The organism is Photobacterium kishitanii, assembly GCF_003026355.1.
Taxonomy (GTDB): domain Bacteria; phylum Pseudomonadota; class Gammaproteobacteria; order Enterobacterales; family Vibrionaceae; genus Photobacterium; species Photobacterium kishitanii.
In genome coordinates this window covers 1-95,229 of the sequence record NZ_PYON01000016.1, presented here as the reverse complement: position 1 = coordinate 95,229, position 95,229 = coordinate 1, and the positions used below count along the sequence as shown (strand labels likewise).

91 protein-coding genes, 1 rRNA gene and 2 riboswitches are annotated in these 95,229 nt (G+C 42.1%); of the genes, 63 read left to right on the top strand and 29 right to left on the bottom strand.

What is annotated here, in order from left to right:
• The first annotated feature begins 78 nt into the window (after positions 1 to 78).
• A 5S ribosomal RNA gene (rrf, locus tag C0W29_RS16605) occupies positions 79 to 194 on the top strand.
• Positions 195 to 254: 60 nt separating this feature from the next.
• The gene (locus C0W29_RS21650; protein WP_155395132.1) at positions 255 to 422 is read left to right on the top strand and encodes a hypothetical protein; all 168 of its coding nucleotides are present in this window, start codon (positions 255 to 257) and stop codon (positions 420 to 422) included.
• Here the strand turns inward: C0W29_RS21650 and crcB are convergent.
• Complete coding sequence (crcB, locus tag C0W29_RS16600) at positions 405 to 788, bottom strand: fluoride efflux transporter CrcB (protein WP_036788490.1); 384 nt, start codon at positions 786 to 788, stop codon at positions 405 to 407. The genes C0W29_RS21650 and crcB overlap by 18 nt on opposite strands.
• A gap of 204 nt (positions 789 to 992) precedes the next feature.
• On the opposite strand from crcB, the gene C0W29_RS16595 reads away from it, so the two are divergent.
• From C0W29_RS16595 to thiH, 7 genes are all read left to right on the top strand, one after another.
• Positions 993 to 1,415: a universal stress protein gene (locus tag C0W29_RS16595; RefSeq protein ID WP_036788487.1), complete on the top strand. Its 423-nt coding sequence runs from the start codon at positions 993 to 995 to the stop codon at positions 1,413 to 1,415.
• A gap of 124 nt (positions 1,416 to 1,539) precedes the next feature.
• Positions 1,540 to 1,637: riboswitch (TPP riboswitch) on the top strand.
• A 119-nt stretch (positions 1,638 to 1,756) separates the two neighbouring features.
• Positions 1,757 to 3,670: a phosphomethylpyrimidine synthase ThiC gene (gene thiC, locus C0W29_RS16590; protein WP_045045479.1), complete on the top strand. Its 1,914-nt coding sequence runs from the start codon at positions 1,757 to 1,759 to the stop codon at positions 3,668 to 3,670.
• Entirely contained in the window at positions 3,671 to 4,948 is a 1,278-nt protein-coding gene (gene thiE, locus C0W29_RS16585) for a thiamine phosphate synthase (RefSeq protein WP_045044087.1), read from the top strand.
• The gene (locus C0W29_RS16580; RefSeq protein WP_045044088.1) at positions 4,932 to 5,723 is read left to right on the top strand and encodes a HesA/MoeB/ThiF family protein; all 792 of its coding nucleotides are present in this window, start codon (positions 4,932 to 4,934) and stop codon (positions 5,721 to 5,723) included. The genes thiE and C0W29_RS16580 overlap by 17 nt, the downstream gene beginning before the upstream one ends.
• A gap of 2 nt (positions 5,724 to 5,725) precedes the next feature.
• Complete coding sequence (gene thiS / locus C0W29_RS16575; RefSeq protein WP_235869040.1) at positions 5,726 to 5,929, top strand: sulfur carrier protein ThiS; 204 nt, start codon at positions 5,726 to 5,728, stop codon at positions 5,927 to 5,929.
• A 1-nt stretch (position 5,930) separates the two neighbouring features.
• Positions 5,931 to 6,695, top strand: a complete 765-nt coding sequence (locus tag C0W29_RS16570) for a thiazole synthase (protein ID WP_045044090.1) — start codon at positions 5,931 to 5,933, stop codon at positions 6,693 to 6,695.
• Between the two features lie 9 nt (positions 6,696 to 6,704).
• Positions 6,705 to 7,817 carry a 2-iminoacetate synthase ThiH gene (thiH, locus tag C0W29_RS16565; RefSeq protein WP_045045480.1) on the top strand — a complete coding sequence of 371 codons (1,113 nt, stop codon included), beginning with the start codon at positions 6,705 to 6,707 and terminating at the stop codon, positions 7,815 to 7,817.
• 62 nt (positions 7,818 to 7,879) lie between these two features.
• Here thiH and C0W29_RS16560 read toward each other — a convergent pair whose 3' ends face one another.
• On the bottom strand, positions 7,880 to 9,667 hold the full coding sequence (locus tag C0W29_RS16560) for an aminopeptidase P family protein (protein WP_045044092.1): 1,788 nt from the start codon (positions 9,665 to 9,667) through the stop codon (positions 7,880 to 7,882).
• Between the two features lie 319 nt (positions 9,668 to 9,986).
• On the opposite strand from C0W29_RS16560, the gene C0W29_RS16555 reads away from it, so the two are divergent.
• Positions 9,987 to 11,195: a multidrug effflux MFS transporter gene (locus tag C0W29_RS16555; RefSeq protein WP_045044093.1), complete on the top strand. Its 1,209-nt coding sequence runs from the start codon at positions 9,987 to 9,989 to the stop codon at positions 11,193 to 11,195.
• A gap of 80 nt (positions 11,196 to 11,275) precedes the next feature.
• Here C0W29_RS16555 and C0W29_RS16550 read toward each other — a convergent pair whose 3' ends face one another.
• Positions 11,276 to 12,175 (bottom strand): DMT family transporter, encoded by a 900-nt coding sequence (locus C0W29_RS16550; RefSeq protein ID WP_045044094.1) that lies wholly within the window; start codon positions 12,173 to 12,175, stop codon positions 11,276 to 11,278.
• Positions 12,176 to 12,407: 232 nt separating this feature from the next.
• Here C0W29_RS16550 and rmuC point away from each other — a divergent pair, with 232 nt between their 5' ends.
• From rmuC to hemB, 9 genes are all read left to right on the top strand, one after another.
• Complete coding sequence (gene rmuC, locus C0W29_RS16545) at positions 12,408 to 13,940, top strand: DNA recombination protein RmuC (protein ID WP_036788470.1); 1,533 nt, start codon at positions 12,408 to 12,410, stop codon at positions 13,938 to 13,940.
• Positions 13,941 to 14,075: 135 nt separating this feature from the next.
• On the top strand, positions 14,076 to 14,831 hold the full coding sequence (gene ubiE / locus C0W29_RS16540; RefSeq protein ID WP_036788469.1) for a bifunctional demethylmenaquinone methyltransferase/2-methoxy-6-polyprenyl-1,4-benzoquinol methylase UbiE: 756 nt from the start codon (positions 14,076 to 14,078) through the stop codon (positions 14,829 to 14,831).
• Positions 14,832 to 14,838: 7 nt separating this feature from the next.
• Positions 14,839 to 15,441: a ubiquinone biosynthesis accessory factor UbiJ gene (locus C0W29_RS16535; protein WP_036788467.1), complete on the top strand. Its 603-nt coding sequence runs from the start codon at positions 14,839 to 14,841 to the stop codon at positions 15,439 to 15,441.
• Between the two features lie 6 nt (positions 15,442 to 15,447).
• The gene (gene ubiB, locus C0W29_RS16530) at positions 15,448 to 17,085 is read left to right on the top strand and encodes a ubiquinone biosynthesis regulatory protein kinase UbiB (protein WP_173425447.1); all 1,638 of its coding nucleotides are present in this window, start codon (positions 15,448 to 15,450) and stop codon (positions 17,083 to 17,085) included.
• Positions 17,086 to 17,168: 83 nt separating this feature from the next.
• Positions 17,169 to 17,429, top strand: a complete 261-nt coding sequence (gene tatA, locus C0W29_RS16525) for a Sec-independent protein translocase subunit TatA (protein WP_036788465.1) — start codon at positions 17,169 to 17,171, stop codon at positions 17,427 to 17,429.
• 3 nt (positions 17,430 to 17,432) lie between these two features.
• Entirely contained in the window at positions 17,433 to 17,771 is a 339-nt protein-coding gene (tatB, locus tag C0W29_RS16520) for a Sec-independent protein translocase protein TatB (RefSeq protein WP_036788464.1), read from the top strand.
• A gap of 11 nt (positions 17,772 to 17,782) precedes the next feature.
• The gene (gene tatC / locus C0W29_RS16515) at positions 17,783 to 18,574 is read left to right on the top strand and encodes a twin-arginine translocase subunit TatC (RefSeq protein WP_036788463.1); all 792 of its coding nucleotides are present in this window, start codon (positions 17,783 to 17,785) and stop codon (positions 18,572 to 18,574) included.
• A gap of 144 nt (positions 18,575 to 18,718) precedes the next feature.
• The gene (locus C0W29_RS16510) at positions 18,719 to 19,498 is read left to right on the top strand and encodes a TatD family hydrolase (protein WP_036788462.1); all 780 of its coding nucleotides are present in this window, start codon (positions 18,719 to 18,721) and stop codon (positions 19,496 to 19,498) included.
• A gap of 59 nt (positions 19,499 to 19,557) precedes the next feature.
• Positions 19,558 to 20,598, top strand: coding sequence for a porphobilinogen synthase (hemB, locus tag C0W29_RS16505; RefSeq protein ID WP_036788461.1), 1,041 nt, complete (start codon positions 19,558 to 19,560; stop codon positions 20,596 to 20,598).
• A gap of 59 nt (positions 20,599 to 20,657) precedes the next feature.
• On the opposite strand, the gene asnC is transcribed toward hemB, so the two are convergent.
• A complete protein-coding gene (gene asnC / locus C0W29_RS16500; RefSeq protein WP_036788460.1) occupies positions 20,658 to 21,119 on the bottom strand; it encodes a transcriptional regulator AsnC in 462 nt (153 codons plus the stop codon).
• Positions 21,120 to 21,295: 176 nt separating this feature from the next.
• On the opposite strand from asnC, the gene C0W29_RS16495 reads away from it, so the two are divergent.
• Both C0W29_RS16495 and C0W29_RS16490 read left to right on the top strand, forming a co-directional pair.
• The gene (locus tag C0W29_RS16495; protein WP_045044096.1) at positions 21,296 to 22,084 is read left to right on the top strand and encodes a class I SAM-dependent methyltransferase; all 789 of its coding nucleotides are present in this window, start codon (positions 21,296 to 21,298) and stop codon (positions 22,082 to 22,084) included.
• 102 nt (positions 22,085 to 22,186) lie between these two features.
• On the top strand, positions 22,187 to 22,654 hold the full coding sequence (locus C0W29_RS16490; RefSeq protein WP_045044097.1) for a hypothetical protein: 468 nt from the start codon (positions 22,187 to 22,189) through the stop codon (positions 22,652 to 22,654).
• 339 nt (positions 22,655 to 22,993) lie between these two features.
• Here C0W29_RS16490 and C0W29_RS16485 read toward each other — a convergent pair whose 3' ends face one another.
• The 4 genes from C0W29_RS16485 to hemC are packed head-to-tail and all read right to left on the bottom strand — an operon-like array spanning position 22,994 to position 27,186.
• On the bottom strand, positions 22,994 to 24,181 hold the full coding sequence (locus C0W29_RS16485; protein ID WP_045045481.1) for a heme biosynthesis HemY N-terminal domain-containing protein: 1,188 nt from the start codon (positions 24,179 to 24,181) through the stop codon (positions 22,994 to 22,996).
• A complete protein-coding gene (gene hemX, locus C0W29_RS16480; protein WP_045045482.1) occupies positions 24,181 to 25,491 on the bottom strand; it encodes a uroporphyrinogen-III C-methyltransferase in 1,311 nt (436 codons plus the stop codon). Before hemX ends, C0W29_RS16485 begins: the two co-directional genes overlap by 1 nt.
• A gap of 13 nt (positions 25,492 to 25,504) precedes the next feature.
• Positions 25,505 to 26,254 (bottom strand): uroporphyrinogen-III synthase, encoded by a 750-nt coding sequence (locus C0W29_RS16475; protein ID WP_045045483.1) that lies wholly within the window; start codon positions 26,252 to 26,254, stop codon positions 25,505 to 25,507.
• On the bottom strand, positions 26,254 to 27,186 hold the full coding sequence (hemC, locus tag C0W29_RS16470; RefSeq protein ID WP_045045501.1) for a hydroxymethylbilane synthase: 933 nt from the start codon (positions 27,184 to 27,186) through the stop codon (positions 26,254 to 26,256). The genes C0W29_RS16475 and hemC overlap by 1 nt, the downstream gene beginning before the upstream one ends.
• Positions 27,187 to 27,583: 397 nt before the next feature.
• On the opposite strand from hemC, the gene C0W29_RS16465 reads away from it, so the two are divergent.
• Entirely contained in the window at positions 27,584 to 30,142 is a 2,559-nt protein-coding gene (locus C0W29_RS16465) for a class I adenylate cyclase (protein ID WP_045043593.1), read from the top strand.
• Positions 30,143 to 30,223: 81 nt separating this feature from the next.
• On the opposite strand, the gene cyaY is transcribed toward C0W29_RS16465, so the two are convergent.
• Positions 30,224 to 30,535, bottom strand: coding sequence for an iron donor protein CyaY (gene cyaY / locus C0W29_RS16460; protein ID WP_036788451.1), 312 nt, complete (start codon positions 30,533 to 30,535; stop codon positions 30,224 to 30,226).
• 78 nt (positions 30,536 to 30,613) lie between these two features.
• Between cyaY and lptM the strand changes: the two genes are divergently transcribed.
• The 5 genes from lptM to yigB all read left to right on the top strand — a co-directional run bounded on the left by lptM (position 30,614) and on the right by yigB (position 34,640).
• Entirely contained in the window at positions 30,614 to 30,730 is a 117-nt protein-coding gene (gene lptM / locus C0W29_RS16455; RefSeq protein WP_080888926.1) for an LPS translocon maturation chaperone LptM, read from the top strand.
• 67 nt (positions 30,731 to 30,797) lie between these two features.
• Positions 30,798 to 32,048: a diaminopimelate decarboxylase gene (lysA, locus tag C0W29_RS16450; RefSeq protein ID WP_045043594.1), complete on the top strand. Its 1,251-nt coding sequence runs from the start codon at positions 30,798 to 30,800 to the stop codon at positions 32,046 to 32,048.
• A 38-nt stretch (positions 32,049 to 32,086) separates the two neighbouring features.
• Positions 32,087 to 32,917 (top strand): diaminopimelate epimerase, encoded by an 831-nt coding sequence (dapF, locus tag C0W29_RS16445; protein WP_036788448.1) that lies wholly within the window; start codon positions 32,087 to 32,089, stop codon positions 32,915 to 32,917.
• 37 nt (positions 32,918 to 32,954) lie between these two features.
• Positions 32,955 to 33,878 carry a tyrosine recombinase XerC gene (xerC, locus tag C0W29_RS16440; protein WP_036788446.1) on the top strand — a complete coding sequence of 308 codons (924 nt, stop codon included), beginning with the start codon at positions 32,955 to 32,957 and terminating at the stop codon, positions 33,876 to 33,878.
• A gap of 33 nt (positions 33,879 to 33,911) precedes the next feature.
• Positions 33,912 to 34,640 carry a 5-amino-6-(5-phospho-D-ribitylamino)uracil phosphatase YigB gene (yigB, locus tag C0W29_RS16435; RefSeq protein WP_045045484.1) on the top strand — a complete coding sequence of 243 codons (729 nt, stop codon included), beginning with the start codon at positions 33,912 to 33,914 and terminating at the stop codon, positions 34,638 to 34,640.
• Between the two features lie 55 nt (positions 34,641 to 34,695).
• On the opposite strand, the gene C0W29_RS16430 is transcribed toward yigB, so the two are convergent.
• From C0W29_RS16430 to C0W29_RS16415, 4 genes are read right to left on the bottom strand one after another with little or no spacing between them, the layout of a single operon-like run.
• Complete coding sequence (locus C0W29_RS16430) at positions 34,696 to 35,151, bottom strand: DoxX family protein (RefSeq protein WP_045043627.1); 456 nt, start codon at positions 35,149 to 35,151, stop codon at positions 34,696 to 34,698.
• Positions 35,144 to 35,947 carry an HvfC/BufC N-terminal domain-containing protein gene (locus tag C0W29_RS16425; RefSeq protein WP_045045485.1) on the bottom strand — a complete coding sequence of 268 codons (804 nt, stop codon included), beginning with the start codon at positions 35,945 to 35,947 and terminating at the stop codon, positions 35,144 to 35,146. Before C0W29_RS16425 ends, C0W29_RS16430 begins: the two co-directional genes overlap by 8 nt.
• Entirely contained in the window at positions 35,922 to 36,785 is an 864-nt protein-coding gene (gene bufB / locus C0W29_RS16420; RefSeq protein WP_036788436.1) for an MNIO family bufferin maturase, read from the bottom strand. The genes C0W29_RS16425 and bufB overlap by 26 nt, the downstream gene beginning before the upstream one ends.
• 4 nt (positions 36,786 to 36,789) lie before the next feature.
• The gene (locus C0W29_RS16415; RefSeq protein ID WP_036788514.1) at positions 36,790 to 37,065 is read right to left on the bottom strand and encodes a BufA1 family periplasmic bufferin-type metallophore; all 276 of its coding nucleotides are present in this window, start codon (positions 37,063 to 37,065) and stop codon (positions 36,790 to 36,792) included.
• 247 nt (positions 37,066 to 37,312) lie between these two features.
• On the opposite strand from C0W29_RS16415, the gene uvrD reads away from it, so the two are divergent.
• The gene (gene uvrD, locus C0W29_RS16410; RefSeq protein ID WP_045045487.1) at positions 37,313 to 39,484 is read left to right on the top strand and encodes a DNA helicase II; all 2,172 of its coding nucleotides are present in this window, start codon (positions 37,313 to 37,315) and stop codon (positions 39,482 to 39,484) included.
• Positions 39,485 to 39,567: 83 nt separating this feature from the next.
• Here uvrD and ggt read toward each other — a convergent pair whose 3' ends face one another.
• Complete coding sequence (gene ggt, locus C0W29_RS16405) at positions 39,568 to 41,292, bottom strand: gamma-glutamyltransferase (protein WP_045043628.1); 1,725 nt, start codon at positions 41,290 to 41,292, stop codon at positions 39,568 to 39,570.
• A gap of 630 nt (positions 41,293 to 41,922) precedes the next feature.
• Here ggt and recQ point away from each other — a divergent pair.
• The 5 genes from recQ (at position 41,923) to C0W29_RS21950 (ending at position 45,420) form a co-directional block, all read left to right on the top strand.
• Complete coding sequence (gene recQ / locus C0W29_RS16400; RefSeq protein WP_045045502.1) at positions 41,923 to 43,767, top strand: ATP-dependent DNA helicase RecQ; 1,845 nt, start codon at positions 41,923 to 41,925, stop codon at positions 43,765 to 43,767.
• Positions 43,768 to 43,776: 9 nt separating this feature from the next.
• Positions 43,777 to 44,079, top strand: a complete 303-nt coding sequence (locus C0W29_RS16395) for a DUF3630 family protein (protein ID WP_045043600.1) — start codon at positions 43,777 to 43,779, stop codon at positions 44,077 to 44,079.
• A 109-nt stretch (positions 44,080 to 44,188) separates the two neighbouring features.
• Positions 44,189 to 44,905, top strand: coding sequence for a 7-cyano-7-deazaguanine/7-aminomethyl-7-deazaguanine transporter (locus C0W29_RS16390; protein ID WP_045043601.1), 717 nt, complete (start codon positions 44,189 to 44,191; stop codon positions 44,903 to 44,905).
• 74 nt (positions 44,906 to 44,979) lie between these two features.
• Complete coding sequence (locus C0W29_RS21955) at positions 44,980 to 45,132, top strand: hypothetical protein (protein ID WP_308810772.1); 153 nt, start codon at positions 44,980 to 44,982, stop codon at positions 45,130 to 45,132.
• 66 nt (positions 45,133 to 45,198) lie between these two features.
• Positions 45,199 to 45,420 carry a hypothetical protein gene (locus C0W29_RS21950; protein ID WP_308810771.1) on the top strand — a complete coding sequence of 74 codons (222 nt, stop codon included), beginning with the start codon at positions 45,199 to 45,201 and terminating at the stop codon, positions 45,418 to 45,420.
• 266 nt (positions 45,421 to 45,686) lie between these two features.
• Here C0W29_RS21950 and elbB read toward each other — a convergent pair whose 3' ends face one another.
• On the bottom strand, positions 45,687 to 46,337 hold the full coding sequence (gene elbB / locus C0W29_RS16380; protein ID WP_045043602.1) for an isoprenoid biosynthesis glyoxalase ElbB: 651 nt from the start codon (positions 46,335 to 46,337) through the stop codon (positions 45,687 to 45,689).
• Between the two features lie 376 nt (positions 46,338 to 46,713).
• Between elbB and polA the strand changes: the two genes are divergently transcribed.
• Positions 46,714 to 49,485: a DNA polymerase I gene (gene polA / locus C0W29_RS16375; protein ID WP_045045488.1), complete on the top strand. Its 2,772-nt coding sequence runs from the start codon at positions 46,714 to 46,716 to the stop codon at positions 49,483 to 49,485.
• A 178-nt stretch (positions 49,486 to 49,663) separates the two neighbouring features.
• Positions 49,664 to 49,711 (top strand): small protein SpfP, encoded by a 48-nt coding sequence (spfP, locus tag C0W29_RS22035; RefSeq protein WP_438616993.1) that lies wholly within the window; start codon positions 49,664 to 49,666, stop codon positions 49,709 to 49,711.
• Between the two features lie 704 nt (positions 49,712 to 50,415).
• Here spfP and yihA read toward each other — a convergent pair.
• Positions 50,416 to 51,084, bottom strand: a complete 669-nt coding sequence (gene yihA, locus C0W29_RS16370; RefSeq protein WP_045045489.1) for a ribosome biogenesis GTP-binding protein YihA/YsxC — start codon at positions 51,082 to 51,084, stop codon at positions 50,416 to 50,418.
• A 155-nt stretch (positions 51,085 to 51,239) separates the two neighbouring features.
• Between yihA and C0W29_RS16365 the strand changes: the two genes are divergently transcribed.
• The 5 genes from C0W29_RS16365 to hemN all read left to right on the top strand — a co-directional run bounded on the left by C0W29_RS16365 (position 51,240) and on the right by hemN (position 55,930).
• Entirely contained in the window at positions 51,240 to 51,857 is a 618-nt protein-coding gene (locus C0W29_RS16365; RefSeq protein ID WP_036788426.1) for a c-type cytochrome, read from the top strand.
• Positions 51,858 to 52,757: 900 nt separating this feature from the next.
• Complete coding sequence (locus C0W29_RS16360) at positions 52,758 to 53,399, top strand: methyltransferase domain-containing protein (RefSeq protein WP_045045490.1); 642 nt, start codon at positions 52,758 to 52,760, stop codon at positions 53,397 to 53,399.
• Positions 53,399 to 53,947, top strand: a complete 549-nt coding sequence (gene yihI, locus C0W29_RS16355) for a Der GTPase-activating protein YihI (protein ID WP_036788424.1) — start codon at positions 53,399 to 53,401, stop codon at positions 53,945 to 53,947. The genes C0W29_RS16360 and yihI overlap by 1 nt, the downstream gene beginning before the upstream one ends.
• A gap of 3 nt (positions 53,948 to 53,950) precedes the next feature.
• Positions 53,951 to 54,430 carry a DUF2489 domain-containing protein gene (locus C0W29_RS16350; RefSeq protein WP_036788422.1) on the top strand — a complete coding sequence of 160 codons (480 nt, stop codon included), beginning with the start codon at positions 53,951 to 53,953 and terminating at the stop codon, positions 54,428 to 54,430.
• 126 nt (positions 54,431 to 54,556) lie between these two features.
• Positions 54,557 to 55,930, top strand: coding sequence for an oxygen-independent coproporphyrinogen III oxidase (gene hemN / locus C0W29_RS16345; protein WP_045045491.1), 1,374 nt, complete (start codon positions 54,557 to 54,559; stop codon positions 55,928 to 55,930).
• Between the two features lie 93 nt (positions 55,931 to 56,023).
• Here hemN and add read toward each other — a convergent pair whose 3' ends face one another.
• From add to glnA, 5 genes are all read right to left on the bottom strand, one after another.
• Complete coding sequence (add, locus tag C0W29_RS16340) at positions 56,024 to 57,028, bottom strand: adenosine deaminase (protein WP_036788415.1); 1,005 nt, start codon at positions 57,026 to 57,028, stop codon at positions 56,024 to 56,026.
• Between the two features lie 118 nt (positions 57,029 to 57,146).
• Positions 57,147 to 58,559, bottom strand: coding sequence for a nitrogen regulation protein NR(I) (gene glnG / locus C0W29_RS16335; protein WP_036788413.1), 1,413 nt, complete (start codon positions 58,557 to 58,559; stop codon positions 57,147 to 57,149).
• Positions 58,560 to 58,583: 24 nt separating this feature from the next.
• On the bottom strand, positions 58,584 to 59,636 hold the full coding sequence (gene glnL, locus C0W29_RS16330) for a nitrogen regulation protein NR(II) (RefSeq protein WP_373455697.1): 1,053 nt from the start codon (positions 59,634 to 59,636) through the stop codon (positions 58,584 to 58,586).
• 141 nt (positions 59,637 to 59,777) lie between these two features.
• Positions 59,778 to 60,347, bottom strand: a complete 570-nt coding sequence (locus C0W29_RS16325) for a DUF4124 domain-containing protein (RefSeq protein ID WP_045045493.1) — start codon at positions 60,345 to 60,347, stop codon at positions 59,778 to 59,780.
• A 133-nt stretch (positions 60,348 to 60,480) separates the two neighbouring features.
• Positions 60,481 to 61,890 carry a glutamate--ammonia ligase gene (gene glnA, locus C0W29_RS16320; protein WP_036788408.1) on the bottom strand — a complete coding sequence of 470 codons (1,410 nt, stop codon included), beginning with the start codon at positions 61,888 to 61,890 and terminating at the stop codon, positions 60,481 to 60,483.
• A 601-nt stretch (positions 61,891 to 62,491) separates the two neighbouring features.
• On the opposite strand from glnA, the gene typA reads away from it, so the two are divergent.
• The gene (gene typA / locus C0W29_RS16315) at positions 62,492 to 64,318 is read left to right on the top strand and encodes a translational GTPase TypA (protein ID WP_036788406.1); all 1,827 of its coding nucleotides are present in this window, start codon (positions 62,492 to 62,494) and stop codon (positions 64,316 to 64,318) included.
• A 139-nt stretch (positions 64,319 to 64,457) separates the two neighbouring features.
• On the opposite strand, the gene C0W29_RS16310 is transcribed toward typA, so the two are convergent.
• Positions 64,458 to 65,096 (bottom strand): DUF2959 domain-containing protein, encoded by a 639-nt coding sequence (locus C0W29_RS16310; RefSeq protein WP_036788404.1) that lies wholly within the window; start codon positions 65,094 to 65,096, stop codon positions 64,458 to 64,460.
• Between the two features lie 148 nt (positions 65,097 to 65,244).
• Between C0W29_RS16310 and C0W29_RS16305 the strand changes: the two genes are divergently transcribed.
• The 3 genes from C0W29_RS16305 to C0W29_RS16295 are packed head-to-tail and all read left to right on the top strand — an operon-like array spanning position 65,245 to position 67,601.
• Positions 65,245 to 66,177, top strand: coding sequence for a virulence factor BrkB family protein (locus C0W29_RS16305; RefSeq protein WP_045043609.1), 933 nt, complete (start codon positions 65,245 to 65,247; stop codon positions 66,175 to 66,177).
• Positions 66,174 to 66,611, top strand: coding sequence for a D-aminoacyl-tRNA deacylase (gene dtd / locus C0W29_RS16300; protein WP_036788402.1), 438 nt, complete (start codon positions 66,174 to 66,176; stop codon positions 66,609 to 66,611). The genes C0W29_RS16305 and dtd overlap by 4 nt, the downstream gene beginning before the upstream one ends.
• 60 nt (positions 66,612 to 66,671) lie before the next feature.
• The gene (locus C0W29_RS16295) at positions 66,672 to 67,601 is read left to right on the top strand and encodes a bifunctional GNAT family N-acetyltransferase/hotdog fold thioesterase (protein WP_036788400.1); all 930 of its coding nucleotides are present in this window, start codon (positions 66,672 to 66,674) and stop codon (positions 67,599 to 67,601) included.
• Here C0W29_RS16295 and C0W29_RS16290 read toward each other — a convergent pair.
• The 4 genes from C0W29_RS16290 to hslR form a co-directional block, all read right to left on the bottom strand.
• Positions 67,508 to 69,523, bottom strand: coding sequence for an AsmA family protein (locus C0W29_RS16290; protein WP_045045494.1), 2,016 nt, complete (start codon positions 69,521 to 69,523; stop codon positions 67,508 to 67,510). The two genes, C0W29_RS16295 and C0W29_RS16290, sit on opposite strands and share 94 nt — an antisense overlap.
• A 164-nt stretch (positions 69,524 to 69,687) precedes the next feature.
• Positions 69,688 to 71,319, bottom strand: coding sequence for a phosphoenolpyruvate carboxykinase (ATP) (gene pckA / locus C0W29_RS16285; RefSeq protein WP_036788398.1), 1,632 nt, complete (start codon positions 71,317 to 71,319; stop codon positions 69,688 to 69,690).
• A 332-nt stretch (positions 71,320 to 71,651) separates the two neighbouring features.
• Positions 71,652 to 72,530: an Hsp33 family molecular chaperone HslO gene (gene hslO / locus C0W29_RS16280; RefSeq protein ID WP_045045495.1), complete on the bottom strand. Its 879-nt coding sequence runs from the start codon at positions 72,528 to 72,530 to the stop codon at positions 71,652 to 71,654.
• A gap of 152 nt (positions 72,531 to 72,682) precedes the next feature.
• Positions 72,683 to 73,093: a ribosome-associated heat shock protein Hsp15 gene (hslR, locus tag C0W29_RS16275; RefSeq protein ID WP_045043612.1), complete on the bottom strand. Its 411-nt coding sequence runs from the start codon at positions 73,091 to 73,093 to the stop codon at positions 72,683 to 72,685.
• Positions 73,094 to 73,377: 284 nt separating this feature from the next.
• On the opposite strand from hslR, the gene gspC reads away from it, so the two are divergent.
• The 14 genes from gspC (at position 73,378) to cysQ (ending at position 86,248) form a co-directional block, all read left to right on the top strand.
• Positions 73,378 to 74,262 carry a type II secretion system protein GspC gene (gene gspC / locus C0W29_RS16270; RefSeq protein ID WP_045043613.1) on the top strand — a complete coding sequence of 295 codons (885 nt, stop codon included), beginning with the start codon at positions 73,378 to 73,380 and terminating at the stop codon, positions 74,260 to 74,262.
• 49 nt (positions 74,263 to 74,311) lie between these two features.
• Complete coding sequence (gspD, locus tag C0W29_RS16265; protein ID WP_045043614.1) at positions 74,312 to 76,330, top strand: type II secretion system secretin GspD; 2,019 nt, start codon at positions 74,312 to 74,314, stop codon at positions 76,328 to 76,330.
• Complete coding sequence (gene gspE, locus C0W29_RS16260) at positions 76,330 to 77,832, top strand: type II secretion system ATPase GspE (protein ID WP_036788388.1); 1,503 nt, start codon at positions 76,330 to 76,332, stop codon at positions 77,830 to 77,832. The genes gspD and gspE overlap by 1 nt, the downstream gene beginning before the upstream one ends.
• Positions 77,832 to 79,058, top strand: coding sequence for a type II secretion system inner membrane protein GspF (gspF, locus tag C0W29_RS16255; RefSeq protein WP_036788387.1), 1,227 nt, complete (start codon positions 77,832 to 77,834; stop codon positions 79,056 to 79,058). Before gspE ends, gspF begins: the two co-directional genes overlap by 1 nt.
• Before the next feature lie 22 nt (positions 79,059 to 79,080).
• Positions 79,081 to 79,521 carry a type II secretion system major pseudopilin GspG gene (gene gspG / locus C0W29_RS16250; protein WP_036788385.1) on the top strand — a complete coding sequence of 147 codons (441 nt, stop codon included), beginning with the start codon at positions 79,081 to 79,083 and terminating at the stop codon, positions 79,519 to 79,521.
• 12 nt (positions 79,522 to 79,533) lie between these two features.
• Positions 79,534 to 80,145, top strand: a complete 612-nt coding sequence (gspH, locus tag C0W29_RS16245) for a type II secretion system minor pseudopilin GspH (protein WP_045045503.1) — start codon at positions 79,534 to 79,536, stop codon at positions 80,143 to 80,145.
• Positions 80,142 to 80,501, top strand: coding sequence for a type II secretion system minor pseudopilin GspI (gene gspI, locus C0W29_RS16240; protein WP_045043615.1), 360 nt, complete (start codon positions 80,142 to 80,144; stop codon positions 80,499 to 80,501). The genes gspH and gspI overlap by 4 nt, the downstream gene beginning before the upstream one ends.
• Entirely contained in the window at positions 80,488 to 81,135 is a 648-nt protein-coding gene (gene gspJ, locus C0W29_RS16235) for a type II secretion system minor pseudopilin GspJ (protein ID WP_036788381.1), read from the top strand. The genes gspI and gspJ overlap by 14 nt, the downstream gene beginning before the upstream one ends.
• Positions 81,132 to 82,166 carry a type II secretion system minor pseudopilin GspK gene (gene gspK, locus C0W29_RS16230; RefSeq protein ID WP_045043616.1) on the top strand — a complete coding sequence of 345 codons (1,035 nt, stop codon included), beginning with the start codon at positions 81,132 to 81,134 and terminating at the stop codon, positions 82,164 to 82,166. The genes gspJ and gspK overlap by 4 nt, the downstream gene beginning before the upstream one ends.
• Positions 82,135 to 83,463, top strand: coding sequence for a type II secretion system protein GspL (gene gspL, locus C0W29_RS16225; RefSeq protein WP_235869039.1), 1,329 nt, complete (start codon positions 82,135 to 82,137; stop codon positions 83,461 to 83,463). Before gspK ends, gspL begins: the two co-directional genes overlap by 32 nt.
• Positions 83,463 to 83,945, top strand: a complete 483-nt coding sequence (locus tag C0W29_RS16220) for a type II secretion system protein M (protein WP_045043618.1) — start codon at positions 83,463 to 83,465, stop codon at positions 83,943 to 83,945. The genes gspL and C0W29_RS16220 overlap by 1 nt, the downstream gene beginning before the upstream one ends.
• 2 nt (positions 83,946 to 83,947) lie before the next feature.
• Positions 83,948 to 84,706 (top strand): type II secretion system protein N, encoded by a 759-nt coding sequence (locus C0W29_RS16215; protein ID WP_045045497.1) that lies wholly within the window; start codon positions 83,948 to 83,950, stop codon positions 84,704 to 84,706.
• Positions 84,707 to 84,847: 141 nt separating this feature from the next.
• Complete coding sequence (gene nudE, locus C0W29_RS16210; RefSeq protein WP_036788370.1) at positions 84,848 to 85,405, top strand: ADP compounds hydrolase NudE; 558 nt, start codon at positions 84,848 to 84,850, stop codon at positions 85,403 to 85,405.
• Positions 85,406 to 85,408: 3 nt separating this feature from the next.
• Positions 85,409 to 86,248, top strand: coding sequence for a 3'(2'),5'-bisphosphate nucleotidase CysQ (gene cysQ, locus C0W29_RS16205; protein WP_036788367.1), 840 nt, complete (start codon positions 85,409 to 85,411; stop codon positions 86,246 to 86,248).
• A 72-nt stretch (positions 86,249 to 86,320) separates the two neighbouring features.
• Here cysQ and sthA read toward each other — a convergent pair whose 3' ends face one another.
• Entirely contained in the window at positions 86,321 to 87,736 is a 1,416-nt protein-coding gene (sthA, locus tag C0W29_RS16200; protein ID WP_036788364.1) for a Si-specific NAD(P)(+) transhydrogenase, read from the bottom strand.
• A gap of 319 nt (positions 87,737 to 88,055) precedes the next feature.
• Between sthA and fabR the strand changes: the two genes are divergently transcribed.
• Positions 88,056 to 88,688, top strand: a complete 633-nt coding sequence (gene fabR / locus C0W29_RS16195) for an HTH-type transcriptional repressor FabR (protein ID WP_036788361.1) — start codon at positions 88,056 to 88,058, stop codon at positions 88,686 to 88,688.
• Positions 88,689 to 88,715: 27 nt separating this feature from the next.
• Positions 88,716 to 89,087, top strand: coding sequence for a YijD family membrane protein (locus C0W29_RS16190; protein WP_036788358.1), 372 nt, complete (start codon positions 88,716 to 88,718; stop codon positions 89,085 to 89,087).
• Between the two features lie 76 nt (positions 89,088 to 89,163).
• On the opposite strand, the gene trmA is transcribed toward C0W29_RS16190, so the two are convergent.
• Entirely contained in the window at positions 89,164 to 90,270 is a 1,107-nt protein-coding gene (trmA, locus tag C0W29_RS16185; RefSeq protein ID WP_045043621.1) for a tRNA (uridine(54)-C5)-methyltransferase TrmA, read from the bottom strand.
• Between the two features lie 147 nt (positions 90,271 to 90,417).
• Positions 90,418 to 90,653, top strand: a riboswitch (cobalamin riboswitch).
• A 31-nt stretch (positions 90,654 to 90,684) separates the two neighbouring features.
• Here trmA and btuB point away from each other — a divergent pair.
• The 3 genes from btuB to murI are packed head-to-tail and all read left to right on the top strand — an operon-like array spanning position 90,685 to position 94,100.
• A complete protein-coding gene (gene btuB / locus C0W29_RS16180; protein WP_045045498.1) occupies positions 90,685 to 92,514 on the top strand; it encodes a TonB-dependent vitamin B12 receptor in 1,830 nt (609 codons plus the stop codon).
• A gap of 58 nt (positions 92,515 to 92,572) precedes the next feature.
• Entirely contained in the window at positions 92,573 to 93,271 is a 699-nt protein-coding gene (locus C0W29_RS16175; protein WP_045045499.1) for a Dph6-related ATP pyrophosphatase, read from the top strand.
• Positions 93,272 to 93,302: 31 nt separating this feature from the next.
• Positions 93,303 to 94,100, top strand: coding sequence for a glutamate racemase (gene murI, locus C0W29_RS16170; protein WP_080895444.1), 798 nt, complete (start codon positions 93,303 to 93,305; stop codon positions 94,098 to 94,100).
• On the opposite strand, the gene C0W29_RS16165 is transcribed toward murI, so the two are convergent.
• On the bottom strand, positions 94,069 to 94,530 hold the full coding sequence (locus C0W29_RS16165) for an RNA recognition motif domain-containing protein (protein WP_045043625.1): 462 nt from the start codon (positions 94,528 to 94,530) through the stop codon (positions 94,069 to 94,071). The genes murI and C0W29_RS16165 overlap by 32 nt on opposite strands.
• Positions 94,531 to 95,229: the final 699 nt, after the last annotated feature.

Below are 95,229 nucleotides of genomic sequence, written 5' to 3'. Positions count from 1 at the left end.
ATGCGTGTTGAGAACAACTAGTTAGATTTTCCCAGATTGCTATTTATTGCCATAAGGTGATAAATAAAACAGAATTTGCTTGGCGACCATAGCGTTATGGACCCACCTGATCCCTTGCCGAACTCAGAAGTGAAACGTAATAGCGCCGATGGTAGTGTGGGGTCTCCCCATGTGAGAGTAGGACATCGCCAGGCTTCAAATTTTAAAAGGCCATCCGTAAGGATGGCCTTTTTTCGTTTATAACGAAAAAAGTAATGGTATCTATTGTGCTTGATGTAGCATTTCCTGCATTTCCTGCATTTCCTGCATTTCCTGCATTTCCTGCATTTCCTGCATTTCCTGCATTTCTATTTTTATTAGATGAAAAAAAACCGCCTTGCGGCGGTTATATGTTTGAATTGCTATTAGCTTTTCATCATTAGTTGATAGCCAATATAACAAGCAAACAGACTGACTGTTACGTTAAGTACGATATTTAAGCCAGCTTTGATAAACTCACCTTGCTGCATCATTACAATGTTATCCATTGAAAAGGTTGAGAAAGTGGTTAGTGCACCAAGAAAGCCTAAGCCTATCATTGGACGCCATGGCGCCGCTTCTATCATTCCTTGATTTAGCCCCGACATTAATAGTCCCATAATTAGCGAACCAATAATATTGACGGTTAATGTTCCGTATGGGAAGCCACGGCCAAATAAAATAACGCAAAGCTCAGAAATTAAGTATCGTGAGCAGGCGCCGAATGCACCACCAATTGCGATGAATCCTAGTAATAAATATTGGCTCATTGGTATCTCGTTTCAGTTAAAGGTAATGATTAAAAGCCGTCATAATAATCGGTTGTTGAGTTAGTTGACACTCTCGATAATTGCAATCATTGATTTAAGCGTATATTAAAATGTCGGCACATAGTTGGTTGTATAGCTACATTTATAGCATCATAATCATAACTAAGAAATTTACTACTGAGCGTAGGCTCATGGAGATAAGCTATGTCGCTATATCAAACTATATTACTTGCTGTTAACCCTGAAGATAAATATGCCCATAAACTAATGGTAAAGGCAGGGGTTATTGCTGAGCAAAATAATGCAGAATTACATGTTGCCTATGTTGAACCTGGTGTTGGTAATGTTAGCTTTATTGATGTCGAAATTGAATTACAAGAAGAACATGACGCGATTGCTAAACAGCGGATGTCACAATTATCAGAGTTAGCGACAGCTTCCTCTTATCCTGTTGCTGGCTTACATATTGCCAATGGTGATATTGCTAAACATTTAGAAGAGCTTGCTGAGAAGGTTGAAGCTAAGTTAGTCATTACTGGTTATCACAAGTCTAGTATCCATATTTTTGGTGATGTGAGTGAAACACTAGCAAAGCATCTTAAGTGTGATGTACTTATCTCGCAATAATCATCATGGTTATTAGCATGAAATAAAAAGTCGTGTAATTGCACGGCTTTTTGCTATCTGTCACTGTCTATTGATTCTTTTGGCTAAAGACTTGTAGTGATAGCCTGAGGCTTTATACTTAATCACTTACTTGTCGGAGTGCCATATGGCTGAGACCGCATTGCGGGATCCGTTGAACCTGATCAGGCTAATACCTGCGAAGGGAACAAGAGGTTATCTTTACTGCATATCCTTATCTAGGGATCACTGTCTGTATTCGATTATGCACAATATTGCTGCATAGCTCTTGTTTACGCCCATCCGCCAAGCATTTTTCCCTACAACATTGAAAGGAAATTGCTGTGTCGAATCGCAAGCAAGCGAGATTGGAAGCGAAACAATTTATCGAGTCATTAACGGCTCAACCTTACCCTAACTCCCACAAAGTGTATGTTGCTGGTAGTCGCGCTGATGTTTTAGTGCCAATGCGCGAAATAACCTTAGCTGATAGCCTAGTAAGTGGCCCCAAACAGACTCCTCTCTTTAAACCAAATCAACCAATACGTGTTTATGACACATCTGGTTTTTATACCGATCCTGAGCAATCGATAGATATCTATCGTGGTTTGCCGACAGTCCGTCAAGCGTGGATAGCTGAACGTAATGATACTGAGTTATTACCGGAATTAAGTTCTGATTATGCCCATAAGCGTTTAGTTGATGAGACGCTTAATGATTTGCGTTTTAGTCACCGTGCTCCTATTCGACGAGCTAAAGCCAATGTATGTGTTACACAGCTGCACTATGCTCGCCAAGGTATTATCACTCCTGAAATGGAATATATTGCGATTCGTGAAAATATGGGACGAGCACACTATGATGATGAAGTTTTAAATCAGCAGCATGCTGGTATGGATTGGGGAGCGAATCTTCCACCACAAATAACTCCTGAGTTTGTTCGCCAAGAAGTGGCTGCTGGTCGAGCAATTATTCCTGCTAATATCAATCACCCTGAAGTTGAACCAATGATCATTGGGCGTAACTTTCTTGTCAAAGTAAATGCCAATATTGGTAATTCAGCGGTGAGTTCATCGATCGAAGAAGAAGTTGAGAAATTGGTATGGTCGACTCGTTGGGGCGGCGATACTGTGATGGATTTATCAACGGGACGTAATATTCATGAGACACGTGAGTGGATCATTCGTAATAGCCCAGTACCGATTGGCACGGTGCCGATGTATCAAGCATTGGAGAAAGTAAATGGTATCGCTGAGAATCTTACTTGGGATATTTTTCGAGACACTTTATTAGAGCAAGCAGAACAAGGTGTCGATTACTTTACGATTCATGCAGGGGTTTTATTACGTTATGTGCCAATGACGGCTAAACGGGTAACAGGGATTGTTTCTCGCGGTGGTTCAATTATGGCGAAGTGGTGTCTGGCGCATCATCAAGAAAGCTTTTTGTATGAAAATTTTCACAGTATTTGTGAAATTTGTGCTCAATATGATATATCGCTTTCACTCGGTGATGGTTTACGTCCGGGATCAATTGCTGATGCCAATGATGAAGCTCAGTTTAGTGAATTACGTACGCTGGGCGAACTGACTAAAATTGCGTGGCAATATGATGTTCAGGTGATGATTGAAGGGCCAGGTCATGTACCGATGCATATGATTAAAGCCAATATGGATGAACAACTTAAGCATTGTCATGAAGCGCCGTTTTACACCCTTGGACCTCTCACTACAGATATTGCGCCTGGCTATGATCATATAACGTCCGGCATTGGCGCAGCCATGATCGGTTGGTATGGCTGTGCAATGTTGTGCTATGTGACGCCAAAAGAGCATTTAGGCTTACCGAATAAAGATGATGTAAAAGTCGGGTTGATCACGTACAAGCTGTGTGCTCATGCGGCAGACTTAGCGAAAGGCCACCCCGGTGCACAAGTTCGTGACAATGCATTGTCAAAAGCACGGTTTGAATTTCGTTGGGAAGATCAATTTAATTTGGGCCTTGATCCACAAACTGCTCGAGATTATCACGATCAAACCTTGCCACAGGAATCTGGCAAAGTTGCCCACTTTTGTTCAATGTGCGGCCCTAAATTTTGCTCTATGAAAATATCTCAAGAAGTCCGTGATTATGCTAAAGAGTTGCAGCAGATAGATATTACCATCAGTGATAACTTGAATGTTGGAATGCAACAAAAGGCAGCTGAATTTCGTGCTCGAGGCAGTGAATTATATCACCCAGCTAAAGAGGATTTGTAAATGAGCACCTTATCGTTACCCAATCATTTAATGCCATTATTAATGCACATTGAACCACTATTGGTACCGGCTGAATTATATCAGCTTGGTGAGACAGTGAACGTTAGCGTTAATAATAGTAATTCATGGGTGCAGATTAAAACCGCCACCAGTGAATGTTCAGTTGCGTTTAATTTTGTGGCAGTAGAGGACGATTGTGTACTGCCGACGTATCAAGTGCGGGATCAGTGGCTCGCGCCTTTCGATGAACTAGAAGTGTTGCAGCATAAGGTGGTTGCTGATACCAGTTTAGTGTTATGTGGCTATCCTGCTGATGACGGTTGTATTGATATTTGGCATCACCAAGGGCAAACCAGAGCAATTCATTGTCATCATAGTGGAGCCAGTGAAGCACAGCGGGCCATGTTATTGGTGGCATTAGCACTTGATTACCCATTAGATGATGCATTGGTCTTAGCGCGTGCTCATGCACGCAGTTATCAAGATAATAATTATCGTGCGCAAGGTGAGCTTATATGGCCAACGACAGCCAAAGTCTTTCCTCGTGCATTAACGATCAATCATCCGGAAGTGAAGCAACTTGGTTGGCTGGGTGAGGGTGAAAGTGTGGCCCCCTTTGCTGATTTAGAACTGTGTAAATTAGGCTTATACCCAGTGGTTGATAGTGCGGATTGGGTTGAGCGGATATTGCAGTTAGGTGTTACGACGACTCAATTACGAATTAAAAATCCCCAAACCTCTGATCTTGAATCCCAAATTGAACAGGCAGTTGCTGCTGGAGCGGCAGCTCACGCGCAAGTTTTTATCAATGATTATTGGGCGTTGGCAATTAAACATTGTGCTTACGGTATTCACCTTGGTCAGGAAGATCTCAATAGTGCTAATTTAGTCGCGATCCAGCAAGCTGGACTACGGTTAGGGATCTCTACGCATGGCTATTATGAGATTTTACGTGCCTTAGAGTATCAACCAAGTTATATCGCACTGGGTCATATTTTTGCGACCTCAACTAAAGATATGCCGTCATTACCACAAGGCGTTAATCGGTTAGCGCTTTATCAAAAATTAATTGGTGAACGAGTACCGACCGTAGCGATTGGTGGTATCAATATTGAACGCGCTGCCAAAGTGTGGCGCACTGGAGTAACCGGTGTTGCTGTGGTCAGTGCGATTACGAAGGCAGAAAATCCAGCCGCTGCAGTTGCAGAATTACGCAATATATTGGTTGCTACGATTGAAAATGAGGCAGGAGGAGCATGTGATGACCATCAACTCTGAACTCTCTGATGCTGAGTTTATACGCTATAGCCGTCAGTTAATGGTGGCCGAGATCGGCGAAGTAGGGCAACAACAGCTGATGAATGCTCAGGTACTGGTTATTGGCGTTGGCGGTTTAGGTTCTGCGGCGGTAATGTACTTAGCTGCTGCAGGGGTGGGTTTATTGGTTATAGCCGATGATGATGACGTTGAAGTTTCTAACTTACAACGGCAGGTCATTTACCGTGATAGTGATATTGCGACAAGTAAAGCACAGGCTGCATGCCAGCAGATCAATGCGCTAAACCCATTAATACGTACGCGAGCCGTGCAAGCAAAGTTAGCGGGATTTCAACTTGATATTGAAGTTCAACAAGCGGATATCGTACTTGATTGCAGTGATAATTGGGGGACACGTTATGCGATTAATCAGGCTTGTTTTAAACATCAAAAAACGTTGATATCAGGGGCATCCATTGGTTGGCAAGGTCAGCTGATTGCATTTGATTTCCGCCAATCGAAATCAGGGTGTTATCAGTGCTTATTTCCTATCTTCAATAGTACGGAGCAACAAGCCAATAATTGTCGAACTGGTGGCGTAATAGGACCTGTTGTTGGCACCATCGGCAATTTACAAGCGTTAACTGCGATTAAAGCGATAACGGGTGTCGGTGATATCGGATTTTCTCTATTACAGCAATTTGATGGCTTCAATAATCGCTGGCAGCAGCTTTCAATTAATACCGAGCCCCATTGTCCAGTTTGTGGTGTGGTCACTCATCAGGAGATCGTATGACCATGATTAAGATATGGTTGAACGATCAACCTGTGGTATGTGAAGCCGAGCAAACCCTGAGTCAATTTGTCGCACAACTGTCTTTACCGACACAAGGCACAGCGGTGGCGATCAATCAATCCATTGTTGCTGCTAGTGAGTGGTCTACAACGGTTATTGCTGATGGCGATCAGCTCGCGTTATTTCAAGCAATCGCAGGAGGTTGATATGTTAACCATTGCCGATAAAACCTTTTCATCACGTTTATTTACTGGCACGGGTAAATACGCCAATCGTGATGTGATGGCTAAATCAATTATAGCGACAGGCTCTGAGCTGGTGACTATGGCATTAAAACGGGTTGATTTAACGCAGCCGGATGATGATATTTTAGCGCCTTTAGTTACCGCTGGGGTGAATTTATTGCCGAATACATCAGGGGCCAAAAACGCCAAAGAGGCCGTTTTTGCGGCGCAATTAGCCCACGAAGCGTTAGGTACTAATTGGCTAAAGCTAGAGATTCACCCTGATTCGAAATACCTGATGCCGGATCCAATTGAAACACTAAAGGCGGCACAGCAGTTAGTACAGCTAGGGTTTGTAGTGTTGCCTTATTGTCATGCTGATCCGGTGTTGTGTAAACGGTTAGAAGAAGTGGGATGTGCGGCGGTGATGCCCCTAGGAGCGCCAATTGGTTCAAATAAAGGTTTAGTTAGTCGTGATTTTCTGCAAATTATTATCGATCAAGCACGTGTACCTGTGGTGGTAGATGCGGGAATTGGTGCGCCTTCTCATGCTGCAGAAGCGATGGAAATGGGCGCTGATGCCGTTCTGGTTAATACCGCTATTGCTGCCGCTCATGATCCTATTGCAATGGGACATGCGTTTAAATTAGCGGTTGAAAGTGGTCGTATGGCGTTTGAGGCTGGCATGGCGGGGAAAGTGAATCATGCTATTGCATCGAGCCCATTAACGGCATTTCTTAATCAGTAAGGAGCCAGCATGAGCTTTGTTGATGTTTGGCAGCAAATGGATTGGGATGATATTCGTTTATCTATTTATGCCAAGACTACGGTAGATGTTGAGCGTGCGCTTAGTAAACCTAAACTCGATTTAGAGGATTTTAAAGCGCTGATCTCACCAGCTGCTGAGCCTTATTTAGAACATATGGCGCAATTGTCTGCGATGTTAACTCGGCAGCGTTTTGGTCATACCATCAGTTTTTATGTACCGTTATACCTGTCTAACTTGTGTGCCAATGCGTGTACCTATTGTGGCTTTTCGATGGAAAATCGCATTAAGCGCCGCACATTAGATGAGGGTGATATTGGACGTGAATGTAAGGCGATTAAAGCACTTAATTTTGATAGCGTGTTATTGGTCACTGGTGAGCATCAAACTAAAGTCGGGATGGATTATTTTAGGCAGGCATTGCCACAAATTAAATCACATTTTAGTTATGTTGCAATGGAAGTGCAGCCGCTTGAACAACAACAATATCGAGAACTTAAAGGCTTAGGCTTAGATGCGGTGATGGTGTATCAAGAAACGTATCATGCCCGTACTTATGCCGAGCATCACCTACGCGGCAATAAAACTAATTTTAATTATCGGCTAGCGACGCCAGATAGGTTAGCCCAAGCTGGAATCGATAAAATTGGCATAGGGGCTTTGCTGGGGATGGAAGAGTGGCGGACAGATAGTTTTTTTGTTGCTAGCCATTTGGTATATCTTGAGCATCATTATTGGCAAAGTCGTTATTCGATTTCATTTCCGCGCTTGCGGCCTTGCACGGGGGGGATTGAACCCAAATCGGTGATGACTGATCGCCAGTTAGTGCAGTTGATCTGTGCTTATCGGTTGTTTAATCCTGAAGTTGAGTTGTCATTATCCACTCGTGAGTCAGCCCACTTTCGCGATAATGTGTTGCCATTAGGCGTTACTAGTCTTTCTGCGGGATCAAAAACGCAGCCGGGTGGTTATGCCGATGATACACCAGAGTTAGAGCAATTTGCGATCAGTGATGATCGTAGTGTGGCTGATGTTGCCGTAGCAGTGAAGCGACAAGGTTTTGAAGTCGTATGGAAAGACTGGGATGCGGTTTATTCCGGTTAATAAAAAAAGCCAGTGCAGCATTAAATGCACTGGCTTTTTTATTTTAAGTATGAAAATTGAGGTTAGCGGTTAAGTGTTGCTGTCGCTTGAGTTAACCACGCCAGATCAGCGCCTGTTAGGGCTGGGCTAATAACGTCAAATACGGTGCGATGGTAATTGTTGAGCCATGCCAGTTCGACATCAGTCAGTAGGCTCGCATCAATCAGGCGCTTATCAATCGGCGCACGTGTTAACGACTCAAAGCCCATTACTGACATATCGCCTTGAGTGGCTACTTCAACGACAGCTTCAAGGTTTTCAATCCGAATACCAAACGCATCAGCGCGGTAGTATCCCGGCTCATTTGAGAGCACCATGCCTGGTAATAATGCGGTTGGATTATAGCCTTTAGCGATCCGCTGTGGGCCTTCATGAACACTTAAAAAATGACCCACGCCATGGCCGGTACCGTGGTCATAATCAAAACCATGTGCCCATAGGTGTTGACGGGCTAAAGCATCCAGCTGTGAGCCGGTCGTGCCTTTAGGAAAGCGTGCAGAGGCAAGTGCAATATGACCTTTTAACACCAGTGTGAATGCTTGTTTAACTTCATCGCCTGGGGTGCCAATGGCAATCGTACGAGTAATATCGGTGGTACCATCAGGGTATTGACCACCTGAATCGACTAAGTACACCGTGTCCATTTGCAGTTTGCTTGGTTGCGGTTGATCTATATGGTTATAGTGACACATGGCGGCATTACCAGCGGCAGCTGAAATAGTATCAAAGCTAACATCACGGCATGTTGGGTCTAACTGGCGGAATTGCCACAATTGATCAGAAAGTTCGGCTTCATCTAAGAGGTTACCTGCTGCAACTTGGGCATCAACCCACGCTAAGAATTTGCTGATTGCAACCCCATCACGAATATGACACGCCTTCATTCCTGCCATTTCTGTAACATTTTTGGTGGCTTTGGGCAGTAAGGTTGGATTTGCTGCCTCAATCAGTTGTGCACCCGAATTTTTAAGCTGTTGAGCTGCCCAGGCGTTGCTGTTCGCAGAGTCAAACAGTACCCGCTTTCCTGCTAATGATGCTAAACCTGCTGCCAATTGTTCTGGCTCACAGATATTAACGCCATCACCAACATGTGCCGCAAAACCTGCCGGTAAGCGGTGATGATCAATATAAAAATCTACGGAAGCATCGTTGTGGATAATTGCAGCTGACAGTAATACTGGTAGGCAATGGACATCGTCACCACGAATATTCAACAGCCATGCGATGCTATCTAACTGACTTAAAAAAGCAGCATTGGCTTTTTGAGTCGTTAGTAAGGCTGCAATTTGTTGGCGTTTATCTGTACTTGATTGACCAACAAATTCTAATCCCATTAATTGGGCATCAGATAATACTGGTGCTGGGCGATCTAACCATAATTGATCAATGGGATTTTCAGCAACAGATACTAACGCGAATTCGCCATCAATGGCGGTGGTGGCATTGTTTAGCCATGCAGCACTGTGAAGGCGAGCATCAATGGCAACTTTACTGCCTGCTGCTAAATTTTCTAGTGCCCATTGTACTGGTGGTTGCTCAATAAGATGGCAGTATTGAAATACATCTGCAGGCACTTGTTTACGAACTTGCACCACATAACGACCATCAACAAAAACAGCAGCATCATCACGAGTAATAATGGCAGCGCCTGCCGAGCCAGTAAATCCAGTTAACCAGTGCAGACGTTCATTATGATCGGGAATGTACTCACCTAGAAATTCATCTTCGTGAGGGATCAATAAAGCATCTAACTGATTATCAGCGAGCCATTGGCGGATTTGTTCAACACGTTGCGAAATTGCTGCTTGCATGTTTTCGTCCTTTAATTAAAGCGTCATCTTAACGATGGCGTAAGCTGTAAACTTGAATAACTAACACTCATTGAGGGTATTTAGTTATGCAGTCAATGTGGTTACGTTAGCGTGTTTGCAGGTTGGCATCAATTAGCTAACGGTCAATTAATTAGCATTTGCTACATTTCAGCCTAATCATGTTATCTGTCACTCAGAGTGTGGCGGATAACTGCTGTGAGTGATATTCCAAAATGGAAAAGTGCTTTTGAATATATACCATTTCTATTCATATCTCTAAAACCGTAGACTTGGCGCGATCATCTTTTAGGAACATCATATGACCTCGTCAACCACTTCTTCTACTGATACTAAATTAATCACCTTGATGGTGACTTTAGTATTATTTAGCCCATTGGCTATTGATATTTATCTACCTGCTTTCCCTGCTATTGCCGATAGCTTTGGGGTTAATGCTGTACGCGTTCAAGATACCGTAACATGGTTTATGTTTAGTTTAGGATTAGGGCAACTATTGGCAGGGCCATTAGCTGATCGTTTTGGACGTCGACCAATTGCACTCGCGGGAATTGTTATTTATGGTTTTAGTGCACTTATGGCGTATTTAGCAACCAACTTAGACATGCTATTAGCTGCACGTTTATTACAAGGTTTCGGTGCCTGTGCAACCTCTGTTGCGGCTTTCTCTGCTGTGCGTGATAGTTTTGGCGCAGAAAAGAGTGGTCGGATGATCAGTTACTTAAATGGTGCAATCTGTTTTATTCCCGCTTTAGCACCCTTGTTAGGTACTTGGTTAACACATGAGTTTGGCTGGCGTTCAAATTTTAGTTTTATGGCTGGATTTGCGCTGGTAGCTGGTTTATTTGTGATGACGATGTTTAAAGAAACTCGCCCTACTGATACTCATGTTAGTGGTTCAACCATAAGTTTGAGCCGCTATTGGTCGGTATTACGTGAGCCAACATTTTTATACCATGCCAGTTTATGCATGTTAGCGATGGCGGTGATTCTAGCTTATGTGACCTCGGCTCCGGTGTGGTTAATGAGCCATCTTGGGGCTGACATGAACCAATTTACATTATGGTTTGGTATTAATGCTGCGCTTAATATTACCGCTTGTATGGTAGCACCGAAATTTATGGATCGGTTCGGTACTCGGGCTACATTGCAAACAGGACTTATTATTCTAACCATTGCCGGTGGATTAATGCTGGGGCTGAGCACCATTAATCAAGCGTGGGCATTTATGGTGCCTATTTTTATCTGTTCATTTGGGTTTGCGTTTGTCTTAGGCTCATCGGCAGGTAAAGCATTAGCGCCTTTTGGTGATCGTGCCGGTACTGCGGCTGCATTGTTGGGTCTATTTCAAATGAGTGGCGCTGGAGTGATGGTGAGCTTAACTCAGCGACTTGATTTAGCAACGCCAATGTTGATGACATTGCAGATGTGGTTATTGATCCCTGGGATATTTGTGTTGTGGTCAAAGTGGGGCAAAAGCTGGCATCAAGCACCACTAACAGCCGATTAGTGCTGAATTGTTGATGATTAGCAGCCATTGAGCGTGTGTTTATTAAGCCTGTCATTATGACAGGCTTAATTTTAGGTGGTTTACAGTAATTGAGATTGAGGTGATGGCTTTGAACGCCATTGCTGCACCACTAAGCCACTAATAATAAATAACAGTCCGATAATCGTTGCGGCTGTTATTTGTTCTCCAATAATAGTTGCTAATAACAGTAGTGAAATAAAGGGTGAAATAAATATTAAGTTACTGATACGGGCGGTGTTAGTGGTTAAGCGGAGGGCGTTGAGCCACAAGACAAAGGTTATTCCCATTTCAAACAAGCCCACATAGGTTACAGCTAACCACCCTTGCCAAGGTACTGTTTGCCAGCCACCTACATAAAAACTCAAGCCGATAGAAAAAGGCAGTGAGGTTAAAAATCCGAGTAATAATCCCAGCACAGGATCGGCAGTATTTTTGGTATTGATTATCCAATATAGTGCCCATAAAAGGGTTGAAAATAGCGCTAATCCGACCCCGAGCGGGCTTTCAAATTGGAGAGCAAGTAGATCACCCTTAGTGGCGATCACTACCACACCTAAATAGCCTAAGCCACAGGCTATCCAGTCTTGACGACCAATCTTTTGATGTAAAAAAATCGCCGCCATTAGGGTTAAAGTAATCGCCCAACTATAGTTCAATGGCTGAGCTTGTGAGGCTGGCAATAAAGCGTAGGCTTTAAATAATACTAAATAGTATGCCAGAGGGTTGATTAGTCCTAAAGCAAGGTAATACCAAGGTCGAGCATAAAAGGTGGTCAATAAATTGGTAAGTTTGCCTTGATAGGTAGCAATAGCGAGTAATGCAATCACTGAAACAAGGCTTGCAATGACGACCATTTGCGGCGGTGAAAAATAATTTAAGGTAATTTTAAATGCGGTTGCAACAGTCGACCACAGTAATACTGCAGTGAGACCATAGCCTAATGCATGACGTTCGTTCATGACTGATTCTCTATTTATTCCTTTAAATGAAGCTCGCAGTGTAATTGATGAGGCCAAACTCGCCCTAGTGAGCCCAAGTAAGGCTGTGATCGTGGGCGCATAAATACGCTTCCTTTATGGGTGAAAACAATCAAATTCATACCAACAAATATTACTGAACTGGACATTTATCCAGTATCGACTTAGCCTTACAACAGAAATGGATTTGGTGGTTTTTTGTAGAGTATTTGATATGACGGAATGGTTGAGTGGCGGCATGATTTCACTGTTGGCAGCAATCTCTGGTGCTACGGTAGCGAGTGTTATTACCACGCTATGGTTAAAAGGACGTTTTGAGCAAACATTGCAGTTGCACCAACAGCAAGCGCAGGCTGATATACGTTTATTGCAGGTGCGTGAGCAGCAATTACAGCAGCAATTGGGTGAGCGTAATCAAGAGCTCGAGCAGATGGATGATGAGCGTGATCGTCTTACTCATGAAATTCGTCAATTGCACGGTAATTTATCTGCGGCGGTAGAAAAAATGCGTCATTTTGAAGCGCTTCAAAATGAAAAACAGTATTTATCCGAGCAGTTAGATAACTTACGGGTAATGAACGCTGGTCTTGAAGCTGATTTACGTGAGCAAGATGCGCGTCATTTTGAAGAACAAAAATCAGCAGAAGAAAAAATTCAGTTATTAGGAAATGCCGAAGAGCGGTTACGAATTCAATTTGAAAGCCTTGCGAATAAATTGTTTGACCATAAAACCCGTACCGTTGATGAGCAGAATAAAATCAGTTTAGAAAGTTTACTGACGCCCCTTAAAGAGCAATTGGAAAGCTTTAAAAAGCAGGTTAATGATAATTTTACTCAAGAATCTCGTGAACGCCATACTCTGGTACATCAGATTAATCATCTAAAACAACTCAATGAACAAATGGCGCAGGAAGCCGTTAACCTCACTCAAGCCCTTAAAGGGGATAATAAAGCCCAAGGTAATTGGGGCGAAGTCGTGTTAGCGCGAGTGTTAACGGAGTCCGGTTTACGTGAAGGTCACGAATATCAAACCCAAGTTAGCCTTGAAAATGAAGACGGCAAACGTTATCAGCCTGATGTGGTAGTGCATTTACCGCAACAAAAAGATGTGGTGGTTGATGCCAAGATGTCATTGGTGGCTTATGAGCGGTTTTTTAATGCTGAAACAGTGGCAGATCGAGAATTAGCGATGGGGGAGCATATTGCTTCTATGCGGGCTCATATGCGAGGTTTAAGCCGTAAAGATTATCATCAGCTACATGGTGTCCAAAGTCTGGATTATGTGTTGATGTTTATTCCGGTTGAACCGGCCTTTCAAGCTGCAATTGCGGCTGATCCTAAGCTTATCCGGGATGCGATGGATCTCAATATTATGTTGGTAAGTCCAACGACATTGCTGGTGGCACTACGGACGATTAATAATTTATGGCGCAATGAGCACCAAAATCAAAATGCCAAAGAAATTGCCGAGCGCGCAGGCAAACTGTACGACAAATTGCGTTTGTTTGTGACTGATATGGAAGGATTAGGCTCCTCATTAGATAAAGCAAATCAGAGTTATCATAGTGCAATGAATAAGTTAGCTAGCGGACGTGGCAATGTCATTCGTCAAGCAGAAAGCTTTAAGCTATTAGGTGTGGAGGTGAAGCGTGATATCAGTCCACAATTGGTTGAAAAATCGCAATCGCAACTGCATGATACGAGAGGTTTTTCACATATAACCTCTGCAACAGAGAGTGATTTGTAGCGCTTAAAGAGTAAACCACTTTGAGCAAACGACAACCATCAAGTACACTAAGCCAGTTGAATAAATGAATTTAATCCCCGTCAGCTATTTTATTGTAACAATAGAATGAGCGCGAGGACACATAACGGATTGAGCATGACGGATACCACACAAGACACTACTCACTTTGGCTTTCGTACCGTGGCCAAAGATGAAAAAGCAACCATGGTTGCTGAAGTATTCCATTCAGTAGCTGCAAAGTACGACATTATGAATGACTTAATGTCGATGGGTATTCATCGCGTATGGAAGCGGTTTACGATTGACTGCAGTGGTGTTCGCCGTGGTCAACGCGTGCTTGATTTAGGCGGTGGTACTGGGGATTTAACGGCTAAGTTTTCTCGTATTGTGGGTGATAGTGGCCAAGTTATTCTAGCTGATATCAATAACTCAATGTTAAAAGTTGGCCGTAGTAAGCTGCGTGATAGTGGTATTGTTGGTAACGTTGGTTACGTGCAAGCAAATGCTGAGGAATTGCCTTTTCCTGATAATTATTTTGATTGTATTACGATTAGCTTCTGTTTACGTAACGTTACTGATAAAGAGCAAGCATTGCGCTCGATGTACCGCGTTTTAAAACCCGGTGGACGCTTGCTAGTGTTGGAGTTTTCAAAGCCGATTTTAGAACCATTATCAAAAATATATGACGCTTACTCATTCCACTTATTGCCAAAAATCGGTGAAATCATTGCTCATGATAGTGAAAGTTATCGTTATTTAGCTGAATCTATTCGTATGCACCCTGATCAGCCAACCTTACAAGGCATGATGGATGACGCTGGTTTTGATCAGACTAGCTATTACAATTTAACTGGCGGTATTGTTGCTTTGCACCGTGGTTATAAGTTCTGAGGTCAATATGCCAATAGATGCGTTTGTTACTGGCGCGATAGAAACGGCGCTTAATCAGTTAGTAAAAGACGATGCTGATAGTCAGCGTCGTTTATCGCGTTTACGCGGTAAAGTGATCAGCGTGACGTTAAATGAATTTGGCAAAACGCTCTATTTTATTTTTAGCCAACAGATTGATGTATTAGCTGTTTATGAGGGTGATGTTGATTGCCAATTGGCACTTAACTTAACCGTGCTACCAGAATTGCGTCAACAAGCTAATGTGACGCAGTTAATTAAAGCCGACAAGTTAGCGCTTGATGGCGACTTACAATTAGCGCAGCATTTCTCAAGTTTGTTGAGTGGCCTTAAGCCCGATCTTGAAGAAAAGTTATCTCATTATAGTGGTGATGTTGTTGCTCATACGGTAGTAAGCAGCGTTAAATCGAGTGGTCAATTTCTTCAACAACGACTACTTAAACGCCAGCAAAATTTAGCTCAAACGCTAACGGAAGAGTGGCGATTATTACCACAGCCATTAGAAATAGCGTATTTTGCTGATCAAGTTGATGACTTGAAATCCGATGTTGCCTGTTTTGAGGCCCGATTAAATCAGTTACTTGAGCGATAAATAGCCATGATGACTATTCGTGAATTCAAACGTCTTTACCGTATTATTGAAGTGCAATTGCGTTACGGTTTGGATGATTTTATTCCGCAAGACCCACGCTCTGAATTGCCAAAAAAATTACGTAAATCGTTATTTTGGATTAAAAATGAGTATCCCGACAAACCATTAGGTGAGCGGTTACGGTTAGCGTTACAAGAACTTGGACCGGTATGGATCAAGTTTGGCCAAATGATGTCGACTCGGCGTGATTTGTTTCCACCCCATATCGCCGATCAATTAGCATTACTGCAAGATCAGGTAGCGCCGTTTGATGGCCAATTAGCCAAACGCACTATTGAAGCATCATTAGGTGGGCCGATAGAACAATGGTTTGATGATTTTGATGAGGTGGCGTTAGCGTCAGCATCAATAGCACAAGTACATACTGCAACCATGAAAGAAAATGGTCGTGAAATTGTATTTAAAGTTATTCGACCAGATATAAAGCCGATCATTGAAGCTGATATAAAGCTGATGTATCGAATGGCGGAGATAGTTTCTCGGTTACAGCCTGAAGCGCGTCGCTTACGCCCCGTTGAAGTGGTAAGGGAATATGAAAAGACCTTACTTGATGAACTGGACTTAATGCGTGAGGCTGCGAATGGGATTCAACTTCGACGTAATTTCGAAGGTGATGACTCGCTATACGTACCAGAAGTCTTCACTGATTACAGTAGTGTTAATCTGCTTGTCATGGAACGCATATACGGTATTCAGGTTTCAGACCTTGATGCATTAAAAGCCAATGGCACTGATTTGAAATTATTATCGGAAAATGCGGTAAATATATTCTTTACACAGGTATTCCGTGATAGTTTCTTCCACGCCGACATGCACCCAGGGAATATTTTTGTTTCTTATGAGCATCCACATGATCCACAATGGATTGCGTTGGACTGTGGTATTGTCGGCACGCTTAATCGTGAAGACAAACGTTACTTAGCTGAAAACTTACTGGCTTTCTTTAATCGTGATTATCGAAAGGTAGCAGAATTACACGTTGATTCTGGCTGGGTACCCGCTGACACCAATATTGATGCGTTTGAAGTTGCGATTCGTACGGTGTGCGAACCGATTTTTGAAAAACCATTATGTGAAATATCATTTGGTCACGTATTGCTTAATTTATTCAATACCGCGCGTCGATTCAATATGGAAGTGCAGCCGCAATTAGTGCTGTTACAAAAGACCTTACTTTATGTTGAGGGTCTTGGACGGCAGTTGTATCCACAGCTAGATCTGTGGGCAACGGCAAAACCGTTTTTAGAAGATTGGATGTCTCGCCAAGTCGGACCGCAAGCAATTATTGAAGCGGTAAAGAGTAAAGCACCATTTTGGGCTGAAAAGTTACCCGAATTACCTGAATTACTTTACGACAGTTTGCGCCAAGGCAAGGTTATGAACCAGCGACTCGATACACTCTATGATAATTTCATGGATAGTCGGCGTAACCAAGGTAAGGCAAGATTTTATTTTGGTATTGGTGCCACCATGATGGTGTGTGCTGCCATACTTTTTGGTGATCATGTTACCACCTATCCTGCTATTGCAGCTGGAGCAGGAGCGGTATTTTGGTTGCTGGGATGGCGAGCCTGTCGAAAATAATCGATTTAGGTTTCGCCTATACTTATAGTTGCGTTTAACAACGCACTCCGTTATTAACCACATAAAGCTGAGGTAAAATAAGCATGGGTGGTATCAGTATCTGGCAATTGCTAATTATTGCACTGATCATTGTTCTGTTGTTCGGAACTAAGAAGTTACGCACATTGGGTGGCGACTTAGGTTCTGCTGTTAAGGGTTTCAAAAAAGCGATTGGTGATGAAGATTCAGCACCTGCAGCTAAGAAAGAAACACCTGACGCAGATTTTGAGCAGAAGAAAATTGCGGATGAGCAGCAAGCCGCTGATCAGACTAAAACGAGTCAAAAAGACAAAGAGCAGGTTTAAGACGTGTTTGATATCGGGTTCTGGGAGTTAGTGCTGATCTCCGTGGTGGGATTAGTAGTACTGGGGCCGGAACGTCTACCCGTTGCGATACGTACTGTATCGCAGTGGATAGGCGCTGCCCGTAATATGGCAAACTCAGTCAAAGATGAGTTGGCTCAGGAACTGAAAATTCAGGAACTGCAAGCCAATTTAAAAAAAGCTGAGCAAATGGGAATGAAGGACATCGCGCCTGAATTGCAAGAGTCGGTTGATGAACTTAAAAAAGTCGCTTCTGATGTGCAACGTCCCTATGCTGATAAAAGCGAGCAACCCTCAGCAACGACTTCTAATAAGCAGGAATAAATTACATCACTATGTCGACTGTCGAAGATTCGCAGCCGTTATTCAGCCATTTACTTGAGCTGCGTACACGGATCCTGCGCTCTCTCATCAGCGTGCTGGTGGTTTTTGTCTGTATAGTTTGGTTTTCGAAAGACATTTACGCTTTTGTAGCTGCACCTTTGGTTGAACGTATGCCAATTGGTGCCACTATGATTGCAACAGATGTTGCGTCACCGTTCTTTACACCGATAAAACTCACTTTAGTTACCGCTGTGTTTATTGCTGTGCCAATGATTTTGTATCAACTGTGGGCTTTTGTAGCGCCAGGATTATACAAGCATGAACGTAAGCTTATTATGCCATTACTGGTTTCCAGCTCATTGCTGTTTTATGCCGGTGTTGCGTTTGCTTATTTTGTTGTGTTTCCATTGGTGTTTAAATTCTTTACCAGCGTCGCTCCGCAAGGGGTTGAAGTTGCAACAGATATTTCAAGTTATCTCGATTTTGTACTGTCGCTATTTATGGCGTTTGGTATTGCATTTGAGATTCCAGTAGCAATTATTCTGTTGTGTTGGACCGGTGCTACCGATCCTGAAACATTACGCAGTAAACGCCCATATATTATCGTGGCAGCGTTTGTGGTTGGTATGTTGTTAACACCGCCTGATATTTTATCTCAGACTTTGTTAGCGGTACCAATGTGTTTGTTATTTGAAGTCGGTTTATTCTTCTCACGTTTTTACATTCGTAAAGATGATGAAGATGGATATGACGAAGATAACGAAGATGAACCGCAAGACGTAAAGAGCATCAGCAAAGAATAGGGTTTTAACCCCTGTGATGATGAAAAAAACCGACATTAGTGTCGGTTTTTTTATAGCTGTAATAATGTGATTCTTACATAGTCAGTCAATATTGAGCTCGATATACTGCTGAGTATGCTTGTTCATTAGTCGATGAGAAAATAAATGATAGATATTGGCGTTAACCTTACCAATAGTCGGTTTGATAAAGATCGTGCCGATGTGATTGCGCGCGCCCAAGCTGTTGGCGTTAAAGGGCTGGTCATCACTGGTACTAGTATCGAAGAAAGTATTGCCGCTCAACAACTGGCTCAGCAATGGCCTGATTATTGTTATAGCACTGCAGGTGTTCATCCACATGATGCCAAATCGGTAATAGATCTCGCCTTACCTCAAATTCGTGCTTTAGCGCAATTACCCGAGGTGGTTGCGATCGGTGAATGTGGCTTGGATTTTAATCGTGATTTTTCACCACGTCCGCAGCAAGAAGCGGTATTTGAAGCGCAATTAGCGTTAGCAGCTGAACTTAATTTACCTGTGTTTATGCATTGTCGTGATGCTCATGAGCGTTTTTTAGCGATTCTAAAACCATGGCGCGATAAATTACCAGCGGCGGTCTTACATTGCTTTACGGGCTCACAACAAGAACTGCATGATTGTCTAGCGCTTGATGTACATATTGGTATTACCGGTTGGATTTGTGATGAACGCCGTGGCACTGAATTGCGCCAGATTGTTAAAGATATTCCTAGTCAACGGTTAATGATTGAAACCGATTGTCCTTATTTATTGCCGCGAGATTACCGCCCAAAGCCGAAATCTAGTCGTAATGAACCGTTGTATTTGCCTCATATTGCACAGGTTATTGCTGAGTGCCGTGGTGAGTCTGCGACTCAAGTTGTCAATAATTCTTACCAAGTGAGCCAAGCTTTTTTTGCAATTTAATCCCACCCTAGTGATGTGAGTGATATTATCAATACCCATTAACCAGTAAGGAGTTTACCGTGTCTGTATCTATTCAAGGTGCTTTTCCTGGACGTCGTATGCGTCGGGTTCGTAAGCATGATTTTAGTCGTCGTTTGATGGCGGAAAACCAGGTATCTGTTAATGATCTTATTTATCCGATGTTTGTCCTTGAAGGCACTAATCGTCGCGAGAGTGTTACTTCTATGCCGGGTATTGAGCGCTTATCAATTGATTTACTGTTAGAAGAAGCGGCTTATATTGCCAGTCTTGGTGTACCTGCGATTGCGTTATTTCCAGTGGTATCACAACAGTTTAAATCTGAATTAGCGGAAGAAGCATATAACGTTGATGGTTTAGTACAAACCGCGGTACGTGCTTTAAAAGCGCATGTACCTGAGTTAGGTGTGATCACTGATGTTGCCTTAGATCCGTTCACGGTTCATGGTCAAGACGGTATCATTGATGATGAAGGCTACGTGCTTAACGATATCACTACTGATATTTTGATCAAACAAGCATTATCGCATGCAGATGCGGGGGCGGATGTTATTGCTCCTTCCGATATGATGGATGGTCGTATTGGTGCTATCCGTGAAGCACTTGAGCAAGCGGGTCATATTAATACGCAAATTATGGCTTACTCAGCTAAATATGCGTCGAATTACTATGGTCCGTTTCGTGATGCTGTCGGTTCAACGGGTAATCTTAAAGGTGGCGATAAGAAAACGTATCAGATGGATCCTGCCAATAGTGATGAAGCTTTGCATGAAGTGGCAATGGACATCAGTGAAGGTGCTGATATGGTGATGGTGAAACCGGGAATGCCATATTTAGATGTGGTACGTCGCGTGAAAACTGAACTGCAAGTTCCTACTTATGCTTATCAAGTGTCAGGTGAATATGCAATGCACATGGCAGCATTCCAAAACGGTTGGCTTAAAGAGCGTGAAACGGTAATGGAATCATTAATGTGCTTTAAGCGTGCTGGTGCTGATGGGGTGTTAACCTATTTTGCCAAAACTGTCGCTGAATGGTTAGCAGCAGAAGCCGCTGAGCGGGCGCTACATTTAAAAAAATAATCATGATGTAATGTGATAAGAAGCGAGCTTGAGCTCGCTTTTTTTATGGCCAATTATCGCTAAGGCTTAACGTTTCTATTGATTGGGTTTTGGAGCGAAATTAAGGTTTCGGTTGATTGTACTTCCTCAATCGCTTGTAGTTTATTGATCAATACATGCTGTAATTCTTCGATTGAATGACACATCAACTTTACAAAAATATTGTAAGCACCTGTGGTGTAATAAGCTTCTACTACTTCATCAAGCTGATTAAGTTTTTCAAGTGCAGAGTGATAATCACGTGCAGCATAAAGATTGATACCAATAAAACAGCACACGTCGTAGCCCAATAGTTTTGGATTAACGATTACCTCGGTGCCCGTAATTATTTGCGAGGTACGCATTTTTTCAACCCTAACATGTACTGTCGCTGGGCTAACATTAAACCGTTTTGCCATTTCAGCGTAGGGCACTCGTGCATCTGTCATTAACGCGTTGAGAATATCGCGATCTAAATCATCGATACGAACAGCTACATTCATCACAATTCCTTTCGGCAAGCTAAGTTATTCGCATGCTGCGACCTTGGGCTATCTTATCCTTATGTTAGGTTGTGATACCAGAGCCAAGCTTGATTTGTGGTGCTATAATTCGCCACCCATAGCTTCTATTTCCTTTTGTTGAGCGAAATAGATATTGTTTGATACCGGAGAATGCAGTGCAACTAGCCTTACTTTGTGAAGTGCCTCAACGTCAGTCTGAATTAGATCAACTCGCCGCCCGCTGGGGATTGACGCATGATGAGCATAGTTGTTTTGCGTTAGTATTAACCGCTAATCAGTTAGAGTTGCGTAAGCTGGATGAACCTAAGCTTGGCGCTGTTTTTGTTGATCTGGCGAGTGGTGCGGTAGCACATCGACGTAAATTTGGTGGTGGTCGTGGTCAAGCAATTGCCAAAGCGGTTGGTTTAAAAAATGGTATTACGCCGACAGTGCTCGATGCGACGGCAGGTTTAGGACGTGATGCGTTTGTATTAGCGTCATTGGGGTGTAAAGTGCAATTGGTTGAGCGTCATCCAGTGGTGGCCGCATTACTGGATGATGGTTTAGCCCGTGCTAAAGCCGATCCTGAAATTGGTCATTGGGTCAGTGAGCGGATGCAGTTATTACATGCATCGAGTCAAGATGCTTTATTGCAGTTAGCCGCGGATAAAGATTTTGTTGCTCCGGAAGTGATTTATTTAGATCCGATGTACCCGCATAAAAAGAAATCAGCATTGGTAAAAAAAGAAATGCGCGTTTTCCAAACTTTAGTCGGTGCCGATTTAGATGCTGATGAATTGTTTGCGCCAGCTTATGCATTAGCAACTAAGCGCATTGTGGTTAAGCGCCCGGATTATGCTGAGTTTTTAGCAAATGCGAAGCCTTCGATGGCAATTGAAACCAAGAAAAACCGTTTTGATATCTATGTGAAAGCCGGTATGAAAACGAATGATATCCAAAAATAAAAAGTTACACATTTGACGCTGAACAATACATTCATTACTGGAATTACGAATCATTATCGTTTAATGTCGTAATTCTGGTGAGTCTTGAGTGAGGATGTGTTGATGGTGAAGTCGTTGTGTAAGTATCGTCGTGCCGAAATTGCCGATCAATTTGCGACGATCACTAAAATTGTCAGTGAGCCAAAATTTATTTGTGCTAGCTGTACGCGGGTTGCGAGTGATAAAGACTACTTATGTAAACCGAGTAGCTTAACCAATGCCATTGCTCCCCAAATAGTGCCACCACCACCTCCTGTGATGACATTAGCGGCATCAGCGTCGCCTGCTCCTACGATGATGAACGTCCATAGTTTGCCAATGCCAACAGCTGTTGGTCAAAGTCGAATTGAGATGGTTACTGTGGTTGAGCAAACAGAGGTGATTGAGCAACCTGATGAATTGCTAAAGCAGACCGAAAAACTTAAGAAATTAGCCAAGAAGAAAACTAAACAATTAAAAAAAGCCGCTAAAGCGGTGAAAAAGTTTGATGAACAATTACGTAAAACTAAGCAGGCTTTGGGATTAACATAGTCGCTTATTACCAAATAACACCTATAAAAAAGCCTCCAATTAGGAGGCTTTTTTATAGGTGTTCATTAATCAGCGTGTTTAATTAATACAGCCATCATTACGCCAACAATCACCGACACCATAATACCTGAAACAATCAGCCAAGGAAGCATATCCATAACAGTTATCCAAATGTTAAATAAAAAGGGCAGAGTGGCTATTGAAACGTGTTTATGGCTTAGGAGCAATGGGGCAGATATACCTTGCAATGGCTGTTTACATTCAGAAACATGTTAATGCTAAAACTGTTATCCAGACGAAAAAAAAGCGCCATCAAGGCGCTTTTTTCAGACTTAAAACTTAGGCTTGATCGGGTTTTGCTAGTTGCAGAGCTTGACGCGAAACTTCCGCTGCGGCTTGCTTATCGCCAAGTTGTTCAAGAGTAGCAACAAGGTGGGCGTAATCTGTCACATCGGGACGTATTGCAACGGCTTTTTCTAAGTGATCCTTCGCTGGTTGCCATTGATTATCAGCCATTAGCATTTGCCCTAATGCACTTTGTAATGCTGGGTTATTGCTATTGTTGGCTAATAAATCTTGTAGGCTAACAATGGCTGGGTGGCGATCTGGCAGGGTTAATTGTGGCATTAAGCTAATTAAGCTTTGATCTGGGTTTTTCTTAATAGCATCACGCAATATTGGAAATGCATCAGAATCAGCATGACGAATAATCATCTGCTTAACAAAACACGCCACTAAGGCTGGGTTGTGCTTATCTTTACGGCTGATGCTATTCCAGTAACCGATTAAGCCATCACTGCCGTTTTGTTGGCTTAAGTGATGCATTTGACCACACTGTGCTTGGACATCTAATTGTGCGGCTTCGTCTGCTGTGATCACGTTTGCTTTGGTTAATTGGGGCAACAGTGCTTGGAGCGCTTTCCAATCTTCTAGTTGTAAATAACACTGCTTTAATAAACTCAGTATCATTGGATTACGTGGGCTATTTGGCTGTACGTCTTGCAAGGTTGCTAACGCTTGTTCAAATTGCTGTTGGCGAATTTGAAGCTTAGCGCGCGTCAGTGATACCGCAAGGTTTTCAGTATCTTGCTCTGCGGCTAGTTGTAAATATTGATCACGTTGTTGGGTTTTACCTAGCCCTTGTGCTGCTTCCGCTGCTGCTAGGTAATTTAAAATCGGTGCATCGCTGTATTTTGCTGATTTAGAAAGCATTTTTTCAGCAGATTTCCAATCGCCTTCAGCAACTTTTAATAACCCTTCAGCGGTGTTGCGGCGTGCTTTGCGTACTTGGCGACCACTAAACCAACCACGGGTTGAGCTACCAAAAGAAAACAACCGACGCAGAATGAACTCAAGTACAAAAAAGATCGCGACGATGGCAATCGCCACAATAATAAGTGTGGTTAAACTCATTTCGATGGTTTGATTGGCAAACGAGATCAACACATAGCCTTGATGACCAGCAAGATCGGGGCTGACAATGATACCGGCAATCAGAGCGATGACCAATAACAACAATTTAATCATTATTTGGTTTCCTCTTTAGTTGTGGTTGAGTAACTAACAACCGCTTTGTTATTTGTATCGGTATTTGCAGGTGTTGCTGTTTGTTTGATGAGTTTTTTAACCGGCTCTTTTACAGCTGGTACCACAACTTTAATTGCTGGTTTGTCAGCTTTAAGTTGAGACTCGTTAGTTTTAACGGCAACTGGCTCATTGATTGCTGTCATTTTATTGCGCAATACTTGATTAACTAATTTGGTGATCAGTGCTTGTGATTGCAATTTCGCTGGGTAATCCACTGCTACATTTTGTTGCTCTAGTTGTTGCAAGCCAGCAATAAAGCTTTGGGTTTTCGGTGATGATAAGTTGTAGTACTGTTGCGCCCATTTAATCGCGGTTGCAATCGACTCACGGTAGATTTGGCCTTGATCGCGGTACACTGCTGAGATAGCAGTTTCGAGCTTATTCTTGATGTTTTGTTGGAGATAGAAATCTTGTTGTGGTGATAGTAAAGGAACCACGCTGCCATCACGCTTACGATAAGTAATGAAATGCTCACTAAAGTTCTTCAATGAGGTCATTAAGTTATCTTTCCAGTCATTGACTGATTGGCTCACAGTTGGGTTCTGTTGTGGCTCTGCTTTTGCTAGTACCGCATTGGCTAATGGTAGGTTATCAATACTGTTTTCAAGACTGTTAAGACGCAATACGATACCGTCACGATCAACGACAGTGATTGATTTTAATGCGGTAATGTCATTGCTCATTGCTTGACGTAGGCCTTTAAGGCTTGGGTCATTAAGCTCTGCAATACGGTGATCTGCTGCTTCTAATAATAAGGTTGCACTGGTAACGTCATGTTCTAACCATAACTTACGTCCTGCCATTTTAACTAAGTAGTCAGCTTCCGCTAATAACCAATCGTTAGGCTCTTGGCCTTTTAAGTCAGCAATTGCGGTTTGAATAGAGTCAATTGATTTTTGCTGTTGGCTAATGCCTTGCTCAACACTACGTTGTGTGGTGCGAAGTTCATTATTAACCATGCCGAGGGTTTGCTGTTGATCGGCTTTTAGGGCAGCTTTCATCGTCGCTATTTGTTGTTGTAAGGCGGCAATTTGCTGTTGTTGTTGTAGACCTTGCTGATGACCGTGATAGTAAAGACCACCACCAAGTGCCAATACTAGTGCAATCGCAACCCAACCGGTTTTGCTACCTGATTTTTTTTGTTTAGTGGCTGGTGGTGCTGTTTTGGTCGTTTTTGAAGCAGTAACCGCAGGCTTATCTTTAATTGATGGCGCTGCAGTTGGGTTTGTGTTGGTTGTTTTGTCTGTCATCCTAATTATTCCGTTAGCTTACGTTGCTTTTTAGGAACGTGAATAACGCCTGATTAGCAGCGCTCCCCACGGTGGAAATATGTCTGTAGCCAAGCGTTGATGCTCGGTCTGCGACGCGTTGACTTGGTACGAAAAGGTGGCAATTATAAAGCCAAGTCAAATTCTCAGTTGGGATCAATCCCGTTAAGTATATTAACTGTTCACTACTTGTGACAACTAGAGCCTGTATTTGCTGTTGTTGCCACTGTTGGACTAATTGTGTTGCATCGAGATCAAGCCAGCAGCGTTGATAAGTTTCACAATAACTGACTTGGGCATGGCGAGCGGTTAATGCTTGATAGATTAATTCGCGTCCACCATTACCTCGTAAGATTAATACCCTACGGTGGCGAATATTAGCAAGCTCAGGTAAGGCTAATAGCGCTTCACTATCATGGTTACCTTGGGGCGAGCTCACTGGTTGTTGACAGGCCTGGGCTAAAGCTGCAGCTGTCTTGTCGCCAACGGCTATATAATGCATGTTTTTTGGCCATTCTGCACCTTGTGAAATCAAGTAATCAGCTGCAAAACGTACCGCATGATAGCTAACTGCAATGATGTAGTCACCTTGTTGCAGTTGTTGAATTTGTTCTATTAATCTATTTATATGTTTCCCTTGCTGTACCTCAAGTAAAGGCTGAGCAATAGCGCTGATCGCCACTTGGTTAAGTTGTGCCACCAATTGATCGCACTCAGGTGCTGGACGGGTGATCAGCACTGCCATTAGGCGTTACCGTATAAACGGTCAAGAATGTCTTTGGCACCTTTGGCTAACAACTCATCAGCTAAGGTTTCACCTAATTGTTCTGCTGCTGCAATTGGGCCGCTAATTTCAGCGCGAATAATAATGCTACCATCAGGCTCGCCAACTAAAGCACGTAACCAAATGTTATCGCCTTGCAGTTCTGAATAACTCCCAATAGGCACTTGGCAACCACCTTGAAGACGGTTATTCATCGCGCGCTCACACAGGACGCGTGTCGCTGTCGGTTGATGATTAAGGGGAGCAAGTAGATCGCGCACACGCTGATCATTCAAACGGCATTCAATGCCGACAGCACCTTGACCTACCGCGGGTAAGCTAACTTCTGGAGCAATTTCACTGCGAATACGATCATTCATTTTAAGGCGTTTTAGACCTGCAGTCGCTAAAATGATGGCGTCATATTGGCCTTCATCAAGCTTGCGTAAACGAGTATTTACATTACCACGGAGGTCATTAACGATCAGATCTGGACGTTGAGATCGTAGTTGGCATTGGCGGCGTAAACTTGATGTTCCTACAATAGCCCCTAGAGGTAAGTCATCAATGGAGTCATAGTGATTAGACACAAATGCATCACGTGGGTCTTCACGTTCACAAATTGTCACTAAGCCGAGTCCTTCAGGAAACTCAACCGGTACATCTTTCATTGAGTGCACCGCAATATCTGCGCGACCTTCAAGCATTGCTACTTCAAGTTCTTTTACAAATAAGCCTTTACCGCCCACTTTTGCTAAGGGAGTGTCTAAAATAATGTCACCTTTTGTTACCATAGGTAGCAGTTCAACAACGAGCCCTGGATGAGCCAGTTCAAGTTCAGCTTTTACAAACTCTGCCTGCCACATGGCTAATGGGCTTTTACGTGTAGCAATGCGAATCGGTTGGGTTGTCATCATAGTAAAGAAGGTCCGTTAACCAAGGTTGTTATTTTTTATGCTTAGTATCGTACCACTACCTAAGCATGGATGATAATTCGTGTATTGCGGTTCCTGATTTCAAGCGTTATTGTGTAGTGAGCTACAATATAAATTGTGATATTTATCGCAATAAGTCGTTGATCAATTTCTAGTTACAGCACGATTAGTTGTTATTAGTTATGGCCGCGATTTAGAGTCTAATAATCACGGATGAATCACAGGCAGTTGTTACTGGGCAAGCTTGGCATTATCTTTACCGTAGGTATTAAAAATGATACATTGATCACGTTTCTTTCTCATTTTGAATAAAATTTACGCTATCTAATGTCAAACTGCGGGCCGCACTAACACTGCTAGCTCTTGGAAGAGTAATTTGCAAAATTATATCAAGACGCTAAAAGGTAGACTGGATTCGTTGACTGAGCTTCGCATTGAACGTGCACGCTTAGCAATGAATGAGCCGTCAATACAGGTTTTCGATCTGTTACCTGTCTTATTACATTATAACCACCCAGCTTTACCAGGATATCTTGATCAACAAGTGCCCCAGGGAATCGCGAATTTTATCGTTACCGAGGTACAACAGCAATTTGTTAATGATTGCGCTCGTGCTGCGATAATGCCGATTGATCCACTCTTGGTTGCTGACACTGACTGCCCGATTACTGGTCTTTACGCCATGGGTAGCACTTCTTCTATGGGACAAAGTCTCACCAGTGATCTTGATATTTGGGTTTGTATTCCAACCTCATTAAATCGTCATTGCCGTGAAGCATTAGATCGTAAATGTAGCTTAGTTTCTCAATGGGCGATGGAACAAGGGGTTGAAGCTAACTTCTTTTTGATCGATGAAAACCGTTTCCGCGACAATTTCTCTGAAGCCATGACCGGTGAAAACTGTGGCTCAAGTCAACATTTACTGTTACTCGATGAATTCTATCGTTCGGCAGTGTGTTTAGCAGGATTACCCTTATTATGGTTTATGGTGCCGCCAGAAATGGAAGAGTGCTATGACCAATATATCGATGATTTAGTTGCTAAAGGTTATATTCAACGCGACCAATGGATTGATTTTGGTGGCTTGATGCGTATTCCTGCAGAAGAATATTTCGGTTCCAGTTTATGGCAGTTATACAAAAGTATCGATTCCCCTTATAAATCGGTATTAAAAGCGATCCTACTTGAAGCCTATTCATGGGAATATCCTCACACTCAATTATTAAGTCTTGATGGTAAGCGCCGCTTCTTTGCTGAAGATCGCAGTGAATATTGCATGGATGCTTACTATTTAATGCTTGAAAAAGTGACCCGTTATTTAGAGCGTATTGATGATCATCGCCGTTTAGATTTAGTGCGGCGCTGTTTCTATCTTAAAACCCATGAGAAATTAACCCGTAAACCAGCATCGGGTTCAGTGGTTTGGCGTCGACGCGCACTGCAACATTTAACTGAGCAATGGCAATGGTCAACAGAGGTTATTGCTGAGCTTGATAATCGCCGTAATTGGAAAGTTGCCCAAGTTAAGCAAGCCCATAATGAGTTGCTTGATGCGTTGATGCTCAGTTACCGAAATTTAATTCGTTTTGCGCGTCGCAATGATATTACCTCGGCAATTAGCCCCGAAGATATCAGTATTCTGGCGCGTAAATTATATGCTGCGTTTGAGGTGCTTCCCGGTAAAGTAACATTATTAAATCCGCAAATATCACCGGATTTACATGAACCTGATCTGACTTTTATTCAAGTACCAGAAGGGCGAACGAATACCGCAGGTTGGTATTTATATAAACAACCTATTGAAGCGAAGTATATTTTAGGTCAGCCACCGTTAGAGCATAACCGTTACTTATCAAAGTTAGTTGCGTGGAGTTATTTTAATGGTTTGTTGACCGAATCGACCCACTTACATACCGTGGTTCGTAATGCTGATATGGATTTAGATAAGCTCTATCAACTGGTGAGTGATATTCGCAATACTTTTCCTATTCGTCGTCCACATCCCGGTTTGCAAGCATTATCAAGTCCGTGTGAAATTCGCCAATTAGGGTTATTTGTTAATTTAGAAAATGATCCTACGACGGAGCTAAAAAATCGCTCGGTTCGATTTGATTTTAAAACCACCGATATTTTCAGTTATGGCCCTGAGCAAAAGTGTCTCGTTGGCAGTGTTGATTTAGTTTATCGTAATTCGTGGAATGAAGTACGAACACTCAATTTTAGTGGCAATTATGCCATGCTTGATGCTCTGAAAACGATGTTGGGTAAAATGCACCACGATGCTATTCCACCAGAAGCGATTGATGTGTTTTGTTACAGCAAACATATGCGCGGTTTAATTCGTAATGTGGTGTATCAGTTGGTGGCTGAGTGTATTGAAATGCGGTTAAAACCGGTCGAAGAAGAAAAGCGACGTCGTTTTAAAGCGGTGCATATAGCTGATGAAACTTACGGGCTGTTTTTTGAACGACGTGGGGTTTCGGTACAGCGGCTGGAAAACTCAGTTGATTTTTACAGTTGTATTTCTTCAAATAAAGTCAGTGATATTCCGAAGGTTGTGATGGGGAAAACCGATGAACCGCATCCGCCTGAAATTGTCGATGCCTACGCCAGTGAAGGTTTGATTCAGTTCTTTTTTGAAGATTGTGACCAAGGGTTCAATATCTATATTCTCGATGAAACGAATCAAATGGAAGTCTATCGTCAGTGCAACGGTAATAAAGATGAAATGGTTCATGGCGTAAACCGTTTTTATACTTCATCGCAAGATCGTTTTAGTTATAGTGCTAATTTTATCAATTTTAATTTACCTCAGTTTTACGATATTGCTCATAATGACAAAGGTGAATTACAAGTATTACCGTTTAAAAGTGGTCAAGTAACTCGTCGTAATGATAAGACGACAGTGATAAACAACGGTATTAATCTTAATTAATACTATTGATAATGGTGAACTTAGAAAAAAGCCTTCACAAAATGAAGGCTTTTTTTATAACTGCAATATGTAAGCTTGGCATTACCAAGTTACATTTTCACCTGCATGTAAGCTGCACTCTTGTTTAAGTAGCGCAAATAATTCTTTATCGCTACGAGTACAACGCCATTCGCTACCAGTGTATTTAAAATGGTAACCACCTGATTTTGAAGCTAACCATAGCTCGTGTAGTGGCTCTTGGCGATTAATAACAATTTGGCTGCGGTTTGCAAACTCTAATGTCAGCACGTTGCCAGTGGTTTCTGGTTCAATATCAACACCGGATTCATCGATGCCTTCTTCGATCTGCATTAGTGCCAGATCGGCCAGTTGGTGAAATTCAGTATCATTCATCCTATTGCGTCCTATTGCATTTCTTGTTCTTGGTGCGATTATAGAGGTCATTGGAATGATAATCACTGGCTTTGAATTATGCATAAAGGTTTATTAGCAATTTTGGTCTTCGGATCGTTAATTTTAACTGGCTGTGGCCAAAGTGGCCCACTGTACATGCCAAAAGATGCACCACAACACCATCAACCACAATAATAAGCTAGTTGCGCTGATGATTGAGTCGCAGCTTAACAGTCAACAAGACAGGGAAGGATAGCAAGCATTGGATTATTTTAATTACCAGCAAGACGGACAACTATGGGCAGAAGAAGTGGCATTGACGGAGTTAGCGGCCCAATATGGCACGCCACTTTATGTTTACTCGCGAGCAACCTTAGAGCGTCATTGGCATGCGTTTGATCAAGCAGTAGCAACTCAGCCCCATTTAATTTGCTATGCGGTAAAAGCCAACTCGAATCTTGGGGTGCTGAATGTGCTCGCCCGTTTAGGTTCTGGGTTTGATATTGTGTCTCTGGGTGAGTTAGAGCGCGTCTTGGCTGCTGGCGGCGATCCTGCCAAGGTGGTGTTTTCTGGCGTAGGTAAAACGGCAGCAGAAATGCGACGTGCGCTTGAGCTGGGAATTAAATGTTTTAATGTTGAGTCTGAGCCTGAGTTAGATCGCTTAAATCATGTCGCGGGTCAACTTGGTAAAATTGCGCCAATTTCATTGCGTATTAACCCTGATGTTGATGCTAATACCCATCCTTATATTTCAACTGGGCTACGAGATAACAAGTTTGGTATTGCCCGTGAGCGTGCGCTTGAAGTGTATCAGTTAGCTCATCAATTACCGCACCTTAAAGTGGTCGGGATGGATTGTCATATTGGTTCTCAGCTAACGAATGTTCAGCCTTTTATTGATGCGACAGAACGTCTACTCGCCTTGATTGATGAGCTGAAATCAATTGGGATTGAGATTAAACATTTAGATCTTGGTGGTGGCTTAGGGGTGACTTATAACGATGAACAACCGCCATTACCCGCTGATTATGCGACGGCATTGTTATCCAGCTTAGCGTCTTACCCTGAGTTGGAATTAATTTTTGAACCTGGGCGTGCGATTGCAGCCAATGCCGGGGTGCTACTGACCAAGGTTGAGTTTTTAAAACACACTGAATATAAAAACTTTGCCATCGTTGATGCAGCGATGAATGATTTAATTCGCCCGACACTTTACTCGGCATGGCAAGATATTATTCCAGTTATCCCGCGTCAAGGTGAAAGGCAGTGTTATGATCTAGTTGGACCTATTTGTGAAACTGGTGATTTCATTGGTAAAGATCGCTACTTATGTTTAGCCGCTGATGACTTACTTGCGGTAAGGTCGGCAGGTGCTTATGGTTTCGTGATGGCGTCTAACTATAATTCCCGTCCTCGAGTTGCTGAGGTGATGGTTGATGGTCAGCAAGCACATTTAGTACGTGCGCGTGAAACCTTAGAACAACTTTGGCAGCATGAATATCTTGTTGAATGATTGTCGTCGCAACTGAAGCTTAATAATTAAGGAACATCATGCAGATTAACTTTTCCAAAATGCATGGGCTCGGCAATGACTTTGTTGTTGTAGATTGTGTCACGCAAAATGTATTTTTTTCTCCCGATGCGATTCGTCGTTTAGCCGATCGTCATCGTGGGATTGGTTTTGATCAGTTATTAGTGGTTGAACCGCCGTATGATCCTGAAACCGATTTCCACTACCGTATTTTTAATGCAGATGGTAGTGAAGTTGAACAATGTGGTAACGGTGCGCGTTGTTTTGCTCGGTTTGTGTCAATGAAAGGGCTAACCAATAAATACCATATATCCGTTAGTACGAAAGCCGGCAAAATGGTGTTAAAGCTAGAAAATGACGGCCAAGTAACGGTTAATATGGGGGCACCGAATTTTGAACCGACCAAAATCCCGATGCGGGCTAAGCAAGCAGAGAAAACCTACTTGCTACGGGTTGGTGAGCAAACCCTATTTTGTGGTGCGGTCAGTATGGGCAACCCCCATTGTGTCACTATTGTCGATAATATCGATACTGCAGCGGTAGCAACGCTGGGGCCACTGATGGAGTCACACGAACGCTTTCCTGAACGCGTTAATGCGGGTTTTATGGAAGTGGTTGATCGCGGTACGGTAAAATTACGGGTATATGAACGCGGAGCCGGTGAAACACAAGCCTGTGGCAGTGGCGCTTGTGCGGCGGTTGCAATTGGTCGCAGCCAAGGACTATTGGATGAGAATGTCAAAGTCTGCCTACCTGGTGGGGATTTATATATTCGTTGGGCTGGTGAAGGTAAACCCTTATTTATGACTGGTCCTGTAGCCCATGTTTTTGATGGTCAATTTATTCAATAGCGCTAGCTAATAATTGTCATTGGTATTAATGACGCTAATGATCGAGGTTTATGTGAGTACGCTTCCCCGAAGTTTTGAACAACCCCTAGAGCGTTTTTATGAATATTTGCGTAGTGAGCGTGAGCTTAGTTTACATACCCAGCAAAATTATAAACGTCAATTAACCTGTATTGCCGAGCAATTACTAGAGCTTGGGGTTGAAAACTGGCAGCAAGTTGATGCTGGCTGGGTACGCCAAATAGCCAGTAAAGGGATGCGTAATGGACTTAAAGCCAGTAGTTTAGCGATGCGGTTATCAGCATTACGGAGCTTTTTTGATTATTTAGTCCATCAGCAAGTGTTACCCGCCAATCCTGCCAAAGGCGTGTCTGCACCACGTAAAGCTCGACCGTTACCGAAAAACTTAGATGTTGATGAAATGAATCAACTGCTAGAGGTTAACGATGATGATCCATTGGCGATTCGTGATCGTGCGATGATGGAATTAATGTATGGCGCAGGTTTACGTTTATCGGAGTTGGTGAACTTAGATGTGCGTGACATTAATTTGAGTAAAGGTGATCTACGCGTTATCGGTAAAGGTGATAAAGAGCGGGTGGTACCGTTTGCAGGTTTAGCCTGTGAGTGGGTGGCGAATTGGCTTAAAGTGCGCGGTAATATCGCTCATGGTGATGAAAAGGGGCTATTTGTCTCTAAACTTGGTCACCGTATTTCAAACCGCAATGTTCAAAAAAGAATGGCGGAATGGGGACAAAAACAAGCGGTATCAAGCCACATTAACCCGCATAAATTACGCCATAGTTTTGCAACGCATATGTTGGAATCAAGTGGCGATTTACGTGCAGTACAAGAATTATTAGGCCACGCTAATTTAACCACTACTCAAATCTATACCCATCTTGATTTTCAGCATTTAGCTAAAGTCTACGATGCTGCTCATCCTCGAGCTAAACGCCGTTAACACGTTATTGAGTGTTAACTAATAGGAACGCCCATGCAATTTTATCGTCACTTAGGCCCGATTAACGCGCTCACGTTTGATCTTGATGACACCCTCTATGATAACCGTCCAGTGATTGTTCGCGCAGAACAAACAATGCTTGATTGGTTAGTACAATTATTGCCACGACCGGATATGCTTCGCCGTGATGATTGGTTGCGCTTAAAAAATCAACTTGTAGCCGTCGATCCCAGTTTATCTCATGATGTTAGTGAGTGGCGTTATGAAACAATAAAAATTGGTTTGATGCAGTTGGGGTGGCGCCTTAAAGAGGCTGAGCTTGCCGCGCGACATGGGCTTGAGTTAGTGTTAGTTGAACGTAATAAGGTTGATGTCCCAGATGAAACCCATCGAGTATTAGCTTTATTAAGTGCACAACTACCGTTAGTCGGTATCACCAATGGTAATGTCGATCCTCAAAAAATTGGTTTAGCGGAGTATTTTAGTGAGATCTATCATGCTGGGCGCGATGGTTTTGCTAAACCAGAAGCAGATCTGTTTACGAAGGCGATTGGTCATTTAGGGATACCTGCGCACCAGATTTTGCATGTTGGTGATCATCTTCATAGCGATGTTTTTGGTGCTAAAAGGCATGGCTTACAGGCGTGTTGGTATAATGATCAGCGTCGACAATTAGCGGCAACCAATGTGCGCTGTTTACCGGATGTTGAAATTAACTATTTAGCCGAATTGTTACCTTTAATTGGTTTATCAGCAAGCTAGTATATTGCGAGTTATCATCCGTTATCATTGGCATTGATGGATGATAACATTATCTCTATGCGGCGTTTTTATTGCAGCCGCATTGATTTAGCCACTGATCGAGTGATAATTTTCCAGCCCCCCAAAATATGGTTACGAGTAACATCATTCCCCATAATTGATGATCATAAAACCCTTGCTGCCATAGTGCTGGGTATGACACCACCGCAATAATATTAAATCCAAATAATAGCAGTGCCATTGGGCGTGAAAATAATCCCAGAGCTAAAAATATTGGTACAATTAATTCAATCGCTGTTCCACTATAAGCGGCTAACTGCCAAGGTAAAATGGGTACCAGATACTCATATTCAAATAAATATAGCGTACTTTCCCAACTTCCATATTTAATGAGTCCTGATTTAAAGAACGCAATTGCCACCCAAACGCGACTAAATAGGAGCAACAGTGGTTGCAGTGGACGTATTAAATGTTCAAAAAAAGGATCGATGGTGCGGATAAAATTAATCATCGCCATTAACCTCGCAAATATCATCAATTAGATGGTGGTGTAATAACTGTGGCAGTAGGGTTAATTGTGAACGAGTATGTGTTGCGATCGGGCGTTGGCATTGGCAGTCTCTCACTAACGCGATTAATTCTGGTGCGCTATCTTGTTGCCAAATTTGCCATTGAAAGTGCTGTAACAGTGCAGTTTGTGGTTGGTTAATATCTAATAGCGCTAATTGTTGCTGCTGGTGGTTATCATTGGTGTCGTTAACGATCTCCCATAGTGACACCACCGCATATTGACTACTAAAAACCCGTGTCGATGTTGGAATATGAAAATAACACTGTTGAAGATTAACACTATTGGTTGGATGTTCGAGTTGGCGTAATTTTTCTAGCGGTAATGTGCCAGCATGGGATGCTAACCGACTAACAATATCTCGCAGCCATTCTAAACGAGCCAGATCGACTAAATAAGGCAAGCTGGCTACTAATGCTGGCTGGGCTGTAATGGTATTTTCAAAGTGATCACCATATGCCGTTACATCGGCTTGCGGTAGCGGCTGGCTAAGAATATGGTGGCGGGCTAATTGCTCAAAACATTGTTCGCCGATCATAGCTTTTACGGTTGGATATGTACTCGCTAATACCTCAGTGAGGCTAATAATAAAATTATTACAGTACAGTTGCAGTCGTTGTTGGGCGCTAAATTGATCACTGTTGACTATCGTCGCCGCATCATGAGGCTGATAATGCAGTGCAGCGGCAAATTGGTGTTGTAGTTGCTGTAAGTTAGGTGCGGTTAATGATGCTGGCATCGGCGCGCTCCTTATCGATAATCGTTTGAGCCTTATTCGCTTCTGCGATTAATATTGCTAGAGGAGGAATATCAGTATCCCACTCAATTAAGGTTGGAATATGACTGCCATGACAGCGGATCCATTGTTGATACAATTGCCATACAGCGGTACTGACGGGTTGACTATGGGTATCAATCCAAATTTCACCTTGAGGTAATTGTTTGCGTATAAAACCTGCGAGGTGTATCTCCTGCACCACGGTTGGATCAATAGCAGCTAAATACGTTTGGCAATCAAAGCGATGGTTAAAACTACTGACATAAATATTATTCAAATCTAATAACAGTCCGCAGCCTGTGCGCTGTTGGACTGCCATTAAAAACTCCCATTCCGGAATTGTTGAGTGTTGAAACTGTAAATAACTGGATGGATTTTCAATTAATAGTTGGCGTTTTAATAGATGCTGGACTTGATCAACCTTAGCGCAGAAATGGGTGAGTGCTTCTTCGGTATAAGGCAGTGGTAATAGATCATTAAAATATTGACCATTAACAGAACTCCAACTGAGATGATCTGAAATTAAAAATGGCTCGGTCTCGGTAATTAATTGCTTGAGTTGCTGTAAATGGTCAGGATTAAGTGGATCTACTGATCCCAATGACAGCCCGATCCCATGGCAGCTAATCGGATAGTGAGGTAGCAATTGGCGCAGTTGGTGGCGTGCTAATGAATCGGGATTGAAATAATTTTCACTGTGAATTTCTAACCAACCAAGTGACGGTTGGGTAGAAATTATCTCAGCGATGTGAGGCGAGCGTAGGCCCACCCCAATCGGCTGCTGGGATGAAAAATCCACTAACTTATGCCTCCTTTGTTGAGCCACCATGGAGACGATCGCACAGTCCTTTAGGCACGACTACAAAGGCATCTTTTTGCGCATCTTCTTTGGCTGAACCAGCGCACGAACTCGTTTTAGTTGCACAATCATTTTTGCCCGCTTTACTAACGCCATAACATTTTTCTTTCTCCATCTTTTTGCCCATTTCTTCAGCAACAGCTGTTGTTGAGGCAAGTGCTCCTGCTAACGCAATTAATCCTGTCATCGCTGACGCTAAAGCAATATTGGTCTTTTTCATGGTGATTCCTTGATTATGGTTGAGTGTTGATTGGTTGTGGTTAAGCATTTTTTTAGTGGTGTTAATTTGCTCTTGGAATAACAGACAGGGCAAAAGCATAATTTATTTCACTGGGATGTTAATTATTTTAACAATTGTGTTATGTTTTTGTTTCTGAACTCTGCGAAAATCACTACAAAGATATCGAAGCAATCTTTATTGGGGCTGGTATAATCATCACCATTGTATAAATAACCAGTAGATAGCGATGGACGTTTCACTTCTATTAGATGGCCTCAATGACAAACAACGCGAGGCGGTGGCTGCGCCGTTGGGTAATCACCTAGTATTGGCGGGAGCGGGTAGTGGTAAAACCCGTGTGCTAGTGCATCGTATTGCTTGGTTGTTGGCGGTTGAACAAGCTTCGCCGTATTCCATTATGTCGGTGACATTTACCAATAAAGCGGCTGCCGAAATGCGTGGCCGTATTAATGAATTAATGCATGGCTCTAGTGCTGGAATGTGGAATGGCACTTTCCATGGCTTATGTCATCGCATGTTACGCGCCCACTATTTGGATGCGCGCTTGCCTGAAGATTTTAATATTTTAGATTCTGATGATCAGATGCGGTTATTACGCCGTTTGATTAAAGCGCAGAATTTAGATGAAAAGCATTGGCCAGCCCGTCAAGGTGCTTGGTATATCAATGCTAAAAAAGACGAAGGCTTACGCCCACAGCATGTTGAAACCTATAATGATCCGGTTGAGCAAACTTGGTTGCGAATTTATACCGCTTACCAAGAAGCTTGTGATCGTGCTGGCATGGTCGATTTTGCCGAGCTATTACTGCGTTCGTTTGAATTATTGCGTGATAACAAGCATATTCGCGAGCATTATCAAGCACGCTTTAAACACATTTTGGTGGATGAGTTCCAAGATACCAACAATATTCAATTTGCGTGGCTACGATTAATGGCTGGATCTGATTGCCATGTGATGATTGTCGGTGATGACGACCAATCTATTTACGGTTGGCGTGGCGCTCAAGTTGAAAATATTCAACGTTTTCTTAATGATTTCAGTAACGCATCGTCAATCTTTTTGGAGCAAAACTATCGCTCTACTGCCAATATTCTTAATGCTGCCAATGAGCTTATTGCTAATAATACTGCTCGTATGGGTAAGAATTTATGGACAGAAGATGGCGATGGCGAGCCGATCTCACTGTATTCGGCGTTTAATGAACTTGATGAAGCGCGGTTTGCGGTCGGTAAAATTAAAGAGTGGCGTGAGCAAGGTGGTAGCCTTAGTGATACCGCATTTTTATACCGTAGTAATGCTCAGTCGCGAGTATTAGAAGAAGCATTAATTCAAGCTGGCATGCCATATCGTATTTATGGCGGCATGCGTTTCTTTGAGCGTCAAGAAATTAAAGATGCGTTGTCTTACCTGCGTTTGATTAGCAATCGTAATGATGATGCCTCGTTTGAGCGGGTGGTAAATACTCCGACTCGTGGTTTGGGCGATCGTACCCTCGAAACCATTCGTATAACCGCTCGTGATCGCGGTTTAACGATGTGGCAATCAAGCTTGGCGTTATTAGACGAAAAAGTGCTGGCTGGACGAGCTGCCAATGCTCTACAACGCTTTATTGAGTTGATTAATGCACTTGAAGATGACACCGCTGAACTTGCGATGTATCAACAAACCGATGATGTTATTCGTCATTCAGGTTTGCGGGCAATGTATGAGCAGGAAAAAGGCGAAAAAGCGCAAGCGCGGATTGAAAACTTAGAAGAATTGGTGACAGCAACGCGTCAGTTTGAAATTCCTGAAGAAGCGGCTGAAATGAGTCCATTGTCAGCATTTTTAGCTCATGCTGCATTAGAAGCGGGTGATGGTCAAGCTGACGCCTTTGAAGATGCGGTTCAGTTGATGACAATGCACAGTGCCAAAGGCTTAGAATTTCCGATTGTGTTTATGGTCGGTGTCGAAGAAGGGATGTTCCCAAGCTCGCGTACCATAGAAGAAGCCGATCGGTTAGAAGAAGAGCGTCGGTTATGTTATGTCGGCATGACGCGGGCAATGAAGAAGCTGTATATCACTTATGCTGAAATGCGACGTTTATACGGCAAGGATAATTTCCATAAACCATCACGTTTCATTCGTGAAATTCCTGAGCAATATGTTGAAGAAGTACGCATGAAGGCACAGGTTTCACGTCCTGTGAGTAGTGGTCGTTTTAGCCAAACCCAAGTTAATAATAACTTTAACGAGACCGGTTTTAGTTTGGGGCAGCGAGTGCAACACCCTAAATTTGGTGAAGGAACAATTATCAACTTTGAAGGCAGCGGCGCTCAAAGTCGAGTCCAAGTGGCCTTTAATGGTGAAGGTATTAAGTGGTTAGTAACCCAATACGCTAAGTTAACCGCACTATAATCACCATTGCAGTAATAAGCCCAGTGATTGTTAATTGTTTATAATTAACCATCACTGGGCTTTTTTATGGTTTTTATAGGCTGCTATTGGGCGATCACTTTACCTTCGCGGCGGGGATCAGCAGCACCGGTTAATTGCTTGGGGGCAATCGTGATCGCTTGAATGCCAGAGTTAAGATCTTTTACTGCAGTTTTATAGCCTAATTGTTCAAACTTAGGTGCCCATGCTGTCGCAGCAGTGTGTTGTTCTAACTCAAAGGTACCAAAACGGTTATTAATGTTAGGCAGATTAATTGCTTGCTGTAAATCCATTCCCCAATCAATGTAAGCGACTAAGGTTTTTGCAATATAGCCGATAATTTGACTGCCACCGGGGGAGCCAATGGCTAATACCGGTTGGTTATTGTGCATTACAATTGTCGGTGCCATTGATGAACGGGGACGTTTACCCGGCTCAATACGATTGGCGATGGGTACACCATCAATTTGGCTACGGAATGAAAAATCGGTTAATTCGTTATTCAGTAAGAACCCACCAACCATTAATCGTGAACCAAAACTGTTTTCAATGGTAGAGGTCATAGAGACCACGTTACCTTGGCGATCAACAATCGCAAAATGGGTGGTTGATGGCAATTCGATAGCTTCATCGGTGGTTTGAATACTGGCATGATCCCATGGCGGCAATCCTGGCTCGACGGTGGTTAATCTTTTATTGGTAGCTAATAATTGCGCCCGTTGTTGAATGTAGTCAGGATCGAGTAAGCCTTTGGTTGGCATCGGCACATAGTCACTGTCAGCCATATAACGACCACGATCAGCAAATGCTAAGCGTGAGGCATCGCCAATCAAGCGCCAGCTATTAACATCATTAGCACCCATTTTCGCTAACGGATAATGGTTAAGCATTCCCATAATTTGCCCAAGGGTTAATGCACCTGAGCTTGGTGGTCCCATACCACAAATTTGATATTGGCGATAAGGCGCACATATCGGCTCACGTTGTTTTACTTTATAACTGGCCAAATCAATATTACTGAGTACACCTGGATTACCGACCGCGTTTTGAACGGTATTAACAATCTCTCGTGCAATATCTCCTTGATAAAATGCCTTTTGACCATAATCAGCAATTTTTCGTAAAGTATCAGCATAAGCTTGATTGATTAATCGTTGCCCGGCCTGAATTGGTTGACCCTGAGCGTCAAAAAAATAGTCTTTGGTTAGTGGCCACCGTTGTAAATGCGTGGCATCTTTAGCGACTAATGCCGCTAAGCGAGGGCTAACAATAAACCCTGCTTTGGCTAATTTTATTGCAGGTTGAAATAGTTGCTTCCACTCTAATTGGCCATATTGCTGGTGGCTATTCCACAATAATTTAATCGTGCCAGGGGTACCAACCGAGCGCCCGCCGACAACAGCATCATAAAATGCTAATGGTTGGCCATTTTTATTTTGAAAGAGACGTGGAGTGACCGCAAAAGGTGCCGTTTCTCGACCATCAAAGGTGGTCATTCGCTGATTATCATTATCCCAATAGACTAAAAATCCTCCGCCACCAATGCCTGATGATTGCGGTTCAACTAAGCCTAATACTAATTGGGTTGCCACCATAGCGTCGATTGCGTTACCACCTTGACGCAACATTGCTGCGCCAGCTTCACTGGCATAATGATTGGCAGTGGCAATCATCCATTGTTTGCCGTCCACTAATTGTGATTGCTGTGGCGTGACACTGGCTTCAGGAATGATAGTGTCACTAACTTGTTGGGCTGTAACGGTGAAAATAGGGGCCGCACAACTACACATTGCCAGTAAACGTAATAGTGATGGCGCGATTTTAAGCATAACAGATCCTTGTAATCAGCAACGCAACAGTAGAGAGGTGCTAGGTGGTATTTTAATGTGATTAATGATGGCAGAAAAATCCCCGTATATCTCATTATTTTTAAATATTGTTGACCGTAATATTTGTTGGATATTTGATTTTTAATCCGTTTGAGTCATTTCAAGCTGGTAAGTTGTTAAATGTTATTAATAACTTCAAAATTTAGTCGCGAAAAAGCGGCTTTAAATTATATAGTGTTGAATAATTAACCATCTGATAACAGTGGTGATAGTTGGTGTTTTTTGTTTTATTCCCTTATTAATTATTTGGTTATTATTACTTGAGGGTTGTTGTGATAATCGTAACCATAAACACCAGTCATTAATTTTAAATAAATCAGGCTGTAGCGAAAGATTGATGCTGAAGTTGTTATTGGTGGCGATTAGTTTTAAGAAAATATGCCGCCACTATCATTGTAACTGAGGCAATGACTTGGTTTTATTTGATAATTATTAATGCCATCACTTAATAGCTTTGTTATTGGGGGCTTGCTCGCATCTACCCTAGATTTAGGTATAGAATGGCAGCTCTGTTTAGCGAAGAGTCTTACTATGTCAACCGTTGCCCCTCAGCCTGTGTCGTCATTATTATTATCCAGCCAAGAAATATTGCAGGATGTATTTGGCTATCAACAATTTAGGCAAGGCCAACAAGCAGTGATTGATGCGATCACTGCCGGTAATGACTGTTTGGTTATCATGCCAACCGGTGGCGGTAAATCTTTGTGTTATCAAATTCCTGCTTTAATGCTGCCGGGATTAACCGTGGTGATTTCACCACTGATTTCGCTAATGAAAGATCAAGTAGACCAGCTTAATGCCAACGGTGTCAGTGCCGGATGTATTCATTCAGCGATGGCACGTGAAGAAATCCAAGCCACTTTTGATGCGATGCAAAATGGAGAATTACAGTTAGTTTATGCCTCACCTGAACGGGTGTTAATGCACGATTTTATTGAACGTTTGCAGCAACTTGATGTAGCGATGGTGGCTGTTGATGAAGCGCATTGTGTTTCACAGTGGGGGCATGACTTTCGACCTGAATATGCGGCATTAGGTCTGCTTAAACAACAATTTTCACCTCTGCCTGTGATGGCATTAACCGCCACAGCTGATGATGCCACGCGGCATGACATTATTAGTCGATTGGGATTAACTGATCCTCATTGTTATTTGGGCAGCTTTGATCGGCCGAATATTCGTTACACGTTATGGGAAAAACATAAACCGTTTATGCAATTAAACCGTTACTTGGCGACGATGCGGGGTCAGTGCGGGATCATTTATTGTAATAGCCGTAAGAAAGTTGAGCAGATCAGCGAAAAACTGTGTGAAAGTGGTATTCGTGCCGCGGCATATCATGCTGGAATGGAACACCAACAGCGAGTGGCGGTTCAAGATGCTTTTCAACGTGATGATATTCATGTGGTTGTTGCAACGGTAGCATTTGGAATGGGGATCAATAAGCCTAATGTGCGGTTTGTGGTCCATTTTGATATTCCGCGTAATATTGAATCCTATTATCAAGAAACAGGACGGGCAGGACGGGATGGCTTACCAGCAGAAGCATTATTACTTTATGATCCGGCAGATTTAGCCTGGTTACGCCGTTGTGTCGATGAAAAACCGCATGATGCGCAACGTGATGTTGAGCTACATAAATTAAATGCGATGGGGGCATTTGCTCAAGCACAAAGTTGTCGCCGCCAAGTACTGCTACATTATTTTGGTGAAGATCAACGTCAAGCATGTGGAAATTGCGATGTATGTCTTGATCCGCCGCAGCAGTTTGATGCGGTGGAAGCGGCTCAAAAAGCATTGTCATGTGTATATCGCGTTAACCAGAATTTTGGCATTACCTATGTGGTTGATGTCTTGCGCGGCATGCAAAATCAACGTATTCGTGAATATGGCCATGATAAATTAACCACTTATGGTATTGGGCGTGAATACAGCCATGAATATTGGGTAAGTATTTTACGGCAACTGATCCATCGTGGATTTTTAACCCAAAATATTAGCCGTAACTCAGTATTACAACTAACAGAGCAAGCGCGGCCATTATTAAGGGCTCAAATGCCGTTATCATTGGCTGTACCTCGACTTGATACGGCGGCTCGTAGCAGTAAAGTTGATCGAATGGCCAATCGTCAATATGACAAAAAATTATTTGCCAAGTTACGCAAATTACGCAAAGCGATTGCTGATGAAGAAGATTTGCCACCCTATGTGGTATTCAATGATGCTAGCCTGATGGAAATGGCGGAACGGTTACCAAGCTCAAAAGGGGACTTTTTAGCGATAAATGGTGTCGGTCAGCGTAAGTTAGAAAAGTTTGGGGTGGTATTTTTGCAATTGATTGGCGATCACTTAATGGCAATTGATGAACATAACTAACGGAAGTTAATGATGGATTATGATTTTAGCCACACGGAAATAAACCTTGAACAAGGCACTTTAGTGGTTACGCCGGCCCAGTTTGAGTTTGATAATTTTACTACGATCGCAATAGCACTGTTACAGCGTTTAGATGCGACCTTAATTGATAAAGAGCCAAGTGCTGATCTCCACCAATGGTTAATCGACTTTGATGGTTGTCAGCTATTACTCAAAGCTGAACATTACAGCACATCGATGTGGTTTGAATTGTTGGTATTGAGTGAGATTGATGATCTGATTTTTATACAGCAGTTATTGTCACGCCACTAGGCAAATTAATCCGGTGCTGTATAATCGCCGCCCTGGTGTTGCAGGCGGTAATTACCATCTGCAATGGAAATGTTTGGGTTCCCTCCCCCCAATGACAAAAAGGTCTTACATGACTGCTTTATCTAACGCAACAATATCGAATACAACAACGACTGCTTTTACCGCTGCTCAACAACACAAGGCTTTATCGTATTTGGTGGCTTTTCATTTATTAGTGATCGCCTCAAGTAATTATTTAGTCCAACTGCCGTTTACTATTTTTGGTTATCACACCACTTGGGGCGCATTTACCTTTCCGTTTATTTTCCTTGCGACTGATTTAACTGTCCGTATTTTTGGTGCCGGCATGGCACGAAAAATTATTTGGCGGGTAATGGCGCCGGCATTAATTGTGTCTTATGTGTTGTCAGTGCTGTTCTTTAAAGGACAATATCAAGGTTTCGCTCATCTTACTGAGTTCAATTTATTTGTTGCCCGGATTGCGATTGCTAGTTTTATGGCATACCTGTTGGGACAAATATTGGATGTGTCGGTATTTAATCGTCTCCGTCAAATGAAACAGTGGTGGATCGCGCCCACAGCATCGACCATTATTGGTAATGCGCTTGATACGACGGCATTTTTTAGTATTGCGTTTTATCACAGCCCTGATGCATTTATGGCACAAAATTGGACTGAAATTGCGTTAGTGGATTACAGTTTTAAATTAATTATTAGTTTAGGTTTGTTTGTGCCTTTATATGGGGTACTACTTAATTACTTAATTAATAAGCTAACCACCTTAAAGCCGCAGCCGTTCAGCGATACTGTGACTGTCAGTAAATAAACCATTATGGTTTTAGGATTGAAAATAAATCGGCTGCGGCCGATTTTTTTTACCTAATCAAAGGAGACTGAATAATGACTGCAATAGTGGTACGTATTGGAACGATAGCTGAAGCTGTTACTGTATTCGCTGGCATCAGTGAGTTAGACAGTGGCATTGATGCCGAGATGATTCGATTACGATTAGCGCATCAGCCGACGTTGATTTTGGTGGCTGAGTATCAATAGCAATTAGTTGGGGTCAAGGTCGGTTATGCATTATCTGAGCAGGTGTTTTATAGCTGGCTTGGCGGAGTGCTAGCTTGCGGGCGTGGATTGGGCATTGCGCAAAAATTATTAGAAGCACAAGAAGCATGGGTGATGGCACAATCTTCATATACGACGATTAACGTCAAGTCGCGTAACTGCTTTCCTGCCATGGTGAGATTATTGTTTAGAAATGGCTATGCTATTGAAAATATGGAAAAGAAAGGCCAGTTGCGTGACTATAGGTTGGGTTTTACCAAGCAGATTTAATTGAATTTAATAACCAAATGCAACTTATTCTCAATTAGATGTTGCAACTTAGTTGAGAATGGTTATTATTAACGTGCTTTTAGGTACTAGAGAAAACACTTTTTCTGGTGCTTGATAGCACGACATTGCTCACATTGCTTCCAGTGTACTTCAGCTTGGTAATGGTGATTAGTGTAGGGCTAAAAACCAATTACTACTTTTGCTACGCGGCGCATAACACAGTGCGCCGCTTTTTCTTTTTAAGCGTTTAATAATCATTATTATGCTTATGCCAATTTTATTAATTCTCGTACCAGTTTATTGATTCCCGTTGCAGCTTCACTGATGTTAGTTGCTAACATGTAAGCTGGTGTCGTTAATAAACGTCGCTTTTGATCGAGAACAAAATCATCGACAGGGCATTGTACATGCTCGCCCCCCATCGCATTAAATGCGGCTGTAGTATCAGGATCATCACCGATCGTTGCTTTCGCGCCTGGGCCATAGATCTGTGGGATCAAGGTTGGGGCTATACATAAATAGGCAGCAGGTTTATTCGCTTGAGCAAATGCTTGGCAGGCTTGTTTAACATCTTCATTGAGCTGGCAGGCACTGCCGTGAAGAGCAAAATCAGATAAATTATTGGTGACGCCAAACCCTCCTGGTACCAACAGCGCATCATAGTCATTAATATTTAAAGAGACGACATCGGTAATATTACCGCGGGCAATGCGAGCCGATTCAACTAAAACGTTACGAACTTCATGAGTCACCTCACCATTGAGATGGTTAATCACCAGATGTTGATCAATATTGGGTGCAAAGCAATGCCAACTTGCTCCTTGTTGTTCAATGGCTAATAAGGCTAATACCGCTTCATGAATTTCGGTTCCATCAAACACGCCTGAACCGCTTAAAATTACTGCAATTTTCTTCATAATGGCATCCTAACTAATCAAATATAGTTATATTGTTGTTATTATCAGCTTGGTTACGATTATCTAGCTAAGGTTGTCCACAATCAATGATCAATATGGGATCGAGGATCTAAATCAAGCTATCTTATTAAGTATATGAAAATAAATACAATCATGGGTAATTTTTATTTTTATATAAAAAACGATCAACTGGCGTAAATTAAATACTAACAAAGTTATCCACAGAAAATGGATGAATAACACAAAACAGCAGTTAACAGTTGCGGTTTGGCATGGCATTCTAGTAAACATTGCATTTTTTCTGTGGTGTAGGGATAAATTTGGTCGATAATAGACCTAACCTGAACTACTTTTGCTTGGATATAAGAATAACCTTATGGCTACGATTCCTGAAAATCCATTGATCCTTATTGATGGATCCTCTTATCTTTATCGCGCTTATCATGCTGCGCCTAATTTCACTAATTCCGATGGCGAGCCGACAGGTGCAATTTACGGTGTAGTAAACATGCTACGCAGTATGCTACGCCAGTTCTCGACCGATCGTATTGCGGTTATCTTTGATGCCAAAGGTAAAACATTCCGTGATGATATGTATCCTGAATATAAAGCTAATCGTCCCCCGATGCCGGAGGATCTTCGAGGACAGATTGAGCCATTACATGCAGTGATCAAAGCGATGGGGTTACCATTGATCTCGATCTCTGGCGTTGAAGCTGATGATGTGATCGGCACGCTGGCGACGCAGGCATCTAAACAAGGGATGCCTGTGTTGATCAGTACTGGTGATAAAGATATGGCACAGCTGGTAGATCAAAATGTTACCTTGATCAATACCATGACTGATGTGGTGATGGATCCGGCTGGTGTTGTGGATAAGTTTGGTATTGGGCCAGAGTTGATTATCGACTATTTAGCTTTAATGGGAGATAAGGTTGATAATATTCCAGGTGTTCCTGGGGTGGGTGAAAAAACAGCGAAAGCACTATTAACAGGTATTGGTAGTTTAGATTCTTTGTACGCTAATCTTGATGATATTGCGCCATTGGGATTTCGTGGTTCAAAAACGATGGCGAAAAAGTTGCTTGATAATAAAGAAGCGGCTTATATGTCTTATAAATTGGCAACGATTAAGCTTGATGTTGAACTAGAACTGGCGCCAGAACAGTTGTGTAAAGGTGTACCTGATACTGATGCACTGACTGAATTGTTTGGTAAATTACAGTTCCGTCGCTGGCTAACTGAAATGTTAGATGGCAGTGATGGCCGCATTGTTGCGGATGAAAGTGCTGCAACTGCGACCACTGAGCCTAAAATCATCGCTCCAACCATTGATCGTAGTGGTTACGAAACCGTATTGGATGAGGCAAGCTTTAATAACTGGTTAACCCAATTAAAAAATGCCGATGTATTTGCATTTGATACCGAGACCGACGGTCTTGATTATATGACCGCTAACTTAATTGGAGTGTCATTTGCAGTTGAAGAAGGCAGGGCTGCTTATGTTCCGGTTGCTCATGATTATCTCGATGCGCCAGCACAACTCGATCGTGATTGGGTATTAGCGCAATTAAAGCCATTATTAGAAGATAAAAATTTAGCGAAAGTTGGCCAAAATTTAAAATTCGATGCCAGTATTATCGCGCGATATGACATTGATATGCAGGGTATTAAATTTGATACCATGCTTGAATCTTATGTTTATAACAGCGTAGTTGGTCGTCATGATATGGACAGCCTAGCACTGCGTTACCTTGAGCATAAAAATATTAGTTTTGAAGATATTGCTGGAAAAGGTAAGAAGCAATTAACCTTTAACCAAATCGATCTTGAACAAGCAGGACCGTATGCTGCAGAAGACGCTGATATTACCTTGCGCTTGCATAATGCGTTGTATCCAAAAGTTGCAGCAGATGAAAAGCTGAAAAAAGTTTTTGAAACTATCGAAATGCCGTTAGTGCCAGTGTTATCTCGTATGGAGCGCACTGGTGTTTACATTGATAGTATGCTGCTTGGAGCGCAATCAATAGAATTAGCGCAACGATTAGATGAGATTGAAAAACTGGCTTATGAATTAGCAGGGCAAGAGTTTAATTTAAGCTCACCGAAACAATTACAAGCCATTCTGTTTGAAAAAATGGGATTACCCGTAATTAAAAAAACCCCATCAGGTACACCGTCAACCAATGAAGAAGTATTGCAAGAGTTGGCGTTAGATTATCCATTACCAAAATTATTATTAGAATACCGTGGCTTAGCTAAGCTTAAGTCTACTTACTCTGATAAATTACCGAAAATGGTTAATGCGGTAACTGGCCGAGTACACACTTCTTATCATCAAACAGGCACCGTTACTGGACGCTTATCATCCAGTGAGCCTAACCTGCAAAATATTCCAGTACGTAACCCTGAAGGCCGTCGTATTCGCCAAGCATTCGTTGCCAAGCCGGGTTATAAAATTCTGGCAGTCGATTATTCTCAAATTGAATTACGCATTATGGCGCATCTTTCTGGTGATCCCGCGTTGTTGGATGCATTCCGTCATGGTAAAGATATCCATGCGGCAACTGCGGCTGAAATTCTAGGATTAGCGATTGATGATGTGAGCACCGAGCAGCGTCGACGCGCTAAAGCGATTAACTTTGGGTTAATTTACGGCATGAGTGCGTTTGGTTTAGCCAAGCAACTCGATATGGGACGTAATGAAGCTCAAGATTATATGAATGTGTATTTTGAGCGCTATCCTGGTGTTTTAGAGTATATGGAAAGCACGCGTAATAGTGCGGCAGAACAGGGGTATGTTGAAACCTTGTTCGGTCGTCGTTTGTATCTGCCTGACATTAAAGCGCGTAATGGTTTACGTCGTAAAGCAGCAGAGCGAGCGGCAATTAATGCTCCAATGCAAGGAACGGCGGCTGATATTATTAAATTAGCCATGATTGCAGTCGATGAATGGGTGCAACAACAGCCACAAGGTCAAGTGAGCTTGTTAATGCAAGTACACGATGAATTAGTATTTGAAGTGGAGGAATCTGCATTAGACACTGTGACGGTAAAAGTTCGTCAATTAATGGAGCAAGCAGCAACGTTAGCTGTTCCATTAATTGCTGAGGCTGGTTACGGTGATAATTGGGATCAAGCCCACTAATTAATATCGTTATTGATGAATTAAATAAAAGTTGGTCGTGAGATCAACTATTTTTTTTGTTAAAAATAAGAACGGTTATGTAAAAATTACTTACAAAAGTATGAAAAAAAACTACGACAAAGACTTCCAAAAACTGAGTGATTGATATACAGTTACTAACGTAGGGTACAGAGGTAAGATGTTCTATCTTTCAGACCTTTTGTTTCACGTTATTGGATTTGGCTGATTCAGCTGCCCCGGTCTATTTATTGGACCGGGGCGTTTTTTATTGTGCCAAAGCAAAATTCATCCTCGCTATATGCGCTGCCTAAGCTTACTTTTTTATTGCTATTTAATCGTTATCAAGACACTTATTGTGTTTGTTTATCATTCGAAATCAATAAAGTTGGTGATTTTTTGTCACTATTGTCAATTGCTTTATCTTTATTCGCCATTTTGATTCATTAGTGTTTATTTGTTTGCGTATTTTTTAGAGTAAATACTTTAAATTTTAAATTGGCAGGCTATAATAGAAACAGCTTCTTGTTCATATTTTATTTTGTTGGTTAGTTACAATGACTAGCGGGCAAACAAAGACATGAAATAGCCATTCTCGGTATTGAGAATGGCTTTTTTTTTGGTTTTTTTTTGAACAAATGATGGTGTAATTTAATTCCATAAATGTTTAAAGTTGTTAAGAATTAGTAAACTTGTTTTTCAACTAAAATAATGTGCTGTAATCAATATGATTAACAACTTTAAATCGGGGAGGGGTGTGGAGTGCATCTCAAAACGACTAAATAAGGCTATCTAGTACAGTAACAGCGGTTGCATTAGTTAATGAAATAATCAATTCTCGAATGATTATAATAACAATATCTAAATTCTCTCTGCATTTACCCCACCAATGATGGTGGGGGATTTTTAGTGTTGTTTAGCAGTGTCAGGATTTTATTCTGCAGGAGGGAGATTAAAAATCTCACTGTCATCAGCTGCCAATACACGTTGACGTTCAAGCTCTGGTGCATACCACTCATCCAGTTTGCGGCGAACTTGATCAACGCCAATCCCTTTCAATGATGAGAAAGCTTCAACTTGAACACTCCCGCCAAATTCTTTCGACATTTCACGGATTTTTAGTACTTGTGCTTTCCGTGCACCACTCTTTAATTTGTCAGCTTTAGTTAATAACACTAAAACAGGTAAGCTACTTTCAATTGCCCAGTTGATCATTTGTTGATCAAGATCTTTCATTGGATGGCGGATATCCATTAATACCACTAAGCCCTGTAAACATTCACGGCGCTGAAGGTATTCACCTAATGCTTTTTGCCATTTTAATTTTAGCTCGAGTGGTACTTGGGCAAAACCGTAGCCAGGTAAGTCAATTAAGTTACAGCCATTAATGACTTCAAACATGTTGATTAATTGAGTACGGCCAGGCGTTTTAGAAGTACGAGCCAAACCTTTTTGATCGGTTAGGCGATTTAGTGCACTTGATTTACCGGCATTGGAGCGACCAGCAAATGCGATCTCAACGCCGACATCTTGTGGCAAGTGACGAATATCCGGTGCACTTGTAATAAAACTGGTATTTCTATAGTTGAGAGGTTGATTCACTGTTAACTCCGTCAAGCCCTCACATTGTAAATGAGCGCTTTTTTGTGAAATTGTCTAAGATATATTAAACCGTGTTTGGTTTATGGTCGTATTGTATACCATGTCACTAAGCATTACTTGTGGTACGGAAGCCCTATAATTATAAATGGAATTTTATGAAAAAATTAGTCTTAATATTCACACTCGTTGCGAGTTATTCGGCCTGGGCACAAGGCGATATCAATGCTGGTAAATTAAAGGCTGCTACTTGTGTTGCTTGTCATGGTAATGATGGCAATGCGGTTATTGCACAGTATCCTAAATTGGCAGGTCAACATGCTGATTATTTAACGAAACAGCTTGTTGATTATAAACTTGCCGTAACGAGTGGTGGTGCTCAAGGTCGAAGTAATGCTGTTATGGCAGGAATGACAGCAGCATTATCAGTTACCGATATGAAGGATCTCGGGGCGTATTTCTCCTCATTGCCAATCTCTGCAAATACGACCCCTGAAGCTGTAATTGCGATTGCTGAGCCATTATATCGTTTTGGTGATCCCGAGCGGGGGATTGCTGGTTGTATTAGTTGTCATGGACCACGTGGTAACGGCACCAGTCTCGCTGGTTTTCCTAAAATTTCAGGTCAGAATGCGGAATATACTGCGTTGCAGCTGCAAGAATTTCGAGCAGGGACTCGTAATAATGATCTCAACAGTATGATGCGATCCATTGCCGCTAAGCTAACTGATAATGAAATTAATGCACTCTCTGCTTATGTTGGTGGCTTACATTAAGGGTGGAATTGTTAGCATTATCACTAAGGTTGCTTAGTATTACTATTTTTTAATATTTTAATAACGGCGAATAAGCCAGTGATGTTGTAAGAGATCGACCATTGATTAGCGCTGTAATGATGATTTTATTTGTAGCTGATTATTTTTTTATTTTATAGAACATAGACTTGGTTAGTCGCTATTATTACGCATTCAAAAGTGTGATCTTGATACATTGTTTTAATGATGGCTTAAGGTAAATTACTCCTGTCGACAAGGAATGCGACATTGGATAGGAAGCGCTAGGATAGCTTAGGCAGTGAAGCCAAAAGGATACACAGGAAGTCTGGTCAGGAGACTAGGGTAGACGCAGGAAGCGTAAGGATAGTCAGGGTCGACACTCATGGAAAGAGGGTAGCTATAGTAATATAGCTCAGATACATCAGGATGATGTATCGCATAAGGATGGTGGTATAGTTATTGGAGCGTAACATTGCGATAGGAATCGCCAACTTAGGATAAGTTGCTAAACCATGGAATGGTAATTAGGATGCAAAAATTCACTCGGATAGTGACGAACAATATTGGCATGGATAGCAATCATAAAAAATGGATATTTGTTAAACCGGGACGTTGCTTACTAGTTACGGAAAGACTAGACAGAATTATAAGCTCATAGCTTACCCCATATAGCGATAGGTGCAGACCTATCGCTTTTTTTTCGTCTAAATTTCGATTTTTACTACGATTATCATTATGATTTAGCAGTGATATTATGCTTATCAATCCGATCAAATAGCCGAATAAATTGAACAATTTGTCAGCAGAACTACATCTTAACCGTAATTGGGTATAGAATAGCCCGCTCGATTTTACACCGCTGCTGCTGTTCGTAAACATTCAGTCGTTGTGGAGAAGACAATGGATAGATGTCCACTTTGTGGTAGCAACGATAATACTTGGTTAGTGGCAGATACTAATCGTGATTATTTTCGCTGTTTACAATGTGCATTAATTTATGCCGATCCGACAACTCATTTAACGTCGTCTCAAGAAAAATTAGTCTACGACCAACATCGGAATAATCCGAATGATATCGGCTACCGACAATTTTTAGGGCGATTAGCCACTCCATTGGCGACACGATTATCATCACCACCTTTATCTGGGTTGGATTTTGGTAGTGGCCCTGGGCCGACCTTGTCAGTGATGTTGGCAGAAATGGGGTATACTATGACGATCTACGATCCCTATTTTGCGGCACAATCCGTAGTATTAGAGGATCAGTATGATTTTGTTACTTGCACAGAAGCAATCGAGCATTTTTATCAGCCTGCGAAGGAATGGGGGCTGTTGCTACGTTTAGTCAAACCCGGCGGTTGGCTTGGGATCATGACTAAACTAGTAACCGACACTGATGCTTTTGAGCATTGGTACTATAAGAACGACCCAACCCATGTCAGCTTTTTTAGCCATGATACGTTTTGCTTTTTAGCTCAACGTGATGGTCTTGAAGTTGAGTTTGTTGGAAATGATGTGATTTTGCTGAGGAAACCCCAGTAATGACCCGTAAGAAAAGAGCACGTACCGTAGGTTCTGAAGGCCCTGCTGTATACCGTGAAAAATCAAATAGTAAAGTTGATATTGAGACTCGTGAACGCCAAAAAGCGAAGAAGCGTAAAGGTCTAAAATCAGGTAGTCGTCATTCTGCTGTTGAAGATAATAAGCAGCGTAACGGCGGTCAGAAAAAAGATCCACGTTTAGGCAGTAAAAAATTAGTACCGCTAATTGTTGAGCCTAAAAAACCACAAACTAAGCAACAGCGCCGTTTATCAGCAGAGCAAGAACTTGCACTTCTTGAAAATGATGCCCAATTAATGGTGCTATTAGATCGCATTGATGCGGGTGAAAAACTAGGTGCAGGCCTACAAAAACAAGTTGATATGAAGTTAGACCGTATTGAACGTCTAATGAAGCAACTGGGTTTATTAGATGATGTTGAAGAAGCATCAGCACCTGTTAAACAAAGTGCTAAGTCTAAACCTCGTTCAGATGATGATTTATTAGCGCAATTTGAAAACATGGATTTTGATAATTTCGATAAGGAGTAACCGTTGCAGGGAATAACTCTTCTGTTTGTTATTGGTGGCGTAATTGTGGCTGGATTAGCATTATACGCTGGATTGTTATTAGCTAAACTTTATAAGCAGCAACAACGGCATAAGCTGTTTTTAGCCCGTGCTGCAGAGCAACAGGCTGAAGCAATTAAAGCTAGAAATGACAATATATTAGAAAGTGTCTTTATTATCGCAATGGCATGTAAGCAAGATCAATGTGATATCTCTGAAGGCGCGATTCGGTTATATAAATTAATGGAAGTGTTGCAAGCTGATAAAAAAGTTGATTTTGCAGCAACGTACCCGGCATTAACTGACTTGTATCATGTGGTTAAAGATATGCCACGTGGAGATGCACGTCAGCTAATTGAAAAACAAAGCCGAATGCGGTTCGATCTTGAACGTATGAAAGCTGAGTCTCGTCTACAGGCTGAGATTAAACTTGAATTGGATGCTATCCTGTCAACCAAGGTTTAACCTATCATCGTAATTATTAACACCGCCATTTATTGGCGGTGTTTGTTTTTATCCAGAGTGTAAATTGAACAAGTAAAACGGTGACACACTCTATTTATTACATACTCACCACATTGGAACAATGTCATGTCAAATGAGCAGATTATTTGGGATCAGGCCCTGATTGAAAAATATAATTATTCAGGCCCTCGTTATACTTCTTACCCGACCGCACTAGAATTTAATCAAGCATTTACTTCTGCTGAATTTGAGATGGCATGTCAGCAATATCCTGATCGTAAGTTATCGCTTTATATTCATATCCCATTTTGTCATAAGCTTTGTTATTACTGTGGTTGTAATAAAATTATTACTCGCCACCAACATAAAGCTGATCAATATTTAGATGTGCTTGAGCAAGAGATTAAGCAACGCGCGACCTTGCTTGGTGATCGTCAAGTGAGTCAGTTGCACTGGGGCGGTGGCACACCAACATTCTTAACCGCAGCACAAATTAGTCGTTTAATGACTGCTTTACGTAATGCGTTTAACTTTGATACCGATGCTGAAATTAGTATTGAGGTTGATCCGCGAGAAATTGAACTCGATATTCTTGATCACTTGCGTAGAGAAGGTTTTAACCGATTAAGTATTGGGGTACAAGATTTTAATAAAGATGTGCAGAAGTTAGTTAACCGTGAGCAAGATGAAGCGTTTATTTTTGCGATGGTGCAGCGGGCGCGTGAGTTAGGTTACCGCTCAACTAACCTTGACTTAATTTATGGGTTACCATTACAAACTAAAGCATTGTTTGCGGAAACACTACAGCAAGTGTTGACCATGAAGCCGGGACGATTATCAGTATTTAACTATGCCCACATGCCGACCTTGTTTGCTGCTCAGCGTAAAATTCATGAAGATCAATTACCGTCTGCCACTGAAAAATTAGCGATTCTGCAAGATACCATTGCGACGTTAACAGGGGCAGGGTACCAATTTATTGGTATGGATCACTTTGCGTTACCGGATGATGAATTAGCCGTTGCCCAGCGAGCTGGTATTCTACACCGTAATTTCCAAGGCTACACGACCCAAGGCGATTGTGACTTACTCGGCATGGGCGTATCAGCTATTTCAATGATTGGCGATTGCTATGCGCAAAACCAAAAAGAATTGAAGTTGTATTATAGCCAAATGTCCGCACAACAGACGGCATTGTGGAAAGGTGTCACTTTAGATGCAGATGACTTACTACGCCGTGAAGTGATTAAAGCGCTAATTTGTAATTTCCAATTAGATAAGTGTGCTATTGAAACTGAATTTAATATTGATTTTGATAGCTACTTTAGCGAAGACTTACAGTTATTAACGACATTTATTAATGATGAATTAGTGACGGTGGATAAAAACATTATCCATGTTGAGCTTAAAGGTCGATTATTGATTCGTAATATTTGTATGTGTTTTGATAAATATCTGCGTGATCGTGCTCGTCAGCAACAGTTCTCCCGCGTTATCTAATCTTCACGAAAACGGTTATAAAAAACGCCTCGGTTTCACGTGAAACCGAGGCGTTTTATTTGGTGTCTTGCTGGTGGCTATAACGAACTGCAATTAGCCACGCTTGTTGGCAATATCACGTAATGCCTGCTTTTCTGCCGCAGATAAGAATGCTAGCTCAAGCCCGTTGATTTGCGCTTGACGAATTTGAGCGTTACTTAGGCCAGCCTTTGGCGCAGCGACTTCATATTCGTAAGGCAGTTCAATCCCTTCAACTGCTGGATCATCTGTATTCAAACAGGCGAGGATACCATGCTCAAGGAATGCTTTAACTGGGTGCTGGGCAATGTTAGCAACGGTACTGGTTTGAATATTTGAAGTAATACAAGATTCAATACCAATGCGGTGCTCTGCCAAGTAATCCATCAGTTTAGGATCATTAACTGCTTTTACACCGTGACCAATACGTACTGCACCAAGCTCATTAATCGCCTGCCACATGCTTTCTGGTCCTGCCGCTTCTCCCGCATGAACTGTGATCTGTAATCCTGCATCGCGGACTTGTTTAAAGTGCGATATAAATTGAGTGCCAGGTTGGCCCAATTCATCACCAGCAAGATCAATTGCAACCAATTGGTCTTTATGGCTTAGCAGTGCGTCTAGTTCTTGTTGGCAAGCTTGAGTGCCAAAAGTACGACTTAGAATGCCGATTAGATTGGCTTTAACGCCAAAATCACGACAGCCAGCAGCAACGCCATCAGCTACGGCTGCGACTACACCAGCAACGGGTAAGTTGTGTTTCATCGCCATGTAGTACGGTGAAAAGCGCAGTTCAGCATAATCAATTTGCGCGTTAAGTGCGTCTTCAACGTTTTCATAAGCAACGCGACGACACGCATCTAAATCACCTAATACTGCTACACCCCAATCTAATTTACTCAGAAAAGCCACTAGGCTAGGCTCAGCTTCAACAATTTGTACATGTGGACGTAATGCTTCAATCTCTGTTGCAGGCAAGGCAATATTAAAGTGCTGACCTAATTCTAAGATCGTTTGTGGACGAATATTACCATCAAGGTGGCGGTGGATATCCGTTAGTGGAAGATCTTTGTTAATCATGATTATTATACTTCCCGAAGTTAAAGATGAACGCAGTATACGCAATCACTAAATGACATTCATCACTGTTACAGATAAATGTGCGCTGGTGCAAATTGTAGCTTTGATGCTATTTGACTTAATCATGGATTTGTAATTCTTTGAGCTTACGCGTCAGGGTATTACGCCCCCAACCAAGTAATTTTGCTGCTTCTTGTTTATGGCCATGAGTATGCAGCAATGCGGTTTCAAGAAGAATTTTTTCAAACTGTGGTAGCGCCTCAGCTAATAATTCTGTTTCACCTTGTTGTAGCGCTTGTTGGGCCCATTGCTGTAAGCCCTGATGCCAATGTTGAGGTTGGGTAGAGGTATGAGTGGCAGTGGTGATATCTGTGATTTCTGGCGGTAAATCCGATGGCAATATTTCATTACCACTTGCCATTACCGTTAACCAACGACAGATATTTTCCAATTGACGCACATTACCTGGCCACGGCAATTGAGTTAGTTTTTCTGCCGTTTGTGGATGTAAAGATTTCACTTCCACACTTAATTCATCAGCCGCACGCTGTAAAAAGTGGTGTGCCAGTTGGGGAATATCTTGGCGGCGATCTTTTAGCGATGGTAAATGGACTCGAATAACATTGAGGCGATGGAATAAGTCTTCACGGAAATCTCCCGCAGCCACAAGCCGTTCAAGATGCTGGTGAGTAGCCGCAATAATACGCACATCGACATTTACTGGCGCATGACCACCGACGCGATAAAATTGACCATCTGCTAATACCCGTAACAATCGCGTTTGGATATCTAATGGCATATCACCAATTTCATCGAGAAATAAGGTGCCACCATTAGCTTGTTCAAATCGCCCCTGACGGACACTATTCGCTCCTGTAAAAGCGCCTTTTTCATGGCCAAATAATTCTGATTCAATTAAATCTTTGGGAATCGCCGCCATATTGAGTGCAATAAAAGCGTTATTACTGCGAGGACTATGGCGATGGAGTGCATGGGCGACTAACTCTTTACCTGTACCAGATTCACCATTGATTAATACTGAAATTGATGAGCGAGATAAGCGGCCAATGGCTCGAAACACTTCTTGCATAGCTGGTGCTTCACCAATGATTTCTGGTGCATGTTTAGCTTCAGCGACGGGTTGTTGGTGGCGTTTTTGTTCTTGGCTATGACTGAGTGCGCGTTCAACTAACGTTACCGCTTCATCAATATCAAACGGCTTGGGAAGATACTCAAATGCGCCACGTTGATAGGCATTAACCGCTGCATCGAGATCTGAATGGGCGGTCATAATAATAACTGGTAAGGTAGCGTAATCTTGCTGCAGCTCTTTGAGGAGCGTGAAACCATCGGTGCCGGGCATTTTAATGTCAGACACTAATACATCAGGCACACTGCGCTCTAATGCTGCTAACACGCTATCAGCGTCAGCAAAGGTTTCACATTTCATTCCGGCATTGGTTAAGGTGCGTTCTAATACCCAGCGAATAGAGCTGTCATCATCAACAACCCAGATTAATCCTTTACTCATAGTAAGCTCCTATGGCGGTCAGTGTCATGACTTTATTGGTAAATGAATGGTGAAATTAGTGTGTCCCGGCCAGCTGAAAACCTCGATCTTTCCTTGGTGTTGATCAATTAAATTGCGTGCAATCGATAGACCTAAACCAGTGCCGCCTTCACGACCGGTGACCATTGGATAAAATAAGGTGTCTTGAATGTCTGCCGGAATACCAGGACCATTATCGATGATTTCAATGGTGGCAGTAACACGATGACGAACCCCTTGAATTAAGCTTTGATGTGCAGTGCGGGTTTTTAATTTAATCGTGCCACCACCTTGGCTTTTTAATGCTAATGCTGCGTTACTGACAATATTGAGTAATGCCTGTTCCAGTTGTTCAGCATCCATATTTATTTCGGGCAAGCTAGGATCGTAATCACGTTCAATGTTAATCGTACTGTCAGTATCAATGTTGACTAATTGGCGTACTTTCTCTAACACTAAATGAATATTATCGGTTTTGCGGATCCCTGGTCGTTGTGGCCCGAGTAAGCGGTCAACTAAATTCCGTAGTCGATCAGCTTGCTCAATGATCATTTGGGTATATTCGTGGTAACTGCTATCTGGCAGCGTTTTCTCTAATAATTGTGCCGCACCACGTAGCCCGCCGAGTGGATTTTTTATTTCATGGGCTAGACCGCGGACTAACTCTTTGGCCGCTTGTTGTTGTGCATGTTGGTTTAGCTCTTGGCTAATACGGCGTTGCTGATCTATTGGTTTTAATTCTAATAAGATCAACAGTTGTTTTTGCCATGAAATTGGACTGGCATTAACCCCAAGTAGATGCCGTTGACCATCAATGACAAAGGTGACGTCACTATCAGCTAAACCTTGACCACTATGAAGGGTTGCCTTGACATGATTAAGATCCAGCGAGCTGTACTGGAGTAATTGTGGTAGTTGTGTACCGAGTAATCGCCGTTTACTCGAATATAATAATTGCTCTGCTGCAGGATTGACGTACCGAATCACTAAGGCTTCATCGAGTAATACAATCGCAGTGACTAAATTGTCGAGAATTATGGGTGTAAAGCTGGTATTCACAATCATCATCCTTATTCGATAGCCAAGTAAAAGACGATCGGTGCAAGCGCACATTCGTCGCTGTTAACTAACGCACCAATTTGGTGCATTAAAGTGTACTCGGTTTAACAGCGAACAGGCAGGGTTTATTGTAAATAGACGTTAACGGGGTTGAACTGGGCTGTTCTTAGGACGTATCTGCGATACGCGGTGTAAATAAACCGTAATACTTTCAGATGAAGCAAGGAGCTTGCCATTGTTGAGTAATTGGATTTGAATTTGATGACTGCCGCGATCAATATTGGTCAATTGCCAAGTTAAGCGAGTTTGAGGCGGGCTATTAGTTTGACCATCAATGACTAATTGAGCTTGTAAGTTTTTATTAAGTTTACGGTTACTGACGGCACGAACACTAATATTACCGTCGTTGCTACGAATAGTTTGCTGGTGTAATGGTGCTAATAAACGGATAGTTGCTATCGGCAACAGTGCTTCTGTCTCTGCGGTAATGGTGATGCGTTCAATATTGTCAGTTTGGTTAAGCTCTACTACAGTGGATTGAAAATGTGGTTGTAGTTCGGTAATTGAAAGCTCAACCGCACTGGCTTGTGGGACTTCTGCGATATCGCTAAAGTGCACCACCCCATTGTCATCTGTCCACGAGTAGATGGTTGTTGCAATGGCCGTAGTGGCTACAAGTAGTAGGATTGGTGCTAGATAGAAGAGCCTCATCCATTAACTCCCTGCCCAGATTTTGATGGTTAATAAGCTGCTATTGTTACTGCTTTTGTGGGAGTCGCAAGATCAAAAAGACCTGCGTGTGAAGCAGGCCTAAATCTTAGTTGTTAAGTCATTAAGTGATTACTTAAACTGAGTAGTAAAGTTCAAACTCTAATGGGTGTACTGCCATATTGATTTTCTCTACATCTTGCGATTTTAGCGTGATGTAAGAATCAATAAAGTCGTCAGAGAATACGCCACCAGAGGTTAAGAATTCACGATCTTCGTCAAGCGCTTGTAGTGCACCTTGTAGTGACTCTGCTACTTTTGGAATCTCAGCGGCTTCTTCTGCTGGTAAGTCGTATAGATCTTTATCCATCGCTTCACCTGGGTGGATCTTGTTCGCGATACCATCAAGGCCTGCCATTAACATTGCTGCAAATGCTAGGTATGGGTTCGCTGCTGGATCACCAAAGCGTACTTCGATGCGACGTGCTTTTGGACTTGGAACAACTGGAATACGGATTGATGCTGAACGGTTACGTGCTGAGTAAGCCAGCATAACTGGTGCTTCGTAGCCAGGGACTAGACGCTTGTATGAGTTCGTTGCTGGGTTAGCAAAAGCGTTGATTGCACGTGCGTGCTTGATGATACCACCGATGTAGAACAGTGCCATTTCAGATAGGCCGCCGTATTTATCACCTGCAAAGAGGTTTACACCGTCTTTTGCGAGTGACATGTGAACGTGCATACCTGAGCCGTTATCACCAACGAGTGGTTTAGGCATGAAGGTTGCTGTTTTACCAAACGCGTGAGCAACGTTATGAACAACATACTTATAAATCTGAATTTCATCAGCTTTATTGGTTAGAGTATTAAAACGAGTTGCGATTTCATTTTGACCTGCAGTTGCTACCTCATGGTGGTGCGCTTCAACAACAAGGCCCATTTCTTCCATGATTAAACACATTGCAGAACGAATGTCTTGTGATGAATCAACTGGTGCTACTGGGAAATAACCACCTTTAACGCCTGGTCGGTGGCCTTTGTTACCACCTTCGATAGTGGCACCGCTGTTCCATGCGGCTTCAATGTCATCAATCTTGAAGAATGAACCCGACATATCAGTATTGAATTTAACATCATCAAATAAGAAGAACTCTGGCTCTGGACCAACTAATACGTTGTCAGCAAAACCAGCTGAACGCATGAATTCTTCTGCGCGTTTAGCGATTGAGCGTGGGTCGCGATCGTAGCCTTGCATTGTTGCTGGCTCAAGAATATCACAACGAATGTTTAGAGTTGCGTCTTCAGTAAATGGGTCAAGTACCGCACTTGCTGCATCAGGCATCATCACCATGTCTGATTCATTAATGCCTTTCCAGCCTGCAACTGAAGAACCATCAAACATTTTACCTTCTTCGAAAAAATCAGCATCGATTTGATGAGATGGAATAGTAATGTGCTGCTCTTTACCTTTGGTATCGGTAAAACGTAGATCAATAAACTTAACTTCATTTTCCTGGATCAACGCTAGTACGTTTTCAACTGACATCTTGAGTAACCTCCGGTGTTATTTAGGGCGATGGCCGCAAACTTTTGCTCATATTATGGTGAGCGAATCTAAAAAGTCTTAAAGCGAAAACCATGCCAACTTTTTAAAGCCCCTAAAAATGCGCTTTTTTGGCGTTTTTGGAACTTTTTCCTGTCCTGTTTTGCACTATTATGGTGACGCGTTGCACCAACTTGGTGCGACAGTGTGAAGTGTTAAAAGTGAGACGATAGCCTCCAGTACATTCACCCATTTTATAGTTACTCTACTATGGTGATGAGGGCAAATATTGTCAATCCGCGAGGTGATAATTAGGTCTTTTTATTGCTAAATAATGGTCGCTAAGCGGTAACCGAAAAGCGATATAGATCGCAGTTTTAGTTAGTTTTGGACTGATTTATCGTACGAATGAAGGCCCTGAAAAAAATAAAAATAGCCAAAAAAGTGAGTAAAAATGCGGCTCTAGCGCGAATTGGTAAAAAAGCTGGTGATATAAATCACATATTTCGTGGGTTTTGGAGTAAAATCTGTTAAATTATGAGCCGTTTTTTTAATCAAGTAGCCTCTATTAAGACGCTGCATGTTCTGAGTGAATGTGAAACTAATGTCTAATCAACTGATCGATAACTTAAGAAATATCGCAATTATTGCTCACGTTGACCACGGTAAAACTACCCTGGTTGATAAACTTCTACAGCAATCTGGCACGTTAGAGGGTCGCGGCGAAGCCGAAGAACGTGTGATGGATTCTAACGATATCGAAAAAGAGCGTGGCATTACCATTCTTGCTAAGAACACAGCAATTAATTGGAATGACTACCGCATCAATATCGTAGATACCCCTGGACACGCAGACTTCGGTGGTGAAGTTGAGCGTATCATGTCTATGGTTGACTCAGTATTACTTATCGTTGACGCGGTTGATGGCCCAATGCCTCAAACACGTTTCGTAACGCAAAAAGCGTTTGCATACGGTCTTAAGCCAATCGTTGTAATTAACAAGATTGACCGTCCAGGTGCACGTCCTGAGTGGGTAATGGATCAAATCTTTGACCTATTCGACAACCTTGGCGCAACTGATGAGCAACTAGACTTCACAACAGTTTACGCTTCAGCGCTAAACGGTTGGGCAACAATGGAAGAAGGCGTAACTGGCGAAGATATGGAACCATTGTTCCAAGCTATCGTTGATAACGTTGCTGCTCCATGTGTTGACGTTGATGGCCCACTACAGATGCAAGTATCTCAACTAGATTACAGCTCTTACGTTGGTGTTATCGGTGTTGCGCGTATTGCTCGTGGTACTGTTGCTGCAAACCAGCAAGTAACTATTATCAGTGCTGACGGTAGCAAGCGTAACGGTAAAGTAGGTACAGTTCTTGGTTACCTAGGTCTTGAGCGTCATGAAGTTGCTGAAGCGAAAGCGGGTGACATCATCGCAATCACAGGTCTTGGCGAGCTTAAGATTTCTGACACTATTTGTGATGTAAACACTGTTGAAGCATTGCCTGCATTGTCTGTTGATGAACCAACTGTAACAATGACTTTCCAAGTAAACACTTCTCCGTTTGCTGGTAAAGAAGGTAAGTTTGTTACTTCACGTAACATTCTTGAGCGTCTACAAAAAGAATTAGTACACAACGTAGCATTGCGCGTTGAAGAGACTGATAGCCCAGACCGTTTCCGTGTTTCAGGCCGTGGTGAACTTCACCTATCTATCCTGATTGAAAACATGCGTCGTGAAGGTTACGAGCTAGCAGTATCTCGCCCAGAAGTTATCATCAAAGAAGAAGATGGTAAGCTAATGGAACCGTTTGAAGTTGTAACTATCGATGTGGTTGAAGAGCATCAAGGTAGTGTAATGGAGAAAATCGGTATCCGTAAGGGTGAGCTAAAAGATATGGCACCAGATGGTAAAGGCCGTGTTCGCATGGACTTCATGATGCCTTCTCGTGGTCTTATCGGTTTCCAAACAGAATTCCTAACAATGACTTCTGGTTCTGGTCTTATCTACCATACGTTTGATCACTACGGTCCTCACAAGGGCGGTACTATCGGTCAACGTGCTAACGGCGTATTGATCTCTAACGGTACTGGTAAAGCGGTAACATACTCGCTATTCAACCTACAAGAGCGTGGTCGTCTGTTCTCTGAGCATGGTGACGAAGTATATGAAGGTCAGATCATCGGTATTCATAACCGTGCAAACGATCTAACTATCAACTGTCTACGTGGTAAGCAGCTAACAAACGTTCGTGCATCAGGTACTGATGAAGCACAAACGCTTTCTCCTGCTATCAAGTACACTCTTGAGCAAGCGCTAGAATTCATCGATGATGACGAGCTAGTAGAAGTAACACCAGAAAGCATTCGTATCCGTAAGAAACTTCTTACTGAAAACGATCGTAAGCGCGCAGGTCGTGGTAAGTAATTACCCCTGACTGAAGCTTACTAATACAATCCCTCGCTTGGTAACAAGCGGGGGATTGTTGTATCTGGGACATGAAAAGTTACGAGTAAAAAAAAGAGCTAACAATGTTAGCTCTTTTTTTATAACAAAGAAGGCAAGATTACTTTTTCAAATGACCAATAAAGCGATTCGATTCTGCAATGGCATGGTTCATATCTCGAATGGCACCAGATATTTCAGTTTGTAATGAATTAAATTGCCCTTGAAGCGAGCCGATAGCTGCTGCATTAAGGTTATGCTTCAGATAGAGGGTGTTATCACGTAAAGTATCTAAAACAGGCTCCATTTTCTTCTCAGCGCGTTTCATGGCTGCTAACATCTTATTGTAAGATGCTTTTGTGGTCTGTAATTTACGTTGGCTATCGCGCTTAAGGGTAGCACTTTTATATAATGACAATTCTTGTTGCCATTCATCAAACATTGCATTCGCTACATCTTCAATCGCTGCAATGCGATCATTAACGTTATTGACTGCCGCTTCACTACGTTGATATTGACTATCAATATCTTGGTAAGCAGACTCAAGCTCCCCACCATCGAATTGGTTAAGTGCTTTTAGTCCTTCAAGAGCACTCGTAAATTGTTTTTGGGCATTTTGTTGTGCTTGGTTGGCATCTTCAACTCGATCGACCATGATATCGCGCTTATAGACTCCGACTTTTTCCATCGCTGAGTAGTAGGCAGTTTGACAGCCAGAAAGTAGGCTAACACTTAAAAAAATTGCAATAAAATAAGGCATGTTTTGCTCCTTGGTGAGACATGCAAAATAACAAATAAATGGCATTACCGTGCCGTGCTAAAGTAACGATTTCGATGGATAAACATCAACTACAGCATCTAACGTTAGCATGACTGTTTTCCATAACTTATAGGTAGAACACTCTATTATGGCTGACAAAAAGCAACCTGTGAAATTTGTGTTGTGGCAACGGTTGCCGCGAATAATGGAATATTTCGGTTATTTAATCCAGCGTGCTAACCATGACCGATTAACGGTAACTGCAGGATCAATGGCTTATGTAACTTTGTTGTCTTTAGTGCCGCTGTTAACGGTGGTCGTTTCGGCGTTATCTGCAGTCCCCGCTTTTGCAGGTGTCGGCGCTCAAGTGCAGCAGTTTGTGATCACTAACTTTGTTCCTGCTGCAGGGGCAGTAGTGACAACTTATCTTAATGAATTTATTGCGAATGCTGGCAAAATGACCGTGGTTGGAATTGGGGCATTATTTGTAGTAGCAATGATGCTTATTTCTTCGATTGATAAAGCTCTTAACTATATTTGGCGAGTAAAGAAAAAGCGCCGTTGGGTAATATCATTAGCTGTGTATTGGATGATCCTCACTTTAGGGCCTATTTTATTGGGCTCAAGTATTGCATTGAGTTCATACCTTGGTTCATTGGCATTACTCGACCATCAAACATTGCATGGGGTGGTTCAGCAGTCATTACAATGGCTACCTTCAATGATGTCAGGATTGGCTTTTTTATTGCTTTATGCATTAGTACCCAATTGTAAGGTAACGTTTAAACATGCGTTGATAGGCGCGTTGTGTAGCAGTGTTTTATTTGAATTAAGTAAAAAAGGCTTTGTGATTTATTTAGCTCATTTTCATTCATATCAAATGATATATGGTGCATTGTCAGTGATCCCTATTTTATTTGTATGGGTGTATTTGTGCTGGTGTATTGTGTTGCTAGGGGCAGAGATCACCGCCAGTTTAGGCGAACGCGGTTTTTGGGATGTGAGTCCACCTCGATCACAACTAATAACAACGGTGACTAACAGTGACCATGATTTAACTAATAATAAGGAACAACAATGATTGCACTAATTCAACGGGTGAGTGAAGCCAGTGTTACCGTCGAAGGGAAAATAACCGGTGCTATTGGCAGTGGTTTATTGGTGCTATTAGGGGTTGAAAAAGGCGACGATGAAGCCAAAGCACAAAAACTACGGGATAAAGTGTTGGGCTATCGTATCTTCAGTGATGCAGACGATAAAATGAACCTTAATGTGCAACAGGCACAGGGCAGTGTATTAGTGGTATCGCAATTTACTTTAGCTGCTGATACTAAAAAAGGCATGCGTCCCGGGTTTTCTGCAGGAGCAGCCCCTATGGAAGCGGAACGCTTGTACCAATATTTTGTCGAACAGTGTAGGGCACAACCGATAGTAACTGAAACTGGAGTGTTTGGTGCCGATATGAAAGTTGCATTGGTTAATGATGGCCCTGTGACTTTTTGGTTACAGGTTTAGTTATTCTCGTTGCAGATTAAGCGTGTGAATATTGTAGACGATTGAGAAGAGAGGGAATGAATGTTTCGATTAGTCACTCCGCAAACTGAATCACAGCTGGCGCGCTATTATCATTTTCGCTGGCAAATGTTGCGTCAACCGTGGCAAATGCCGCTGGGTTCAGAACGTGATGCTTATGATGATGTCAGCGCCCATCGAATGTTAGTGGATAGTCATGATAACGTAGTCGCAATTGGACGCTTATATGTTACGCCGGATAACGAAGGTCAAGTGCGTTATATGGCCGTTGATGCCGCGGTACGTCACCATGGTTTAGGTGGCATGATTTTGATGGCATTGGAATCATTGGCGCGTTATGACGGTGCTAAGCGGTTAGTGTGTAATGCGCGTGAAGCGGCCATTCCATTTTATATTAAAAATGGTTTTGAAAGTCGTGGTGAATTGAGTGATGCACATGGGCCGATGCGTCATCAACAAATGGTTAAGCAATTGCCACCGTTAACTGACGTTGCTCGCCAGCCGCAATGGTGTCAGGAACTACAAACGTTGTGGCAAAACCAAATTCCAATCAGTGACAAAATGGGGATCAAAATTAATCAGTACACTGGCTATCGATTTGAAGTCAGTGCCTTGTTTAATGCTAACCTTAATCCCAATGAGTTTATGTTTGCCGGTAGTATTTTTACTATGGCGACACTTGCTGGTTGGGGCTTTATTTGGTTGCTGCTTAAAGAACGCGGTTTGGAGGGTAATATTATTTTGGTTGATAGCCATATTCGTTATTCAGCCCCTGTTACCGAACGACCAATCGCAGTAACAACCCTTGAGCATCTACGCGGTGATTTTGATCGTATAACTCAAGGGCGCAAAGGGCGGGTAACGGTTGATGTTAATGTTCAGTGTGGCAAAGCGGTAGCATCAACGTTTACTGGTACATATTTAGTCTTACCGGTACATGATGAGCCAACGGTCACGGTAGATACACCTTGATCCCACTGTCGAGTTAGATGTTGACAGCCAGCGGCCAATTCAAGTTTAAGTTGTTGTTGTTTGATATCCGTTAAGTTCCAGTGACTGTTAATATTCAGGGTGAGATCTTTAGCGGTGACTTGCAATGGTTGCAACTCGATGGCGCCATCCTGTGCTGTTAATGTTAGCGGTGTCGCCGTTAGTGGTAGCTGTGATGCTGTCTCCGTCGGGTTGAAGGCTGAAATATGTGGCTGCTGCCAGTGGCTGAATAATTGCTGCGGGGTAATGTTATTCAGCGCTAATTGACGAAAATCAGCTTGAGCGGTGCCATTTAAGTGGCCATTGAAATCACTCCGATTGCCTGCTTGACCATTGAGCTTTATTTGCGTGTCTATTGCCCCTGTTAGTGACAATGGTAGTGATAGCCACTGGGATAGGATTTGTGCAGGTATTGTGTCGCCGATCATGGTTAATTGCCATGGTCGTTGTGGATCATCAAGTGCAATTCGAGCTCGCGCTTTTAACATTCCATGATTAAACGGCAGAACTAATTTATCCAATTGCCACTGCCCAGCATTACTGTACATGGTGGCAATGGCTTGGTTGATAACCACTTGGTTGATACTGCCAAAGCCTAAGTTTGCTTCAACCTGACCTTGCCATAATCCCCACTGATTATTTTGTTTAAGTACTGCGTCTTGAGCGTCAATATCAATCCCTGCGAGTTGAAATGGCACCGTTGATGTAGGTGAAGTGATCTGACTATTATTAATATTGAGTTTTTTGAATATTACATCGGTGTATTTATGCTGCCATTGTTGCCACGTTTGTAGCCAATTTTTGCCTAAAAACCATTTAATACCACTGGCTTTTAAGTCACTAATAAATAATTGCTGTGGATCAATCCAACCGTCCACTCGCACAAAACCCTCCATAATATGGGCTGACATACCATGACTAATAATTTGCTGGGGCATAAATTCTAATTCAGCTAATGGTTGTTCAAAATTAATCTGATGCCATTTTGCATGGCTAGCACTAAACGATAAATGGCTATTTTGTTGTTGCCAATAGTTTTGCGGCCATTGCCAGTTTTCTAACGATAAATTGATATCATCAGCACCCCATTGCGGTAATTCAATACTGCTATTAATGATATCTAACCGTTTAATATTTATGGTTTTGAATGGTACTGTTCGTTGGGTAAATTGCTGTTGCCAATCCGTGAGAAGTTGCTGATCTTGTAAGTGAAATTTATTTAGTGTCAGTTGGTCGATTGTCAAACGACGACTGTCATTATTAAACAGTGCTTGGGCGGTTATCGTTGCCTGCTGCCAATGAGCTGAGATGCCATTTAAGTGCCATTGTTGAGCTTGTTTATTGGCATTGATGAGCAGTTGTTGTAATGCTAATTGATGCCATTTAATGCTCGCAGCACTCATTTGTAAGCTGCCATTAAAACTCTGCCACCATGGGGTGTTATCAGTAGGTGTTTGCCAATTATCCATTTGGATTAAACCATGTTTAATCGCAAATTGTGGCGTATTTATATTGGTGTTATTGAGCACTAATCGCTTGATGGTTAATGGTGGTAACGTGGCTAATAATGGCATATTAGCTGAAGTGATATTATTAATTTTCACGCCATTAAAAACCAGTTTGTCGTTAGTTATACTTTGTTTTGATAGCCATAATTGAATGCTGTCAGCATGAACGAGTACTTGCTCATGCTGCGTAATTTCAGCATGTTCAAAGCGTATTTTGTAAGGAGTACGAATATCGTAATCAATTTTTTTCGCAAAAATTTGATAAGGTGATACCTGCGCGAGGATAAAATTGAAGATATGCTCATTATAACGAGTGTGTAATAACCCAATTAAGGTTGTCAGACTAATCACGACTATTAAGACAAGAGTCAGCACGAATTTGCTAAGTAGCCGCATAAAATTTCCTCGTAAGCAGAAGGTGTTATATCAATATAATGGCTTATTGAGGGTGAGATAAAAATAACTTTTTAGCAAGGGGTTTGATAAGGGCTTTGAGGTCGATAAAAAACAGCCTCTACTTAATAAGAGGCTGCGAGCGGATAATCCAATGAGGAGTAAGATTAACCGAGTTGTGGGCCTGCAGCGACTAGCTGTTGGCCTTCTTGCGTATCAGTGTACTTATCAAAGTTAGTAATAAAGCGATCAGCCAAGTCTTCAGCCTTGCTCTGCCACTGGAGTGGATCGGTATACGTATCACGTGGATCTAGAATCGTCGAATTAACACCTGGTAATGATGTTGGCACTGTTAGATTAAAGATTGGGATTTGTTTGGTATTGGCATTATCAATTGAGCCATCAAGAATTGCATCAATAATTGCGCGAGTGTCTTGAATTGAAATACGCTTACCTGTGCCATTCCAGCCCGTATTGACTAAGTAAGCTTCAGCGCCTGCAGCTTCCATACGTTTAACTAACACTTCTGCATATTGAGTTGGGTGTAGCGTTAGGAACGCGTTACCAAAACATGCTGAGAAAGTGGGTGTTGGCTCAGTAATACCGCGCTCAGTACCGGCTAGTTTAGCGGTAAATCCAGATAGGAAATGGTATTTAGTTTGTTCTGGGGTTAATTTGGATACTGGAGGTAATACTCCAAAAGCATCAGCAGATAAGAAGATCACTTTATTTGCATGACCACCTTTTGATACTGGCTTAACAATATTTTCGATATGGTAAATAGGGTAAGAAACACGAGTATTTTCAGTTTTTGAGTTATCGTCAAAATTAATGGCCCCGTCATTACGTACTGTCACATTCTCTAGTAGGGCATCACGGCGAATGGCATTGTAGATATCTGGTTCAGCTTCTTTGGATAGATTGATGGTTTTTGCGTAGCAACCACCCTCAAAGTTAAATACGCCATTGTCATCCCAACCGTGCTCATCATCACCGATTAGCGCACGCTTAGGATCGGTTGATAGGGTTGTTTTACCTGTACCAGAAAGGCCAAAGAATACCGCAACATCACCTTCTGTGCCCATGTTGGCAGAACAGTGCATTGAGGCAATACCTTGCAGTGGTAAAAAGTAGTTCATCATCGCGAACATACCTTTCTTCATTTCACCCCCGTACCATGTGCCACCAATCAGTTGCATTTTTTCACTAAGATTGAACACGGTGAAATTTTCAGAGTTCATGCCATGTTGTTGCCACTTAGGGTTGGTGCACTTAGAACCATTCATAATCACAAAATCAGGTTCAAAATTTTTAAGTTCAGCTTCAGTTGGACGAATGAACATATTTTTTACAAAGTGTGCTTGCCACGCCACTTCGGTGATAACGCGGATACAAAGGCGAGTATCAGGGTTGGCACCACAATAACCATCAATAACAAAAAGGCGCTTGTTTGACAGTTGGTTAGTAACTAATTGTTTAAGATCCAACCACGCAGTTTGCGTTAGGGCTTTATTGTCATTTTTACCTTGATCTGACCACCACAACGTATCTTTGGTGGTGTTATCACGCACAATAAATTTATCTTGTGGTGAACGACCGGTAAAAATGCCTGTATCGACAGATACCGCACCTAGTTCAGTTACAATCCCGCGCTCGTAACCTTCAAGTTCTGGTTTTGTTTCTTCATTGAAAAGAACGTCGTAGGATGGGTTACGAATAACATCTGTAACATTGGTAATACCGTATTGGGATAAATCCATGTTGTTTGCAACCTTATTATCAACACAAGAAGTGATCATTGGTGCTCCTAGGGTAAGATGTTGTTTAACTGCCAATCATGCTAACAACCCTAAATCGCTAAATCAGGGACGGTCATCAAAAAAGCAACCATCTCAGTGTTAATTTTAGGTAAAAACATCGAAACTGCTAGGTGAATTATTTTGCAAAAATGTTAAAATTATTTTGTTGTGATAGTGGTCAATATTTATACGGTGCGGTTGCAAAAAAAGCACAATTTAAGTTGAAATATAAATCAATATACGCTGTGGCGATGATGGTTAATAAAAATCCAGCCGAAAAAAAGCCGGCATGGTTAGCCGGCTTTTAAGCGAGTATTGTCAACGATAGCGAATTAGTGAATTTGGTCGTTATCTGTCGAATTAGCACTATTATCACGTAGTGCAGCTACATCAATACTATCGAAATCATAGCTAGTGCCACAGTAATCACAATGCAGCGATACTTTGCCATCTTCAGCAATGATTTGATCAATTTCTTCTGGCTGTACAGTCATAATGGCTGCAGCACTGCGATCACGTGAACAACCACACTCAAAGCTAACTGCTTGAGGATCAAATAGTTGAACTTGCTCTTGGTGGTAAAGGCGATATAGCACATCTTGTGCTTCTAGCGTAAATAGCTCTTCATCTTTTACGGTTTCAGTTAATGCTTCTAAATGCTCAAAGTCGCCTTCAGTACCGGTACCATCCGGCATGATTTGTAATAGCATACCAGCAGCTTTTACTTGGCCGTCAATTTCACCAGTACGTAACCAAATACGCGTTTTTAGTTGCTCTGAATTTTTAAAGTAACTTTCAAGACACTCAACCAGACTGTCGCCATCAAGACCAACCATACCTTGGTAACGCTCACCTTTAGTTGGAGTGATTGTGATCACCATATGACCTTTACCCATAAGATCATGAATAGTGCCGTCTTTAATGTCACCTTTCCAACGTGCTACGCCGCGTAACTGTTGATTATGATCGCCATTGATAACAGCGAGGGTTACTGGACCATCGCCTTGTACTTGTACGGTAATTGAACCTTCAAATTTTAAAGTGGCAGTTAATAAGCTGGTTGCTACCAATAATTCACCTAACAATTTTTCCACTGGTGCTGGGTAATTTTTGTCGGCAATAATTTGTTGGTAAGTTTGACTTAATTGTACCAATTCACCACGAACGGCTGCGCCATCGAAAAGGTAACGGTTTAAACTATCGTTTGTCATGAGTATGTATTCTCCAGCTCTAGAGCCAACCTAATAAAGGGTAAAACGTACAGTAATTACTTTATGGTCAACGCCGCAACCAAGGCGGTTAAACCGTTGCGATAAAGCACTCACAGTCAAGATTATAATTTAATAAGTTGGCACTTAGTTATTTATTCAGATGAGTTAATGTTTTTGAATCGCATAATGTCACGTCGCTGCTTCTTATCCGGTCGTTTTTCTGGACTTGGATTATCATAAGCGTTGAGTTTGCGCATTTTTGCTGTTTGTTCACGGGTTGCAATACTTTGGGCTGTTTCTTGATATAGCAGCTGAGCTTCTGGTGCGCCTCGGCGGCAGTCAGAGATTTGTTCAATGATGATGATTTTCTCATCGTTACCCTGACGTAACTTCACCATAGCGCCAAGCTCAATAATTTTGCTTGGTTTAGAACGCTGGCCATTATACTGCACTTTACCGCCGTCAATCATGGTGCGAGCAATTGAACGTGTTTTGTAAAAGCGGGCAGCCCATAACCATTTATCAAGACGAACCTGTTTAATATTCGAGGTGTTTTGATTCATCACGGTGCCTTTATTTGTTGAAACGATAAATTATCACATTCTACTTATAACAGCAGTAAAGTGATTATTTATTATAAATGGTGATATTAGCCGCGGATTTCAATCACTGAGTAAGAATTTATTACAAAAAATCATTAAATTCTTAGATACTATGGTGTTTTGTTGGGATTATTAAATAGTATTTCGGTGATTAACAGGCGATCATAGTCAGTTCAATTTTGATGTGCGATTGCATTGCATTTATTTGTTTAATGGGACTTGGTATTTTAACAATGGATTTCACTATGTTTGCTTCAAAGTGGTTTGCTGCTGCAGCAACCAAACGTCCGTTATCATTACAATCAGTCACGCGTATTTTAACCTGTCTTTTGGTAGTGATATTTGCTTGGGTTGCAGGCCGTTTAGTGTGGTCTATTGTCGAACCTGCCCCCGCTGTTGCTCGTTGGCAGCCGTTGATTGTTAGCGTTAATACCTCACAACAGCAATTACCTGTAAATGAAATTTTAAGCTTGAATTTGTTTGGGCGTTATCAGGCTAATGCAGCCCCTGTGGCGGTAAAACCCGTTAAACAAGATGCGCCGCAAACTCAGTTACGATTAACATTAGTGGGTGTGGTGGCCAGTTCAACGCCATCTAAAGCACTCGCAGTCGTTACTAATAACGGTAAACAAAATACCTATGGTATTAACGAAGTGATTGATAATACTCGCGCAACCTTAATTGCGGTCTATAACGATCGCGTTATCATTCGTAATAATGGTCGTGATGAAACTTTAATGCTTGAGGGATTAAAGTTTACCAAACCATCAGTGGCGCCAGTCTCATCCCAACGTAATACATCCCCAAGTAACAGCAATGCTGCTGAACTGGCTAAAATCAAACAAGAAATTTTATCTGAGCCTCAAACTTTATTTAGTTATATCCGCTTATCTCAGGTGAAAAAAGATGGCCAAATTGAAGGCTATCGTGTCAATCCAGGTAAAAATAGAATTTTATTTGATCAGGTCGGTCTTAAAGCCAATGATCTTGCAGTGAGTATTAACGGTAATAGTCTTACCGATCCTGCAATTATGGCCAAACTTTGGGGTGAGTTATCTTCAGCCTCTGATTTTACACTGACGGTTGAACGTGATGGTCAGTTACATGATATCCACATTGAGCTGCAATAACCTTTAGTGCTTAGCTTGAAATGAATATGCGATAAAGCAGGAGTTTTTTGTGAAAAAATGGATGGGTAAAAGTGCCCTATTGTTAGCGAGTGGCTTGTTTTGTAGTCAAGCAATGGCTGATGAATTAAGTGCCAACTTTAAAGGTACCGACATTCAAGAGTTCATCAACATTGTTGGTCGCACCTTACATAAAACGATCATTATTGATCCCGCAGTACGTGGGCAAGTCAATGTGCGTAGTTATGATTTATTGAATGAAGAGCAGTATTACCGTTTCTTCCTCAATGTGCTTGATGTCTATGGTTATGCTGTTGTGACCATGGAAGATGGTGTCATGAAAGTTATTCGTGATAAAGACGCTAAAACAGCCGCTATTCCTGTTGTTGGCGCTAACGATAAAAATATTCCTGGTGACGCTGTCGTTACGCGAGTGATTGCGGTTAAGAATGTGTCGGTGCGAGAGTTATCGCCGTTATTACGCCAACTTAATGATAATGCTGGCGCGGGTAACGTCGTTCATTATGATCCCGCCAATATCATTATGATCACTGGTCGTGCTGCAGTGGTAAACCGATTAGCAGAGATTATTGAACGAGTTGACCGTGCGGGTAATAAAGATGTGACTGTGGTGTCACTCAATAACGCTTCAGCATCAGAAATGGTACGTATTATTGATTCACTTAATAAAAGTGCCGAAGCAAAATCAACCCCAAGTTTTCTGATTCCCAAAGCGGTTGCTGATGAGCGCACGAACTCAGTATTGATTTCTGGTGATCCTAAAGTGCGTGAACGGTTAAAGAAACTGATTCATCGTTTGGATAAAGAGATGGCTGTTAGCGGTAATAGCCGCGTGTTTTATCTTAAATATGCTAAAGCTGAAGATTTAGTCGATGTCCTCAAAGGGGTATCTGAAAATGTTCAAGCATCGACCAAAGGTAATTCAGGTCAAGGCCAGAGTACAAGTAAAGACGATGTGATGATTTCGGCACATGCGCCAACGAACTCATTAATTATTTCAGCGCCTGCTGATGTGATGAAACGTTTAGAGTCGATCATTGCTCAGCTCGATATTCGTCGAGCGCAAGTCCATATTGAAGCGATGATTGTTGAAGTTCAAGAAGGTGAAGGGGTCGACTTTGGGGTTCAGTGGGGCTCTCAAGATGGCGGTGTGATCCAGTTTGGTAATAGTAGTGCCCCAATTGGTGGTTTGTTATCTGCTCAAGAGGCGGGTAAAGAGACGACATCGGTACAGCATGGTACTGACTCAAGCGGTAAACCTTATACCACTGAAACCACCGAAAGTGGTGACTTAGCACCAATGGCGACTTTCTTAGGTGGCGTTAAAGGGGCAGCTGCCGCGATTGCCTTGGGTGATTGGACCGCATTGGTGACGGCCGTACAATCTAACCGTAATGTTAACGTGCTTTCAACGCCGAATATTACCGTGCTTGATAACCAAGAAGCTAACTTGTCTGTAGGTCAAGAAGTGCCGGTTACTACTGGTTCGCAAACGGGTTCAAATAACGATAATCCATTTACTACTGTTGAGCGTAAAGATGTTGGTATTCAACTGAAAGTTACCCCGCAAATTAACGAAGGTGACTCAGTACAGATGAAGATCGAGCAAGTGGTATCACAAGTTGCCGATGCTAACGGTGCCGTTGATATTCGGTTTGATAAGCGTGAGCTGACGACATCAGTATTGGTTAAAGATGGCAATATGATTGCGCTGGGTGGTTTGATGCAAGAGAAGACCCTTGAGTCAGAACAAAAAGTGCCAATCTTAGGTGATATTCCAGTATTGGGGGCGTTATTCCGTTCGACGAATAATCAAACAGAAAAAACCAACCTGATGATTTTCATTCGCCCAACCATTTTACGTGATGGTATGAGTGCCGATGGTATGACGCAGCGTAAATATAACTATATTCGTGCCCAACAGTTGTACCAAGCAGATAAAGGAATGCGCTTGATGGATGCTGAAATGCCTGTTATTCCAAAATATGGTGATGATATGGCGTTGCCAGCAGAAGTACGGGCATTTATATCTCAATTGGAGAAACACTAATGGCTGATGAGTCTTCGGCGCTAGAAACCGCAGTGTTATTTCGATTGCCGTTTTCTTTCGCCAAGCGCCATCATGTTGTGATTGAAGCCAATCAGCAAGGATGGCAGTTGTATTATTGCGGTCAGTTATCCGCAATAGTGTTAGCAGAAGTGCGGCGGGTGATCGGCGAAGGTTTTTATCCGGTTGAATTATCAGAGTCGCAATTTGAGCAAAAGCTTACCGAAGCTTATCAGCGTGATTCATCAGAAGCACGTCAGTTAATGGAAGATTTAGGTTCTGATAGCGATGACTTTTTCTCGTTGGCTGAAGAGTTACCTGAAACCGAAGATTTGCTTGAATCTGAAGATGATGCCCCGATCATTAAATTGATTAATGCGATGCTTGCAGAAGCAATCAAAGAAGGTGCGTCTGATATTCATATCGAAACCTTTGAAAAAGTGCTGTCGATTCGATTTCGAGTCGATGGCATGTTGCGTGAAGTCTTACAACCAAGCCGTAAATTAGCACCGTTGTTAGTCTCGCGTATCAAAGTCATGGCTAAATTGGATATTGCTGAAAAACGGATTCCACAAGATGGCCGTATTTCATTACGTATCGGTGGCCGTGCGGTGGATGTGCGGGTTTCAACTATGCCGTCATCACACGGTGAGCGAGTCGTGCTGCGTCTATTAGATAAAAATGCCACTCGTCTCGACTTACATAGTTTAGGCATGACAGCAGCTAACCATGAATCATTCCGTAAGATCATTGATCGTCCCCATGGGATTATTTTGGTGACGGGGCCGACGGGTTCAGGTAAATCAACCACCTTGTATGCGGGCTTGCAAGAGCTTAATAGTGCAGAGCGTAATATTTTAACCGTAGAAGATCCGATTGAATTTGATATCGATGGTATCGGCCAAACGCAAGTAAATAGCAAGGTTGATATGACTTTTGCGCGTGGTTTGCGAGCTATTTTGCGTCAAGATCCTGATGTGGTAATGATTGGTGAGATTCGCGATTTAGAAACGGCCGCGATTGCTGTGCAAGCATCGTTAACTGGTCATATGGTGTTATCAACCTTGCACACCAATACTGCGGTTGGTGCCATTACTCGTTTACGTGATATGGGTATTGAACCATTCTTGGTGTCATCATCACTATTAGGTGTATTAGCCCAGCGTTTGGTGCGGACTTTGTGCGTTGAATGTCGCCAACCGTATGAAGCGGATACCGAACAGAAAAAGCTGTTTATGTTAACCGCAACCGATAGCCTGACGTTGTATCGTCCTTGTGGCTGTGAAAAATGTAATTTTAAAGGTTACCGTGGTCGTACTGGTATACATGAATTGTTGCAAGTGGATGAGCATGTACAAGAGTTGATTCATGCCGAGGCGGGTGAGCAAGCGATTGAAAAATATGTGCGTCAAACCACGCCAAGTATTCGTGATGATGGCCTCGCCAAAGTAAGCCAAGGGATCACCACACTTGAAGAAGTGTTGCGAGTGACTAAGGAGAGTTAATGGCAGCATTTGAATATAAAGCCTTAGATGCCAAAGGACGCCAGAAGAAAGGTGTTTTAGAAGGTGATACCTCACGCCAAGTTAGGCAGCAGTTACGAGAACAAGGACTGGTACCCGTTGAGGTTAATCAAACGTCAGGCCAAGGAAAAAAAACAGCGGCCGCACCGAGTAAGTTAACGTTTCGACGTGGTATTAGTACTAATGAACTAGCGCTTATTACTCGCCAGTTAGCAACCTTAGTACAGGCTTCAATGCCACTGGAAGAGTGTATCAAAGCAGTGGCAGAGCAAAACGAAAAGCCACGTTTAAAAAACATTTTACTCGCGGTGCGTTCCCGGGTGGTTGAAGGCTATACCTTGGCTGACAGTATGGCGGAATATCCGCATGTATTTGATCAGTTGTTTCGAGCGATGGTGGCAGCCGGTGAGAAGTCGGGTCATTTAGATTCTATTTTAAACCGTCTCGCTGACTATAGTGAAAACCGTCAGAAAATGCGTAGCAAGCTTCAACAAGCGATGATTTATCCGCTGATGCTAACGTTGGTGGCGGTATCGGTAGTGGCGTTTTTGTTAGCAACGGTTGTACCCAAAATTGTCGATCAATTCGTGCAGATGAATCAAGGTTTACCAGCGATCACTGAAGTGTTATTAGCCGCCAGTAACTTTGTCCAACATTGGGGGTTGCTGGTGGTGATTGCGATTGTCGCCATGATTACGCTCATTAAAACCGCCCTTAAAAAACCGGCGTTTCGAATGAAATGGGATCGGACTATTTTGCGAGTGCCTGTCATTGGTAAGGTGGCACGAGGGTTGAATACCTCGCGTTTTGCGCGAACATTGTCGATTTGTACCTCGAGTGCGATTCCGTTATTAGATGGTATGAAAGTCGCGTCTGATGTGATGACCAATACCTATGTAAATAAGAAGATTCTCGAAGCCGCTGATAGAGTGCGCGAGGGCGCAAGTTTACGTATTTCTTTGGAAAAAACTGCGCTGTTTCCACCGATGATGTTACATATGATTGCCAGTGGTGAGCGCAGTGGTGAGCTTGAGCAAATGCTTACTCGCGCAGCTGATAACCAAGATCGCGATTTTGAGTCATTGGTGAATATGGCGTTAGGGGTGTTTGAACCGTTATTGATTGTGGCGATGGCGGGGGTAGTAATGTTTATTGTAATTGCAACCTTGATGCCGATTATTGAATTAAACAATATGGTCGGGATGTAGATTTTCTTTTGGAGGGTGAATAATGCAACAAAAGCAACGTGGTTTTACACTGTTAGAAGTAATGGTAGTAATTGTAATTCTTGGGGTATTGGCAAGTTTAGTGGTGCCAAACCTACTAGGTAACAAAGAAAAAGCTGACCAACAAAAAGCAGTTACAGATATTAGTTCGTTAGAGCAATCATTGGAAATGTACAAGCTTGATAATAGCGTGTTCCCAACCACTGACCAAGGATTAGAAGCATTGGTAACGAAACCTTCTTCTTCACCTGAACCACGTAATTATCGTGATGGTGGCTACATTAAGCGTTTACCAAAAGATCCATGGGGTTATGACTACCAATACGTGTCACCAGGTGAGCATGGTGCGATTGATATCTTTAGTCTAGGTGCTGATGGTCAAGAAGGCGGTGACGGTATTAATACTGATATCGGCAACTGGAATCTGTTGAACTACAAAAAATAAAGCTAAGAAATGATGATGAAACGTAATGCAGGCTTTACCTTAATTGAAATTATGTTGGTGTTAGTGCTACTGGCAACCAGTGCTGTTGCTGTGGTATCGACGTTACCCAATAATAAACGTGATGAGATTAAAGAGCAGGCAGTACGTTTTCATCATTTAGCCCAACTTTTGGGTGAGGATGCAATGTTAAATGGGGTCGATTATGGTATCCGTATCGAACCGCATCAATATTACTTTTTAACCCTCACCCAAGATGGCTGGCAACCGCTCGAAGGGGCTAAGTTTTTCACCAAGGTTAAATTGGATGCGGGTATCACGGCCACAGTGGCAATTGGTGGCGCATGGAAAGATAAGGACCGACTTTTTAAATCTGATTCAATATTTAAAAGTGACGACATATTTAAAAAGTCTGATCAGGAAAGTAAGCAATTACCCCCGCAAATTGTAGTGATGGCGAGTGGTGAATACACACCATTTACAGTGAGTTTTGAAATCGATAACCAACATCAATTTTGGCAGGTAGTGGCTGACGAGGTGGGTAATTTAGTGTTATTAGCGCCTGGGCAAACATTGGCACAGCAACTAACGGCGCAGGGGTTAGCAACGCAGGATCAGTCGCAATGAAGCGTTCGCAAGGATTCACATTATTAGAGGTGCTGGTGGCGTTAGCCATTTTTGCGGTTGCAGCATTAAGTGTTATGCGAGCAGTGAGTCAAAACCTTAATAACTTAGGTTACTTAGAGCAAAAGACGTTAGCATCAATGGTGGCTGATAATGAGTTAGCTCAGCTGCATTTAAGCGGTCAGTATCCAACGTCAGTTAAACGCGGCAAGTCGACTTTAGCAGAGCGTGAATGGTATTGGACTGTCACTAGTACCAAAACGCAACAACAACTTTTGCGTCAAATTGAAGTGTCAGTTGCCACTGATCCACAACGAAAACACTCAGTTATTACGGTAAAGACTTATGTCAGCAATTAATCATCGTCGTCAGCAAGGTTTTACGTTATTAGAAGTTCTGGTGGCGATTGCGGTATTTGCGATGTTGAGCCTATCTGCCAACCAGGTATTGAATAATGTCATGCGCAGTGACGCGCAATCAAAAGATCACAATCAACGTTTACAAGCGATACAGCGTACCATGATCATGATGGACAATGATTTTCGACAGATTGTAGCGCGTAAATTTAGAGTGGATGCAGAAAAGCCAACCGATAAAATATTGCAGGCGAGTGAGTATTTATTGGATTCGAGCAGTGAAGGGATCACATTCGTACGTGATGGTTGGCAAAACCCGCAAGCAATGTTTCCGCGGGGTGATATTACCCGTGTTGGTTACCGTATTATCGATGATAAATTAGAGCGAATATGGTTTCGTTATCCTGATACCGTTGTTGGCGCTAAGCCGTTAGTGCGAGTGTTGTTAACTGGGGTTACCGATTTAAAATTTGAATTTTATTATGATAAGCAATGGCATAAAAAATGGGATAAACCCAATAGTTTGCCAGCGGGTATCAAAGTTATTATGACCTTGAAAAAACTGGGTGAAATTGAGCGGATATATTTATTACCCACCTCAGTGTTGAAGACGAATGAACAGGAGTCTGACGCATGATTAAGCAACGTGGGGTGGCATTAATTGTGGTGTTACTGTTAGTGGCTTTAATGAGTTTATTAGCAGTGCAAATGACTGAGCGGCTACAGCTAAATTTTCATCGAGTACAAAACCAAGTCGAACATCAACAAGGTTATTGGTATAGCTTAGGGGTTGAGGCTCTTGCGGCACAGGCACTTAAGCAAAGTCTTAAAGACAGTAAAACCGTTAATTTAACCCAACCATGGGCCGTGGGTGAGCAAAGTTACCCATTAGATAGTGGTGCCGTTATTAGTGGTAATTTAACCGATAAACAAACCTGTTTTAATCTTAACGCCTTTAGAAATGTTAAAGCTAAAACGGACAGTAATCAGAAGCCATTTTTAGTGACTTATTTACAAAATATTCTCACTGAGTCAGGTGTTGATGACTATGAAGCCGAAGTGATTGCTGACTCAAGCTGGGAGTTTGTCGACGATAACACCACGGTGCAATCAGCGTATGGTGCAGAAGACAGTAGCTATGAAAGTTTTCAACCGCCATATGTTACAGCCAATGATTGGTTAGCTGACGGCAGTGAATTTAGAGCCATTAATGGCGTTTCAGCTAAAATTTATCAACAGCTGAAAGGCTTAATTTGCGCTTTGCCAACAGATGATATGCTGCTTAATGTTAATACCATTACGGAAAAACAAGCGGTGTTGTTGTCGGCATTATTTTCGCCATCGTTATCATTAGAAGATGCGAAAAAAATTATTATTGATCGTGATAAAAATCATACCGTATGGGATTCTGTTGCTGATTTTATGAAGCTTATTCCACAGCCTCCAACAGAAAGTCCTGCTTCAGGAACGGATAAAACTGCAACAGAAATGGAGAAATATTTAACTGTTACCAGCCATTATTTTTCGTTAGACGCTGAAATAAAAGTAGACCGTGCCCGAGTACGAACCGTGGCATTATTTAAACGTGATGATAAGAACAAGGTGACGGTAGTTCGTCGCCAATATGGAGGAATCCGTGAGCGAATTTCTGACGATAAGGCTAAGTAGCCGGCCGGGAATGCCGGTGCAATGGCTGGTCTGGTCGCCACTGCAAAATGAAGTGATTGCATCTGGTCAATTGGCGGATATAAATCAGTTAAGTGAACTAACGGAATATGCCGTAACTCGCCCTGTTTATGGCTTAGTACCAACCAGTGAGATGCTATTAACTCAAGTAGCGATTCCTGCCGGTAGTAGCCGTCAGTTAGCGGCGGTATTACCGTATCTGCTTGAAGAAGAGCTGGCTCAAGATGTCGATAGCTTACATGTGCAATTACTTAAACGTGATAATGATATTGCAACGGTAGCTATTATTGAGCACCAGAAAATAGCGTTGTGGTTAGCGGCATTTTCAGACTGTGGTATTGAGCTTAAAAAACTGATTCCAGATTGTTTATGTCTACCATTATTTAGTGATGGTTACAGTGCGGCTGAAATTGATGGGCAGTGGTTGATTCGTCAATCAGAAGCTATGGGTGTCTGTGCCGACGCAAGTTGGTTAGCCGCTTGGGTTACAGCCCAAAAAGCGCCAATTGTGATTGATCGTGTGGATGATACCGCTGATGACGATGGTGACGATGGTGATGAGATTGAATCAGACGTTGAAGCTGATCGCCTAGCTGAAGAAGTTGAATCGATTGTTGCTGCCACAGAAAGTTTAGCCCAAGTGACGATTCACCATTATACGCCAGCGCCAGTTAATATTCCTGGGCATTGGCAGCCTCAAGCGCCTGAGTTAGTCATGCAATTGTTAGCAATAGGTGCTGCAGAATCAAAGGCAACTTTGTTATCTGGGCCTTATAAGCCACAAGCCGCATGGCGTAAGCATTTACAGCCGTGGCGTAAAGTGGCCATTGCAGCGGCAGTGGTATTAGTTGCTCTTATTGGTGAGCAAGTACTAACTACACAGCGTTTAGAGCAACAAGCGAATGCTTATCGAGCTGAAAGTGAACGTATTTTTCGTCAGGTTCTGCCACAGTTTAAACGTATTCCTTCGCAGAGTTATTTGAAAAATCAAATGAATGCCGCATTGAAAAGTTTAGGTGGTCATGGCGAACAAAATGGCATGCTAATGTGGTTGAGTGAATTAAAACCAGCATTAACACAAGTGCCAACGATTAAGATCGTTAACCTTAAATATGATCAAACGCGGGGTGAATTACGCCTTCAAGCAACGGCGGCGGGATTTCAAGATTTTGAACAGTTACGCAGTGCGTTGAGTGCGCAGTTTGAGGTCGATCAAGGTCAATTAACTAAAGCAGATAATTTAGTCAGTGGTGCAGTAGTACTGAGGAGAAAAGCCTAATGGCAGAGCTCAAGGCATGGTGGAAAGCTCTCAGTCAGCGGGAACAACATTTGCTTCTCGGGGCTGGCAGTGCATTGGCTATTGCGATTCTTTATTGGGGAGTATGGCAACCGTTGAATCAACGTGCGGCAGAGGCCCAGAATAAGATTAATCAACAACGCCAACTATTGACGTGGGTTGAACATAAAGCTAATCAAATTTCGGCACTTAAACGTGCAGGGGGAACAGTGAATGTTAGTGATGAAGGGCTTAACCAAGTTATTAACGAAACTACGACCCGTTTCAAAATTGATTTGATTCGCATGCAACCGCGTAATGACGCCTTACAAGTTTGGGTGCAGCCATTACCGTTTGATACGTTGGTGAATTGGTTAGTGTATTTGCAGCAGAGCTACGGTATTAACACCCAGTTTATTGATCTCTCAAAAACCGATAAAAACGGTATGGTTGAAGTTAACCGTTTGCAGTTAGGGCGAGGATAACCGTGAAATTTAAGTTAGCCGTTGGTGCCAGTTTTGGTGCGGTATTTATTGCGAGTTTAGTGGCCCATATTCCAGCAAGTTGGGTATGGCAGCATGCACCTAAAATAAATGGCTTAGCCTTAGAAGGTATTACGGGAACGCCGTGGCAAGGAATGGCTGCCAATGTTCGTTGGCAGAATCAACCCTTTGGTCGTTTACACTGGGATATGCGATTAGGACGCTTATTTCATGGTGAGCTTGCGTTTGATGTCCGCTTTGGCCAAGGTAGCGAGTGGCAGCTACAAGGGCAAGGATTGGTTGGTTATAGTAGTGCTGGTCCATTTGCTGAAAAACTATTGTTATCTATGCCTGCAGCTCAAGCTGTATCGCAAGCCCAATTGCCAGTACCGATAACGGTGAAGGGTAATTTGGAATTAACAGTTAGAGACTACCACTATGCGGCGCCATATTGTAAAACGCTTGATGCGACCTTAGCTTGGGTACAAGGGGCAGCTGAAACGCCAATGGGGACCATTAAACCGGGGCCTGTTTTTGCGGACTTAAATTGTGCTAACGGTGCTGTTGTTGCGAAGATTAAGCAAGCATCGGATGATGTGAGCAGTGATTGGCAAGCTAACCTCGCTACTAATCAACAGTATAAATTGCAAGGATGGTTTAAACCGGGAGCGCAATTCCCCGCTGAGTTGGCTAAACAATTAAAATGGTTAGGCGAGCCAAATACTAAAGGTCAATATAAGCTTAACTATTCGGGACGATTGTAGCGTTAGTTAACATTTTAATCATAAAACTATTAATAACGGCAGTCGATTTAGACTGCCGCTTTATTTCTAATGATTATTAGTTTTTAATTAGAGTAAGCTTTTTTTATTCTGGTAACGCTTTCTATTAAACAGGACCTAACAATGGCGATAAGCAAAGATAAACCACAAATCTTAGCAGCCGAGGTTGTTGCACAATCACGACTTTTTAAAATTGAATCATTGGATTTACGTTTTTCTAATGGTGTCGAGCGTACTTATGAACGTATGCAGCCAAGTGGCCGTCATGCGGTATTGATTGTACCTGTCACTGCCGATGGTGATTTATTATTGATTCGTGAGTATTCTGTTGGTACTGAGCGCTATGAATTAGGCTTTCCCAAAGGGCTCATTGATGCCGGTGAAACTGCATTTGAAGCGGCAAACCGTGAATTAAAAGAAGAAATTGGGTTTGGTGCCCAGCGGTTACAACCATTAAAAGAAGTGATTCTCGCACCGTCGTATTTTTCGAGCCGTATGACCTTGTTTGTTGGTCAAGATTTATATCCAGAGCGTTTAGAAGGTGATGAGCCGGAACAGTTAGAGATTGTACGGTGGCCGTTAGCTCAAGCAGAAGAATTACTTAATCATCTTGATTTTGCTGAAGCGCGTAGTATTAGTGCGCTGTTTTTAGCGTTGAAGTATTTAGCTCGCGAGGAATAACCTATGACACTAAACCTTAACCATCTAATTCCTAATGTTATTGATATTGCTCAAGCCTCTGGTCGCTTGATATTAGATATTTACCAAAAAGGCCAGTTTGAGCAGCACATTAAATCAGACAATACTCCTGTCACCAGTGCTGATTTAGCGGCCAATCAATTAGTTGTTGAGCAGTTATCACTGTTAACGCCAGATATTCCTGTTTTATCTGAAGAAGACGCCAATATTTCGTTAACTGAGCGTAGTCAGTGGCCATGCTATTGGTTGATTGATCCTCTTGATGGTACTCAAGAGTTTATTGCTGGCAGTGGTGATTTTGCGACTATTATTGCATTGATTGAAAATAATAAGCCAGTCATCGGGGTCGTGTATGCGCCAGTTTCTGGTGTTACTTATTATGCTGCTCAAGGACAAGGGGCACATAAAATAACTGCCGATGGTGAAACTTGCGTTATTTCAACCAATAAGCACCACTCTCCATTACGTGCGTTGACGATTGCGATTAGCCGTCGCCAGAACATTAATACCACTAAAGCGCGATTTGATAGTCAATATCAATATGACTTAATTGAACTTGGCTCTGCGTCTCTTAAGGCATGTTTAGTTGCTGAAGGTGGCGCGGATTGTTATTTACGGTTAGGGCCAACGGGAGAGTGGGATACTGCGGCAACGCAATGTATTGTTGAAGAAGCGGGCGGGCGAATTTTTAATACTCATATTACGCCGTTGTCGTATAACTTACGCCAGACTTTAGAAAATCCAAATTTTATTGTGTTAGGCGATGAACAATTACCGTGGACATCAATTTTAACCGCCGATGATCGCTTAATGACTGCCGAATAACGTTTTAATGAATAACTAAAAACGATAACGGAGCCATAGTCGCTCCGTTTTTGATGTGGGTATCTTCAGGCGTTAGAATAAACGATTAAGGCCGTTTAGTGCCGCGACGCGAAATGCTTCCGCCATTGTTGGGTAATTAAAGGTCGTGTTAGCAAAATACTCAATCGTATTACCTTCCCCTTTTTGTTCCATAATAGCTTGGCCGATGTGAATAATTTCAGCGGCACGTTCACCAAAGCAGTGAATACCGAGAATTTGTTTAGTTTCACGATGAAATAATATTTTAAGGCTGCCGACTTCTGTTCCTGCAATTTGAGCTCTAGCTAAATGTTTGAACTGCGATCGACCTACTTCATAAGGTATTTTTGCCGCGGTTAATTGCTGCTCGGTTTGGCCGACAGAACTGATCTCAGGCAAGGTATAAATGCCTGTGGGAATATTGGCGATTAATTGTCCTTGTGCTTTACCTGTACTGATAGCTTGGGCGACAAAGCGTCCTTGATCATAAGCGGCACTAGCAAGGCTCGGGTAGCCAATCACATCCCCAACCGCATAGATATGTTCAACTACCGTTTGATAGTTACTATTCACTTGTAATTGCCCTCGTGAATCGGCGTCTAACCCGACATGCTCCAATCCCAGTTTATCGGTATTACCAGTACGGCCATTGGCATACAGTAAACAATCAGCCCGCATTTTCTTGCCTGACTTTAAGTGCAGAATAACCCCATCATCAGTACCTTCAATAGTTTCAAAAACTTCATCATTACGGATCATGGTGCCAGTATTACTCAGGTGATAAGACAGTGAATCCGACATTTCATTATCAAGAAACTCTAATAACCGTTGGCGAGTGTTGATGAGATCGACCTTTACGCCTAAGCCGCGAAAAATAGACGCATATTCACAGCCAATCACCCCCGCGCCGTAAATCAGAATATGGCGCGGATCATGGGCTAATTGTAAAATTGAATCGCTGTCATAAACACGGCTATGATTAAAATCAACCTCTGCGGGTTGGTATGGACGAGAACCCGTGGCGATGATAAACCGCTCAGCACTAAAATGGTCAATACTGCCATCACTACTGGTAACGCTAACGGTATGGTGATCAACGAATTTGGCCTCACCATGAATAATTTGGCAGTGATTACGATCATAAAACCCTTGGCGCATACGAGTTTGTTTACTGACCACTTCTGCTGCATGGTGGAGGATCTGACTAAAAGTACGGTGCAGGGTTGAAGTATCATTGCAATAAAGTGGGTTTTGATTGAATTCGATAATCCTACTTACCGCATGGCGTAATGATTTAGATGGGATAGTCCCCCAATGCGTACAGCCGCCACCGACACTATTTTCACGTTCAATGATCGCGACCTTAAAGCCGGCTTTGGTGAGCCCCATAGCAGCACCTTCACCACCTGGACCGCTACCAATAATAATGACATCAAAATTATTTTTCGGGGTGGGTTGGTTATTAGACATCGGCTCATTCCTTGATCGTGTTATCGCTGAGTAAATTATCACTATGGTAACTGTTTGGCTGATAAGGATGAATGGCTGCATGGTCAGAGCTCGAACTCGATCACGAAGTTTTTATTATTAATCAAACGTTATAGATCCTGATCGGTTATTAAACAGGCGCCACACTTTATGATATAAAATGCAAAATGATATGAATCTGGCTTTGCGTCAGTCGCGCTCTACCTTTACTATGGGAGTGTATTGCGTCGTTGCAATGACGCGGATGTTACTGTGTAAACAGAGTATCATTGTAATAAAATCACAGAGAAGCAGATAATTCATGGGGATTAGGGCTCAGCAAAAAGAAAAAACTCGGCGTTCATTAATTGATGCCGCTTTTAGCCAATTAAGTGCCGAGCGAAGTTTTTCTAATTTAAGTCTACGCGAAGTTGCGCGTGAAGCAGGTATTGCTCCAACGTCATTTTATCGTCATTTTAAAGATATGGATGAGTTAGGGTTAACCATGGTTGATGAGGGAGGATTAATTCTTCGTCAGTTAATGCGTCAAGCTCGACAACGTATTGCTACAGAAGGCAGCGTGATCCGTACCTCGGTAGAGACTTTTATGGAATTTATCGAAAGTAGTCCTAACGTATTCCGCTTACTGCTTCGTGAGCGCTCTGGTACATCAACAGCTTTTCGAGCTGCGGTTGTACGAGAAATACAACATTTTGTGGCTGAACTAGCTGAGTATCTTGAAGCTAAAACTGGGGTAACTCATGAGGAAGCATATACTCAAGCCGAAGCGTCAGTGACATTGGTCTTTAGTTCGGGTGCAGAGGCACTTGATCTTGATTGTCATGCTCGCGCTGAGCATGCAGAAAGACTGATTATGCAACTTAGAATGATTGCAAAAGGTGCCTATTGGTACCGTAAAGAGCGTGAGCGTCGAGAGCTCAGGCAGAAACTATAATCTTATTTTGATTTTGGTGAAGTATATATGGAAAAGCAACAAATTAAAGCAGAGCGTAAAACACTGATTTTATCTGCACTGGCAGGTTTATGTGGTTACGGCACTCTAGCTGTATTGTTCTCAAGCTATGTAACATTCTCTATTTTCCCTGTCTTGGCCTTTGCCATGGCATTGTACTGCTTATATCAAGAATATATGCGTAAACCTATGGCAGAGGGCGTTCCGGCGCTTGCTAGCGCATGTTTCTTCGTCGGTGTCTTTGGTTATGCGGCATTACTGCGTGCTGAACACCCTGATATGGGTTCAAATTTCATTCCATTAATGATTACACTGGCATTGCTATTTTGGGTGTCATACAAAATGGGTGTAATGGATAAGAAAGAGAAAAAAGCAGCTTAAGTTATATTAGCTTGTGATTAAAATGAAAAAGGCGCTGATAGCGCCTTTTTTGTATTCAGCTAATTGGTATTTAAGGTTATTTGCGTTCTAGCAATACACCTGCTTCCATATGGTGGGTGTAAGGAAACTGATCAAATAACGCAAATCGAGTAATATTGTGGGTCTCAGTTAAGATTGCTAGATTATCGCGTAACGTCTCAGGGTTACATGAGATGTACATGATATTATCGTAGCCTTGCACCATACGACAGGTACCGTCATCCATGCCTGAACGTGGTGGATCGACAAAAATAGTATTGCAATTATAACTTTGTAGATCGACATTTTGATCTTTTAGGCGGCGGAACTCACGTTTACCTGCCATTGCATCAGTAAAATCTTCCGCTGACATACGAATGATTTGTACGTTTTCAATGTTATTTACCGCGATATTGTATTGAGCCGAATCAACTGAAGGTTTTGCTAGTTCAGTTGCTAATACGCGTTCAAAGTTCGGTGCTAGCGCTAATGAGAAGTTACCATTGCCACAATACAGCTCCAGTAAATCCCCCGCGCTATCTTGAGTACAATCAACGGCCCATTCCAACATTTTCTGGGCAACTTCACCATTAGGTTGGGTAAAGCTATTTTCAACTTGTTTGTACGTTAGCGTCTTATCGTGAACGTTTAGCTGCTCAATGACATAGTCTTGATCTAACACGATTTTCATCTTACGCGCACGACCAATCAGATTTAACTTAAATCCTTCGTCGTTTAAGCGTTGCTTTAGTTTTTTCGCCGCGACAGTCCATTCGTCATCTAACTGGCGGTGGTAAAGCATTGAAACCAGAATTTCACCGCTTAAGGTCGATAAAAAATCGACTTGAAATAATTTGTGACGAAGGGCTTTTATCGGCTTAATTGCCTCAAGCAGCATTGGCATTAAATCGTTAATTAAACGGCTTGCCGCAGGGAACTGATCAACACGGTATTTCTCACGGGTGTGTTGATTGAACATGATGTAATACAGCTCTTCGCCTTCGTGCCAAACACGAAACTCTGCACGCATACGGTAATGCTCTGCAGGAGAGGCAAACACCTCCAATTCAGGCGTTTCAAAATCGCTAAGTAGATCTTGAATACGCGCTGCTTTTTCATCCAACTGTGGCTGGTAGTCAGCGGTATTAAGGACGGTGGATGTCATAGTGTATGCCTCGACTGCTCAAAATAAGACCGCAGATTTTATTGTATTGCGCACTGATGTCCAGTGTTGGGGCAAATTAAAATCTTCGAGTCCCTAAATTTTTATAACTAATAACAAACAAAACTAGACATAAAAGCGATACATCACTAGCATTCGCGCTGTGCTGGTTAAGCCTTGGAAGGCTCGGGAATACGGTGAGAATCCGTAACTGACGCGCAGCGGTAATAGAGAACGAACGCACATGGATGTAATCCAAACACTGTTGATACTCCCTACGAATAATCAAGCCATGATTTAGTATAGTGACAATGGGAAGTTGTTGCCTAGGCGACCAGATGGTCATGCTCTTAAGTCCGAATACCAACCAGCAGACAAGCAATATTGCTTGATATTAACGCGACTTAGGAAATTGTAATGAAAAAATCCCTTTTAGCAGCGACGATAGCGTCGTTGTGTCTCCCTTCTTTTGCTTCATCTGCTGCTGATACAACGTCTGACGATGTGATGGTGGTAACTGCTAACCGTTTTGAGCAGCCAATTACATCTGTGCTTGCGCCTTTTAATGTAGTTACTCGTCAAGATATTGATAATGTTCAGGCTAAAACATTAACTGAAGTGTTGAGCTTATTACCAGGGGTGCAGATCACTCAAAATGGTGGTCGAGGTCAAAGCTCAAGTATTTTTGTGCGCGGCGCTAACTCAGATCAAGTTTTAGTTTTGGTCGATGGTATTCGCATGGCTCGTTCAGTTGCGGGTAATGTTGATTTTAATCAAATTCCATTAACTCAAGTTGAGCGGATTGAATTTACCCGTGGCGCGCGTGCTGCGATTTATGGCTCAGAAGCAATCGGTGGTGTGATTAATATCATCACTCTTACTGGTACTGACACGCCATCAAAAACGAAGTTAGATTTAGGCATTGGGAGTCATAACTACCAAGAGGCTAATGCTTCAGGTGCTTATAAGATTGGTGATAAAACGGTATTACAATTAGCTGCCGGTTATGAAAATGACAAAGGCTATAATGTCCACCCTCAGCCAGGGTTGAATGATGGCGATAAACATGGCTTTGATAGCCGTAATGCTTCGTTAGCACTGCATCACCAATTTAGTGATCAGGTTTCAGGTTATGTTGCAACCCGTTGGTATAAAAACCATTATCAATATGATGGCTCAAGTATCTATTCGGGACATCAATACGTAAGAGCAGAAACGGAATTTAATGATTATTCGGCAGGTTTAAAATATGCTCAGGATAGTTATAAGTCATCGGTGATTTTTGATTACCAAAAGCAAGATAATCTTGATCGTATTGATAAAACGAATGTTATAAATCGTCAGGATCAATATCACCAGCGTAATGTTCAATGGCATAACCAATATCAATTATTATCTACATTATCAGTAAGTGGTGGTATTGATTGGCGTCAAGAGCAATGGAATGATTTAACCGGTTTTGCTGGTAATAAAGAGCGTGATAATACTGGTTATTACGCAATTGGGTTATGGGATTACTCGCCTGTTAGTATCGAAACCAGTGTCCGTCTTGATGATAATCAGCAGTATGGTACCCATTCGACTTATAATATTGCTGGTGGTTGGTATTTAAATGACAATATTCAACTACGTGGCTCATATGGCACTGCATTTAAAGCGCCAAACCTTTATCAACTTTATGTGAAAAGTGCTTGGTCAACAGGTAATCCTAATTTAAACCCGGAAACATCAAAAAATATTGATGTTTCCTTACATGCTGATTACGACATTGGTAGTTTGGCAGTAACTGCATATCAAATGCGTATTGATGATTTGATTAATTATACTGGCGGTGCTCCTTCTTATGAAAATGTTGCCGGTGAAAGTAAAATCAAAGGTGTTGAAGTCGAAGCTGACTTTGATACTGGTATTATTAGCCATCAGCTAAACTTTGATTTTAAAGATCCTCGAGACAGCAAAGGCCAACAGCTGATACGTCGTGAAAAGTTTTCATTTAAATGGGTTGGTACCGCGAGTTATGGCGATCTTGATACTGCTGTGACTTATCAGTACCACGGTAAACGTCCAGATTTTGATGTGGAATTACCAGCTTATGATACATGGGATCTTGCATTAACATATTGGCTGCAGCCTAAGCTTGCGCTAAAAGGGAGAGTGGCTAATTTGCTGAATGAAGATTATGAAACAGCCGCTGGTTATGCAATGCCTGGCCGAACGTTCTACACCAGTATTAATTACCAGTTCTAATGTTTGATTATGTATAGATAAAGACCGCCATCGAGCGGTCTTTTTTATGGTGATGTAGATGAAAACAAAAGTAATGATCAGTTGGTCATCAGGTAAAGATTCAGCGTTAACCTTATGGCGGCTATTAAATGATCCTGATTATGATGTGGTTGGACTGTTCACCACCCATGTAAATAATGATGTTCCCTTTCAAGCGACTCCAATTGCGGTTGTCAAACAGCAAGCTCAGCTGATTGGTTTACCATTAGTGCTTATTGAATTGCCGGAAGTATTTCCTGAGAACGGTGTTTATCGACAGACGATTATTGATGGACTAAAAAATTGTGGGTTACAGTTTAATGCTGTCGCTTTTGGTGATTTGTTTTGTAATGGCATTAGCGATTACCGACGTCAATATATTGAACCTGCTGGCTGGGAATGTATTTTTCCATTGCTAGGACAACCCAGTGCTCAATTAGCCAATGAAATTATTGAATGTGGTATTAAAACCAAATTGATCACCATTGATAGTACTCAGTTGAAGATTGATTTTTGTGGGCGTTGGTTTAATCATCAGTTATTAAGTGAATTACCAACCACGGTAGATCTTTGTGGTGAAAATGGTGAGTTTCATACTTTAGTTGTTGATGCCCCTTTTTATCAACAGCCTCTGAACTTAACTTGGCTAACGCACGAAATAGAGTCTCGATTTTGTTATCAACGCTATACATTGGAAGAGACAGAATCTTTGCCTGATGCTGATATCGCAGTATCATAACGGCTCGATGTCGTAATCAAGGTAAGTGGTAGTGAAAAAAATTGTCATTTTTGATTCTGGGGTGGGCGGTTTATCTGTTTATCAAGAGATCCATGCTTTACTACCTCAAGTGCAGTTCATCTATGCTTTCGATAATGCGGCTTTTCCCTACGGTGAATTAGACGACGTAACATTAATTAAGCGCACCAATCATATTGTGGCGTTATTAGCTAATCAATATAAGGCTGATTTAGTCGTCATAGCATGTAATACCGCGAGTACAATTGTCTTGCCTTCGTTACGCCAGCAATTAGCAATACCAGTGGTGGGGGTTGTTCCTGCGATAAAACCTGCCGCTTTAGTCAGCCAAACTAAATCAATTGGTTTACTTGCAACACCGGCGACGGTTAATCGAGCTTATACTCATCAATTAGTGCAGCAATTTGCTAATGGGTGTGAGGTTAAAATGATAGGTTCAACGCGATTGGTTGAGATGACAGAACAAAAACTACGTGGTAAGCCTATTGATATGGATGAATTGTCACGAATATTAGAACCTTGGCAAGGCACAATTGATAGTATTGTATTAGGTTGTACCCATTTCCCGTTGATAAAAAAAGAAATTCAGGCGGTACTAAAGCATTCTGTCAATGTGGTTGATTCAGGTAAAGCGATTGCTAGACGAGTAGCATTATTATTAGAGTTGCCAACAGACGTTTTTAGCTCAACGAATACGATAAAGAATGTCACATACAGCAGCGCCGCAACATATGATGCTGCGGCGCTGAATAAAAGTTTAAATGAAATGCAGTTAGATGCTATTCAAGATCTAAACTATCCGCATTTTTAGGCTCATTGGCTTCACGTACTTTTAGTGTACGTTGACCGTATTCATGGTTATTAAGTTGATCAATAGCATGCTCTGCATCTTGACTACTCATAACCACAAAGCCAAAGCCTCTGCGTTTACCAGTACGTTTGTCTTTCATTAAACGTACAGCGAAAACATCGCCATGCTCAGCAAAAAGGTTTTTTACGTCACTCTCATTTGCACGATAAGGAAGGTTACCAACATAAAGGGTTTTGCTGCTCTGAGAAGGATCTGATTCATCGAGGATGGTATGTTTACTTTCTTGCATAAATCGTAACGCCAGTCCAGTTAGCATTGCACCTAGCGCAAAGCTTATGGCTGGTGGAGTACTACTGAATATACTAAAGATTAAGGCGCCAATGATAGCGATAGCAATCACGGTTATTGTGGTTTGGTTATTTGATTTCATATTTAAAGTACATCTCAAAAGGGAAAGAGAAGAATGCATTAAGTTGGTGTTTTAACATCAAGCTTACAATGATGCCAATTTTAATGACCTGTAATTAATAATAATTGAGCTTAAATTTACTCGCATGTGCTTATTACAGTCACATTGTTCACATTAGATGAAATAATCGGCAATTACATTCTTTTTTTTTAAAAAGGCTTGTCAGAGTGATCAAAGTCTCTATAATGCGGCTCCATCGAAAGGGAATACGGTTCAACAGCCGATCAAGTTCAAACTTTTGATGTTTAGCTTCCATTTAATGATAAACTTGTAATTCGATGAATATCAAGGTGATTGCTTTTAAGAAGTGTTCTTCTTTAGCTGTTATGGCGAAAAGAGAGTCAACAAGATGTTTTAGAAAATAAAATTTCTTCTTGACTTTAAGTTAAGTTTGCGTATTATACGCATCCCTGACCAGCACGTAGTGTTGAGTCAATGTTCTTTAACAATTTGACCATGCAATCTGTGTGGGCACTCACTGAATAGTTAAGTCGAAAGATTTATCAATAAACTGAGTGACCAAAACAAAATGACGCAAGTTATTTTGGCACAGTTATTTAATTATCATTTTTTAAATGATAAAAAGCTTTAATTTACTACGGTATTTAAAGTCAGTATTTATTGAGCCGGTCGAAAGACCAACAAAACTTTAATTGAAGA

Excerpts from the sequence above, each read along its gene's own strand:
- C0W29_RS21650 (WP_155395132.1), top strand. The coding sequence starts at position 255 with ATGGTATCTATTGTGCTTGATGTAGCATTTCCTGCATTTCCTGCATTT.
- crcB (WP_036788490.1), bottom strand. The coding sequence starts at position 788 with ATGAGCCAATATTTATTACTAGGATTCATCGCAATTGGTGGTGCATTC.
- C0W29_RS16595 (WP_036788487.1), top strand. The coding sequence starts at position 993 with ATGTCGCTATATCAAACTATATTACTTGCTGTTAACCCTGAAGATAAA.
- thiE (WP_045044087.1), top strand. The coding sequence starts at position 3,671 with ATGAGCACCTTATCGTTACCCAATCATTTAATGCCATTATTAATGCAC.
- C0W29_RS16580 (WP_045044088.1), top strand. The coding sequence starts at position 4,932 with ATGACCATCAACTCTGAACTCTCTGATGCTGAGTTTATACGCTATAGC.
- thiS (WP_235869040.1), top strand. The coding sequence starts at position 5,726 with ATGATTAAGATATGGTTGAACGATCAACCTGTGGTATGTGAAGCCGAG.
- C0W29_RS16570 (WP_045044090.1), top strand. The coding sequence starts at position 5,931 with ATGTTAACCATTGCCGATAAAACCTTTTCATCACGTTTATTTACTGGC.
- thiH (WP_045045480.1), top strand. The coding sequence starts at position 6,705 with ATGAGCTTTGTTGATGTTTGGCAGCAAATGGATTGGGATGATATTCGT.
- C0W29_RS16560 (WP_045044092.1), bottom strand. The coding sequence starts at position 9,667 with ATGCAAGCAGCAATTTCGCAACGTGTTGAACAAATCCGCCAATGGCTC.
- C0W29_RS16555 (WP_045044093.1), top strand. The coding sequence starts at position 9,987 with ATGACCTCGTCAACCACTTCTTCTACTGATACTAAATTAATCACCTTG.
- C0W29_RS16550 (WP_045044094.1), bottom strand. The coding sequence starts at position 12,175 with ATGAACGAACGTCATGCATTAGGCTATGGTCTCACTGCAGTATTACTG.
- rmuC (WP_036788470.1), top strand. The coding sequence starts at position 12,408 with ATGACGGAATGGTTGAGTGGCGGCATGATTTCACTGTTGGCAGCAATC.
- ubiE (WP_036788469.1), top strand. The coding sequence starts at position 14,076 with ATGACGGATACCACACAAGACACTACTCACTTTGGCTTTCGTACCGTG.
- C0W29_RS16535 (WP_036788467.1), top strand. The coding sequence starts at position 14,839 with ATGCCAATAGATGCGTTTGTTACTGGCGCGATAGAAACGGCGCTTAAT.
- ubiB (WP_173425447.1), top strand. The coding sequence starts at position 15,448 with ATGATGACTATTCGTGAATTCAAACGTCTTTACCGTATTATTGAAGTG.
- tatA (WP_036788465.1), top strand. The coding sequence starts at position 17,169 with ATGGGTGGTATCAGTATCTGGCAATTGCTAATTATTGCACTGATCATT.
- tatC (WP_036788463.1), top strand. The coding sequence starts at position 17,783 with ATGTCGACTGTCGAAGATTCGCAGCCGTTATTCAGCCATTTACTTGAG.
- C0W29_RS16510 (WP_036788462.1), top strand. The coding sequence starts at position 18,719 with ATGATAGATATTGGCGTTAACCTTACCAATAGTCGGTTTGATAAAGAT.
- asnC (WP_036788460.1), bottom strand. The coding sequence starts at position 21,119 with ATGAATGTAGCTGTTCGTATCGATGATTTAGATCGCGATATTCTCAAC.
- C0W29_RS16490 (WP_045044097.1), top strand. The coding sequence starts at position 22,187 with ATGGTGAAGTCGTTGTGTAAGTATCGTCGTGCCGAAATTGCCGATCAA.
- C0W29_RS16485 (WP_045045481.1), bottom strand. The coding sequence starts at position 24,181 with ATGATTAAATTGTTGTTATTGGTCATCGCTCTGATTGCCGGTATCATT.
- hemX (WP_045045482.1), bottom strand. The coding sequence starts at position 25,491 with ATGACAGACAAAACAACCAACACAAACCCAACTGCAGCGCCATCAATT.
- C0W29_RS16475 (WP_045045483.1), bottom strand. The coding sequence starts at position 26,254 with ATGGCAGTGCTGATCACCCGTCCAGCACCTGAGTGCGATCAATTGGTG.
- hemC (WP_045045501.1), bottom strand. The coding sequence starts at position 27,186 with ATGACAACCCAACCGATTCGCATTGCTACACGTAAAAGCCCATTAGCC.
- cyaY (WP_036788451.1), bottom strand. The coding sequence starts at position 30,535 with ATGAATGATACTGAATTTCACCAACTGGCCGATCTGGCACTAATGCAG.
- lptM (WP_080888926.1), top strand. The coding sequence starts at position 30,614 with ATGCATAAAGGTTTATTAGCAATTTTGGTCTTCGGATCGTTAATTTTA.
- dapF (WP_036788448.1), top strand. The coding sequence starts at position 32,087 with ATGCAGATTAACTTTTCCAAAATGCATGGGCTCGGCAATGACTTTGTT.
- xerC (WP_036788446.1), top strand. The coding sequence starts at position 32,955 with ATGATCGAGGTTTATGTGAGTACGCTTCCCCGAAGTTTTGAACAACCC.
- yigB (WP_045045484.1), top strand. The coding sequence starts at position 33,912 with ATGCAATTTTATCGTCACTTAGGCCCGATTAACGCGCTCACGTTTGAT.
- C0W29_RS16430 (WP_045043627.1), bottom strand. The coding sequence starts at position 35,151 with ATGATTAATTTTATCCGCACCATCGATCCTTTTTTTGAACATTTAATA.
- C0W29_RS16425 (WP_045045485.1), bottom strand. The coding sequence starts at position 35,947 with ATGCCAGCATCATTAACCGCACCTAACTTACAGCAACTACAACACCAA.
- C0W29_RS16415 (WP_036788514.1), bottom strand. The coding sequence starts at position 37,065 with ATGAAAAAGACCAATATTGCTTTAGCGTCAGCGATGACAGGATTAATT.
- uvrD (WP_045045487.1), top strand. The coding sequence starts at position 37,313 with ATGGACGTTTCACTTCTATTAGATGGCCTCAATGACAAACAACGCGAG.
- ggt (WP_045043628.1), bottom strand. The coding sequence starts at position 41,292 with ATGTGTAGTTGTGCGGCCCCTATTTTCACCGTTACAGCCCAACAAGTT.
- recQ (WP_045045502.1), top strand. The coding sequence starts at position 41,923 with ATGTCAACCGTTGCCCCTCAGCCTGTGTCGTCATTATTATTATCCAGC.
- C0W29_RS16395 (WP_045043600.1), top strand. The coding sequence starts at position 43,777 with ATGATGGATTATGATTTTAGCCACACGGAAATAAACCTTGAACAAGGC.
- C0W29_RS16390 (WP_045043601.1), top strand. The coding sequence starts at position 44,189 with ATGACTGCTTTATCTAACGCAACAATATCGAATACAACAACGACTGCT.
- C0W29_RS21955 (WP_308810772.1), top strand. The coding sequence starts at position 44,980 with ATGACTGCAATAGTGGTACGTATTGGAACGATAGCTGAAGCTGTTACT.
- elbB (WP_045043602.1), bottom strand. The coding sequence starts at position 46,337 with ATGAAGAAAATTGCAGTAATTTTAAGCGGTTCAGGCGTGTTTGATGGA.
- polA (WP_045045488.1), top strand. The coding sequence starts at position 46,714 with ATGGCTACGATTCCTGAAAATCCATTGATCCTTATTGATGGATCCTCT.
- C0W29_RS16365 (WP_036788426.1), top strand. The coding sequence starts at position 51,240 with ATGAAAAAATTAGTCTTAATATTCACACTCGTTGCGAGTTATTCGGCC.
- C0W29_RS16360 (WP_045045490.1), top strand. The coding sequence starts at position 52,758 with ATGGATAGATGTCCACTTTGTGGTAGCAACGATAATACTTGGTTAGTG.
- yihI (WP_036788424.1), top strand. The coding sequence starts at position 53,399 with ATGACCCGTAAGAAAAGAGCACGTACCGTAGGTTCTGAAGGCCCTGCT.
- hemN (WP_045045491.1), top strand. The coding sequence starts at position 54,557 with ATGTCAAATGAGCAGATTATTTGGGATCAGGCCCTGATTGAAAAATAT.
- add (WP_036788415.1), bottom strand. The coding sequence starts at position 57,028 with ATGATTAACAAAGATCTTCCACTAACGGATATCCACCGCCACCTTGAT.
- glnG (WP_036788413.1), bottom strand. The coding sequence starts at position 58,559 with ATGAGTAAAGGATTAATCTGGGTTGTTGATGATGACAGCTCTATTCGC.
- C0W29_RS16325 (WP_045045493.1), bottom strand. The coding sequence starts at position 60,347 with ATGAGGCTCTTCTATCTAGCACCAATCCTACTACTTGTAGCCACTACG.
- glnA (WP_036788408.1), bottom strand. The coding sequence starts at position 61,890 with ATGTCAGTTGAAAACGTACTAGCGTTGATCCAGGAAAATGAAGTTAAG.
- typA (WP_036788406.1), top strand. The coding sequence starts at position 62,492 with ATGTCTAATCAACTGATCGATAACTTAAGAAATATCGCAATTATTGCT.
- C0W29_RS16310 (WP_036788404.1), bottom strand. The coding sequence starts at position 65,096 with ATGCCTTATTTTATTGCAATTTTTTTAAGTGTTAGCCTACTTTCTGGC.
- C0W29_RS16305 (WP_045043609.1), top strand. The coding sequence starts at position 65,245 with ATGGCTGACAAAAAGCAACCTGTGAAATTTGTGTTGTGGCAACGGTTG.
- dtd (WP_036788402.1), top strand. The coding sequence starts at position 66,174 with ATGATTGCACTAATTCAACGGGTGAGTGAAGCCAGTGTTACCGTCGAA.
- C0W29_RS16295 (WP_036788400.1), top strand. The coding sequence starts at position 66,672 with ATGTTTCGATTAGTCACTCCGCAAACTGAATCACAGCTGGCGCGCTAT.
- C0W29_RS16290 (WP_045045494.1), bottom strand. The coding sequence starts at position 69,523 with ATGCGGCTACTTAGCAAATTCGTGCTGACTCTTGTCTTAATAGTCGTG.
- pckA (WP_036788398.1), bottom strand. The coding sequence starts at position 71,319 with ATGATCACTTCTTGTGTTGATAATAAGGTTGCAAACAACATGGATTTA.
- hslO (WP_045045495.1), bottom strand. The coding sequence starts at position 72,530 with ATGACAAACGATAGTTTAAACCGTTACCTTTTCGATGGCGCAGCCGTT.
- hslR (WP_045043612.1), bottom strand. The coding sequence starts at position 73,093 with ATGAATCAAAACACCTCGAATATTAAACAGGTTCGTCTTGATAAATGG.
- gspC (WP_045043613.1), top strand. The coding sequence starts at position 73,378 with ATGTTTGCTTCAAAGTGGTTTGCTGCTGCAGCAACCAAACGTCCGTTA.
- gspE (WP_036788388.1), top strand. The coding sequence starts at position 76,330 with ATGGCTGATGAGTCTTCGGCGCTAGAAACCGCAGTGTTATTTCGATTG.
- gspF (WP_036788387.1), top strand. The coding sequence starts at position 77,832 with ATGGCAGCATTTGAATATAAAGCCTTAGATGCCAAAGGACGCCAGAAG.
- gspG (WP_036788385.1), top strand. The coding sequence starts at position 79,081 with ATGCAACAAAAGCAACGTGGTTTTACACTGTTAGAAGTAATGGTAGTA.
- gspH (WP_045045503.1), top strand. The coding sequence starts at position 79,534 with ATGATGAAACGTAATGCAGGCTTTACCTTAATTGAAATTATGTTGGTG.
- gspI (WP_045043615.1), top strand. The coding sequence starts at position 80,142 with ATGAAGCGTTCGCAAGGATTCACATTATTAGAGGTGCTGGTGGCGTTA.
- gspJ (WP_036788381.1), top strand. The coding sequence starts at position 80,488 with ATGTCAGCAATTAATCATCGTCGTCAGCAAGGTTTTACGTTATTAGAA.
- gspK (WP_045043616.1), top strand. The coding sequence starts at position 81,132 with ATGATTAAGCAACGTGGGGTGGCATTAATTGTGGTGTTACTGTTAGTG.
- C0W29_RS16220 (WP_045043618.1), top strand. The coding sequence starts at position 83,463 with ATGGCAGAGCTCAAGGCATGGTGGAAAGCTCTCAGTCAGCGGGAACAA.
- nudE (WP_036788370.1), top strand. The coding sequence starts at position 84,848 with ATGGCGATAAGCAAAGATAAACCACAAATCTTAGCAGCCGAGGTTGTT.
- cysQ (WP_036788367.1), top strand. The coding sequence starts at position 85,409 with ATGACACTAAACCTTAACCATCTAATTCCTAATGTTATTGATATTGCT.
- sthA (WP_036788364.1), bottom strand. The coding sequence starts at position 87,736 with ATGTCTAATAACCAACCCACCCCGAAAAATAATTTTGATGTCATTATT.
- fabR (WP_036788361.1), top strand. The coding sequence starts at position 88,056 with ATGGGGATTAGGGCTCAGCAAAAAGAAAAAACTCGGCGTTCATTAATT.
- C0W29_RS16190 (WP_036788358.1), top strand. The coding sequence starts at position 88,716 with ATGGAAAAGCAACAAATTAAAGCAGAGCGTAAAACACTGATTTTATCT.
- trmA (WP_045043621.1), bottom strand. The coding sequence starts at position 90,270 with ATGACATCCACCGTCCTTAATACCGCTGACTACCAGCCACAGTTGGAT.
- btuB (WP_045045498.1), top strand. The coding sequence starts at position 90,685 with ATGAAAAAATCCCTTTTAGCAGCGACGATAGCGTCGTTGTGTCTCCCT.
- C0W29_RS16175 (WP_045045499.1), top strand. The coding sequence starts at position 92,573 with ATGAAAACAAAAGTAATGATCAGTTGGTCATCAGGTAAAGATTCAGCG.
- C0W29_RS16165 (WP_045043625.1), bottom strand. The coding sequence starts at position 94,530 with ATGAAATCAAATAACCAAACCACAATAACCGTGATTGCTATCGCTATC.